This is a genomic window from Streptomyces sp. NPDC006332 (assembly GCF_040612855.1).
Lineage (GTDB): Bacteria > Actinomycetota > Actinomycetes > Streptomycetales > Streptomycetaceae > Streptomyces.
In genome coordinates, this window is record NZ_JBEXRA010000041.1 from 1 (window position 1) to 83,747 (window position 83,747).

Annotated in this window: 71 protein-coding genes, 4 pseudogenes and 1 riboswitch; of the genes and pseudogenes, 50 read left to right on the forward strand and 25 right to left on the reverse strand. The window is 68.7% G+C overall.

From position 1 onward, the window contains the following. Positions 1-189 precede the first annotated feature (189 nt). Both ABZ027_RS30135 and ABZ027_RS30140 read left to right on the forward strand, forming a co-directional pair. Positions 190-743, forward strand: a pseudogene (locus tag ABZ027_RS30135) (XRE family transcriptional regulator). 188 nt (positions 744-931) lie between these two features. Further along, positions 932-1,459, forward strand: a complete 528-nt coding sequence (locus tag ABZ027_RS30140; protein ID WP_356773751.1) for a hypothetical protein — start codon at positions 932-934, stop codon at positions 1,457-1,459. 447 nt (positions 1,460-1,906) lie between these two features. Here the strand turns inward: ABZ027_RS30140 and ABZ027_RS30145 are convergent, their stop codons facing one another. Next, on the reverse strand, positions 1,907-2,917 hold the full coding sequence (locus ABZ027_RS30145) for a hypothetical protein (protein ID WP_356773752.1): 1,011 nt from the start codon (positions 2,915-2,917) through the stop codon (positions 1,907-1,909). Between the two features lie 177 nt (positions 2,918-3,094). On the opposite strand from ABZ027_RS30145, the gene ABZ027_RS30150 reads away from it, so the two are divergent. The 4 genes from ABZ027_RS30150 to ABZ027_RS30165 all read left to right on the forward strand — a co-directional run bounded on the left by ABZ027_RS30150 (position 3,095) and on the right by ABZ027_RS30165 (position 6,495). After that, positions 3,095-3,358: a helix-turn-helix transcriptional regulator gene (locus ABZ027_RS30150; RefSeq protein WP_356773753.1), complete on the forward strand. Its 264-nt coding sequence runs from the start codon at positions 3,095-3,097 to the stop codon at positions 3,356-3,358. A 169-nt stretch (positions 3,359-3,527) separates the two neighbouring features. Beyond that, positions 3,528-4,391 carry a DUF6083 domain-containing protein gene (locus ABZ027_RS30155; protein ID WP_356773754.1) on the forward strand — a complete coding sequence of 288 codons (864 nt, stop codon included), beginning with the start codon at positions 3,528-3,530 and terminating at the stop codon, positions 4,389-4,391. Continuing rightward, complete coding sequence (locus tag ABZ027_RS30160; RefSeq protein WP_356773842.1) at positions 4,388-4,870, forward strand: hypothetical protein; 483 nt, start codon at positions 4,388-4,390, stop codon at positions 4,868-4,870. The genes ABZ027_RS30155 and ABZ027_RS30160 overlap by 4 nt, the downstream gene beginning before the upstream one ends. Next, positions 4,867-6,495 carry a UvrD-helicase domain-containing protein gene (locus ABZ027_RS30165; RefSeq protein ID WP_356773755.1) on the forward strand — a complete coding sequence of 543 codons (1,629 nt, stop codon included), beginning with the start codon at positions 4,867-4,869 and terminating at the stop codon, positions 6,493-6,495. The genes ABZ027_RS30160 and ABZ027_RS30165 overlap by 4 nt, the downstream gene beginning before the upstream one ends. Positions 6,496-7,371: 876 nt before the next feature. Here ABZ027_RS30165 and ABZ027_RS30170 read toward each other — a convergent pair. Further along, positions 7,372-8,277: a hypothetical protein gene (locus ABZ027_RS30170; RefSeq protein ID WP_356773756.1), complete on the reverse strand. Its 906-nt coding sequence runs from the start codon at positions 8,275-8,277 to the stop codon at positions 7,372-7,374. A gap of 229 nt (positions 8,278-8,506) precedes the next feature. After that, positions 8,507-8,719 (reverse strand): hypothetical protein, encoded by a 213-nt coding sequence (locus ABZ027_RS30175; RefSeq protein ID WP_356773757.1) that lies wholly within the window; start codon positions 8,717-8,719, stop codon positions 8,507-8,509. A 456-nt stretch (positions 8,720-9,175) separates the two neighbouring features. Here ABZ027_RS30175 and ABZ027_RS30180 point away from each other — a divergent pair. Further along, positions 9,176-9,289 (forward strand): annotated as a pseudogene (locus ABZ027_RS30180) (hypothetical protein); the annotation flags it as partial. 382 nt (positions 9,290-9,671) lie between these two features. Continuing rightward, complete coding sequence (locus ABZ027_RS30185) at positions 9,672-9,809, forward strand: hypothetical protein (RefSeq protein WP_356773758.1); 138 nt, start codon at positions 9,672-9,674, stop codon at positions 9,807-9,809. A 10-nt stretch (positions 9,810-9,819) separates the two neighbouring features. Here the strand turns inward: ABZ027_RS30185 and ABZ027_RS30190 are convergent, their stop codons facing one another. The 6 genes and pseudogenes from ABZ027_RS30190 to ABZ027_RS30215 all read right to left on the reverse strand — a co-directional run. Beyond that, positions 9,820-10,746, reverse strand: coding sequence for an SGNH/GDSL hydrolase family protein (locus tag ABZ027_RS30190; RefSeq protein ID WP_356773759.1), 927 nt, complete (start codon positions 10,744-10,746; stop codon positions 9,820-9,822). Between the two features lie 348 nt (positions 10,747-11,094). Beyond that, on the reverse strand, positions 11,095-11,658 hold the full coding sequence (locus ABZ027_RS30195) for a helix-turn-helix domain-containing protein (RefSeq protein WP_356773760.1): 564 nt from the start codon (positions 11,656-11,658) through the stop codon (positions 11,095-11,097). A gap of 14 nt (positions 11,659-11,672) precedes the next feature. Further along, positions 11,673-12,314 (reverse strand): NAD(P)-binding oxidoreductase, encoded by a 642-nt coding sequence (locus ABZ027_RS30200; protein WP_356773761.1) that lies wholly within the window; start codon positions 12,312-12,314, stop codon positions 11,673-11,675. A gap of 27 nt (positions 12,315-12,341) precedes the next feature. Continuing rightward, the gene (locus ABZ027_RS30205; RefSeq protein ID WP_356773762.1) at positions 12,342-13,571 is read right to left on the reverse strand and encodes an alpha/beta fold hydrolase; all 1,230 of its coding nucleotides are present in this window, start codon (positions 13,569-13,571) and stop codon (positions 12,342-12,344) included. Next, entirely contained in the window at positions 13,568-14,326 is a 759-nt protein-coding gene (locus tag ABZ027_RS30210; protein ID WP_356773763.1) for an MBL fold metallo-hydrolase, read from the reverse strand. The genes ABZ027_RS30205 and ABZ027_RS30210 overlap by 4 nt, the downstream gene beginning before the upstream one ends. 479 nt (positions 14,327-14,805) lie before the next feature. Then, a pseudogene (locus tag ABZ027_RS30215) lies at positions 14,806-14,977 on the reverse strand (TetR/AcrR family transcriptional regulator); the annotation flags it as partial. A gap of 958 nt (positions 14,978-15,935) precedes the next feature. Here ABZ027_RS30215 and ABZ027_RS30220 point away from each other — a divergent pair. The 4 genes from ABZ027_RS30220 to ABZ027_RS30235 are packed head-to-tail and all read left to right on the forward strand — an operon-like array spanning position 15,936 to position 19,687. Continuing rightward, the gene (locus ABZ027_RS30220) at positions 15,936-16,877 is read left to right on the forward strand and encodes an ATP-binding cassette domain-containing protein (protein WP_356773764.1); all 942 of its coding nucleotides are present in this window, start codon (positions 15,936-15,938) and stop codon (positions 16,875-16,877) included. After that, complete coding sequence (locus ABZ027_RS30225; protein ID WP_356773765.1) at positions 16,874-17,707, forward strand: ABC transporter permease; 834 nt, start codon at positions 16,874-16,876, stop codon at positions 17,705-17,707. The genes ABZ027_RS30220 and ABZ027_RS30225 overlap by 4 nt, the downstream gene beginning before the upstream one ends. Before the next feature lie 52 nt (positions 17,708-17,759). Next, on the forward strand, positions 17,760-19,022 hold the full coding sequence (locus tag ABZ027_RS30230) for a sensor histidine kinase (RefSeq protein ID WP_356773844.1): 1,263 nt from the start codon (positions 17,760-17,762) through the stop codon (positions 19,020-19,022). Continuing rightward, on the forward strand, positions 19,019-19,687 hold the full coding sequence (locus tag ABZ027_RS30235) for a response regulator transcription factor (RefSeq protein ID WP_356773766.1): 669 nt from the start codon (positions 19,019-19,021) through the stop codon (positions 19,685-19,687). Before ABZ027_RS30230 ends, ABZ027_RS30235 begins: the two co-directional genes overlap by 4 nt. Positions 19,688-19,746: 59 nt before the next feature. On the opposite strand, the gene ABZ027_RS30240 is transcribed toward ABZ027_RS30235, so the two are convergent. After that, the gene (locus tag ABZ027_RS30240; protein WP_356773767.1) at positions 19,747-20,274 is read right to left on the reverse strand and encodes an ester cyclase; all 528 of its coding nucleotides are present in this window, start codon (positions 20,272-20,274) and stop codon (positions 19,747-19,749) included. A 50-nt stretch (positions 20,275-20,324) separates the two neighbouring features. Then, complete coding sequence (locus tag ABZ027_RS30245; protein WP_356773768.1) at positions 20,325-21,467, reverse strand: XdhC/CoxI family protein; 1,143 nt, start codon at positions 21,465-21,467, stop codon at positions 20,325-20,327. Between the two features lie 248 nt (positions 21,468-21,715). On the opposite strand from ABZ027_RS30245, the gene ABZ027_RS30250 reads away from it, so the two are divergent. Both ABZ027_RS30250 and ABZ027_RS30255 read left to right on the forward strand, forming a co-directional pair. Beyond that, positions 21,716-22,297 (forward strand): TetR/AcrR family transcriptional regulator, encoded by a 582-nt coding sequence (locus tag ABZ027_RS30250; protein ID WP_356773769.1) that lies wholly within the window; start codon positions 21,716-21,718, stop codon positions 22,295-22,297. Between the two features lie 117 nt (positions 22,298-22,414). Then, positions 22,415-23,041 (forward strand): NAD(P)H-binding protein, encoded by a 627-nt coding sequence (locus ABZ027_RS30255; RefSeq protein WP_356773770.1) that lies wholly within the window; start codon positions 22,415-22,417, stop codon positions 23,039-23,041. A gap of 45 nt (positions 23,042-23,086) precedes the next feature. Here the strand turns inward: ABZ027_RS30255 and ABZ027_RS30260 are convergent, their stop codons facing one another. Together ABZ027_RS30260 and ABZ027_RS30265 are read right to left on the reverse strand one after the other, a co-directional pair. Further along, positions 23,087-23,959: an aldo/keto reductase gene (locus tag ABZ027_RS30260; RefSeq protein ID WP_356773771.1), complete on the reverse strand. Its 873-nt coding sequence runs from the start codon at positions 23,957-23,959 to the stop codon at positions 23,087-23,089. A 65-nt stretch (positions 23,960-24,024) separates the two neighbouring features. Beyond that, positions 24,025-24,651 (reverse strand): SDR family oxidoreductase, encoded by a 627-nt coding sequence (locus tag ABZ027_RS30265; RefSeq protein WP_356773772.1) that lies wholly within the window; start codon positions 24,649-24,651, stop codon positions 24,025-24,027. Between the two features lie 376 nt (positions 24,652-25,027). On the opposite strand from ABZ027_RS30265, the gene ABZ027_RS30270 reads away from it, so the two are divergent. Together ABZ027_RS30270 and ABZ027_RS30275 are read left to right on the forward strand one after the other, a co-directional pair. Then, positions 25,028-26,299: an amidohydrolase family protein gene (locus ABZ027_RS30270; RefSeq protein ID WP_356773773.1), complete on the forward strand. Its 1,272-nt coding sequence runs from the start codon at positions 25,028-25,030 to the stop codon at positions 26,297-26,299. Between the two features lie 120 nt (positions 26,300-26,419). After that, entirely contained in the window at positions 26,420-27,166 is a 747-nt protein-coding gene (locus ABZ027_RS30275) for an SDR family oxidoreductase (RefSeq protein WP_356773774.1), read from the forward strand. 162 nt (positions 27,167-27,328) lie between these two features. On the opposite strand, the gene ABZ027_RS30280 is transcribed toward ABZ027_RS30275, so the two are convergent. Continuing rightward, positions 27,329-28,087, reverse strand: coding sequence for a dienelactone hydrolase family protein (locus ABZ027_RS30280; protein ID WP_356773775.1), 759 nt, complete (start codon positions 28,085-28,087; stop codon positions 27,329-27,331). 531 nt (positions 28,088-28,618) lie between these two features. Between ABZ027_RS30280 and ABZ027_RS30285 the strand changes: the two genes are divergently transcribed. From ABZ027_RS30285 to ABZ027_RS30310, 6 genes are all read left to right on the forward strand, one after another. After that, on the forward strand, positions 28,619-29,971 hold the full coding sequence (locus tag ABZ027_RS30285; protein WP_356773776.1) for a ferredoxin reductase family protein: 1,353 nt from the start codon (positions 28,619-28,621) through the stop codon (positions 29,969-29,971). Positions 29,972-29,978: 7 nt separating this feature from the next. Continuing rightward, positions 29,979-30,509 (forward strand): FMN-binding protein, encoded by a 531-nt coding sequence (locus ABZ027_RS30290; RefSeq protein ID WP_356773777.1) that lies wholly within the window; start codon positions 29,979-29,981, stop codon positions 30,507-30,509. A 197-nt stretch (positions 30,510-30,706) separates the two neighbouring features. Then, positions 30,707-31,273, forward strand: coding sequence for a 2Fe-2S iron-sulfur cluster-binding protein (locus ABZ027_RS30295; RefSeq protein ID WP_356773778.1), 567 nt, complete (start codon positions 30,707-30,709; stop codon positions 31,271-31,273). Further along, complete coding sequence (locus ABZ027_RS30300; protein ID WP_356773779.1) at positions 31,270-32,265, forward strand: xanthine dehydrogenase family protein subunit M; 996 nt, start codon at positions 31,270-31,272, stop codon at positions 32,263-32,265. The genes ABZ027_RS30295 and ABZ027_RS30300 overlap by 4 nt, the downstream gene beginning before the upstream one ends. Beyond that, positions 32,262-34,397, forward strand: coding sequence for a xanthine dehydrogenase family protein molybdopterin-binding subunit (locus tag ABZ027_RS30305; RefSeq protein ID WP_356773780.1), 2,136 nt, complete (start codon positions 32,262-32,264; stop codon positions 34,395-34,397). The genes ABZ027_RS30300 and ABZ027_RS30305 overlap by 4 nt, the downstream gene beginning before the upstream one ends. Positions 34,398-34,469: 72 nt before the next feature. Continuing rightward, positions 34,470-35,081, forward strand: coding sequence for a hypothetical protein (locus ABZ027_RS30310; RefSeq protein ID WP_356773781.1), 612 nt, complete (start codon positions 34,470-34,472; stop codon positions 35,079-35,081). A gap of 31 nt (positions 35,082-35,112) precedes the next feature. Here ABZ027_RS30310 and ABZ027_RS30315 read toward each other — a convergent pair whose 3' ends face one another. Together ABZ027_RS30315 and ABZ027_RS30320 are read right to left on the reverse strand one after the other, a co-directional pair. Continuing rightward, the gene (locus tag ABZ027_RS30315; RefSeq protein WP_356773782.1) at positions 35,113-36,384 is read right to left on the reverse strand and encodes a metallophosphoesterase; all 1,272 of its coding nucleotides are present in this window, start codon (positions 36,382-36,384) and stop codon (positions 35,113-35,115) included. A 79-nt stretch (positions 36,385-36,463) separates the two neighbouring features. After that, positions 36,464-37,366, reverse strand: a complete 903-nt coding sequence (locus ABZ027_RS30320) for an SDR family NAD(P)-dependent oxidoreductase (RefSeq protein WP_356773783.1) — start codon at positions 37,364-37,366, stop codon at positions 36,464-36,466. 208 nt (positions 37,367-37,574) lie between these two features. On the opposite strand from ABZ027_RS30320, the gene ABZ027_RS30325 reads away from it, so the two are divergent. The 4 genes from ABZ027_RS30325 (at position 37,575) to ABZ027_RS30340 (ending at position 42,300) form a co-directional block, all read left to right on the forward strand. Further along, positions 37,575-38,036, forward strand: coding sequence for a MarR family transcriptional regulator (locus ABZ027_RS30325; RefSeq protein WP_356773784.1), 462 nt, complete (start codon positions 37,575-37,577; stop codon positions 38,034-38,036). Between the two features lie 95 nt (positions 38,037-38,131). After that, positions 38,132-39,322, forward strand: coding sequence for a histidine kinase (locus tag ABZ027_RS30330; RefSeq protein ID WP_356773785.1), 1,191 nt, complete (start codon positions 38,132-38,134; stop codon positions 39,320-39,322). After that, positions 39,319-39,987 (forward strand): response regulator transcription factor, encoded by a 669-nt coding sequence (locus tag ABZ027_RS30335; RefSeq protein WP_356773786.1) that lies wholly within the window; start codon positions 39,319-39,321, stop codon positions 39,985-39,987. Before ABZ027_RS30330 ends, ABZ027_RS30335 begins: the two co-directional genes overlap by 4 nt. A gap of 213 nt (positions 39,988-40,200) precedes the next feature. After that, a complete protein-coding gene (locus ABZ027_RS30340) occupies positions 40,201-42,300 on the forward strand; it encodes an MMPL family transporter (protein ID WP_356773787.1) in 2,100 nt (699 codons plus the stop codon). Positions 42,301-42,451: 151 nt separating this feature from the next. On the opposite strand, the gene ABZ027_RS30345 is transcribed toward ABZ027_RS30340, so the two are convergent. Beyond that, positions 42,452-43,117: a TetR family transcriptional regulator gene (locus ABZ027_RS30345; protein ID WP_356773788.1), complete on the reverse strand. Its 666-nt coding sequence runs from the start codon at positions 43,115-43,117 to the stop codon at positions 42,452-42,454. 104 nt (positions 43,118-43,221) lie between these two features. Between ABZ027_RS30345 and ABZ027_RS30350 the strand changes: the two genes are divergently transcribed. From ABZ027_RS30350 to ABZ027_RS30365, 4 genes are all read left to right on the forward strand, one after another. Next, positions 43,222-44,025, forward strand: coding sequence for a maleylpyruvate isomerase N-terminal domain-containing protein (locus ABZ027_RS30350; RefSeq protein WP_356773789.1), 804 nt, complete (start codon positions 43,222-43,224; stop codon positions 44,023-44,025). 91 nt (positions 44,026-44,116) lie between these two features. Next, positions 44,117-45,082: a helix-turn-helix domain-containing protein gene (locus ABZ027_RS30355; protein WP_356773790.1), complete on the forward strand. Its 966-nt coding sequence runs from the start codon at positions 44,117-44,119 to the stop codon at positions 45,080-45,082. 271 nt (positions 45,083-45,353) lie between these two features. Further along, the gene (locus ABZ027_RS30360; protein ID WP_356773791.1) at positions 45,354-45,881 is read left to right on the forward strand and encodes a nuclear transport factor 2 family protein; all 528 of its coding nucleotides are present in this window, start codon (positions 45,354-45,356) and stop codon (positions 45,879-45,881) included. Between the two features lie 134 nt (positions 45,882-46,015). After that, positions 46,016-49,429: an indolepyruvate ferredoxin oxidoreductase family protein gene (locus tag ABZ027_RS30365; protein ID WP_356773792.1), complete on the forward strand. Its 3,414-nt coding sequence runs from the start codon at positions 46,016-46,018 to the stop codon at positions 49,427-49,429. Positions 49,430-49,466: 37 nt separating this feature from the next. Here the strand turns inward: ABZ027_RS30365 and ABZ027_RS30370 are convergent, their stop codons facing one another. Then, positions 49,467-50,057 carry an LUD domain-containing protein gene (locus ABZ027_RS30370; RefSeq protein WP_356773793.1) on the reverse strand — a complete coding sequence of 197 codons (591 nt, stop codon included), beginning with the start codon at positions 50,055-50,057 and terminating at the stop codon, positions 49,467-49,469. Between the two features lie 105 nt (positions 50,058-50,162). On the opposite strand from ABZ027_RS30370, the gene ABZ027_RS30375 reads away from it, so the two are divergent. Both ABZ027_RS30375 and ABZ027_RS30380 read left to right on the forward strand, forming a co-directional pair. Beyond that, positions 50,163-51,161, forward strand: coding sequence for a TAXI family TRAP transporter solute-binding subunit (locus ABZ027_RS30375; RefSeq protein ID WP_356773794.1), 999 nt, complete (start codon positions 50,163-50,165; stop codon positions 51,159-51,161). Between the two features lie 28 nt (positions 51,162-51,189). Next, on the forward strand, positions 51,190-52,251 hold the full coding sequence (locus ABZ027_RS30380; protein WP_356773796.1) for a cupin domain-containing protein: 1,062 nt from the start codon (positions 51,190-51,192) through the stop codon (positions 52,249-52,251). A gap of 108 nt (positions 52,252-52,359) precedes the next feature. On the opposite strand, the gene ABZ027_RS30385 is transcribed toward ABZ027_RS30380, so the two are convergent. Continuing rightward, positions 52,360-53,877, reverse strand: coding sequence for a DHA2 family efflux MFS transporter permease subunit (locus tag ABZ027_RS30385; protein WP_356773798.1), 1,518 nt, complete (start codon positions 53,875-53,877; stop codon positions 52,360-52,362). Between the two features lie 56 nt (positions 53,878-53,933). Continuing rightward, a complete protein-coding gene (locus tag ABZ027_RS30390) occupies positions 53,934-54,515 on the reverse strand; it encodes a TetR family transcriptional regulator (RefSeq protein ID WP_356773800.1) in 582 nt (193 codons plus the stop codon). Positions 54,516-54,975: 460 nt separating this feature from the next. Here ABZ027_RS30390 and ABZ027_RS30395 point away from each other — a divergent pair, with 460 nt between their 5' ends. The 3 genes from ABZ027_RS30395 (at position 54,976) to ABZ027_RS30405 (ending at position 59,141) form a co-directional block, all read left to right on the forward strand. After that, positions 54,976-56,562, forward strand: a complete 1,587-nt coding sequence (locus tag ABZ027_RS30395; RefSeq protein WP_356773802.1) for a streptophobe family protein — start codon at positions 54,976-54,978, stop codon at positions 56,560-56,562. Between the two features lie 201 nt (positions 56,563-56,763). After that, positions 56,764-57,477 (forward strand): response regulator transcription factor, encoded by a 714-nt coding sequence (locus ABZ027_RS30400; RefSeq protein ID WP_356773804.1) that lies wholly within the window; start codon positions 56,764-56,766, stop codon positions 57,475-57,477. Then, positions 57,474-59,141: a HAMP domain-containing sensor histidine kinase gene (locus ABZ027_RS30405; RefSeq protein WP_356773806.1), complete on the forward strand. Its 1,668-nt coding sequence runs from the start codon at positions 57,474-57,476 to the stop codon at positions 59,139-59,141. The genes ABZ027_RS30400 and ABZ027_RS30405 overlap by 4 nt, the downstream gene beginning before the upstream one ends. A 73-nt stretch (positions 59,142-59,214) precedes the next feature. Here ABZ027_RS30405 and ABZ027_RS30410 read toward each other — a convergent pair whose 3' ends face one another. Beyond that, positions 59,215-60,075 (reverse strand): fumarylacetoacetate hydrolase family protein, encoded by an 861-nt coding sequence (locus ABZ027_RS30410; RefSeq protein ID WP_356773808.1) that lies wholly within the window; start codon positions 60,073-60,075, stop codon positions 59,215-59,217. Positions 60,076-60,682: 607 nt separating this feature from the next. On the opposite strand from ABZ027_RS30410, the gene ABZ027_RS30415 reads away from it, so the two are divergent. The 12 genes from ABZ027_RS30415 (at position 60,683) to ABZ027_RS30470 (ending at position 75,242) form a co-directional block, all read left to right on the forward strand. Further along, complete coding sequence (locus tag ABZ027_RS30415) at positions 60,683-61,804, forward strand: CoA transferase (RefSeq protein WP_356773810.1); 1,122 nt, start codon at positions 60,683-60,685, stop codon at positions 61,802-61,804. A 52-nt stretch (positions 61,805-61,856) separates the two neighbouring features. Continuing rightward, a complete protein-coding gene (locus ABZ027_RS30420) occupies positions 61,857-62,420 on the forward strand; it encodes a VOC family protein (protein WP_356773812.1) in 564 nt (187 codons plus the stop codon). 9 nt (positions 62,421-62,429) lie between these two features. Then, on the forward strand, positions 62,430-63,350 hold the full coding sequence (locus ABZ027_RS30425; protein ID WP_356773814.1) for a hydroxymethylglutaryl-CoA lyase: 921 nt from the start codon (positions 62,430-62,432) through the stop codon (positions 63,348-63,350). A gap of 207 nt (positions 63,351-63,557) precedes the next feature. Beyond that, positions 63,558-65,126, forward strand: a complete 1,569-nt coding sequence (locus tag ABZ027_RS30430; RefSeq protein WP_356773816.1) for a GMC family oxidoreductase N-terminal domain-containing protein — start codon at positions 63,558-63,560, stop codon at positions 65,124-65,126. 136 nt (positions 65,127-65,262) lie between these two features. After that, entirely contained in the window at positions 65,263-66,480 is a 1,218-nt protein-coding gene (locus tag ABZ027_RS30435; RefSeq protein ID WP_356773818.1) for an acyl-CoA dehydrogenase family protein, read from the forward strand. Positions 66,481-66,528: 48 nt separating this feature from the next. Beyond that, entirely contained in the window at positions 66,529-67,116 is a 588-nt protein-coding gene (locus ABZ027_RS30440; protein ID WP_356773820.1) for a flavin reductase family protein, read from the forward strand. Between the two features lie 27 nt (positions 67,117-67,143). Continuing rightward, positions 67,144-67,965: an aldolase/citrate lyase family protein gene (locus ABZ027_RS30445; RefSeq protein WP_356773822.1), complete on the forward strand. Its 822-nt coding sequence runs from the start codon at positions 67,144-67,146 to the stop codon at positions 67,963-67,965. Next, on the forward strand, positions 67,962-68,357 hold the full coding sequence (locus ABZ027_RS30450) for an FAD binding domain-containing protein (RefSeq protein WP_356773824.1): 396 nt from the start codon (positions 67,962-67,964) through the stop codon (positions 68,355-68,357). Before ABZ027_RS30445 ends, ABZ027_RS30450 begins: the two co-directional genes overlap by 4 nt. Then, positions 68,354-70,519: a xanthine dehydrogenase family protein molybdopterin-binding subunit gene (locus ABZ027_RS30455; RefSeq protein ID WP_356773826.1), complete on the forward strand. Its 2,166-nt coding sequence runs from the start codon at positions 68,354-68,356 to the stop codon at positions 70,517-70,519. Before ABZ027_RS30450 ends, ABZ027_RS30455 begins: the two co-directional genes overlap by 4 nt. Continuing rightward, positions 70,516-71,934: an FAD-dependent oxidoreductase gene (locus ABZ027_RS30460; RefSeq protein WP_356773828.1), complete on the forward strand. Its 1,419-nt coding sequence runs from the start codon at positions 70,516-70,518 to the stop codon at positions 71,932-71,934. Before ABZ027_RS30455 ends, ABZ027_RS30460 begins: the two co-directional genes overlap by 4 nt. A 124-nt stretch (positions 71,935-72,058) precedes the next feature. After that, positions 72,059-74,512, forward strand: a complete 2,454-nt coding sequence (locus ABZ027_RS30465) for a SpoIIE family protein phosphatase (RefSeq protein WP_356773830.1) — start codon at positions 72,059-72,061, stop codon at positions 74,510-74,512. Positions 74,513-74,583: 71 nt separating this feature from the next. Beyond that, positions 74,584-74,765: riboswitch (cobalamin riboswitch) on the forward strand. A 90-nt stretch (positions 74,766-74,855) separates the two neighbouring features. Further along, on the forward strand, positions 74,856-75,242 hold the full coding sequence (locus ABZ027_RS30470) for a nicotinate-nucleotide--dimethylbenzimidazole phosphoribosyltransferase (protein WP_356773846.1): 387 nt from the start codon (positions 74,856-74,858) through the stop codon (positions 75,240-75,242). A gap of 121 nt (positions 75,243-75,363) precedes the next feature. Here the strand turns inward: ABZ027_RS30470 and ABZ027_RS30475 are convergent, their stop codons facing one another. Next, positions 75,364-76,752 carry an amidohydrolase family protein gene (locus ABZ027_RS30475; RefSeq protein ID WP_356773832.1) on the reverse strand — a complete coding sequence of 463 codons (1,389 nt, stop codon included), beginning with the start codon at positions 76,750-76,752 and terminating at the stop codon, positions 75,364-75,366. A gap of 706 nt (positions 76,753-77,458) precedes the next feature. After that, on the reverse strand, positions 77,459-78,406 hold the full coding sequence (locus ABZ027_RS30480) for an aldo/keto reductase (RefSeq protein ID WP_356773834.1): 948 nt from the start codon (positions 78,404-78,406) through the stop codon (positions 77,459-77,461). A gap of 83 nt (positions 78,407-78,489) precedes the next feature. On the opposite strand from ABZ027_RS30480, the gene ABZ027_RS30485 reads away from it, so the two are divergent. The 3 genes and pseudogenes from ABZ027_RS30485 (at position 78,490) to ABZ027_RS30495 (ending at position 80,901) form a co-directional block, all read left to right on the forward strand. Continuing rightward, on the forward strand, positions 78,490-79,128 hold the full coding sequence (locus tag ABZ027_RS30485) for a TetR/AcrR family transcriptional regulator (protein WP_356773836.1): 639 nt from the start codon (positions 78,490-78,492) through the stop codon (positions 79,126-79,128). Between the two features lie 612 nt (positions 79,129-79,740). Continuing rightward, positions 79,741-80,071: pseudogene (locus tag ABZ027_RS30490) on the forward strand (cation transporter); the annotation flags it as partial. A 323-nt stretch (positions 80,072-80,394) separates the two neighbouring features. Beyond that, positions 80,395-80,901, forward strand: coding sequence for a hypothetical protein (locus ABZ027_RS30495; protein WP_356773838.1), 507 nt, complete (start codon positions 80,395-80,397; stop codon positions 80,899-80,901). An 89-nt stretch (positions 80,902-80,990) separates the two neighbouring features. Here the strand turns inward: ABZ027_RS30495 and ABZ027_RS30500 are convergent, their stop codons facing one another. Beyond that, a complete protein-coding gene (locus tag ABZ027_RS30500; protein WP_356773840.1) occupies positions 80,991-83,366 on the reverse strand; it encodes a Helicase associated domain protein in 2,376 nt (791 codons plus the stop codon). A gap of 128 nt (positions 83,367-83,494) precedes the next feature. Beyond that, the coding region (locus ABZ027_RS30505; protein ID WP_356773848.1) for a hypothetical protein at positions 83,495-83,747 on the reverse strand (253 nt) is incomplete at its 5' end.

Genomic DNA, 83,747 nt, shown 5'->3' on the forward strand with positions numbered 1-83,747 from the left:
GGACACAAGACGTCGCGATGCCTCCCTCAACCCGAGCGAAACCATGCCTGACCAGCAGGAATCAAGGGATCACGTTCGGTTGAGATACGGCTTCTAACTGTCTGTTCTCTTTCCGCTCGGCTGGTCGGTCGGGTTCGAACAGGGGCCTGGTCCGGATGAGTCTGCCGGTGCGGAGGGGAGTAGGCACCGATGGGCACCATCGCCGACAGCCTCGACCAGGCCGACGCCGCACACTTCACCCGCCCCATCCCGAAGTCGGCCCAGAAACAGATGCAGTTCCTGGTCAAGCAGACCAAGGGCACCAAAGCCGCAGCCGACTTGCTGGGCATCACCCAGCGCACCGTCGAGCGCTACCTCGCAGGGCAGCTCAAGCAACCCCGCCGCCACCTCGCAGACCGGCTCGCGGGCGAGGTCCGTAAACGATGGCAGCCCCGAGTACCCGACCGGGCCAAAAAGCAGGCCGTCTCCACCGGCGGCATCATCATCGACACTCGGGCACGCTTCGGATTCGCCGCTGCCCGGGCACCACCGACGACCCACGGCAGCGGTCCATCACCCAAGGCTTGCCACCGGCCTACGCCGCACGGCTCTTCGACGCCCACACCGCCGGAGCCACCGAGCAGCAGCTCCAGGGCATCGTCGCCGAGGGACTCCAGGAGATCTACTTCAAAGACCACGGACGACGCGCCCACGGCCTGGTGGTGGACTTCACCGACATCGAGTACCTCGACGTGGACTACTGAGAGGTCCGTGTTCGAGCTTGAGGAGATCTCAGCTGTGCTCGGGTAGCGCTTCATTGGGCGAGTCAGCGCGTGAGGGGGCTTTGAGCCCGTCGCTGCTTCTCTCCGAGCGGTGGTGACGCACTGTCAGTGATGGATGAGAGGCTGACAGGGCGCCACGCATCCCGAAACAGGTCCTCCACGATGTCCTCATGGCGAAGTGGCTCGAAGAGACCAGCCCTGAGTCAGCCCGCTTGAAGGCAATAGCGGACCTTGAGGCAGGGGCTGTGCCGCCATGGAGCCCCGGCGAGCACAGAGACATCCTCCTGACGTCTCACTTGGTGCGCGAACGGCTGCGCAGGGAACTGCCCGAGCCGGAGAAGGAGGGCGGCCGAGTGTACGTCCTCGGATTCCAAGGGCTGCGACCCGTGGTCAAGGTGGGATCCACCGGCAACCCAGAGCGGCAGTTCGAGAAGTACGAGATCCAGGCGCGGAACCTCGGTTACGCTCTGGTTGACGGATGGGTCTTTGTTCCCGTTGGAACGAGGAACGAGGCGTTCAGACAGGAGTCCTCCATCCTCACGCATCTGCACTTTGTGCTGAACGGACACCTCATCGGCGGCCGGATCTTCGAGTGGTTTCACGGCCACGACTTCGAGCGGATCAAGGAGCTTGTGCAGCATCCGGACGTGCTCGTCCAGCAACGTTTTTCCAGGGCTCGGGCGGTTCGGCCGGCGTAGTCCTCGAGCAGTGGCTTCAGTTGGCCGCCATCACGCCCACGACCCGACAACCCAGCCGCCACAAGAACCGTGCGGACGCCGCGACGTCGCCCACGGCTGCGTAGTGCCCGAAGCTGCCTGATCACCCGGCGCTTGGAGCGATGCACCGAAGACGCTTTCCGGACGCTCGAGCCGCTGGGAGGCTGCGGTTGTGGCCAATGTCTTCGTCCAAGGATGCTGGACGAGCCGAAGAGCAGGTGTGCCGCAGCGGTGGTGATCGGCTGAGGGCGGGAGCGCCCGTCCCGCCCGCACATGCGTGTGCTGTTCATGCTGGTGCTGTGTGGGCGGCAGTGGTTAGTGCCGCAACAGCTGTGTTGTAGCGATAGTACGGAAGACAGGCGGGTTGTTCTTTACCGCATGGCTGAAATCCACAGACATGAAGCCTGGCTGTGGTCAGTGAGCAGAGCTTCATGCAGCGCCGGGCGGAGGTGAAGTCGGCTGCCAGCGCACCTCGTCGGTCTCCCGCTGGTGGCTCCATGCTGACAGGGTGCGCCTGGACACCAGTCGGTCGAGAAGCTCTCCGGTCTGCTGGGGTGAGTGCCCGCACAAGTGGGCAAGGGTGGCCAGGTCGGGAGCGGGGCGGGCTGGTGTCGTGTAGGCCGCCAGCGCGAGGACGGTCAGCCGTTCCGCTGGTGCCGCTGTCGCTGTCGCGGTAAACGGGCTGGGCTGCAGCGCCCAGTGGGCAGCCCGCCTGCGGGCGCTGTGGCTTGGGGCCTGGTCCAGCATTGCGTCGTCGAGCAGTCGCACCTGGGGGCTCGCTGCCCGGGGGTCGGGTAGGTCGAGCCAGCCGCCGTGTGTGAGTTCCTGCCACAGTTCCGGGCGCCGGTGCAGGCGCATGCCGCGCAGCAACCCGGCAGGCAGCCGGACGCAGCCATGCCGGTCGGCGCGCAGCGCGCACTGAAGGGCGAGCAGCCGGGCGGCGGGGGAGGTGACGCGGGGGAGGGCGGAGGCGAGGTAGGTGAGCATCTCCCGGACGTGCTGCCGGTGTTCGTGGTCTGTCTGCGGCCGGCGCGCGCGGGAGGGGGTGTTGGCCAAGTGAGGGCTGCACAGGGTGTCCGGCACGATGGCGGTGTGGCTGGTGGCCGCCGTGCACGCGGCGCAGGTGTCGGCCAGCCGCCAGGTGCGGCCGCTGCGGTCGCGGGTGAGGGCGAGCAGGACGGGCCCGGCGCAGCCGCGGTGGCGCGGGTGCCAGCAGCAGCCGCGTTCCCGGCACTGGCAGGTGCGCAGGTGCGGCGGCAGTGCGTCGGCGCGGGCGTGGTGGGCCAGATGGGCCAGGACGGCTGAGCGCGCAGAGGAAGCCTCAAGGGAGAACGTCTGGGCGGTGCAGTGAGGGCACCGCAGAGAGGGGCCGCCCGCCTGAGGGCGCAGTTCCACCGTCCAGATGCGCCGCACATGGGTGTGCGCGCCGGCAAGCCTCATCGGCTGGTTGTCCTCCCGTCAATCCGTGCGGCGATAGCCGGTACTCCCCGGCAGCAGAGCGCCAGGTCTCCTGCAACCGTCGTGCAGGTCCCTGCACTGTGAACGTCACTCTCGCTCCGGCGGAAAGTGCAGGAACTCGCACTGACGGGGCAGGGTACTGCACCGTCGGATGGTGGGGTGACGATCTTGCCGCCCGACCCCGACCTCACTGGGCTGCGCGTCGTGCTCGCGCGCCTGCGGGCCGAACGCGGCTGGACCTTCGATGAACTCGCCGAACGCAGCGGCCTGGCCCGGCGCACCCTCATCGACCTCGAACACGGCCGCACCAGCGGCAGTGTCACCACCTGGCACGCCCTCGCCCACACCTTCGATGTGCCCATCGAGCACCTGCTGGGCGCCCTCTGCGACAACCACACCCCGCCCGGCACGCCCGGCGCCTGACCCCTTCGAGCCCGAGGGAAGCGCCCGGTTGCACATCACCCGAACCGACGAACAGGCATCAAACACCTGAGCGCACCATGATCTACTGTTCGAGATCATTGGGCCGGTCGTGGGACATGCCCCTCGACACGCAGCACGCTCTCGCCCGTCGTCTGGCACGGTCCCCGCCATGCGCCCCACGCCCCTGCCGGGCTGCCGCTGGGACGGCAGTCCGCATGCCCGCCGCCACCCCCGCCGTCTTCTGCGGGTGGCCCCCACCAGTCCCAGCCGGCTGCTGCGCGCCGGCCACAGCACCCGCTGCCGGCACTGCGGCCACCGCATCGACCTCTACCAGCGCGCCGACCGAGGTCCCATCGCCCTGCACCCGGCCGAACTCGCCATCGCCCAGGTCCCCGAAGCCTGCCGCTGGCACCTCAGCGGCGGCCTCGCCCACCCCCACGGTGACGGCAGCACCTGGTGCCGCATCCCGCACGCCGTCCTGTGCCCCGCCCGCACCCCCACCTGTCCGCTGAGCTCCTTCCTTGAGGACGCCCGCCGCGACCTCGCCGTCCGCACCCGCCGCCTCATCGACACCGGCGCACTCACCCCCACCTCACCCCCCACCGGCATCGCCTCACCCGACGACCCGGACCACGCCGGCAGGCCCGTCGTACAGCTCCTGCTCGTGCGCTACCTCGCCCCCGCCCCGCTCGAAGCCATCCGCTGCGTGGCCCAGACCCGCCAACGCCACCGCTGCACCCAGACCGTCCTGACCCAGGAACGGCCCGCAGGCCGCTGGAGACTGCTGCCCACCGGCCCCGGCCGCGGCCAGCCCTCCCTGTCCGACCCGCTGATGGCCGTCTACGACCTGGGCCACCTGCCCTACACCGAGCAACGGCGCTGGCGCGCCCAGCACTGCCCCACGCACGCCGCCACCCTGGGCACCGCCGACCTCGCCCTGGCCGCCTGGCAGGTCTTCGACCCCCTGCTGCACGCCGCCCACATCCGCAGCCGCCTTCTCCACCCTCCAGCCTCCCCGAGGAGCGAGGGCTGACCGTGCCGCACCACGCCCTGGAAATCACCCTGACCCGCCCCCTCTCGGCCAGCGCCCTGCGCCGCGCCGCACGCGAACTGCCGCTCGCCGCCAACCACAACGCCACCCGGCTCATGACCCTCGTAGCGGCCAAAACTCCTCACCAAGCGGCCCGCCGGCTACGCCACCGGCTCGGCACACGGCTGCCCATCGACGTACTCACCACGCACTACCCGGACACGGACGGCCAGATCCTGCTCAACGTCGCCTTCCCGCCCGCCCGCCACGCCGCCATCCGGCACTGCGCCCGCCAGGCAGGGCAGTCTCCAGAACTCTTCCTGAAGCAGGCCCTGGACGATGCCCTGGCCCGCCACGCCAGCAACGAGGCCGACCGCCTCGACCGGGCCTTGGGCGAACTCCTCGCCCACACCACCTCCGCCCACCTGCTCGCGGCCGTCGGACGCACCCTCAGCCACCACCCCGGAGGGCCACGACCGTGAAAGCGACCGACGAACAGACCGCCGCCGCCGACGCCTTCCACACCGGCGACCACGTGTCCCTGCAGGCCGGCGCCGGAACCGGCAAGACCACAACCCTGGCCCTGCTCGCCCACAGCACCACACGCCGGGGCCGCTACCTCGCCTACAACCGCGCCATCGCCCAGGACGCAGCGACCCGCTTCCCGAAAAACGTGTGGTGCAAGACCGCCCACGCCCTCGCCTACGCCGCCGTCGGCCACCGCTACACGGGCCGCCTGAACGCACCCCGCCGCCCGGCCTGGCAGACCGGACAGGCCCTCGGCATCACCAAAGCCATCCGCATCGGCGAACGCGACCTCTCCCCGAAGGCCCTCTCCTACGCGACCCTGCGCACCGTGGCCCGCTTCTGCCACACCGCCGACGACGCCATCACCCGCCACCATGTCCCCCGCCTGCGCGGCCTGGAAGAGACCGACCTGCACAGCCAACTCGCCGCCCACATCGTGCCGTTCGCCCAGAAAGCCTGGACCGACCTGCAGCGCCCGGACGACGGCGCGGTCCGCTTCGACCACGACCACTACCTCAAGATCTGGGCCCTCACCCGGCCGACCATCGACGCCGACTTCCTCCTGCTGGACGAGGCCCAGGACACCAACCCCGTCGTCGAACAGGTCTTCCTCGCCCAGCGCCGCCACGCCCAGCTCGTGATGGTCGGCGACTCCGCCCAGGCCATCTACCACTGGCGCGGCGCCAAAGACGTCATGACGGGCTTCGACGGCACCCGGCTGGCCCTGTCACAGTCCTTCCGCTTCGGCCCCGCCCTCGCCGACGAAGCCAACCGCTGGCTGACCATCGCCGACGCCCCGATCCGGCTGACCGGAACCCCCGCAGTCCCCACCGAACTCGGCCCCGTCACCCAGCCCGACGCAGTACTGTGCCGCACCAACGTCGGCGCCATGGCCCAGGCCATGGACCTGATGGCCGCCGGATACCGCGTCGGGCTGGTCGGGGGAGGAGACAGCCTGCGCACCCTGGCCCTTGCCGCCCAGGACCTCAAAGAAGGACGCCGCACCACCCACCCCGAACTGGTGCTCTTCCCTTCCTGGGGCGAACTGCAGGACTACGCCGCCCACGACCCGGCCGGGCGCGACCTGCGGCCCTTCGTCGACCTGGTCGACACCCACGGCACGGACGCCATCCTGACCGCCGTCGCCCACCTCGCCCCCGAACCCCAGGCCGAGGTGACCGTCTCGACCGCCCACAAGGCCAAAGGCCGCGAATGGGCCCACGTAAGGATCGCCGACGACTTCACCCCGCCCAAGGACTCCGATCAGCACGACGACACCGGCCGTGCTGTGCCCGGTCCCATCGACGACAGCGAGGCCCGCCTCGCCTACGTCGCCGTCACCCGGACCCGCCACCGGCTCGACATCGGCGGCCTGTCCTGGATCCACGACCACCCCGACGGCTCTCCTGACGCGCCCCTGCCAACCAATCCGTGTGCCTGGCCCGCTCCTGCGGCGGACCAAGCACCAGCCACTTCTGCCGCGTCCCGGGCAGAACCCTGCCCCACCGGCTCGAGTGTTACCAGTCGAGAGCGGGCGCAGACGGGCTGTCAGTCTTCGCCCGGTCCGGTGAACGGATAGGAGACGGTGTACCCCTCTACGGTTTTGGCCATGGCAGCGGCGTATTCGACACGCTGCTCGCGGTCTTCGACACTGATGTCCGGGTGGAGGGGGTGGCCTGAGGGGCGTGTCACAGCTGGATCAGGCGGCGTTGACCGTGGACGCTGATGCCGGGTTCGGCGTCAGCGTGGCAGTACAGCCGCATGCGCACCCAGGGGCCGCTGTCCGCGGCGGGCTTCATTTCTCGTGCCTGCGGGCAGGTCCTGATCTTGGGATGTCATCTCTCGCGAGCGAATGGCCACGCTGGCCTGTCTGTTCGAGCCGCCTCGACCCCGCGCCGTCCGCACGATGTGATTGCCCCGCCCCAGGGCCGCAGCGGCGGGCGCCCGGGGTCAGACGAGGTCCGGGTGCGGCTGTGCACCAGACATATCGGATTCCGATGCACTCGGAAGTGCACGTACGAGGTGTCTCTTTTCCTGGCTCGCTCTGGCTGTGCTCGACCGTCGATGGCGCGTCAGGCAGTGGGGCCTGAGGCCGGCGATCACTGGTGATTGCTCCCGAGACGGCGGGTTGTGCAGGCCGTCGGCCAGTGCGGCGCCGTGGTGTGATCGCCAACGCCGCGGTGACCGGCGGCCCGGATGCTCAGTCCTCACGCAGGCCGTCCGGTACACGGGCGAGTGGACTGCCCTCGCCTTGCGCAGGCACTGGAGGCGGGCCCGGTCGCCGGACTGTGCGGCGCCCACGCCCGCGAATCACCGCGCCGAGTCATCCGCGTGAGCGCGCTGCTGGGAATCGCGCCGTTCGTCGCTCGCCCGGACAGGGTGTACGACGGGAGGCGCTCCGGCGGCGGCTGGTTCACCTGTTCTCGATGGATGTATGTCTGGGAGGGCCGAGGTGTCAGGCCTGGGCCCGACCCGGTTCAGGCTGTCGTTGTCCCGGTGCGAGAGCCGGGTCGGCGAACTCCACACCCTCGAGCGGTTCCTGGACGTCGGGGCGCTTGACCGCGAGGTAGGTGACCAGGCCCGCGAAGAGGAGCATCGCGACCCCGGCGACCGGGAGGGTTCCGAGATCGATGCCACCGCCGCCGTGCCCGGTGTCGTGGACGGGCTTGTCGAGCCAGTCGGCGATCGAGGCACCCAGCGGCCGGGTGAGGACGTACGCCGACCAGAAGGCCACGATCGAGTTGATGTATCCGCGGTTGTGGAGGAGCCACGGAATCAGGATGGCGACACCGAACAGGCCGATGGAGCCTAGGAGACCGAGATGCATCGGGCCCGCGGTCGTGTCACCCGCCGCGGTGCCCATGCAGAAGGTGAACGTCACGGTCCACCAGTAGTACCTCTGACGGCGCCGCGTGGTGATGCTGTGAACGTCGAGCGTCCCTTCCGACTGGTACCAGCGCCTCAGTGTCCAGGCGGTGGCACCGGCGTACGCCAGGGTCACAACCATCGAGGGCAGCAGGGGAGGGTGCGTGTTACCTCCGGCCGCGAGGACGAGCGTGACATCGGAGCCGAAGGTGCCGAAGATGGCGATGCCGGCGACCGTGAACCAGTACGGAACCGCCTGGTAATGGGTCGACCGGAGCTGCCGACGGAACCCCCAGATGAACGCGAAGAGCACGACGGGCATCACGTACGGGACCGAGATGAAGGAGTCCGACGTCGCCTCGCCCAGAGCCGTGGTGAGCAGCTTGACGATCCAGAAGAGCGCGGTGATGACGGGAACCTTGGCGTACGGCGTGTCGACCCAGGACGCCTTACGCTCCTTGCGACGCTCCTTGCGCGACACGCCGGCGGTGCTCACGAGCCCTCCCGGCGGACGGTGGGGGCGGCCCCGGGATCGGCCACGAAATGCGGCGCGTCGGCGGTCGGCTTGCCCCCGCGCCGCTTGATCGGTTGCTGAGTCAAAATCATCATCCCTCGAACCAGAGCGCCGCATGTTTCGGCGCCTCAGCAGGGACGATAGATTCGGAATTCAGGATCACTGTCGTACTACAGGATCATTTCAGGCCTCTCAGGTATTACCCCGCCTCCTACTGCGGTATTACACCGAAGCGGAAGTCGGTGGTCGGCAGGGTCAAGACCGTGCCGTCAAGCGCGAAGGCAAGCGCTGGTACGTCGTCCTGACCGCTGAGCAGGCCCAGCCCGAACCGCTGTCCGCGACAGGGTCCGTGGTCGGCATCGACATGGGTATCGCCTCGTTCCTGACCACCGCCGACGGTGAGCACGTCGACAACCCGCGCCACGCTCGGAAGGCAGCCGCCAGCCTGCAAAGCACAAGCTCAGCCGGTTCGGGCGCGTGCGCCGGGAGGAGCGGACGGCGAATCATCGGCGGGCCGTGAAGCGGGTTGCCGACTTTCGCGGCAAGGTGCGCCGCCAGCGCCTCGACCACGCCCACAAGACCGCGCTCACTCTGGTCCGGGACCACGACCTGATAGCGCACGAGGATCTCAAGATCCGAAGCGTGGTCAAGGCCCCCACGACGAAGCCGGACCCCGAGACGCCAGGCAGCTTCCTGCCCAACGGTTCCGCCGCGAAGGCCGGACTCAACCACTCGATCTCACATGCCGGATGGGGGGTGTTCCTGTCGATCCTGCACGCCAAGGCTGAAAGCGCCGGACGAAACGTGATCGCCGTGGACCCCCCGCAACACCTCCCGGACCTGCCCCGAATGCGGGCACGTCAGCGCGGAGAACCGGCCCACCCAGGAGAAGTTCCACTGCGTTGGCTGCGGCCACTTGGCGCACGCCCACATGGTGGGCGCCCTGAACGTTCAACGGGCCGGGCTGGTCCGTCGCGGAGCCGCACCGGCATAGCGAGAAGCCCCCCCGGTTCACGAGGGGGAGGAGTCACGTGAGCGTCCCAGTCGATCGACAGGCCATTCGCGTACGCCGTAGGGCGGTTCAGCCTGTGCGTCCGCGTTTCTGTGCGATCCGGCGGCGCGTTGATGGAAACGGGCGGGCCGTCGAATCCAGAGCGCAGTGTCTATGGATGAAAATCCATATCGCCCGACCCCCGGAAGAGGATTTCTGCCATCCGTGAACAGTCATGGCTGTTCGCCGGCATTCTTCTCCCTCCCGTCAGGCGGACGATATCCCACATGACGCCAATAGTGACGGGTTGACGCCCCGCTCGGCGAACAGCCGCTCCGCCGCGGTCAGGCTCGGCTCACGCGTCGCGTCGCGCTGAACTCTCATCGTGCACTTGCCCGCCGAGCGGGAGCGCGCGATCGCCGAGAACCGGGCCACGCCCCGCGCCAACTGGGACGATGCCGTCAGCGGCCTCGCCGACGCGCTCGTCGGCCTGTGGCTGGCCTCGATCTCGTCCCGTTCCTGACGGAGCGCGTTCACCCCGTGACGCCGAAGGTCGACAGGGTCGCCTCGGCCATGCCCCGTTCGCCGCGCTCGTTGGGATGGACGGCGGCGGCCGGGGCGCGGGGGACGAGCGGCTCGATCCAGCGGGTGTCACGGGCCGAGCAGGCGTCGTGCCCCACGGAGGGCGTGTACGTATCGATGTAGCCCGCCCCCGCCGCTTCGGCGCGTGCCCGCAGCGTCGCGTTCAGCTGCTGCTCCTTGGCGTGGAGGTAGGCGACGTCTCCGGGTGCCAGCCCCATCGTGCGCCCGCAGTTGGATGCGTCGGCCGGCAGGATCGCCGGATATCCGACGACGTACACCCGGGCCCGCGGCGCCCGGCGGTGGATGTCGCTCAGTGCGCCGGTGAGCCGCGTGCCCGCCGTGCGGATCTTCTCCTCCGTCTCGTCGGTGCCGCCGGATCGGTAGTGTTCGCGGCAGGGTGCGCCGTCCGAGGCCCGGGTGCCGCCGAGGGCGTAGTAGACGACCCCCCGCTCCACGCACTGCCTGATCATCGAACTGAATCCGATGTCGTTGCCGCCGATGCCGAGGGTCACCAGACGTGTGCGGCTGGAGAGGGCGCCCAACTGCGCAGGGTTGGTGCCGTCGTCGGTGCCTTGGGCCTGGGAGAGGTCGCCGATGGTGGCGCCGCTGCAGCTGACGTCGCGGAAGTCGGTCGCGTCGATGCCCAGTCGGCGGGCCACCAGTGAGGGGTAGTTGCGGTCGGAGCGGTCGCAGGCCGCCGGGCTGCCGTGCTGGTCCGGAATGCCCGGGCCCGCGGTGTAGGAGTCGCCCAGTGCGACGTACGGCCCCTTGGGCGGGACCTGGTCGCGGCTGTCGCCGTGGTGGGTGACGCCGAGCGTGATGCCCAGCGCCCCGAGGACGAGCAGCCCGGCCAGCACGGCCTGTACGGAGGTCTTCATCGGTGTCCCGTCTTTCATCTCTCTCGAGTCCGGTGAGACGCGTCCGGACGCGGCCGGAGCGTCGCTCGGCCGGGGGAGGGGCGGCTGGACAACCGAGCAGTGAATGAGGTGAGGCCCAGGACCCGGCGCCGGACGGGGGGAGTCCGGCGCCGGGTCCCGGCAGCGTGCCGTGCACCTGTTTCGGGGTTGGCACGGCACGCGGGGTCGCCTCCGCTTAGGCGGCCCCGGTCGGGCGAGGGGACGTGGGTCCCGTCCGGCAAGGGCTTGCTTGCGTCAGGCGAGCACAGATAGATGACTTGAGTCAGGCAAGTTGATTTTGTCTCGTCGGTCCTCGGGGTTTTGGCGAGCTCAGTTGAAGAGGGCGGCCGCCCCGTCGAATGCGGCCACAAAGTGCTCGGCGAGGGTCGCGGCGGGATCGGCGACGAAGGCATCGAGTGCGACGCCGAACAGCGACAGTGTGACGGTCGCGGCCACTTGGGCCCGGGGAGGAGGGAACCTCGCCGGGTCGCGTTCCGTCAGCGCGTCGGCGAAAACGGTGGCGAAAAGGGCGAACTTGTCGTGCATCGCCTTGTGCAACCGGGCATCCGAGGCGACGAGCCGCCGAACCCGCTCCACTTGCGCGGAAGGTGTCTGCGCGTTGTCCAGCACGGCGGCGAAAGTGGCCTTGACATCGTCGGCGAGGCGGCCGGTCGGGCCGCCCGCCCGGAAGGCGACCAACGACGCCGGATCCGGGCTCTGCGGAGCACCGAGGATCGCGTCCAGCTTCCCCGGCACGTAGTTGAACAGGGTCCGCCGGGAGACGCCGACCCGCTCGGCGAGCTCATCCATGGTGAACCCGTCGACGCCGCGCTCCTCCGCGAGGTCCAGTGCGGACTCGGTGATCAGGGCCGCGGTCCGCCGACGATTGGCCACGCTTGCACGCTCTCTCACTGCTGCACCGAGGTGATGAGCATCTGTTTGCCGAAGGTGGAGGTGTCGGTCAGCATGTCCAGCATGGCAGCTGCCACGTCGGCCCGCATTGTCCTCGGTGCTCTGGGCATCAGATGGCCGCTGGCCGCGTCCACGATGGTTGGATGCGCGGTGCGAGGGCCGTCGAACAGGGGGCCGGGGTGGATGGTGGTCCAGTCCAGGCTGCTGCTCTCGAGCAAGGACTCGCCCGCCACGTGGTCCCTGAAGGCGCCGGCCAGGAAGGTCCGGCAGCCGAAACGGTAGGGGTAGCGGGTGTTGGCAAAGGTGGCCCCGACCCCGAGAGCTGACAGCACCACGACCCGCCGCACACCGGTGCGTTTCGTCGCCGCGATCACTGTAGGCATGGCGATCTGCATCAGCGGGGCACTCGCCCTGCTGATCGGGTTGCCGAGTGCCACCGTCACCGCATCGCAGAGGTCCAGGGCTTCTGTCAGAGCAGCCTCGTCGTCGAGCTGCCCGCCGACTACCGTCAGCCCGGACATGGGTGTCACGGCCTCGGGACGGCGCACATAGGCCACCACCTCGTGTCCGTCGGCCAGCGCCTGCTTGACGAGTTCTCTGCCCGTGCGGCCAGAAGCGCCCATGACTGCTATGCGCATGATTCGTCCTTTCGGTCGAGCAGCCGTTTACAGACGCTCGTCGAGCCAGTCAAACAAGAACTCGGTCGCGGTGGCGTAGCTGCCCATCTGTGAGTGGGTCTGCGCCGTGGTGGTCGGGTCGAACACCATGTACTCCTTGGGGCAGGTCAAGGCGTCGTACAGTTTCCGCGCCTCGCCCGGTGTCATCTCCTCGGTTCCGTCCATCACCAGTGTTTCGCAGGAGACCTGGCTTATGAACTCCGTGTTGTCGTACGGTGCGAGGGCCTCGATCACGTCCGTGATGGTGTTTGGCACCCCGTGCTTCCAGGCGTAGTCCTTGATCAGGTTACGCATCTGCAGCGGAATCCTGTCGGCGGGGAGACCGGCGAGCATCCGCAGTCTGCCGGAGATCGAGCCGCCCCAGTTCACGGTGCCCGGATCGGTGACACAGACCTTGGCGCGCTTCTCGAACGCGGCGGCCCGAATCGTCAGGAAGCCGCCGAAGCTCACGCCGAACAGACCCACCCGCGAGGGATCCACCCCCGGCTGTGCGACGGCGAAATCGATCACCGGGGTGATGACGTTCTCCCAGTCCGGCCTGAACGGAAGCTTGCCCTGGCGCAGCGCAAGCCCCTGACCGGGGCCGTCGTAGACCAGGGCATGGATGCCCCGGCGGATCGCGCCGTCGTAGATCCAGCGGGTGTCTTCGGCCCAGGTGTCGCGGCCCGGAGTGATGATGAGGACCGGCGCGTCCTGCTCTGCGACCGGGGAGGTGTAGAAGTGCCCGGGGAGAACGCCACCCTCGTAGGGGATCTCGACATACTTGCCGGGGTAGCCCGACAGCGCCAGGTACCGCTCGTAACACACAGCGGTGGCATGCGAGTTGTCTGCCATCCGAGGGTCCTCGGCGTCGCTGAAGTACATCACCGACGCCCGCCAGTACGTCGAAGCCCGCAGGTACGCCGTCGACGCGGTGACGAGTTTGCCGGCACTCTCGGCTTGCTCCGCCCGCCGCTGCAGCCGCGCGGCGAGGCCGGCCCACCCCGTCACCCAGCTTTCCTCGGTGCCGTCCTCCAGTTGGGCGTAGACCTCGAGAACCTCGCCGAGATCCGTCATGCCGTACTGCTGCAGTCCCAACAAGTGCTTGGCCAACGCGTCGGTCATGATGCCGTCCGCGAATCGAATGGCCGTCCAGTGCCGCCCGGCACCCTGCGCGTCGCCGAACGCCGTTGCGCCCTGCGGGCCGGGACGGCGGGGTTCTGCCTCGTGAGTGGTCACTGCCGTGCCCCTTCCCGGGCCAGTTCCTGGATGCGCTGGTTGGTGTCGTCGCGCCAGACGCCGCCGTGGTAGCAGATCGCGATGTCGGCGTCGTAGCGGGCAAGCTCGCCTATCGAGCGACGGGCCAACGAGTCGTCCGCCGACAGCCCGGGCCTGGGTCCGGCCAGCGCGCCGTCGCGGACCTCCAACTCGTCACCGCAGACGAGGACTTTGGTCCGGTTGAGGTAAAGACACAGATGGCCCGGTGTGTGGCCCGGCGTGTGGATCATCGTGATGCCCCCGCAGTACGGCAGCACTTCCCCGCCGTGCACCACCGTGTCGACGTTGACTCCCTCCCTGCTCCGGGCAGCCTCCATCAACTGACGCATCTCGCCACGCTGCTCCTCGCTGAGAGCGGCCATCAGCGCTGCGGGGGCCTCGGAGTTCATGCGCAGCAGCGGCTCGTCACCCTGGATGTACGGCGCCTCCGCTTCGTGCGCGATCACCTCCACCGGATGGCCTATGGCCTTCAGCAGGCCGTTCAAGCCTCCGATGTGGTCCATGTCCTGATGCGTCAGGACGACCCGGGTGACCCGTGACAGAGGGACACCGGCCTCATCCATGCGCTCGGACAGATGCGGCAGGCTGTCAGGCAGTCCGGCATCGATCAGCACGACATCCTCGTCATCCCAGACCACAGTCGGGTAGATGACCGTGTCGAAACCCATCACCTTCATCGGAAGTTCCAACACCGCCACACCGTCGGCCACCTTCATTGCAGCGCCCCTTTCTCCATGCTGGTGAACAGCCCCTCTTTTTGAGGCGACCGTGCTATCCGCGCACAACAGCCGCCCGTGCTCAGCGCTTTGACGCGGACCTCCGGCGGCGCACTGCGCGCGTTGTCACGCAGTGCACGCCGTCCAGCTGCGACGCCGACAGAGTGAATTGCACTCTGCTCCTGCTAGTGCAAGTCTTGCACTCTAGGTTCGAAAGTGCAAACAATGATCGGAGGGGGAGTCTGACCCGGCGGCGCGAGAAAGAGGGATGCACAGGGGTGAACGGTCGGCGCGCTCCGTCAGCCAGCGCGCCGACCCAATGCACGCCGGCGTGATCACTCTCGACGATCTCCCGGGCACCGACGAGGAGAAGCGGCAGGCGGTCCTGGAGGTGGCGACTGCCCTGGTAGCTGAGGCGCGCCAGTAGATGCGGACCTCGTGGGTGCCCAGTCGGTCTTGGGTGGCGGGAGGAGCCGACCGCGTAGGCCATCCATCAACAAGTGGTCGAGGAGTCGCCCCGACCTTGGCTGCCAGCCCCCATCGCTGTCGATCTGCCAGACGCCGGCTACGGCGAGGATGAAGTCGCCGGTAGTCACGTTCGGGCGGATGGGTGTCGGCCTTGTGGTTGGCGCTGATCAGGAGTTCGATCGCGCCAGCCACCAGCGAGTACCCCGGATTTGTCTGGCTCTCCGTCCTGCTGACGGGTTCGCGGACGCTCCACTCGGTCTCATCGCCAGGAAGGCGGGGTGGGACAAGAGTTTTTGTAGTGGAACTTTCCCAAATGCGAGGCACTGGTTCTCGAGGTCCACCAGCGCGAGAGGAGCCTTACAAACCCTGCGCGAGTGGATGAGCCGCATCGCCTCCTGCGCCGTGGCGAGGGCCGGTCTGGCTGATGCCCTACGCCAGGCCCGCTCGGACGCGCAACGCAATCGCGAACGCATCCTGGCGGTGGCGCCGATTGAGCTGCCCCTTCCTCCCCAGGTGCCCTCGCCTGTCCTTGCTGACCGGACAATAGTCCGCTATCTTCCCGGTGCCGGACTGTTGTCCGCTTGGCTCATCACAACCGGCCACTGCCGTCGGTGTGAATGGCAGGCGACAGGCATCACCGGCGCGATCGTTGCGTCGCATCTCCGGTGCCGCCGACGACCGTCTCCCGAACATGTCCCCGTTCTACCCGTCGTCGTGCGTCCCGCCGGGAAAGGAGGATGATCATGGGCCTGCTCGGGCGGCTTCGCGAACACCCTCCTGCGCTGTGCGTAGAGGGAGGTGACCGGGCCGTGAGAGGTGAGTGCAGTGTCCTGAGCCAGTACGACGGTCCGGAGGCCGCACGGCCAAGCACCGCCGCAGAGCGGCGAGGGTCTTCGCCGGGCACTCGGTCCGCGGCCGGCGTGACGCTGCAGCGGCTGCGCCGAGGCATTTCCGGGCTCCCGGAGCAGATCCGATCGGACACCCGGGTCCGCAGAGACCCAGGTCTGACTCCGGCGTCCTCCCACGGTACGACGTCATCCCCGTGGTTCAGCCCGGGGGTCGACCGGATCGGAGCCACTCGCTTCCTAGCGTTGCCGGTGAGGCGCCCTCCGGGCGCTCTGGACTGACGAAAGGCACGCTGATGATCGAGGCACAGCTACTGACCAAGCGGTATGGGGAGAAGACCGCGGTGGACCGGCTGGACTTCACCGTGAAGCCGGGCACGGTGACCGGTTTTCTGGGGCCCAACGGTGCGGGCAAGTCCACCACGATGCGCATGATCGTCGGCCTGGACGCCCCGACCAGCGGTTCCGTGACGGTGAACGGCCGCCGCTACGCCCAGCACCAGGCGCCGCTGCAGGAGGTCGGCGCGCTGCTGGAGGCGAAGTCGATCCATCCGGGACGCTCGGCTTTCAACCACCTCAACGCGCTGGCGCTGACGCACGGTATTCCTCGCAGCCGGGTGGACGAGGTCATCGATGTGGCCGGACTGGGCAGTGTGGCGAAGAAGCGAGCCGGAGCCTTCTCCCTTGGCATGGGGCAGCGGCTGGGCATCGCGGCGGCTCTGCTCGGTGATCCACAGACTGTCATGCTGGACGAACCGGTCAACGGCCTCGATCCGGAGGGCGTGCTGTGGATCCGTACCCTGCTGACCCAGCTGGCGCAGGAGGGGCGGACGGTGTTCGTCTCCTCGCACCTGATGAGTGAGATGGCGCTGGTCGCGGACCACCTGATCATCGTGGGGCGCGGTCGGCTGCTGGCTGACACGACCGTCCAGGACCTGGTCCGTGAGGCGGGCGGCGACACCGTGAAGGTGGCGACGCAGGATCCGTCGCGCTTGCGCGACGTCCTGGCGGGCCCCGGTGTCGAGATCATCGGACAGGTCGGTTCCGAGGAACTGAACGTCACAGGACTCAGCATGCGCGAGATCGGGATGAAGGCGGCCGAGCACGGAATCCCCCTGTTCGAACTGAGTTCACGGACCGTGTCGCTGGAACAGGCGTTCATGGATTTGACCAGGGACGCGGTGGAGTACCACGGCACCACGACCGGCAACATCGACGCCCTGGGGAGGGTGGCATGAGCTCCGTCGCCACAACCGTCGAGCCCCGGCTGGAGCCGGCCACTCCACCTCGTCACCACTACAAGGTGACCGGATGGCGCGTGGTGCGCTCCGAGTGGGCCAAAATGTGGTCCCTGCGCTCGACGTGGATCACGCTGTCTTTGGGCCTTCTGTTCCTGCTGGTCTTCGGACTGATCATCTCCCTGCAGTTCAACGCCGGCAATCTGGACAGCGACTTCGCCACCTCCAAGGCCGTGGATCTGTCCCTGTTCGGTCTTCCCTTCGCGCAGCTGGCTCTCGGCGTCCTCGGTGTGCTGGTGATGGCGGGCGAGTACTCGACCGGCATGATCCGCTCGTCGTTGGCGGCGGTGCCCCGCCGGCTGCCCGTGTTGTGGTCCAAGGCGGGCTTGTACGGGCTCGTCGCCGCGCTGGTCGGCGCGTTCGGCGCGCTCGTGGCCTTCCTCATCGGCAGCCAGATCGTCTCCGGCACCCCTGCTGCCCAGAGCCTGACGGACTCGGGTGTCGTGCGCTGCCTGCTGGGGGCGGGCCTGTACCTCGGCCTGATCGGCGTGACCTGCGTGGCCCTGGGTGCGCTGCTGCGATCGGTCGCGGGCGGCATCTCGGTGCTGGTGGGCGTGTTCGTCCTGGCACCCGGCCTGACCCGGCTCCTGCCCAGTTCCTGGCAGGACAACGTCGGCTCCTACCTGCCGAGCAACGCGGGGGAGTCGGTGTACACCCTGGTGCCCGATCACTCCGCCCTGTCCCCCGGAGCGGGCCTGGCGGTCATCCTCGGCTGGACTGCCCTGGCGGTGGCGGGCGCGGCCTACCGGCTCAAGCGCAACGACGTCTGACCGTATTGACCACGAGCAGGTGACCTTCGTGAGCATCGACCACACCGGCAGCATGGGGCGCTTGGTCGCCCGCATCAACCGCGGCGGCCAGCGGTTGCGGCAGGCTGACCGCGCCCATCCCTGGGCGCTGGACACCCTCATGGTCGCGGTGGCCATCGTGATGTTCTGCCTGCCGGACGTGCTGCCCCAGGGCTCGGGGGACGACGGCCCCCGCAAATTGAGCACCGCTTTCGCCGATCTGCCCCTGGCGGCGACGCTGACGCTGCAGGCCGGGCTCGTGCTGCCGCTGCTGTGGCGGCGGCGGAAACCGCTGTTGGCCTTCGGCGTCATCGCGGCCGTATTCATCCTCCAGTGGTCACTCAATGCCGGTCTACGTGCGGATGTCGCGCTTTTCGTCGCCTTGTACAGCCTGGCCCTGCACGGGAGACTTCCGCACCTGCCGTGGGCCGGCGCTGTCATGGCCGGCGCCGTGGTGCTGTGCGCGATACGCGTGTCGTCGTCCCTGGCGGTGTCCATCGGGGACGCGCTGTTCTTCCTGCTGAGCACGGTGACCGCGGCCCTGGCTCTCGGCCTCGTGATCAGGATTCGCCGGGCCCAGCTCGCCGGACTGCGGGAACGGGCGGCCCAGTTGGAGGTCGAGCGCGACCAGCGCAGCAGGCTGGCGACGGCGACCGAACGAGCCCGGGTGGCCCGCGAGATGCACGACATCGTCGGCCACAACCTGGCCGTCATCATCAGCCTTGCCGATGCCGGCGCGTACACCGCCGACGCGGCTCCCGAGCGCGGCAAGGAAGCGCTGAACCTGATCAGCGACACCGGCCGCCAGGCTCTGGGCGAGCTGCGCCGGGTGCTCGGTGTGCTGCGGGAGACGGCGGGCGACGACGCGTCATCCGGCCCTCTGCTCCGCCCACAGCCCGGCCTGGTGGACATCGACATGCTGTGTGCGGGCGTGCGGGCCGCCGGCCCGGAGGTTGTCTATCGCACCGCCGGTGACATGGACACCCTGGACAAAGGGGTGCAGCTGACGGCGTATCGCATCGTCCAGGAAGCTCTCACCAATGCTCTCAAGCACGCTGGTGCCGACACCCGGGTGGGCCTGTCGATCCTCGTCGAGGACCCGCGGTTGCACATCCGCGTTCAGGACACCGGTCCGTCGGGTCCGGCCAAACCGCGCAACGACGAAGGACATGGCCTGGTGGGCATACGTGAACGAGCCGCACTGTATGGCGGCACGGTCAGTGCGGGACCCGCGACCGACGGAGGTTGGAACGTGGAGGTCACCCTCGACCTCACCCCGCAGGGAGGTGCCCAGTGACCACCGTGCTGATCGTTGACGACCAGTCTCTCCAGCGCTATGCCTTCCGGCTCCTGCTCGACGAGGCCCCCGAGACCGCCGTCGTCGGTGAGGCAGAGCACGGCGGCGAAGCAGTTCGTCTGGCGGCAGAACTGCGCCCCGACGTCGTCCTCATGGACGTCCGCATGCCCGGCATGGACGGCATCGAGGCCACCCGCCGCATCGTCGCCTCCGGCGACCGCTCCCGCATCCTCGTCCTGACCACCTTCGACCTCGATGAGTACGTCCATGCTGCTCTTCGGGCGGGTGCCAGCGGGTTTCTCCTGAAGGATGTGCGTCCCGAAGAACTCCTCGCCGGTATCCGGGCCGTCGCAGCGGGCGACGCTGTGATCGCTCCGGCCCTCACCCGTCGTCTTCTGGACGAGTACGCGCAACGCGCCCCGGAACTCGTCGACGGGCCGAGTCAGGAAGCCAGGCTCAAATCCCTCACGGACAGGGAACGCGAGATCCTCGTCGCAATCGGCAAGGGCTGGACGAACGGCGAGATCGCCGCCCACTTCCTCGTGGCCGAATCCACTGTCAAGACCCATGTCCGACGCGTCCTGGCCAAGATCGGCGCCCGCGACCGCATCCAGGCCGTGATCTTCGCCTACGACCTCGGGCTGGCTCGTCCCAGAACCGGCTGAGCGGCACTGCGTCCCGCTGACCGCCCGGTCAGCGGGACGCAGTGCGCGCGCAGTGGGCGTCAGAACATGCCGTTGTCGTTGGCCGAGGTCTCGGGCACCGGCGTCGAGGCGTCCCAGTGCTCGACGATCTTGCCGTTCTTCAGCCGGAAGATGTCAATCGCCGCGGTGCCGCGGTCGGTCGGCGAGACGGTTATGTGCGTGTGCAGGGTGACGAAGTCCCCGTCGACCAGGACCCTCTTGAAGTCCACGTTGACGTTCGGTACCGCCTTGACGAATCCCGTCGCCCAGGTGACCCATCCCGCCTTGCCGTCGGCGACGTTGGGATTGTGCTGGATGAGGTCGCCGAGGTAACGGTCGGCGGCCTCCTGCGGCTGCTTCTGGTTGATGCCGAGGTCCACAAAGTCGAGAACGATGCGCTCGTTGCGCGTTTCCCTGGCGGTGTGGGGCGCCTGCGAGGTGGCCACCGCGTGCTTCTTCGGCGCGGCATCCGCGTTGGCGAACGCGGTGGTACCCAGGGTCAGCGCGGCGGTGGTGAGGACACCGACACCGACAAGGGTGACGCGGCGATTGAGTCTGCGGTGCTTCATGGATTCCTCCAGAGTGATGTGTGGATGTGCAAAGGGGTATTGCCGACTTGTCAGGCCGCCCCCAGAGCCGGCTGCGCGGGGGCGCGGTGGATAGAGACGGAGGTGTGGGCGAGGGGGACACCGGTGGCACGGTGTCGGGTGGCGACGATTTCGGCGGCGATGGACAGGGCGGTCTCCTCGGGTGTGCGGGCGCCCAGGTCGAGGCCGATCGGGGAGCGGAGCCGGGCCAGTGCCTCCGCGCCCAGTCCGGCCTCGCGCAGTCTGCGGGTGCGGTCGGAGTGGGTACGGCGAGAGCCCATGGCGCCGATGTAGGCGACCGGCATGCGAAGGGCCTGCTCGAGGAGGGGGATGTCGAACTTGGGGTCGTGGGTGAGGACGCACAGGGCAGTGCGCTCGTCCGTCTCCGTCCCCTCGAGGTAGCGGTGGGGCCAGTCGACGACGACGGTGTCGGCCTCGGGGAAGCGGGCGCGAGTGGCGAAGGCGGGGCGGGCGTCGCACACGGTGACGTGGTAGCCGAGGAACTTGCCCACCCGGACCAGGGCGGCGGCGAAGTCGATCGCCCCGAACACGATCATGCGCGGAGGTGGGACGTGCGCCTCGACGAGCAGGGTCAGGCCGCCCGGGCACAGCGATCCGTTCTCGGAGACTTCGACCGTGCCGGTGCGTCCGGCCTCGAGCAGGGCGTGTGCGTGGGCGGCGGCCGCCTGCTCCAGGCCGGGACGGCACCCTGCGTACGACCCCTCGTAGCTGCCGTCGGCGCGGACGAGCAGACTCGCGCCCAGGAGGTCCGCCGGGCCGCGGATGATTCTGGCGAGGGCTGTCGGTTCGCCGCGGTCCATGGCGTTTACGGCGGCCTCGATGACCGCCCTGGCCGACGTGGTGGCCGTAACCGGGGTGATGAGGATGTCGATCGTCCCGCCGCAGGTCAGCCCGACAGCGAAGGCGTCCTCGTCGCTGTGGCCGAAGCGCTCGACGACGCTTTTGCCGTCCGCCAGGGCCTGTTGGCACAGGTCGTAGACCGCCGCTTCGACGCAGCCCCCGGATACCGATCCCAGTGCCGTTCCGCCGCTGTCCACGGCGAGTGCGGCCCCGAGTCCGCGTGGCGCGCTGCCGGCGACGCCGACGACGGTGGCCACCGCGAACTCCCGGCCCTCCTTGAACCAGCGACCCAGCTCTCTGGAAACATCGAGCACTTTGTCCCTCCGTGGACAGGACGCGATCAGTACGGGCGGGCGTCGGGCTACGCCAGGGCATGCCGGACTGCGCCGGCGAGCGCGACGAGGAGTGGCAGGCAGCGCGACCTGATGGGCATCCCGCGACAATGCATGCGGAGGAGCGCGCTATGGTGGACATAAGCGGACTGGTGTCCGCTAAGCCAGAAACGTAGCGGACGGCTATTCGGTTAGCAAGGGTTGCAGGTATCAGCCCTGAAGGAGGGGAAGTGGACTCCAGAAACGGCGGGCCTCAGCGCTCGGACGCACAGCGCAATCGGGAACGGATCCTGGAGGTGGCGTTGGCCGAGTTGTCGACCGACCAGGATGTCCCGCTGAGTCTGATCGCCAAGAAGGCGGGGGTCGGGCAGGGCACGTTCTACCGCAACTTCCCCAATCGTGAAGCACTCGTCCTCGAGGTCTACCGTCACGAAGTGAAGCTGCTCACCGAGGCGGCGACGGAACTGCTCAAGACCCGGCCGCCGGACCAGGCCCTGCGCGAATGGATGGACCAACTCGCCCGCTTCGCCGTCGCCAAGGCAGGTTTGTCGGACGCGATGCGACAGATCATCGGGACGTCGGCCAGCCCTGCCCAGCCGGGATATGCGTTGGTGGTCGAGGCGATCGAAGCGCTGCTCGCCGCCAATCATGAAATCGGCACCATTCGTCCGGGGCTGACCGCTGACGACTTCATCCTGGCCATCGCCGGTGTCTGGCAGATCGACTCCCGTGGGGACTGGCAGGCGCAGACTGCCCGTCTGTTGGATCTCATCATGGATGGGCTGCGCGCGGGGGCGTCTGAACGGGGCTGATGGTCCGGGGGTCGACTCTTGGGCGGGGGCGGGGCGGGGCTGTGAAGTGGACAGGTGTCCGATAACTTTTTGGACGCCTGTCCGCCTCTCGGTGTCGCGCCGGGCGGATTCTCCGCCATGAATCTGCTTGTCCTCGGCGCGACCGGTCCCACCGGTCGCCAACTGGTCGACCTCGCCCTGAGGCCCGGTGACACGGTCACAGCCCTCGCGCGCAACCCAGCGGCACTCGGCGACCTGGCGGACCGGATCACCGTAGTCATGGGGGACGCCACTTCCCAGCGCGATGTCGCGGCAGCCGCGCTCGGTCGGGACGTCATCATCTCCGCGCTCGGCCAGGGCAGGTCGCTGAACCCTGACGGCCTCTTCAGCCGTGCGTCGGCCGCCGTGATCGGCGCGGCAAAGCAGCAGGGTGTTTTCCCGTCTGGTGTGGATGTCGTCCTTCGGCGTGGGAGAGACCTTCGACTGGGCGACCGTTGCGCAGAAGACCATGTACGGCACGTTGCTTCGGCGGTCTATGCGGACAAGAAGATCGCGGACGATCGCATCCGTGACAGTGGCCTGGACTGGACGCTGGTTTTCCCAACCGGGCTGACCAATCGGCCGGCCAAGGGCACGTACCGCGTCGACGACCGGATCAGGATGAAGGGCGCCCGGATGATCAGCCGCGCCGATGTCGCCGCCTTTAGGCACCAGGCGGCACAAGGCAGCGAGTGGATCGGCCGCGACGCAGCGATCACAAACTGAAGATCCTGAAGGCGGCCAGCCTGCGGGCGCCGGGTGGCTCTCGCATCACGCGAGGTCGGACAGGTCCTCCGGTGTAAGGGCGATCGAGCCGGCGGCCATGTTCTCCTCCAGGTGGGTGGGAGATCCCGTGCCGGGGATGGCAAGGGTGACGGAGGAAGAGGCCAGCAGCCAGGCCAGGGCTATCTGGCGGGCCGTGGCGCCGTGCCGTTCGGCGACCTTTGCCGTGCGGTCGGCCGTGAGGTCGTCCCTGCCGCCTCCCAGCGGGAAGAATGGCACGAAGGCGGTGCCGGTTTCCTCGCAGGCCGCCAGGATTTCGGCGTCGTCGCGCTTTCCGGCGTGGTAATGGTTCTGCACGGCGGCGACGGGTGCGATCGCGCGGGCCTCGGCGAGGTGGGCGGTGTCGACGTTACTGAGGCCGAGGTGGCGGATCAGGCCCTCGTCCCGCATCGCGGCGAGTGTTTCGAACTGGGCGGCGATGGACTCGCCGTGGGGCGGTTCCATCGTGCCGACCCGCAGGTGGACGAGGTCGAGACGGTCGACGCCGAGGGCTTCGAGGTTCGCCTCGACCATCGGGCGCAGGGCGGCGGGGTCGGTGGTCTGCTGCAGACCGCCCTCGGGGGTGTCCCAGGGGCCGACCTTGGTGGCGAGCACCATGCCGGCCGGGTAGGGGTACAGAGCCTCGCGGATCAGGGCGTTGGCGCTGACGGAGCCGTCATGGCTGCGGTAGAACGACGCGGTGTCGATGTGGTTGACGCCGAGTTCGACAGCGCGGCGCAGGACGGCGCGACCGGATTCCGGATCGCGGGCCGGGCCGGTGAAACCGTTGGCGGACAGCCGCATGGCGCCGAAGCCGATGCGGTTGACCGTCAGGTCGTCCCCGAGGAGGAAGGTGCGAGAGGTGGGGGGAGTGGGGCCCATTGTCGGTCCGTTCAGGAGGCGGCCGCACACAGCAGTGGTGGGAGGTATGGAGGTTCGGTTCGTCGTCAGTCAGTGATCACGGCGTCCCGGTGGATCCACTCGGGGCTGTGGGCCGCCTTGTACATGAAGTCGGCGACGTCCGCACGGCTGATCGACGGGTTGCCCTTCATCGGGAGGCGGTCACCGACGAGGTAGGTGCCCTTGGCCGGGTTCTTGGTCAGCATGGTCGGGTAGACCAGTGTCCAGTCCAGGCCGCTGGAGCGGATCGCCTTCTCGGACTCCTCCTTGTTCGCGTAGATGTTCCGCAGGAACGTGCGGTACATGACCTTCTGCGCGGCGCTCGCCGACTTGAAGGTGTCACCCACGCCGAACGACGACAGCCATATCAGGCGAGGCACCCCTGTCTCCTTGGCGGCTCCGATCACGGCCGTGGCGGCACGGGTGAACAGGTCGTCGGCGCGCACGGATGTGCTCCTGCCGAGCGCCGAGATGACGGCGTCCTGCCCGATCATGGCCTTTGCCACATCGTCGTGCGAGGTCGCGTCGCCGGTGACGACATTGACCCGGCCTGCCAGGTCGTCGAGTGCCTCCGGCCTGCGGGCCAGGACAGTGACCGTGTCGCCGCCCTCAAGAGCCAGGTCGACAACGTGTCGGCCGGTGGGGCCGGTCGCACCGAGGATGAGCAGATTCATGGCTGGGACCCTTTCGTGTGGTCACGTGTGCGGGTGCTGAGGCCCGCTACCGGTGACGCTGGTGGTGGAGCGCGAGCTAAGCGGACAGTTGTCCACCTGTCTTGCCAGCGTAACGGACAGCAGTCCGGTTGGCAATCGGGGGCGGTGTCCGCGGGATGCGGTACGCGGATCGCTTGCCAAGCGGACACCTGTCCACTACGGTGCGGGAGTCAAGCGGATAGCAGTCCGCTCAGCTCCGCCGGGACACCGTTTGCGGCGAGACCGGTGCCCTGTCAACGGCGTCGGCAGACCCCCCTTTTTTTGCGCCCGTCCGGTCGAGGTACACGGCTCATTGCGGACTCTCGGCCCATTTCGCGTGGAAGAGATTGGCAACAACATGACCGACACCCGCCTTCTGCTCCGTAACGGCCACGTCATCGACACCGAGCCCGAGCCGGTCGTCCACCGTGCCACGGACGTCCTGATCGAGGGCGGCCGGATCGCTGCCGTCGGCCCCGATCTGCCATCGGAGGGGGCCACCGTCATCGACGCAACCGACCGGATCGTGCTCCCCGGGTTCGTCGACACCCACCGGCACGTGTGGCAGGCGGCACTGCGCAGCGCCGCCGTGGACATGGACCTCATGGGATACCTCGGTGTCATGGGGCAGCTCGGTGCGCGGCTCCGGCCGCAGGACATCCACGCCGCGACCCTGGTCGGTGCGCTGGAGAGCCTCGACTCCGGCATCACCACCTTGATGGACTTCTCGCACGCGCTGCACACCCCCGAGCACGCGGACGCGGCCGTCGACGGCCTGCAGGCGTCCGGACTGCGCGCGGTGTTCGGCTACGGCTTCCCGCTCGCCGGAGCCGGGGACCACGACGACGTCCGCCGGATCCGTGCCGAGCGGCTGGAGGACGACGACGCGCTCGTCACCATGGCGCTCGCCCCGCTGGGGCCGTCCTACACGCCGGCCGAGGTGGTGGCCGGAGACTGGCGGCTGGCGGCCGGCCTGGGGCTGCCCGTGACGTTCCACGTCAGCGCCGGTCCCGTCGCGACGCATCCGGTCTCCGTCCTGCGGGAGCAGGGCCTGCTGGACGTCAAGGCCCTGTATGTGCACGGCAATTCGCTCGACGACGGCGAGCTGAAGCTGATCGCCGACTCGGGCGGCAAGGCCTCGGTCACGCCGGGCACCGAGGCGATGCTGAGCATCGGCCGGCCCGTCATCGGCCGTTATCGGCGCGCCGGAGTGACCGTCGGCCTGGGCGTCGACGCCGTCACCTCCACGCCCGGCGACATGTTCTCCCTGATGCGGGCGGCGCTGATCGTCAGCCAGGTCACCGACGCCGCCGAGCGGCTGAGCGTCAAGGACGTGCTGCGGATGGCCACCCTTGACGGTGCCGCCGCCCTCGGGCTGGCCGACCGGACCGGCTCGCTGCGCCCCGGCAAGCAGGCCGACGTCATCCTGCTGCGACTGGACGACCCCAACCTCCTCGGCGCTGAGCGGGACCCGATCGCGGCCGTCGTCACCGCCGCTCAGCCCCACAACGTGGACACGGTTGTCGTCGCCGGACGGATCGTTAAATCCGGAGGCAGGCTGATCAGCGGAGACCTCGCCCGGGCGGCCCAGGCCCTGCGGGCCACGGTGGCCCACGTCCGCGGCGACTGACACCCGCCCCAGGAACGGCCCGACGGTCGGCCGACGGGGCAGGCCGGTCCGGCCAGGCAACAGGCCCTCTCTTCGAAGGCCGGGCCATCTCTCTGAAACACGCACACCAGGAGCTGCAGCATGAACGGACGGTTGACAGGCAGGATCGCCGTGGTAACCGGAGGTGCCAGCGGAATCGGTCAGGCGATCGCGAAGAAACTGGCCTCCGAGGGCGCCGATGTCGCAGTCGCCGACATCAACCCGGCGGAGGAGACCAAGGAACTCGTCAAGGCAGCAGGGCAGCGGTTCTTCGGCGCACAGGTCGACGTCTCCGACGAGGGGCAGATGAACGCCTTCGCCGCACAGGTGCGGGACGCTCTGGGCTCGGTCGACATCGTCTCCAGCAACGCGGCACTCGTGGAACTGGTCGACTTCGACAACGCGACCTTCGGGAACTGGCTCAAGATCGTTTCAGTGAACGCCGGCGGCACGTTCCTGACGGCCAAAGTGTTCCTCGACCAGCTCAAGGACTCCCGCGCCGGACGGGTCATCAACATGACGACCACGGCCTACTGGGAAAACACTCCGTCGTTCATCTCGTACCTCTCCTCCAAGGGCGCCATCAACGGGCTCACCTATGCGCTGGCAGCCGACCTCGCGAAGTACGACATCACCGTCAACGCCGTGGCCCCCAGCGTGGTCCGGACCCCTTTCACACTCTCCAGGCTTCCTGAGCACGTGTTCGAGCATCACATGCAGCAGCAGGCCCTGAAGAGGCAGCAGACACCGGAGGACGTCGCCAACACGGTGGCGTTCCTGGCCTCCGACGAAGCGGCGTTCATCACCAGCCAAATCGTCGCCGTCGACGGAGGTCTCACCCGCCGCTGACCTTCACTCAGCCGCCCCGGGCGCGCGTTCGACACGGAGCCCCCTCCCGCACTGTTGGCGGGACGGGGCTCCGTGTCGAACGGCGTTGAGGAAAGGAAGCGAGGTCATGGCCCGGCACGTTCTTCGCCGGATGAAGTGCTTCCGCACACCCAGCAGTGCTTGTCAGAGGGTGCGGCCGAACAGGTCGAGCAGGCCCGCCCAGTGGCGCTCGTCCGCAGCCTTGTCGTACAAAGGCAGGAGATCGCTCGCCGAGAAGCCGTGCTGGGCGTTCGCGTACATCTCGCTGCGGTGGCGGACACCGGCCGCGGAGAGGACCGCGTTGAAGCGCCGGACATCCTCGGGCGGATTGACCGTGTCCTTGTCGCCGTTGGCGAAAAACACCTCAGCCTTGATGTGGCCGGCCATCAGGTGGGGGCTGTCAGGTGCGTCGGTGATCAGATGGGAGCCGTGGACGATGGCCGCGGCGGCGACCCGGTCCGGGTAGGACCCCGCCGTACGCAGGCACAGCATGCCCCCGTTGCAGTAGCCCGTGATTCCCGCCGGACCGCCCGTGGTGAACTCACTGGACTCCAGCCAGTCGAGCCAGACCAGGGCGTCGCGCATGGCGTCCGTCGGAGGCAGCGCCTGCGCCACCGGCGCCGCTTTGCCGACGATGTCCCACAGGATGTCCGCGGTGACGGCTTCGGGCATCTCCACGACGGGTGCCGGGCCGTTGCGGTAGAAGACGTTGGGAGCCAGCACCGTGTAGCCCGCCGACGCCAGTCGGTCCGCCATCCTCTTCATACTCGGACGCACGCCCATGATGTCGGTGTAGAAGAGGACGGACGGGTGCGGGGCGTTGTCGTCGGGGCGCGTCAGGTACGCGTCGGCGACGCCGTCCTGGGTGGCAAGCGTGAGGGCCGTCGAGTGGACTCCAGTCACGGGATTCTCCATTCATGGGGAGCGGAGCCTGGTCCTGGCGCTGCCACCGCTGAACGCGAATGGCTGCGCGGCAGGAGCGGCGAGGCCCGTCACTTCGCCCTGACGGTGTCGTGCGGAGTGCGCGGGGCGGCGAAAGCGGCGTCAAGGAGTTCCGGGCGTGCCCTGATGGACGCCTGACGCGGCGATGCAGGCCTCAAACGGGCGATCGTCCGATCGCGCCGACCGTACTGGACAGCCGTCCGCTTTGCAAGGTGATGTCTGCGGGCTACTGGGGCGGGGCCGATCACACAGACCGCAGTCGTACGTCGGCGTCCTCCCGCGGTACGACGTCATCTCCGGGGTTCAGTCCACGGGTCGACCGAATGGGCCCGTTCGTTTCCTAGCGTTGCCGGTGGAGCGCGGGGTCCACCCTTGAGGATTCATTATCAATTGTTAATGTCCCTTCAGTTATATTAACAAAGGTGACCTAGACCGCTGCGGAAGCTGCCCTGCCCGTTCCGGCGTCGAGCCCGCGTCCGAAAGGAAGAGATCATGACCACGATGTACCGCGAGCAGGCGCCTCCTTCCTCACCTGTTGTGCCGCGCCGCTCCCCGGCGACACCGTTGCTGGTTTTGCTGTGGGCCGGTGTGCCCGCGGTGGTCGCTCTGTGGTGGCAGGACACCGGATCGGTGGTAGGCGCTGCGGGCTGGCTGACCGCGGCAGGACGGATCGCGGGGCTGCTGTGCGGTTATGCCTGCGCGGTGCTCGTCGGCCTGATGGCCCGAGTGCCCCTGCTCGAGCGTCGGGTCGGCTCGGACCGGGTGGCCCGCTGGCACGCCATGGCCGGGCGGTACACCATCTCCTTGCTGGTCGCGCACGTAGTGCTGATCATCGCCGGGTACGCCGCCCAGGCCCACGTCTCCTTCCTGGACGAGGCGAACACCGTCATCTTCCACACCGACCGGGTCCTGCCCGCCGCCTTGGGCACGAGCGTCCTGTTCGCCGTCGGGATCCTCTCGGCGCGCGCCGTCCGTCGCCGTGTCAGTTACGAGTTCTGGTACTACGTGCACCTGCTGACGTACGGCGCGGTCTTCCTCTCCTTCGGGCACCAGATCCTGCTCGGTGCCCAACTCGCCGGGAACTCGGTCGCGAAGGGCGCCTGGTTCGCCATGTACCTGAGTGCCCTGGCGCTGGTGGTGTGGTTCCGGGTCCTCACCCCGGTGTGGCTCAACCTGCGTCACCGGCTGAGGGTCGAGTCGGTGCACCAGGAGGCGCGGGGCGTGTGGTCCGTCGTCGTACGGGGTCGGCACCTGGAAAAACTGGGTGCCGAGCCCGGGCAGTTCTTCCGGTGGCGGTTCCTCACCAGCGGCATGTGGTGGACGTCGACGCCGTACTCGTTGTCCGCGCCACCCCGCAGCGCGCAGCTGCGCATCACGGTCAAGGCGCTCGGCAACCACAGCACGTCGGTGTCGCGTCTGCGGCCGGGCACCCGGGTGTGGGCGGCGGGCCCCTACGGTTCGTTCACCGCCGGGCGCCAGGCCGCGGGCAGGTCTCTGCTGATCGGTGCCGGAGTGGGCATCACCCCGCTGCGTGCCCTCTTCGAGACGCTGCCGGGCGAGGTGACGCTGCTGTACCGGGCTCACTCGGCCGAGGATCTGGCCCTCGGCGCTGAACTGGAGTCGATAGCCCGATGGCGCGGCGCCAAGGTGCTCTACGCCCTCAACCGCGAGGACGGCTCACGGCCTCGGCTCACCCCCGGCACGCTGCACGGCATGGTGCCCGAACTCGCCGACCACGACGTGTACCTGTGCGGGCCGTCCGGCTTTGCCGAGCACATGTACGAGGTGCTGCACGCGGCGGGGATCCCGGACCGTCGTATCCACCACGAGTCTTTCGAACTGTGAGGTAGTCGTGCACCCGTTGAAGAGGAACAGCTCGCTGCGCCGGATCGTCCTGGCCTGTGTCGCCACCGTCTCCGGAGTGGTGCTTGTGCTGTCGCTGAAGCCGCACTCGTCGCCCGGGATCACGGTGGCCGCGCCGGCCCCGTCCGGCGGTGGCCACACGGCGCCCGGGCCGGTCGGTCCAAGTGCTTCCCGCGGCTCGGGCGGCGATTCGGGGACGGCAAGTCCGCGCAAGAGTCCAGGCGGCGGATCGACCTCGACGGTCACGAAGACTGTCACCGGTGACCCGGCCGAGACGATATTCGGCCCGGTGCAGGTCCGTATCTCCCTCAAGGACGGCAAGATCACCAAAGCTGAGGCTGTGACGTATCCGAAGGCCAACGCTCTGGAGGAGCAGCTCAATGAGTTCGCCGTCCCGCAGCTGAACCAGGAAGCACTCAAAGCGCAGAGCGCGAACATTGATGTGGTGACCGGGGCTACGTACACGAGCCAGGGCTACGCGCAGTCACTTCAGTCGGCTCTGGACTCAACGAAGGGCTGAACAGGCGCCCACCTGCGCTGACGTCGTCTCGCTGCCCCGTGTCACTCACTCGATTTAAGTGAACACTGTCTTCTTGTTAAGAGGACAGCGTTCGGATAACTTGACCGCGGATGAATGAGCCGAGCACACCGTCAGGCATGCAGCCGGGTGATCACGCTCGGATTCGACCGCATCCGCATGGAAAGGGGAGGCTGATCATGGCCCCAGTGACGTCCGGTACCGTCACCCTGATCATCAACGGCGAGAAGTGCACGTTGACCGTGGACCATCGCACGACCCTGCTGGACGCACTGCGTGAGCGACTCGAACTGACCGGCACCAAGAAGGGCTGTGACCAGGGGCAGTGCGGCGCTTGCACCGTCCTGCTCGACGGCCGCCGGGCCGTGTCCTGCCTCCAACTGGCGGTGGCCGCAGAGGACCGTGAGATCACGACGATCGAGGGTCTGGCCAAGGACGGCCGACTGCACCCGGTGCAGCAGGCGTTCCTCGACCTGGACGGCTACCAGTGCGGCTACTGCACCCCTGGGCAGATCTGTTCGGCCGTCGCGGTGATCGAGGAGCACGCGGCGGGCTGGCCCAGCGCCGTCAGCGGCGACGTGCGGCCCGAGGCGGAGCCGGTGCCACTGAGCCCGGAGGAGATCCGGGAGCGGATGAGCGGCAACCTGTGCCGCTGCGGCGCGTACGTGGCCATCGTCGAAGCCGTCGGCCAGGCCGCGGCGACAACCGCGGAGCAGAGCGGGACCGAGGAGGTCGCGGCGGCATGAGGGAGTTCGGGTATCAGAAGGCGGCAGATGTCGCCGGTGCGGTGGCGCTGCTCGACGCCGATCCGGAGGCACGGTTCCTGGGCGGTGGCACCAACCTCGTCGACCTGATGAAGACGGGCGTCGAGCGGCCCGCGCGGCTCGTCGACGTACGTGAACTTCCGCTGAATCGTATCGAGTTGACCGACGACGACGGTGGCCTGCGCATCGGGGCGACCGTCACCAACAGCGACCTCGCCGCCCACGAGGAAGTCCGGCGGCGCTACCCGGCACTGGCGCAGGCCGTGTTGGCCGGAGCCTCCGGACAGCTGCGCAACATGGCCACCGTCGGCGGCAACCTACTCCAGCGCACCCGCTGCGGCTACTTCACCGACGTGACCAAGCCCTGCAACAAGCGCGTCCCCGGCAGCGGCTGTCCCGCCATCGAGGGCGAGCACCACAACCACGCTATCCTGGGCGCCTCCCAGCAGTGCGTGGCCACCCATCCCTCCGACATGGCCGTGGCCCTGACCGCCTTCGATGCCGTCGTGTCGTACGAGGCGGCCGACGGCCCCGGTGAGTTGCCGCTCGCCGACTTCTATCTCCCGGTGCGCGACACCCCGCAGCGGGAAACCGCACTGCCGCCGGGCGCTCTGATCACCGGTGTGACCCTGCCTGCCGCCCAGGTCGCCGCCCACTCCCGCTACCGCAAGGTGCGCGAGCGGGCCTCGTACGCCTTCGCGATCGGCTCGATCGCCGCCGCGCTCAACGTCCAGGACGGTGTCGTGACGGATGCGCGTCTGGCGTTCGGAGCGGTCGCCTCCCGACCGTGGCGCGCTCGCGTCGCCGAGGAGACGCTGACCGGGTCGCCGGCCGACGCGGTGAGTTTCGCTGCGGCCGCAGACGCCGAGCTCGCGGCCGCCACGCCGCTGGCGCACAACGCCTACAAGGTGCGACTGATGCACAACCTCGTAGTGGTCGTGCTGACCGAACTGGCCCAGGAGATCGCCCGATGAGCACGACAACAGAGGTCCAGGGAAAGGCCGTCGGACTCCCGCACGTCCGAGTGGAGGGCCGTGACAAGGTCACCGGTGCCGCTCGTTACGCCGGGGAGGTTCCCTTCCCTGGCCTCGTCCACGGCTGGCTGGTGCTGTCCACCATCGCACGAGGCCGGATCCGCTCTGTCGATACGGCTCATGTCCTCGGCATGTCCGGTGTGCTCGCGGTCCTGCATCACGGCAACGCCCTTCCGGTGGACGCCGGCTTCATCATCCCGCTGCTCGGAGCCCCGCCCGACTCGACCGTCGGTCTCTTCCAGCACGACCGGGTGCCCTACCTGGGGTGGCCGGTGGCACTGGTGGTCGCCGAGACACCCGAGCAGGCACGTGAGGCCGCCGAGGTGCTCACGGTGACATACGAGGAGGACCCGCACGACGTCGCCTTCTCCTACGACCGCCCGGACGTCTACCCACTGGTCGGCCCCCTGCGGCCGGCGCAGGAGGAGAAGGGGGACCTCGACGCCGAACTGGCGGCGTCCGCCGTCGTCCTCGACGCCGAATACACCACTCCCCAGGAGCACCACACCGCGATGGAGCCCCACGTGGTCACGGCCCACTGGGACGAGGACCGCCTCGAAGTCCTCGACTCGAACCAGGGCAGCCCCTTCATCGCCGAGCACCTCTCCAAACTCTTCTCACTCGACCCTGCCTCCGTCCGGGTGCGGACCGAGCATGTGGGAGGCGCGTTCGGCAGCAAGGCGGACGTCCGTGCGCACCATGTGGCCGCCGTGATGGCCGCGCGCATGCTGAGCCGGCCGGTCCGCGTGGTGCTGACCCGTCGCCAGATGTTCTCCCTGACGGGCTACCGCAGCCCCACGATCCAGCGGATCCGGCTCGGGGCGGACACCGAGGGCAAGCTACGGGCGCTGGAGCACCGCTCTTTGTGCCTGACCTCGACCACGTACGAGTTCGTCGAAGCGGGCACCATGATGACCCGGGTGATGTACGACGCCGACGCACACCACACGGTCAACCTGGCAGTGCGCCTGGACGTACCGACCCCCTCCTTCATGCGCGCACCGGGAGAAGCACCGGGGTCGTTCGCGCTGGAATGCGCGATGGACGAACTCGCCGAGAAATGCGGCATCGACCCGATCGAACTGCGCCTGCGCAACGAACCCGAGCAGGGGCCGCTCTCCGGACTGCCCTTCAGCAGCCGTAACCTTGTCGCCTGCTTCCGTGAGGGAGCCCGCAGGTTCGGCTGGGCCGAGAGGGACCCCCGTCCCGGTGTGCGCCGCGAAGGGCGCTGGCTGCTTGGGACCGGCACGGCGGCGGCCACCTACCCAGCAGGGGTCGCGCCGTCCTCGGCCGCGGTGACGGCACACCCGGACGGAACCTTCACCGTGCGGATCGCGGCGTCGGACATCGGAACCGGGGCCCGCACCGCGCTCACCCTCGTCGCCGCCGACGCGCTGGAGGTGGCCCCGGAGTGTGTCCGCGTCCATATCGGCGACAGTGACTTCGGGCCGGCGATGGTGGGAGCGGCTTCGATGGGAACGCGTTCCTGGGCCTGGGCCGTCAGGATCGCGGTGGGGGAACTCCGGGAGCGGCTGGCTTCGGACGCGACCATTCCACCAGAGGGCATCACGGCGCGCGCCAACAGTCTCGCGGGGGTCGGAGCTCTCCACCAGCAGCCGAAGGAACGGCATGCTTTCGGAGCGCAGTTCGCCGAAGTCGCTGTGGACCCCGCCACGGGTGAGGTGCGCGTGCGACGCATGCTCGGCATCTTCGCGACCGGCCGCATCGTCAATCCGCTCACCGCCCGCAGCCAGTTCATCGGCGGTATGACCTGGGGCCTGTCCATGGCCCTGCACGAGGAGGCGGCCATGGACGCCGCCACGGGTGGCCTGGTCGGTGCGGACCTCGCCGGATACCACATCTCCTCGCACGCCGACGTACCCGCCATAGAGGCGGACTGGGTGGACGACCCGGACCCGGACGACCCCGTGGGGATCAAGGGCCTCGGTGAGATCGGCAACGTGGGAGCCGCCGCGGCGATCGCCAATGCCGTCTGGCACGCGACGGGAGTGCGTCACCGTCACCTGCCGATCCGGCCCGACCGCATTCTTCTGGCAACACAACGTGCGTGAAGAGACCAGAGAGTTGAGCCGCCAGACTCGAGGGCAACTATGAAACCCCGCCGACTCAGAGGTGAGACACCTTTGGACACCAGGAATGGTCGGCAGGCCGCGGCGCCGGGCGGCCCCGAGGGGAACGAGCGGCTGACCGCCGCGACCGGTGCGGTACTGCTGGTCCTGTTCGCCGTCGAGGGTGTCACCATCCCTTTGCTCGGGCAGCTGCTCACGCTGCACTTCTTCGTGGGGCTGCTGCTGATCGGTCCGGTCTGCCTCAAGATCGGTTCGACCGGCTACCGGTTCTATCGCTACTACACGGGATCGTCCCCATACCGTCGCAAGGGGCCGCCGGCACCCTTGTTGCGCGTGCTCGCCCCACTCGTCGTGATCACCAGCGTCACAGTCCTGGGCACAGGGGTGGCACTGGGCCTGCTCGGGCCCGGCGGCAGTGGTTCGGATTCCGTGCTCATGCTGCACAGAGCGAGCTTCCTCGCCTGGCTCGCCGTCATGACCGTGCATGTCCTCGCTTATGTGTGGCGCCTGCCGCGCCTCATCGGCGCCGACCTGCGTCAGCGCCCGGGGCGCGACGGAGAGGTGATCTCGTGGCGTGCCGGACGGGCGTCGCTGCTGGCGGTGTCCCTGGGCGCAGGGCTGGTCGTGGCGCTCGCGGGAGTTCACATGGTCTCCGGATGGAACTGACAACGCGTGGCCCTGCAGCCGGACCCTGGGTTCAGGCCTGGCCCGAGACCAGTTCCACAACTGTCACGTCCGAAGGGGCACCGACGCGGGTCGGCGGGCCCCACGCGCCGGCACCCCGGGACACGTACAGTTGCGTGTCGCCGTACCGTTCCAGGCCCGCCACCGTCGGGTTGGCCAGCTCGGCGACGTAGTTCATCGGCCATAGCTGACCGCCGTGGGTGTGCCCCGACAGCTGCAGGTCCACTCCCTGCCGCACGGCCTCGTCCACGAAGACCGGCTGGTGTGCCAGCAGGACCGATGTCCGCGACGGGTCACGGCCTTTCAGCGCGGCCGTGAGGTCGGGTCCGTCGCCGTGGTTCTCACCGGTCACGTCGTTCACTCCGGCGAGATCGAAGGCCGGAAGTTCCATCCGCTGGTTCGCCAGCAGCGTCAGCCCCAGTTCCTGGACATGCTCGGTCCACTGCTGGGCGCCGGAGATGTATTCGTGGTTGCCTGTCACGAAGTACGTACCGTGGCGCGCCCGCAACCCGCCGATCGGTTCGACCGCATTCCCCAGGTCTTCCACCGACCCGTCCACCAGGTCGCCGACCACGGCGATCAGGTCCGGCTGGGTCGCGTTCACGGTCGACACGACCTTCTCGGCGAAACCCCGCCCCAGAACCGGTCCCAGATGGACGTCGCTGACCACCGCGATCCGGAAGCCGTGCGCGGATCTGGGCAGCTTCGCCAGCGGCACCTGCACCCGCTTCACCCGCGGTCCGCGCAGCACCCCGTACGTTCCGTATCCGACCGTGCCGACCGCCACAGCGGCCGACGCCCCGCCGACCAACCGCGCCGCGAACATCCGCCGGGACAGGTCCGCGGGCGCTTCGCCGCCGGTGTCGGTCGCGGACTGGGGGACGGGCGCCGGAGCGGGCTCGTCGTCGGCAACCGCGAACGGTTCGGGGACCGGCGCCGGCGTACCGGTCGACGTCCGCGCGGCCCGGCGCCGCAGCCACCATGTCAGTGCGGGTCGGATTCCCTCGCCGGCGAGGACACCGAGGAGAAGGTAGAGGGCGACAGCGACCCACAGGTAGGCGGGCCATGAGAGGACCCGGACCAGCGGGAACGGCAGGCCGATCCACGAGCCGAGGAAGGCCGTCACCATGAACACGGGCCCCGCCACGAACACCGTGGTCCCGAGCCGCCGCCACATCGTGCCGGGTACGCTCGCCTCCCGGACGGTTCGGCGCCACACGTACCAGTGCAGACCGCCCAGCACCCCCACGACCACCGGGATGACCAGGACGAAGACGATTCCCACGGTGTAGCAGCCCTCTCAGATGTTTGACGTCTTGCGTGCGACGCCACGGTGTTCCGCGCGGGTCCCCGGCGGGCGTTGCCTACGCGAGACCGACCATGGCCGCGCTCTCGCGCCACAGGAGGTCCTGAGCGTCTCGGCTCCGCGCCAGTTCCGAGGGGTCGGGGAAGGTCGGATCACCCTTGACCAGGGATACGTAGGTGCGGCCGGGGGGCGGGGTGACGGTCCCGAGAGCGACCTCGGCCAGCATTTCGCCGGAGCGTTCGGCTGTGCCCATGACGTATTCGGGCTTGAAGAAGCCGGCGACGCGGAAGACCGTGCGCATCAGAACCGTGAGGAGTACGCGCCTGGCACGCGAGGCCTCACGGCCGAGCGAGGTGCCACCGGTTAGACCGGGATTGAAGGCGACCACAGAGATGTCGCGGGCCTCGACCTCGTCCAGCGACGCGAAGGACAGCGCGGTGAGCATGTTGCAGAGCTTGGACGACGAATAGGCGCGCACGCCGATACCCTTGCTCGGGTGCGCCAGCTCCTGCGGCTCAAGGGTCTTGGGCCCGATCGGGGTGATCTTGGGATCATGGGTGTCGCTCGTGGTGATCACCAGGCGGCCATGGTCGGCCATGCGCGGCATCAGGAGCCGGGCCAGCAGATAGTGAGCCAGATGGTTGACCGCGAAGGTCAACTCAAAGCCGTCCGCGCTCTGTTGGTCCCCACCGACGGCCTGCCTGCCGGCGTTGAGGATGAGGATGTCGATGCGAGCATCCCCCAGCTGCCGTGTCACCGCGTCGGCGAATGCGCGGACACTGGCGAGCGAGGCGAGGTCGAGGGGTATGACCTCCGCGCCGCGCGGCACCCTTCCGCTTCCACGGGCACCGATGATTACCCTGGTGTCCGGGTGGGCGGCGATGCACTGCACCGCATGGGCGCCGAGCCCGGCTGTGGCGCCGGTCATGACGACAACACGCTGCGGTGTCACTTCGTCCATGGCTGGTTGTCCCGTCCTGATCAATGGGGGAGGGCTGTCGCCGCAGTCTCGATCGCGGCCCGCGGGTGACCGCTCACCGCCGGTTGCGGGCACGGCGTCACCTCTGAGAACATTGTTAATATAACCCTTCAGATATTGTCAATTGATAAGGACTGAGGTGTCGAGATCGGCCAACCGCTCGCACGGGCCGGGCGGGACCACTTCGCCCGTGACGGGCCACCAACTGCTCGCCGGGTTCGCGGGCCTGCGCAAGGGCCTGAGGCAATGGATGCAGATGAACATGCCCGCCGGTGACGGCGGGATGACGGTGCCCCGCGCCACCCTGCTCCTGGGCCTGACCCTCAAGAACGAACCAGCCGGCATGAGCGAACTCGGCGAGTCTCTGGGCATGTCCCCCCGCAACATGACCGTCCTGGTGGACGGACTGGAGAAAGAGGGCCTGGTCCGTCGGGTCAGCCATCCGCACGACCGTCGGATCAAGCTGGTCGAGCTCACCGAGGCGGGCACGCGGGTGGCGCAGCAGGAACTCGCCCCCTCGCATGCGGCTGCCGCGGCACTCTTCGACGACTTCACACCCGAAGAACGGGCCGAACTGCTCCGACTGCTGACAAAGGTCGGCGACTCCCTGCGCGCACGCGGAATCGAGACACCCTCCCACCCGCAGGACTGACCCCGACCCCGAATGGCAGTTCGTCGACTGTGTCCGGCCTCGCAGGTCAGGCCGGACACAGTCGACGAGGGAGATCACCTGGGAGGTGAGTCGCGTTGAGTTCACTGTCATCCTGGCGCAAGCATCCGCTGACCATGGACGTGCTCCTTGCTGCTGCGGTGTACGGGATCTCGATGCTGGTCCCGGTCATGGACGGCAGTGGTCGGCCGTTGACCGCAGGAGGGGCGTTCCTCGGGGCAGTCACCTGTGCCTCGCTGGTCTTCCGACGGCGCTGGCCGCCGGCGGTGCTCCTCGTGACCGCCTCTGGAACGGCGGTCTACCTGGCATCCAGCGCATCCAAGAGCCCGCTGATGCCCGCCACGATGGTCGCGATGTACGCCTGCGCTCTGCATCGGCCCCGGCGCGAGGCGCTGTTGGAGGTCGGCGTCGTCGCGGCGCTGCTGACCGGGGTGAGTGTGGTGTTCGGCCATCGCGGATGGATGGGCCCGGAGAGCGTCGCTCTGATCGCGCTGAGCGCGTCGGCCGCGGCGGCCGGGATGGCGGTCCGTAACCGGCGTGCCTACGTCGCCGCGGTCGAGGAGCGGGCGCGGCGGGCGGAGCGGACGCGGGAGGAGGAAGCTCGCCGCCGGGTCATCGACGAGCGGCTGCGGATCGCTCGCGAGCTTCACGACGTCCTGGCCCACCACATCGCGCTCATCAACGTGCAGGCGGCGGTGGTGGAGCACGTGATGGAGACGGAACCCCGACAGGCCAGGGAGTCCCTTGCGCACATCCGGCGGGCCGCCCGGTCCTCACTGGAGGAGGTCCGCACCACGCTCGGGCTGCTCCGTCAGCCGGACGCCGCCCCGGACGAGGCGGTCGTGGAGCCGTCCCCCGGACTGGACTCCCTGCCCGACCTGATCGCGGACTTCACATCCGCCGGCCTCATCGTCGATCAGAAGGTCGCCGGAACGCCCGTCGACCTGCCCGCGGCTGTGGGCCTCACCGCGTACCGGGTTGTCCAGGAGGGCCTGACAAACGCAAGCAGGCACGCGTCCCGCCCGCATGCCGAGCTGGAGCTCGACTTCCTGCCGTCCGCACTGCGGATCACCATGCGCAACCCGACTGACCCCGGACCGCGGCCGCGGTCCTCCCGTCCGGGTTCGCTGGAACTCGGGGAGGGCGGACATGGACTGCTCGGGATGCGTGAACGCGCACACGCCGTCGGCGGCACGTTCGCGACACAGATGACGGAGGGCCGGTTCGAGGTCTGTGTCCTCCTGCCGCACAAGGGAACAGGAACATGACGATCAAGATCGTGCTCGCCGACGACCAGGAACTGGTCAGGGCCGGCTTCAAGGTGCTGGTGAACGCCACGCCCGACATGGAGGTGGTGGGCGAGGCGTCCGACGGACACGAGGCCGTCCGGCTCGCCGCCGAGGCGGACGTCGTACTGATGGACATCCGGATGCCCGGCTCGGACGGCCTCACCGCCACTCGTAGAATCACCTCCGCGCTGCCGCACGTCCGCGTCCTGGTGCTGACCACGTTCGAAGTCGACGAATACGTGTTCACCGCTCTGCGCAGCGGGGCCAGCGGGTTCCTCGGCAAGGGCGTGGACCCGAATGAACTGCAGCAGGCGATCCGTCTGGTGGCCAGGGGCGAGCAGTTGCTGTCCCCTGGCGCGACGCGGGCGCTGATCGCCCGGTTCCTGCGCGGGCCCCTGCAGGACGCGGACGCGGCCACCGAGCGCCTCGCGGTCCTCACCGGGCGGGAGCGCGAAGTTCTCATGCTGGTGGCGGCCGGGCTCGGCAACGACGAGATCGCCCGAGGGCTGGGGATCAGCCCGTACACCGCCAAGACGCACGTGAACCGGACACAGGCCAAGCTCAAGGCGCACGACCGGGCGCAGCTCGTCATGCTCGCCTACGAGACCGGCCTCGTCCGGCCGGGTTCGCCCCCTGCCGCGTAGGCCGTTTATCCCTAGGGCGTACGGCGGTACTGCGATCGCGGTACGGCCGATACCGTCCGCCAGAGGGACAATTGGCGGACGCGGGCGCGCGAGATTGGAAAGCACGATTTGTTCGGCCTCGCTCGTCAGGAGTTCCTCTTGTCCGCCCTTGCCCGCTGGTGCTATCGGCACCGGCTCCTCGTCGTGCTGCTTTGGGTAGCCGTGCTTGGCGGTGTGGGCATCGCCTCAACCGCCGCCGGCACCAAGGCCAGCGACAGTTTCTCCCTCCCCGGTACCGAGTCGTCCAAGGCGCTCGAACTGCTGCAGGAAACGATGCCCGCTCAGTCCGGCGCCACTGCGACCGTCGCGTGGGAGTCGCAAGGCAGCGTCCGCGACACCGCCGTCAAGGACCGGATGACCACCACTCTCGATCAGCTCGCCAAGATCCCGGAAGTGGCCGCGATCACCAGCCCGTACAGCGAGCAGGGCGCGAAGCAGATCAGCAAAGACGGGCACATCGCCTACGCAGCGGTGAACTTCACCAAGCAGAGCATGGACCTGGAGAAGGCCGACCTCGAGAAGTTCGTCGACACGGCCGAGAAGGCCCGTGGTGACGGCCTGAAGGTGGAGCTCGGCGGCGACCCGATCAGCCAGGTGCAGGACTCCGGGCAGAGCCTCAGCGAACTCGTCGGCGTCGTCGCCGCCGCGATCGTATTGTTCGTGGCGTTCGGCTCGCTGTTCGCGATGCTGCTGCCGATCGCCACCGCGATCGCCGGAGTCGGCGTCGGCCTCATGACCGTCACCCTGCTCACCCATGTCATGAACATCGGCGACGTCGGTCCCATCCTCGGCGCGCTGATCGGTCTCGGTGTCGGCATCGACTACGCGCTGTTCATCGTCACGCGGCACCGGTCGAACATGAAGAACGGCATGGAGATCGAGGCCTCGGTCATCAAGGCCATCGACACCTCCGGCCGCGCGGTGCTGTTCGCGGGCGGCACCGTCGTTGTCGCCCTGTTCGGCCTGTTCGTGCTCGGCGTGGACTTCCTCAACGGTATGGCCGTGGCTTCGGCGACCGCAGTCTTCTTCACCGTCCTCTCCGCGGTCACCCTGCTGCCCGCGCTGCTCGGCTTCATCGGCAAGCGGGTGCTGAGCCGTCGCGAACGCCGCGCGCAGACCGACCTCCCCGAGAACCGGCCCGGCATGTGGGCTCGCTGGGCCGTGATCGCCGAACGGCGCCGAGTGATCCTTTCGGTGATCTCCCTGGCGGTGGTCACCGTGCTCGCCCTGCCGGTGCTCTCGCTGCGGCTGGGCTCCTCCGACGCCGGTAACGACCCAGCGGACACCACCACCCGCAAGGCGTACGACATGCTGGCCGAGGGCTTCGGCCCCGGCTTCAACGGCCCGCTCCAACTCGTCGCGGAGACGCCCGCAGCGCCCGATCGGCAGGCCCTGGAGACCCTGGCCACACAGGTCTCCGACGACAAGGGCGTCGCCGCGGTCACGACGCTGCCGGCCAAGCCGGGCGCCAAGATCGGCATCGTCCAGGTCTACCCGAAGACGTCGCCGCAGTCCGCGGATACCGCGGATCTGATCAACCACCTCCGCGACGACGTGATCCCGCAGGCCGAGAAGGGCACCACGCTCCAGGTCTACGTGGGCGGCCAGACCGCGATCTTCGACGACTTCGCCGACGTACTGACGGGCAAGCTCCCGTTGTTCCTCACGGTCATCGTCGCGCTCGGCTGCGTGTTGCTGCTCCTCGCGTTCCGCAGCCTGATGGTGCCGGTCGTCGCCGCCGTCATGAACATCCTCGCCACCGCCGCCTCCTTCGGCGTGATCGTCGCGTTCTTCCAGTACGGCTGGGGCTCGGAACGGCTCGGTTGGGGCGCCGCCGGACCTGTCGAAGCGTTTCTGCCGGTCATCATGCTCTCGGTCCTGTTCGGCCTGTCGATGGACTATCAGGTGTTCCTCGTCAGCCGTATGCACGAGGAATGGATCCACAGCCGCGACAACAAGCGGGCCGTGTCAGTGGGCATCGCCGAGACCGGGCGCGTGATCACCGCCGCGGCGACCATCATGTTCTGCGTGTTCATCGCGTTCTCGTTCGGGGGCCAGCGGATCGTCGCCGAGTTCGGGATCGGCCTGGCCGCCGCCGTGGCGATCGACGCGTTCGTCCTGCGGACGGTCCTGGTTCCGGCCACGATGTACCTGCTCGGCAGGGCCAACTGGTGGATTCCCGCCTGGCTCGACAAGCGCCTTCCGCACCTGTCCGTCGAAGGGCCCGCGGAGAAGGTCGAGGAGAGCCGGGAACCCGAGCCGATTGCTCGTTGATCCCCGATGTCGTTGAGCCGTTCGTGCCCTGCTCCGTTCGCCGCGGGGTGGGGCACGAACGCCGTGCCTGCTTGGCCGTCAGCGACAGGCCGTACTTCGGCGGATGTGCCCAAGCTGGGAGGGGGCGGCGATGCGTACCGGGGTTTCGCGATCAACTCGTCGCGCTGCGCGCGGTCTGCGGCCGCAGGGCCGGCAGCCCGGCGGCGACCGCGCCGAGCAGCCGCTGCATGGTCGGCAGGAACGACAGCTGCGCCGCGGCGAGTTCCGGGTTCTGCTCGTACGCCTCGGCGAGGGTGGGGGGCGGATTGGCCGCCGCGTACACAGCACCGGCAAGCCCTGTCGCGGCCGTCACGAGCTCGCGAGCCTCGTTCTCGCTCAGGCGCAGGTCGGCCGCGGCCACCGCCGTGCCGAGCTCGTCCATAACGGCGATCATGGTGCGCTTGTGATCGCGCGCCGCAGGTACGGAGACGTTGTGTTCCAGACTCGTCCACGTGTGACCGAGCAGGTCGCAGAACATGGGCCGTGCCTGCAGCGTCTCGGCCAGTGCGGTGACGACGTCGTCACCGCTCGAGAGCCGTTCGGTCACGGCCTCGCGCCAGTCGCGCCAGCACTCGGACGCCAGCTCAAGGTACATCTCCTCCCGCGTACCGAAGTAGCGGCTCATGTTGGACTTGGCCAGTCCCACTGCGGCCGCGACACCGCTGAGGGTGACGTTGTGGACTCCGGAGTCGGTGGCGAGCCGGCGCGCCGCCGAGAGGATGGCCTGACGCCGCTGCTCCTTGTGCTCCGGCCGCCTGGCGCGCAGAAACTCGGACATGCGTGCATCATCCCACGAACCGCGTTAACAGAACAGCAGACCCCTTGTTAAGAGAACGATGTTCTGTTAGTTTGGGGACGGTTGAGCGAGCGGAGCGCAGAGAAGTGAGCGACGTCGACGCGGTCATCAACGCCCTGCGTGTCGGGCATGACAACCTTGCCGCCGTGGTCCAAGGGTTCGACGAGGCCGATCTGTCGCGACCCTCGGGTGTGCCCGGTTGGGACGTCTCACAAGTTCTCGGCCGCCTGGGCGGCGGCGCCGAGATCGCAACAGCCCTCATCCAGACCGCCCTCGACAGTGACGTGACCCTCGGCAACGACTTCGGCTTCGCGGTGTGGGACAGGTGGAACGCCATGTCCCGGCAGGCGCGAGCACGTTCGTTCCTGAGGGCGAACGAGTTTCTCGTCGCGCTGTACGAGTTGCTGGACGCCGACGCTCGCGAACGTCTGCGCATGAATCTGGACTTCCTGTCCGAACCGTTCGACGTGGTGGCGAGCACGGCGCGCCTGCGGCTGAGCGAGTTCGCCGTGCACTCATGGGATGTGCGCGTCGCCTTCGACCCGTACGCCACACTTGCCGCGGAGGCCACGGCGGTGCTGATGCACGGAAAGCCGGGCCTGCTTCCCTGGATCAGCGAGGCAGAACAATTGAAGGGGCTGCAGGCGGTGATCAAGGTCATTACGACGGATCCCTCGTCCACGTTCGCGCTACGTCTTCAGGTGCCCATCAGCGTGGACTTCGACGTGCCTGAACAGCCCGACGGCATACTCACCCTGCCCGCAGAGGCATGGGTGCGGCTGGTCGCCGGCCGACTCACACCCTGGAATTCCCCCGCCGGGGTGGTGTCGGCCGGCGCCGCTGATCTCAACGTTCTCCGAACCGTCTTTCCCGGTTACTGGCTGCGCTGACGCGCGGTGACCGCTCGTGGCGCGGTTCCCTGTGAGCGCGTGGCCTTCGGTGGTCCCTGGACGTGCGTTCACCAACGACTACCATGCTGGGGTGGACGATCTCATTGCGCAGCTCCAGTTCGTAGGTATGTCCGGGTACGAGGCCAAGGCGTACCTCGCGCTCATCTCCGCCGGTGAGGCGCTCAACGGTTACGAGGTGGCCAAGCGCTCCGGAGTCCCCCGGAGCACGGTGTACGAGATCCTCGGCAAGCTCAAGGCCAGAAACGCGGCGTACGAGGTCAAGGGGGAGGGCGGTGCGACGGCCTATGTGCCCATGCCGCCAACCATGCTCCTGAGCAGGATTCGCCGGGAGACCGAAGACTCGCTCGACAGCCTCGAACGCTCGCTGCGCCACGTGACCACGCAGCAGACGACGCACCTGACGCATCCGCTGAGCGGCCGCAAGCAACTGATCGAACGTTGTGAGGACCTGATCGGCGCCGCGCAGCAGAGCATCCTCCTGTTCTCCTGGCCGACCGAGTACGAGGAACTTCTGCCGCTGCTGCGCCGTGCGGCCGACAACGGCGTCCGGATCGAAACGGTGTACTCGAGCCTGATCGAACCGGAAGAGCAGGTCGGCTACACCGTGCTGCACCGCACCACCAACGACGAGGAAGCGCTTACCAGTCTGGGCTGCCGTCTGCTGATCGTCGGAATGGACAACGAGCAAGTCGTCATCGGCGGCCTGGTCGAGGACGAGGCATGGGGGGTGTTCGCGGACGATCCCGCGATCGTGCTGGTCGCGACCGAACTCGTCCGGTACGAACTCAGCATGCAACTCGTACTGGCCAAGCTGGGAGTCGAGCGGGAGGCGCGGGAGGTGCTCACCACCGATCCCGAGGTACAGCGCTTCCGGACCCCGGGGCGCGCGGCGGCCCTGCTGCAGCGCCTGAACCAGTCGGCCTTCGCCGTCGAACCGTCGCGCGAACCGCTGCGGCCGGCCGGGACTCGTCGCGGGGGCGACACGAACGGCCAGCAGACGCCGACTCGCCGCAAGACGCCGCGCGCCGGCTCCTGAAGCGAACCCGGTCCAAGCCGCGGCCCCCTTGCATCCGCCATTAGTCGTTTGTAGGCTAACTACGCACTAGCGTGGACCGAGGCTGGATTTCACATGGCTCGTGATGGCCATGGAGCCCGAAGAGTCATGAGCGTGTGCGTTCCCGACGGTCCGCTCCGCCAGACAGCCCGTTCCCCTGGCGGCGGTGGTCCCGCCCACCGTTGGGCCGGGCGAGGCCCGCGCCGCACTCCCACGCCAGGTGCGTACACCACTGCCCGGAAGGAGCACACCGGTGACCACCTCCGACATCGTCAGCCAACTTCCTGCGGACGACCTGCGGCAACGGTTCTCCGCATTCCTCGACCGCGCCGAAGTGACCGAGCTCGTCCTGCGGTTCCACGCACACATCGACCGCTGGGACTGGGACGCGGTGCCATCGATGATCACGTCCGACTGCAGCCTTGCGACCCATATCGACGGCGTTCCGGTCTTCGTCAACTGGGACCAGGGGCAGAACACCGGACTCAGCAAGAAGACCAACTGGCGTGAGCAGGCGGGCATCACGGGCCAGCACCAGTGGACCAACGTCGTGGTGGACCTTGACGGGGACTGCGCGCAAGTGATGATGTCCGGGACGCAGACCAACGCCTGGCCGGACGGCGGCTTCGAGGTCTCGGGGGTGCTGGGGCAGGGTACCTGCCGTCGGACCCCGCACGGCTGGCGTATCGCCGAGTTCGTCGGCAACTACCGTTCCAACCACACGCGCCTCAGCTCCTACTTCACCACCGAGCCCGCGCTTCGCGGCGACGCGACTGCCTAGCCGCGCACATCCAACACCTGTCCAGGCAAAAGGCAGGCATCTCGCCGACGGCCGCGCCTCGGCGACACCCCCGCCGAGCAGAAGGCGCTGTGCGCGCCGGGCATGCTCGCCACCGCCCCTGAGGGAGTTCCGCAGTGGTCGCGTACACACTCGAAGACCGATACCTGAAAGAAGACGGCGGGGTCTATCTCACCGGCATTCAAGCCCTCGTGCGGATCCTGTTCGACCGTGCCCGGCTTGATCGCCGCAGCGGTATGGAGACGTCCGCGTTCGTCTCCGGCTACGAAGGCTCCCCGCTGGGCGGGTTCGACCTGGAGCTGGCACGGCGGGGCCGCCTGCTCGGCGAGTACCGGGTCGTGCACCAGCCCGGTCTGAACGAGGAACTCGCCCTGACCTCCGTGATGGGCAGCCAGCTGACGGCACGCCTCGCCGCCCACACCGACGGCGTGACCGGCCTCTGGTACGGCAAGGCCCCGGGCCTGGACCGGGCGACCGATGCCCTGCGCCATGCCAATCTGGTCGGCACGGATCCGCGCGGCGGAGCCGTGGCCCTCGTCGGTGACGATCCGAACGCCAAGTCCTCAACAGTGCCGTGCGCCTCGGAACGCGCCCTGGCCGACCTCGTGGTCCCCGTGCTCTACCCCGCCGATGCGCAGGACATCCTGGACTTCGGCCGACACGCGGTCGAGCTCTCCAGGGCCAGCGGACTGTGGTCCTCGATGAAGATGGTCACCAACGTCGCCGACACGGCGGGTACGGCTGTCGTCAGCGGCGAGTGGGCGCCTCCTGAGCTGTCCGAGGCCGCCTATCGCCATCGGCCCAGTGCCCGGCTGCTGGGCAAGGAACTGACCGGCCTGGAGGAGAGCCTGTTCGGGACGCGGCTGCCGCTCGCGGTGGACTACATACGGGCGAGCGGGCTGAACCGCATCGTAGGCAGCGGCAGCGGCGCCCGGGTCGGCATCGTGGCGGCGGGAAAGACCTACCTGGACGTCCGGCAGGCCCTGGGCATCCTCGGGCTCGCCGAGGAGGACCTGGACCGGTTGGGCATCCGGCTGCTGAAGCTCGGCGCGGTCTACCCGCTGGAAGCCGAGACCGTCCGGGAGTTCGCCGCCGGCCTGGACGAGATCGTGGTGGTCGAGGAGAAGCGGGCGTTCATCGAGTCCGCGGTCAAGGAGGTTCTCTACGGCCGCCGGCAGGCCCCCGATGTGCGGGGCAAGGAGTTCTTCGAGGCATCCGGCGAGCTGGACCCGGACAAGGTCGCCCGGGGACTGCGGAGCACGCTGGCCCGCTATGCCGAGCTGGCTCCCACCCCCGCACCGCGAGGCCGCATCGATCTGCCGCTGCTGAGCCGCACCCCCTACTTCTGCTCCGGCTGCCCGCACAACTCGTCGACCAAGGTTCCCGAGGGAACACTCGTCGGTGCCGGAATCGGCTGCCACACCATGGCGCTGTTCATGGAACCGGAAGCCGTCGGCGACGTGATCGGGCTGACCCAGATGGGTGGTGAGGGCACCCAGTGGATCGGGATGGCGCCCTTCGTCGACGCCGAGCACTTCGTGCAGAACATCGGTGACGGAACGTTTACTCACTCCGGCAGCCTGGCTGTGCGCGCGGCGGTCGCGGCCGGGGTGAACATCACCTACAAGCTTCTGTACAACTCGGCGGTCGCCATGACCGGAGGACAGGACGCAGTCGGTGCTCTGCCGGTGCACAAGGTCGCCGAGCTGTTGCTGCTCGAAGGCGCAGCCAAAGTGGTGATCACAAGCGACGCTCCTCGCCGCATCAAGGCCGTCAAAGGCGTCGAGGTCCGCCACCGGGACGAACTGCTCCGCACACAGGAGGAGCTGGCGAAGGTCCCGGGCGTCACCGTGCTCATCCACGAACAGGAGTGCGCGACGGAAAAACGCCGCAAGCGGCGCCGCGGCACCGAGCCCGTACCAGCCGCCAAGGTCTTCATCAACGAACGCGTCTGCGAAGGCTGCGGCGACTGTGGGGCCAAGTCCAACTGCCTGTCCGTGCAGCCGGTCGAGACCGAGTTCGGACGCAAGACCGCGATCCACCAGTCGTCGTGCAACGTCGACTACTCATGCCTCGCGGGAGACTGCCCCTCGTTCATGACCGTGACGCCCACCGGTCGGCGCGCACGCCGGGTCTTCGCCGAACTGCCGGCGGACGCCTTTTCCGACCCCCAGGTCACCAGCGACTTCACCGTCCGCATCACCGGCGTCGGCGGCACCGGAGTGGTCACCACCGCGCAGATCCTGGCCACCGCCGCCTTCCTGGACGGACGACAGGTGCGGACCCTCGACCAGACCGGGCTGGCCCAGAAGGGCGGCGCCGTCGTCTCCGACATCAAGGTCACCTCGTCGTCCGTCGAGCAGGCGGCGAAACTGGCGGCGGGGGAGTGCGACCTCTATCTCGCCTGCGACTCACTCGTGGGCGCGGACCCGGAACACCTGCGCGCCGCCCACGCGGCCCGGACGACCGCCGTGGTGTCCACCACCGAGGTCCCCACGGGAAGCATGATCGTCGATTCCGCCGTCTCGTTCCCCAGCGCCTCGTCCCTCAGATCGGCCATCGACGGGGCGAGCAGGCACCAGTACTACCTCGACGCCCGCAGTCTGGCCGAAGCGCTCTTCGACGACGACCAGTTCGCCAACATCCTCCTGCTGGGCGCGGCCTATCAGGCCGAAGCCGTGGGTGTCACGGCCGCGAGCATCGAGCGAGCCATCGAGCTCAACGGCACGGCGGTGGCCGCCAACATCCAGGCGTTCCGGCGCGGCCGTCAGGCTGTCGCCGACCCGGCAGGTCTGGTGACGGCCCTGTCCGCCACGCCGCCGGCCGCCGAACACGCCGCCCCTGCGGAGATCCGCTCGCTGGTGGCGGCCGAACCCGGCAGCGAACTCGCCCGGCTGCTCGACATACGGATCCCCGACCTGGTCGAGTACCAGAGCGAGGCGTACGCCGCGCAGTACGCCGCCTTCGTCGAACAGGTTCGCCGGGAATCGCCCGACGCGGCTGAGACGGTCGCCCGGAACCTGTACAAGCTCATGGCCTACAAGGACGAGTACGAGGTCGCGCGGCTCAGCCTGGATCCGAGGCTGCAGGCCGAGATCGAAGCGCAGTTCGGCGTCGGCTCCCGTGCGACCTACCACCTCCACCCGCCGATCCTCCGTGCGGCCGGCATCGACAGCAAGATCAAGCTGGGGCCGTGGTTCCGCCCGGCATTCCGCGCGATGCGCGCGATGCGCACGCTCCGCGGCACCTGGCTGGACCCCTTCGGCCACAACCACGTCCGCCGCACGGAGCGCGCGCTCATCGCCGAGTACCGCGAGGCGGTCAGCCGTGCAGTGCGCATCGCGCCGGGCCATCCGCTCGTGCACGAGCTGGCCGGGCTGCCTGACATGGTCCGCGGCTACGAGGAGATCAAGCTCGGCAACGTGGCTCGGTACCGGGGCAGGCAGGCCGAGATCCTGACCGCTCTGGAGGCCGGCGCGGCCGATCGGCCTTCCTCCGGTCTGGCCGACACGTTCCGTGCCGGCCAGTGACGAGGCGGGCGGGCCGGCACGTCGGGAAGCGCCGCCCTCAGTAGCCGAGGTCCTCGTCCACGAGGATCAGCTTGATCCGGTCCGGCAGCGGCTCGTGCTCGACCAGCAGGAGCTTCCCGGCGAAGGCCGGCTGACCCATGTCCTTGCGCATGCGCTTGTCCTCCAGCGGAAGGACGTACGCGCGCACGCGCTCGATGGCCTCCGTCAGGGTCGGGGTGATCTTGTTCCGTCCGACGATCCAGATGACCTGCCCGGCACCGTAGGCATAGCCGCCGACCCTGGTCCCGCCCGCGTCCAGGCAGACGGCCTCGCCGGTCACGGCCAGCGCGTTCACACTGCCCACGATGTAGTCGGCGGTAGTCGCCCAACGACGCAGCTCCACCCGCTTCTCCGGCTCCGTGGTGGCGTAGATCTCGGCCCGGCGCCAGCGCCAGCGCCGCGAGGTCTCCAGCTCGGCCATGATTCCGGTCTCGTGGAGTGTCACCGAGCTGCCGTTGGTGACGTCGGCCCCCATAGGGATCAGATCACGGACTCGCCGTAGGGCTGCTTCGCGATCGGGGACCACCTCGGGATTGAACCCTCGCCCGGCGCAGTTGGCGGCCACGGACTCCAGATCTGGCATCGGCATGGGGCGCACTCCCTCTCGTCGGCCCAGTCACGCGTTGCGGGTTGTAGCCACGCGTTGCAGGCTCATAGTAGTGTATTGACTAACGACGTAAGGAGATGAGGGTTGATGAGTTCTCCTATCGAGGTACGGCTGCTCACGTCCGGCGCCAACTGGCTGAGGATCGGGAGCATGCTCGGGCTCGGCCTCACCGGCTACGGAGGAGCGCTTCCCGAGGGTTCGTCCGTCTCGATCCACACCATGGACACCGGCTACGCGAGCGTTCACGGGATGCGGCTGGTGGGCGAGGGCACCTACGACTTCGGTATGGCGTCGCCGCCCTGGACGGCCAAGGCCGCGGCAGACGGAGTCACCGCCTTCGGGCTCACCGACCGGCCGCACGAGCTGCGTGCGCTGTGCGCGTTCCCCCATTTCGATCAGCTCGCCCTCACGGTCCGCGCGGATCTGGGCATCACGTCGCTCCGGCAGGTGTTCGAGGAGAAGATCCCGCTGCGGATCTCGACCGGCCCGACGCACCTGAAGCACGCGCTGGGCTGGGTCATGGACCTGCTGCTGGCCGAGTACGGGGTGAGCGTCGAGGACATCGAGGCCTGGGGAGGCAGCGTCTCCTACGGCGAACGCCAGTTGAACTTCCTCGAGGTCACCGACGGTGGTCTGACGGGACGGGCGGCTCTGCTCGCGGAGGGAAAACTCGACGCCGTTTTCGACGAGGGCCTGATGTCGAAGTCCTGGCTGGAGCTGACGGAAGCCGTGCCGATGACCTTCCTGCCGATCGAGGACGAGGTCCTGTCGTCCCTGGAGGCGAAGTACGGCGCACGCCGGGCCGTGATCCCCGCGGGGCGGCTGCCGGGCGTCGAGACCGACATCCCGACGATCGACTTCGCGGACTGGCTGCTGTTCTGCCGGGCCGACGTGGACGACGAGCTCGTCTTCCTGATGATGCAGGGTCTGGAGGCTCAGCTGCCCCAGCTGGAGACGCTCTTCGAGTCCCAGGGCATCCACAAGGGCCTGAGTGAGCCGATCGACCTGGCGAAGACCTGGCAGAACACCGAGCTCCCGTTGCACCCGGGCGCCGAGCGGTTCTACCGCTCCAGGGGCTACATGTGATCGCCGTCGAGAAAGGAAACGAGAGCGAATGAGTATCACCGAAGCCACACCCCAGACCCTCGGCGCGCAACGCGTCGCCTTCGTCGACGAAGTGCACGCCTTCCATGCGAGTCCGGTCTTCATCACCCAACCGGGGTTCATGCCGGCCGAGCCCTCGTCGGCCATGGAGCCCTACTTGTGGCGTTGGGCGGACATCCGCCCGGCGATGCTGAAGTCGGCGGACCTGCTCCCCGTCGGCGCCGACGGGGCGGACCGCCGGGTGCTCAACCTGATCAATCCCGGCATGGAGCCGAAGATCGGGACCACGCACACCCTCACCGCGTCGATCCAGATGGTTTTGCCGGGTGAGGTCGCGGACGCTCACCGGCACACGATCAATGCGCTCCGGCTGATCCTGGAGGGCCGCGGCGCGTCGACGACCGTCGACGGCGAGATGTGCGAACTCGAGCCCGGCGACGTGGTGCTGACCTCCGGCTGGCGCTGGCACGACCACCGCAACGACGGGGACGAGCCCGTCATCTGGCTGGACGGGCTGGATCTGCCGCTCATGAGGTCGCTGGAGAGCATCTTCTACGAGGAGTTGGAGCAAGGCGCCCAGCCGGTCAACAGCAGCGGCGACTCGATACGGCACTACGGTGTGGGCCAGCTCCTGCCGACATGGACCCGCTGGGAGGGGCTGGACTCCCCGCTGTTCAACTACAAGTGGGCCGACACCCGTCGCGCGCTGGACGCGCTGCGCGACGCGGAGGGCGATCCCTTCGACGGAGTCTCCCTCGAGTTCCGCAACCCCACGACCGGTGGCTCCATCGGACCGACCATGTCGTGCGGTGTCAACCTGCTGCGCGCCGGGGTGCGAGCCGGAGAGCACCGGCACACCTCCTCGACCGTCTACCACGTGATCGAGGGCGACGGCGTGACCGTCGTCGACGGCAAGGAATTCGTGTGGACCAAGGGCGACACGTTCGTGGTGCCCACCTGGGCCTGGCACCGGCATGCCAACACCTCCTCGGCCACCGACGCCGTGCTGTTCAACTTCAGTGACAGGCCGCTCATGGAGAAGATCGGCCTCTACCGGGAGGAGTCCGGGTAGCAGCGCATGGACCCGTGACCCCGGTGGCCGTGGCTTGCCACGCGCTGATCGCCCCTGTTGCGGACAGGGGCGATCAGCGTTCTGCGATCGGCGGCCGGAACGCGCGTGCTAGATGCCGGCCGCCATCGGTACCTCGCCCCGGTCGCGGGCGGCGTGACGGGGCAGGAACAAGGCCGGGATGATGATCACCGCCGTGAGCGCGAAGGTGGCCCAGAAGGCGAATCCGAAGGACTCGGCCAGGAACGGCCCGACGATGCGCATCTGCTCCGGCGGCACCGAGCTGATCTGGTCGGCCCCGCCGCCGGCCGCCCGGATGCCGTGTGAGGTGAGCTGGTGTGTGAACTGCTGCGTCAGCGCCGTCACCAGCACGGCGCTGCCGAAGGACGCCCCGACCTGCTGGATGGCCGACAGCGTCGGCGCCGCCCGCGAGACCGCGTCCCTGCTGAGCTTCGTGTACGCGGCGGCGATCGTCGGCATCATCACCGCCCCGAGCCCCATGCCACGCACGAAGAGCGCCACGCTCAGCCAGGTGTACGAGGTGTCGACGCCCACCTGGGTGAACGGGAAGGTGCCGAGCAACCCGAGCACGATGCCGACGGGCACGACATAGCCCGCGCCGATCCGGTCCGTGAGCCTGCCCCCGATCACCATCGCCACGATCGCGCCCAGGCCCTGCGGGGCGAGCAGCAGCCCGGCGTTCAGTGCCCCTTCACCGCGGACGGTCTGGTAGTACAGCGGAAGCAGCAGCATGCCGCCGAACATCCCGATGGCGACCAGGAAGATGGCCACGGTGCCGCTGGCGAACAGCCGGTTGCCCAGCAGCCGGACGTCGATGACCGACGCGGCTCCCCTGCGCAGACTGTGCCAGATGTAGAGGGCCAGGCCCACGGCGCCCGCGATAAGCCACCCGACCACGCTCCACTCGCCGAAACCGCCGTGCGAGCTGGCCTGGGAGAGTCCGTAGAGCAGGCAGGCGAGGGTGCCGGAAAGCAGGACCAGACCCCGCAGGTCCAGGCGTCCGGGCTCGCTCAGAGCGCCGCCGGCGGGCAGCTTCCACACCGCGAGCGCGACGGCGAGGATACCGACGGGAACATTGACGAGGAAGATCCACTGCCAGCTCGTGTACTCGACGAGCAGGCCCCCCATCACAGGGCCGAACACCGGCCCCAGCAGCATGGGAACACCCAGGATGCTCATCGCGCGTCCCAGGCGCTGCGGTCCTGCGGCCCGGGTGATGATGGCCTGTCCGCCGGGCAGCAGCATGCCGCCGCCGAGGCCCTGCAGCACCCGGAACGCGATCAGGCTCTCGATCGACCAGGAGGTCGCGCACAGGGCCGAACCCGCCACGAACAGGGTCACGGAGGTGATCCATGTCGCCTTGGGCCCGAAACGGTCCATCGCCCAGCCGGTAAGCGGAATGACCAGGCCCACCGCGAGCAGATAGCCGGTGACCACCCACTGGGTGGTGGACAGTGGCGCGTCGAGCTTCCCGCTCAACGTGTCCAGGGCCACGTTCACGATCGTCGAGTCCAGCACCACCATGATCATTCCGGATACGACGACGAGCCCGGTGACGATGACGCTGCGGTCGAGTTTCTCCGGCTGCTGGGTGGTGGTTGTTGCCATACCGGCTCCACATGGCTTGAAGTTTCAAGAGGACGGGCTGAGCGGGGGAGAGGCGGTCAGTCGAAGAGGGCGGCTGCGCCGTCGAAGACACGCATGTAGTGGTCGACCAGGCTCGTCCTCGGGTCGGCGACGAAGCTCTCCAGCGCCAGGTCGAACAGTGTCAACGTCACCGTGGCGACCGCTCGCCCGCGGAGCGGATCGGCATCCTGGCCCTCTCGTGCCACGATCGCCTCGGCGAAGAACGAGGCGACCCTGCCGAATCTGTCGTGCATCGCCTTGTGCAGCCGGGGGTCGGAAGCGATCAGGCGCCGGACACGCTCCACGTCACCCGGGTCGGTGTCCTTGCTGTCCAGCAGCGCACCAATGATCGCCTTGACGTCGTCCCCGAGCTGACCGGTCGGGCCGCCCGACAGGAACTCCGAGAACAGCGCGGGGTCCGGTTCCGGCGGCACGCCGAGGACCGCGTCCAGTTTCCCGCGCACGTAGTTGAACAGCGTCCTTCGTGAAACCCCGGCGCACTCGGCGACATCGTCCATCGTGAAGCCATCGATGCCGCGCTCCTCGGCGAGCGTCTGGGCGCAACCGGTGATCCGCGCCGCTACCCACTTTCGCTTCAGCTCGGTTGCACTTTCACTCATAAGTGCAACGTTTGCACGATCGCCTTCCTGGTGCAATTCCGGTGCCCGGACTGGGTTCGTTCCAGTGGACCGAACCGCGCACCGCCGTACGTGGCCCGACGAGTTCCGCAGCGAGTGACCGGCCCGCTGTCTGGCTTCTGCCCGCCGACCTCTCCGTGGGATCTGACGGCACCGGGAGGGGACCCAGAGCAGAGAGGGCGCACCATGTCGGCCGGCCACGGTGTGCGTGAGTCGGCTCGGCTGCGGTTCTGGGAGGTTTCTGAGAACGGGTGAGTGAATCGCCCGGGGTGTCCCCCGTGACCTGGGCGGCTCTTCCACCGGCGCTCAGAAACCTCCCAGAACCTCTCGGGACCGTCGTAACCACAACCGCGAAGGTGTGCGGGTCCCCATGGCACGCGGCGCCGGAACCCCCCCCGTTCGGCGCCGCGTGCTCCCCGCGAACGAAGCGGAGTGTTCCCGCATGGCTGCCACCACGCCCCGTGTTCACAGCAGGCCCGGGCCCGGTCCGAAGCCGGCCGGCAGCCCACAGCCGGGCCGCAAGCGGCGGGAGGTCAACCACCCACCGTCTCCGCGGCGCACCGTACCGGTGCGGTTGATCGGGCCATGGCAGAACGCGGCGGAAGGGGCGGCGGCCGCCTTGTGCGCCGTGGCGGCCATGGCCGCCCTGTCCGTACTGGCACTGGCGTTGCTCGGCGCGAGTTCCTTCGGTTCGCTGTGGCGGTTGACGATGGCCGTGACCGCCATGGCCGTCGGAGGCTCGGTCACCGCGGGTCCGGACGTCTCCGCTGACTCCAGCTCGACGGACGCGATGGCCTCCATGTTCGGCGATGGCGGCATGGGAATGTCTATGGGCGGTGCGGCGCATGTGGTGCCGCTCGGAGTGACGCTGGTCGGCGCCGTCGTCCTCTGGCTCGCCTTCTCCCGGCGACTGCGCCAGGGGCAGCAGCGGCGGTTCACCGGCAGCGAGGTGGCCGTACGGGCGGCCGGCGCGGCGGCTGCGGCCATGGTCATCTTCATGATCCTGGCCGGCCTCGGACACGGATCGGGCACTCTGCCCCAGGGAGCGATGTCCGGGATGAGGGGAGGAGGTGACCCGTCGGCTGAGGGCATGGGCGGTATGAGCGGCCTCATGGGCGGTGGCGGCACGGGGGCACAGTCACCAATGGCGTACCAGGTGAACGCCGGACTTGCGGCCCTGGGGGCGTTGCTGTGGGTGGCCGTCGTGATCGGTGTGGGATGCCTGATCAGCCGCCGGGTAGGGATGCCGCTGGGCGGCGCGCTCGACCGACTGCGTACCGACTGGGGACGGAGCCTCTCGTCGGTCGTCCGCACGGTTCTCCTCCTTGTGACCATCCCCGGGGTGGCCGTGGCATTCGTCGGGGTGGTGGCCGGTGGCAGGGCCGGCTCGGCTGCAGGCGCCGCCTTGTTGTTCGCTCCGAACGCCGTGGCGGTGTTTCTCACTCTGGGCGTCGGGTCCTCGTGGACGGCCGCGATGCGCCAGGTGCAGAGCGACGGCAGCAATCCGATGGCCGCTCTCATGGGTGGTATGGGCGGTGGTACAGCCGGGACGGGCGAGACTCAGCAGCCCGACCGTGTCGAACACTTGAGGTCCTTGTCGGCGGGTGGTTGGCCGCTGTGGCTCGTGGCACTCGCGGTGACCGCACTCATCCTCACCGCCTGTGCCCGTCGCGCAGCCCGAGCCACGATCCCCGGCCACAAACAGCCGATGCTTCCCTACCGTGGCCCGCTGTCCGGACACTTCGGCATGGCCGAGCGGTTCGGTGTCGTCACCGCGGTCGTCCTGGGCCTCGCGGCCTGGGTGGTCGACGCGTCCGGCAACCTCGGCATCAGTATGTTCGGCAGCCAGATGGGTGGCATGCGGGCCGAGTTGAGCGGCAGTGTGCTCAGGACCCTCGTCTTCGGGCTGCTCGTCGGGGCCGTGGCGGGATTCGTCGGCAGCTTGCTGTCCGTGGTGCGTGGTGGCCGGTGCGTCGGCGCGGCCGCAGGAGTCTTCGGCAGCATCTCCTCCGCCGTGCGCCGCCGTTGAGCGCGGTGACCACGAACTTACGCGGTGACGACAGCCCCTTACGTATCCTCCCTGCAGGATCCCGGTCGCCGTGGACGGTGCCCCTTCCGTAGCATCCCGTGTCCGGCGGCGCCGGGAGTGCATCCCGGTTGCTTGGAGATTCCTTTGACACCTGTTGAGCGCGCTGCCCTGTCTGGCGCGGGCGTGGGAAACGAGCCGGCGGTGAGCACCTCGGGTGTGAACCTGCTGATCGTGGATGACGAGCCCACCGTCCGGGAACTGTTGTGCGCGGCCCTGCGATACGCCGGTTTCACGGTCGCCGCGGCAGGGACGGGGCAGGAGGCCCTGGATCGTGCGCGCGAGGTCTCACCGGATCTGGTCCTGCTGGACGTGATGCTTCCCGACCTGGACGGCTTCGAGGTGATCCGGCGGCTGCGTGAGCAGCAGCGACCCACCGCCGCGTCCCGCACCGGGCACATCCCGGTCATGTTCCTCACCGCCCGGGACGCCACCCGGGACAAGATCGCGGGTCTGGTGCTGGGCGGTGACGACTACGTGACCAAGCCGTTCGATCTCCAGGAGCTGATCGCCCGTATCCGTGCCGTGCTGCGCCGCACCAGCGGTGACCCCGCCGCCGTTCTGCGCGTGGCCGACCTGGAAGTCGACCCCGAGGCCGTCCAGGCGGCTCGCGCGGGCGAGCCGATCCGCCTGTCGCCCACCGAGTTCCGGCTGCTGCACTTCCTGATGGCCAACGCCGGGCGCACGGTGTCCAAGGCGCAGATCCTGCAGCGGGTGTGGGACTACGACTTCAACGGCGACACCGGAATCGTCGACACCTATATCAGCTATCTGCGCCGCAAGATCGACAATGGTGGTCCCAAACTCATCCACACCGTGCACGGGGTGGGTTACGTGCTGCGCGGACCGAAGTCATGACCGGGCCCCAGCGGGCGCGTGCGCTGCGGGCACGCGCGTCCCTGCGCAGCCGGGTGCTGGTACTGGCCGTCGCCCTCCTGACGGCCGGGTTCACGGCGTTCGCCCTGGTCACCGGCAACGCCCTGCGCGGCTACATGCAGGGGCGCGTCGACTCTCAACTGCGCGCCACCGCCCAGGTGTTCGCCGTACTGCCGCCGGACGTGGCGCAGACCGGCGCCGACCGGAGACAGCCGAAGGCACTGGCCGACCTGCGCGCCAACGTCCTGGGCAACCCGGTCATCACCTACGTCGCCGCGGACGGCACCGTCGAGAGCAGCATCGACTCCCTCGGGGCGCAGAAGCCGGCCGAGGATCCGCGGGGTCCGGTCCTTTCCGGTCCGGACACGGCCGCCGTCGCCGCTCGCGGCGGCCGTCCGTTCACCGTGCGCGGCCTGCGGGGGGACGGACGCTGGCGGGTGATCGCTGTACCGAGGAGGACGGGTGTACTGCTGTCGGAGGCCACGATGGAGCCGGCCACCGACGCCGGCAGCGTGGTGGTGGCGACGTCGATGGAGCAGGTGGACGGCACGGTGGGCCGCATGTGGCAGAACTACCTCACCGCCGGGTTCGCTCTGCTCGTGGTCCTGGCCGTGGTGGGTTGGTTCGCCGTGCGCTCCGGGCTGCGCCCGCTGTCCCGGGTCGAGCGGACGGCCGCCGAGATAGCAGGCGGCGACCTTTCCCGCCGTGTGCCTGAACTGGCGGGCCCAAAGACGGAGTTGGGGCGACTGGCCGGGGCGCTGAACGGCATGCTGGGACAGCTGGAGACGGCCTTCGCCGCCCGCGCCGAGTCCGAGGCGCGGATGAGCCGGTTCGTCGCCGACGCCAGTCACGAGCTGCGCACCCCGCTCGCCGGCATCAAGGGCCTGACCGACCTGCACCGCATGGGGGCCCTCGCCGACCGGGATGCCGTCGACGCCACGATGGCCCGCATCGCTCGCGAGTCCGAACGCCTCACCCGCCTCGTCGAGGACATGCTTCTGCTGGCACGCTTCGACGAACAGGCACTCAAAGCCACGACCCGCAACGCGCCGGAATCCCCGCCCGACCTCGACCTCACCCCCACTGACCTGCGCACACTCGCCGCGGACGCCCTGCACGACATACGCGCCCTGGACCCGGCCCGGACCGTCACCCTCACCGGCCCGGCCGGTGAGGGCCCACCCGCCTCCGCCCCGGCTCTCGCCGACGAGGCCCGGCTGCGCCAGGTCGTCACCAACCTGGTCGGCAACGCCGTCACCCACACACCACCGGGCACCCCCATCCGTATCGGCGTGGGCACCGTCGCCGACCGCGCCGTCCTGGAAGTCGCCGACCAGGGCCCGGGGCTGACACCGGGCCAGCACGAGCGCATTTTCGAACGGTTCTACCGCGCGGACACCTCCCGCACTCGCGCCACCGGCGGCTCCGGCCTGGGCCTGGCCATCGCACTCTCTCTCGTCACCGCCCACGCGGGCACCATCGAGGTGGATGCCGCCCCCGGCCAGGGAGCAACCTTCCGGCTCCTGCTGTCCGGGCTCCCACGCCACCGCACGTCGGCCGATCCACCCGAAGCGACAGCCCGCCGTGCGTTGACCGGTGGCGATCCGCAGGAGGCGGGCGCGCGCGAGCAGGGGGTTTCACGGTGAGGACGCCGCGCGGGGCGCCCGGCCACCGGACCCGTGGTGCGGACGGTACGGCTCCTCGGCCTGCGACCGCAGCTCAGCCCTTGGGGCCGATGACCCCCAGGTGCATCTCGCCGATTCCGCCGATGTGGGCGCGCAGGCGGTCGCCTGCGTTGATGGCGCCCACCCCCGGAGGGGAGCCGGTCGTGAGGAGGTCGCCCGGCTGCAGGGTCATCACGCTCGAGGCGTAGGCGATCATCTGGTCGATCGGGACCTTCATCGTCCTGGTGTTCACGGACTGCCGCCGGACACCGTTCACGTCCAGGGTGATGTCGAGCTGTTGGGGGTCACCGATCTCGTCCGCGGTCACGAGCCAGGGGCCGACGGGGCAGAAGGTGTCGTAGGACTTGCGGCGTGTGCGGTCGCCGTCGCCGCGGACGGTCACGTCGATGAGGATGGTGTAGCCGAGAACGTGGTCGAGGGCCTCGGAGGGGTCGACGTTCCGTGCGGTCTTGCCGATCACCAGCGCGAGTTCGCACTCGTGGTGGATGGCGTTGGGCAGGTCGGGCAACTCGATGTCGCACCCGGGTCCGATGAGGCTGCTGGGTGCTTTGAGGAAGACGTCGAAGGCCAGGAACCAGGCCGCGGACGCGCGTTGGGCGTCGGTCAGGATGGGTTCCATTTCCGTGAGGTGTTCGTCGTAGTTCGCCGCCGCACAGACGATCTTCGACGGGTTCAGTACGGGCGCCTCAAGGCGGACTTGCTCGATCGGCATGCGCGGACCGGTTGCGGCTGCCCGCTCCAGCGGGGCCCGGAGTTCGTCGAAATCGGCACACAGACGCAGCCAGTGGTTTTGGGCATAGTCCGAGTCAAAGTCCGGAGCGGCGGACGTCACGTCCACAATCTCGGAGTCTTGGACGACGCCGATCCGGCCGCCGTCGAAAAGGGCAAGCTTCACAGGGGTCTCCCTTCGCAGGCATCAGCGTGAATATTACACATAGCAGTGAGTTGCCTAACGACTATAGGCAGCGGGAAGACCCGAGTCGAGGGGCTTCGCGCGCCGCATGGCCGAGCGCCATCCGAATATGCGCGCAGCGATGTGCGGCCTCCCGTGCGGAACGCCAGGGATGAAGGGATCGGACAGCGAGGGGTGGGGTGACTTCCTCCTCATGCCCTGGCCGGCGGCCGAGATCGCAGGCGGAGCCGGCACAGGATGACAGTTTCGGCTCGCACCTGCTGGCGACGCGTGGATCGTTGTCCGTTTCCGTGGACGCACGCCTCCTTGGCCTGGGGGTCCCGCACCCCTTTCCGCAGCCGCTCGGCGCGCCGTCCATGTCTCCAGTCTGTTTTCCAGTGACGTCGTGCTTCCCGTCGCTTCGATCGGAGGGTAGTCTCCTGACCTGCGGACAGTTGTCCGCTTAGGATCCCGGTGAGGCGCGTCCCTGCCGGTGGCCGCCGGGTACGGCGAGGTCTCCGGTCTTGCGTCGACCGATAGTCGTTCCTATGCTAACTACGCACTGCTTCTTACTTGTCCACGCGGAGGCCACGTGTCTGACGGTCGTTCGTTGTCCGGGCTGAAGGTGGTTGAGCTCGGACACCTGATAGCGGGTCCCGTCTGCGGCCGGATGTTTGCCGATCACGGCGCGGACGTCGTCAAGGTCGAGCCTCCGGGCGGCGACCCGATGCGGCGCTGGGGCCGTCTCTACAACGGTGTGGGACTGCACTGGTCGTACGTCGGCAGAGGCAAGAGCTCGGTCGTCATCGACCTGTCCACACCCGAGGGGCGAGAACAGGTGAAGCGGCTCCTTGGTGACGCGGACGTGGTCATCGAGAATTTCCGTCCGGGCACTTTGGAGAAGTGGGGCCTGGGCTGGGACATCCTGCATGAGCTGAACCCCGCTCTGATCCTCATCCGGATTTCTGGTTTCGGGCAGACCGGCCCCTACAAGCACCGCGCGGGCTTCGGCCTGATCGGTGAAGCGATGAGCGGCTTCCGGTACATGACCGCCGAACCCGGCCGGCCCCCCGTGCGGGTGGGCGTCTCGATCGCCGACACGATGGCCGGCATCTACGGATTCGTCGGGGCCCAGCTCGCCTTGCGGGTGCGGGACCGGACGGGAACAGGCCAGATGGTCGACGTCGCGCTTTACGAGGCCATGTGGAGCCTGATGGAGTCGATCGCGGCGGAGTACGAGCTGATGGGTGTGGTCCGGGAACCGCAAGGGGCCATCCTGCCGGGTATCGCGCCATCGAACGTCTACCGGACATCCGACGGTGTGTGGATTGCGATCGGAGCCAACCAGGACGCGGTCTTCGAGCGATTCGCCCGCGCGGCCGGCCGTGAGGAGTGGCTCCTTCCCGAGGCCTACGCCACGCACGACGAGCGGGCTCGCCGGCAGACCGAACTCGATCAGGAAGTCGCCGAATGGGCCGAATCACTCGACTCGGAAAAGGCGCTTTCGCTGCTCGACGAGGCCGGTGTCCCGGCCAGCCGCATTTACAACGCGGCTGATATCCACATCGATGAACATTTTCGTGCCCGGGACATGATCCTGCGCATCGCCGACCCCTCCCTCGGCGGGGAAATGGTGCCGATGCCGGGCATCGTCCCCAAGCTGTCGACCACTCCGGGATCAGTGGGGCGGGGCGCACCAAAACTCGGCGAGCACAACCATTTGCTCGACTGAGCGCAACACGTTCGAAAAATCCATCACCGCAACAAAACGCATGGAGTGAGCCGTGACCACAGAGATCACCAAGACATTCCTCGACCACGGAATCCGGTTCGACATCCCGAAGAACTCGGTTGGCCTCACGGGTTTGGACCACGTCGGAATGGCCGTCCGTAACCCGCTGGAGGCCGGGAAGTTCGTCGAGCAGGTCCTCGGCGGGGTCGAGGTCTACCGGGCGGGCTGGGACGCCGAGGACATCAAGCTGGGGCGCCCGCAGCACATCTTCTACCACGTCGGAGCGACGCTGCTCGAGATCGCCAAGCCGAAGGACGACAGTTCGTACCCGGACCTCAACACGCTGGAACCCCAGCCGCACTGGGCGTTCGGCACGAGTGCCGAGGGTCTGCTCCAGTTCGCCGACCACCTCAAGGCCCAGGGTGTCCCGTTCGACGGCCCGCGCAGCCACCGCGGCATGTCGGCGGTCTCCATCTACTTCCGTGACCCCGACGGCAACAACCTCGAGGTCACGACGTGGGAGGAGGTCCCCGAAGACAAGGTCACCCCCATGGGCGGCCCCTTCGGGTTCCCGTCGTGGCCGGACCTCTGCCACAACTGGACCCCACGCGCCTAGGGGTCGGACATGACTGAGCCGGTTGTCTCGATTCGCGAGGTCGCGCCGCGCGACGGACTGCAGCTCGAGAAGCCACTCGACCGCACCGACAAGGCGCGGGTGCTGGAGTCCCTCGTCGCCACCGGGGCCACGCGCATCGAGGCCACCGCGTTCGTCTCACCCCGGGCCGTCCCGAGCATGGCCGACGCGGAGTATGTCGCCGAACTGGTGACGCAGTGGCCCGGAGTCGAATGGTCGGCGCTGGTGGCTTCTGTCGGCGGTGCGGAGCGGGCGATCAGAGCCGGGTTCCGAACGATCGAATACGTCGTCTCAGTGGCGGACGGCCACAGCCAGGCCAACGTGCGCCGTACCACGGCCGAGTCGCTGGACCTGGTCGGCCGGATCACGGAACTCGTCCACGAAGCTTCGGGCCGTTGTGAGGTCATTCTCGCGACGGCGTGGGACTGTCCGTTCGACGGGCGGACGAGCACCGAGCGCACGGTGCGTCTGGCCGCCGGGGCGGTGACTGCCGGTGCCGACATCATCGGGCTGGGAGACACGGTCGGGACGGTGGTCCCCGGGCGGGTCACGAGCACGATCGACGCGGTACGGACTGCTGTGCCCGGCACGCCTCTGGCGGTCCACATGCACAACACCCGAGGGACGGGCCTGGCCAGCGCCTGGGCGGCCATCGAGGCGGGCGTCACGATGGTCGACGCGTCGGCGGGCGGTTTCGGTGGGTGCCCCTTCGCACCGGGGGCGACCGGGAACATCGCGACCGAAGAGCTCGTCTACCTCCTCGAAGACAGCGGCATCTCAACGGGTCTCGATCTCGACGCGGTCATGCGGGCGGGACGCCTGCTCGAAACCGTGCTCGGTCACCCCGGTGAGAGCCAGCTGCTGCGCGCAGGGGGCAGGCTGCGGACGCGGCCACCGGTGACCGTGAGCTGACGAAACTCCCCCTTGCTCAGCTCACCTTCGGTGGCCGCCACGAAGGGAGCTGGCTCTCCGGCGCTTCCCCCTGCCCGGCGGGCCAGCTCCCGAGCACCTCACACAACGCTGTCGCTGAGCATCCCCCCACGCCGCGGGCACCCGCGCCCGCTCCATGCCCACCAGGATCGAGGGACTTCCTCAACGCCCGGAGCCGTAGGAGAAGTTATGACCCAGCACAGACACTTTGATCACGTAGTCGTGGGTGGCGGCGCGGCGGGCAGCGTGGTAGCAGCCCGTCTCAGTGAGCGCGATGGATCTCACGTTCTTCTCCTCGAAGCCGGTCCACTCGACACGACTCCCGCGAACGACCTGATTCCGCCCCTGGGCGTGTTCCAGTTGCAGCGCGGCGAGTTCGACTGGTGCGACGAGACCGTTCCCCAGCAGGAACTCCAGGGCCGAACGGTTCCGATCTCGTCGGGACGCGTGGTGGGCGGCGGCGGCGCGATCAACTTCTTGTCCTGGTGCCGCGGAGCCCGTGAGGACTACGACGGCTGGGCGGAGCGGGGGATGAAGGGCTGGGAGTGGGAGGACCTCCTGCCCAGCTTCCGCCGTAGCGAGGACAACGAACTCGGTGAGTCCGTCCTGCACGCTCAGGGCGGTCCCATCGCGGTGACCACGGCGCGCGATGTCAATCCCATGTCGCTGGCCTTCGTCACGGCCTGCGTGGAGGCCGGGCTCGACATCAACCGCGACTTCAACAGCGGCGACATGTCGGGCGCGGGCCTGGTCTACAGCAGCATCCGAGGCGGTGAGCGCAGCAGCGCGCGCGGCTACATCATCCCCGCCATGGACCGCGCTAATCTCACGGTCCAGGTCGGCGCCGTGGTCCAGCGCCTCGTGCTGGAGGGGCAGCGCGTCGCCGGGGTGGAGTACCTGGACCGCTCCGGCAGGCTTACGACCGTACCGACCGAGTCCGTGGTGCTGTGTGCGGGGGCCCTGCGATCTCCGCAGATCCTCATGCTGTCCGGGATCGGGCCGGCGCAGCACCTGACCGACCTCGGCATCGAGGTGGCGGCGGACCTCCCGGGCGTCGGGGCGAACCTCCACGACCATCCCACGGTGCCGGTCATCTGGCCGGTGGTGCGGGGCCGTACCTGGAACGACGCCCACACCGAGGAGAACATCGCGGCATACGCCGAGCGCAGACGCGGGCCGCTGGCGGTCCTGGCCGAGGTCGCGGCCTACCTGCGGTGTGGCGAGGCCTCCGACGTACCGGACATCCAAGTACTGCCGGCGGCGGTCGACTTCTCCGGCGGCAGCGAGCGCTCGCTCACCTGCATGGTCAGCCTGCTGACTCCGGCCAGCCGCGGGCAGATCCGCCTCCGGTCCGACGACCCGACGGCAAAGCCCCTGATCGATCCCCGGTACCTGACCGAGCCGTCCGACCGGCAGACCCTGGCGGAGGGGATCCGCCGGCTGGTGGAGATCGCGAGCGCGCCCGCGTTCCGCGCCTACATCGCAGAAGAGCCACGAAACCTTTCGCCAACGGCCGGCTTCGACGCGGTGCTCGGGTTCGTACGGCGCGCGATGATGTCGATCAACCACCCGGTCGGCACGTGCCGGGCAGGCACCGACAGCCTCTCGGTCGTCGACCCCGAACTGCGGGTGCACGGCGTCGACGGACTGCGTGTCATCGACGCCTCCGTCATGCCCGACATCACGCGTGCCCCGACGCACGCGGCAGCGGTCCTGATCGGCGAGCGGGGCAGCGAACTCATGGCACAAGCGGTGTGACCGACAAAAGCCCGTCAGCCATCTCACGCCACTCAGTACCACAACTCAACCGATGGAACAGGGCGTCGGCAGTGCGCCCACGGGGCTCCCGCACTGTCTCCTGCGCTCCTGCCCCCACACAGAGAGAAGGCCCGCAATGACCGAGAACGCCACGAAGAGCAGTGCCGCGGACGGCGTGCGCCCCGGCCCCGACCCCTCCCTGACCGCGGACGACATCTTGCGGGCGGCCGAGGAGATGGTGCCGCTGCTGCGCGAACGAGCCGCCGCGACCGACGAGTCGCGGCGCATCGGTGACGACATTCTCCGGCGGATGGAGGACGCCGGCTTCCTGCACATCCTCAAGCCCAAGAAGTACGAGGGCCTTGAGCTCACCGACCACGAACACGCGATGGTCACCCTGACGCTCGCCCGCGGCTGCCCCTCCACCGCCTGGGTCTTCTCGGTCCTGAGCGCCGGCAACATCGCCCTGCTCGGCTTCCCGGAGGAGGTGCAGGAGGAGGTCTGGGAAGCGGACCCGTACGCGACGCTCACCGGGAACATCAACCTGAACCCGAAGGCCAAGGTCGAGCGGGTCCAGGGCGGTTACCGGCTGAGCGGCCAGTGGGGGTTCTGCAGCGGTTCGGACTTCTCCAAGTGGCTGATGTTCAACGCTCCCGCGGGTGAGAACGGCGAGGGGCACATGTTCCTCGTCGACCAGAAGGAAGCCGCCACGATCGACGACTGGTTTCCCACGGGCATGCGGGGCACGGGCAGCCGGTCGATGGTCGTCGAGGACGTGTTCGTCCCCGACCGCCGGGTCATGCCGATGCGCGACCTCGGCCGGCGGATCGAGGAGCGGCGCTCTTTGCACCCGACGTTCGACGCGCTGTGGTCGTCGTTCCCCGCCGCCTGCCGGTTCCCATTCGCAGCGGTCGCCGTCGGGGCCGCGCTGGGTGCGGCCGACCACTTCGCCGAGGCGGCCGCGTCGGCGACCCGGGTCGCCAGCGCCGTGGGCGGCGTCAGCAAGCTCGCCGACCAGGAATACGTCGCGACCGAGTTCGCGGAGGCCGCCGGGGAGTTGGAGATGGCGAGGATGCTCGTCGACCAGCGCAGCAGCGAGGCTGCGCAGCGTGCCGCCGCACACCGGCCCACGACCCTCCACGAACTGACGCGTGACACGCGCGACAACGCGCTCGTCACCCGCGTCGCGCTGCGCAACGTCCAGCGGATCGCCGCCCTCGTCGGTGCCAAGGGAGGCAATCCCAAGCACCCGGTCTCCCTCGCCAAGCGGGACGTCGAGATGGCCGCCCACCACGTCACTCTCAACTGGCGCCGCGCCGCCATCGACTACATGGCCACCGTGGCGAAGGGCTGAACAGCCCTACTGCACGCCTTTTGACGATCACGAATTGAAGGTAGCGACATGAACGCGTATTCCCCCCACAGTGAGGGCCCAGGCGCGCAGAACTCCGGAGTGGCCGTGGCCGAGCCGATTCCCGTACTCTCCGCGGACGACTTCAAGATGGCCTTTCGCCTCTACCCGGGCGGGGTGTCGCTCATCACGGCCGACGCCGGCGCCGGGCCCGTGGCACTGACCGCGACGTCGGTGTCACCGGTCAGCGCCGAGCCGCCCCTCCTCATGTTCTCCCTGTCCGCCCTGTCCTCCAGCACCCCCACCCTCAGGGAGGCGGAGACGGTCGTCATTCACCTGCTCAACGCCGGCAGTCTCGATCTGGCGAAGCTGGGAGCCACCAGCGGGATCGACCGGTTCGCCGACGCGACACGCTGGGAGCGGCTCGCGACGGGAGAACCCGTCTTCACGGAGGCGCCGGTGTGGATACGAGCCCGCGTCCACAACCGCATGGAGGTCGGCGGCTCCACGGTGATCGTGGGGGAGGCCCTGGAATCCAGCGTGCTGTCGGAGTCTTTCGACGCGTTGGCCTCCAGTGACGGGCTGGTGTACGTCAACCGGGCCTGGCACCGCATCGGAACGCACTCCCAGATCCACTGAACGGTGCCCTGCTCAAGGAGTCCGGATATGCGCACGCCCCATCGTCGGATCAGGAACAATCTGGAGGCCGGTGACCGGGCCTACGGCATAAGGCTCCAGTTGCCGAGCCCGGACATCGCGGAGATCGCCGGGTATGCGGGAGCCGACTTCGTCTGGCTCGACGCCGAACACGGCACGATGGATCTCCGGGACATCGGTGAGGTCGTCCGTGCGGCCGACGCGTCCGGCATCGACGCGCTCGTCCGTGTGCCGGACCACTCGCCGAGCTTCATCCAGCGCGTACTGGACACAGGCGCAGCCGGCATCATCGCGCCGCATGTCCGTACCGTCGAGGAAGGAGCGGCGATCGCCGAGGCGACGCGGTTCGGCCCGACCGGCAGCCGGGGTGCGTGCGCCTCCGCCCGCGCGTTCGGCCACCACAGCCCGAACTGGCCGGCCGACCGCCGACGCGCCGACGCGGACGTCCTTGCCTTCGGGGTCGTCGAGGACACCGAGGGCATGGACAACGTCGAGGCCATCGCCCGCGACTCGGGCCTGGACGGACTCATGTTCGGCGCGTTCGATCTCGCCCAGGACCAGGGACTCGAAGGCGACGTGACCCACCCCGACATCAAGGCTCTGCACCAGCGATTCCTCGCGGCCGTCCGGGCGGCGGGCACGGAATGCCTCGCCGTCCCAGGCTGGGGATCAGGCGACATCACCGCGCTCGCCGAGCACGCCCGGCTCTTCAGCCTGTCCGGAGACCGCGCCGCGCTCGCCGACGCCTTCCGAACCGCACTCGCCGGGGCGGAGACGGCCCTGACGGCACGGGTGAGCGTGATGGCCCGGGACGAGGAGGCAAGACGGTGAAGGAACTCCGGTACCAGCGCGCGGCAGACGTCCCCGGCGCCATCGCGCTGCTCGCCGCCGATCCGGCCGCTCGCGTCCTGGGCGGCGGCACCAAGCCCGTCGCCCTCATGAAGCGCTGTACGGAACGCCCCGCCCGGCTCTTCGACATCCGCCGGCTCCCGCTCTCCGGATCGTGGCGGCCCGTCGGAGCAGCGGCGCCGCGGCCGTGGCGTACCCGTAGGGCCTACCGGCTGCTGATGGGCCGCCCGGTAGAGGCGGAAGGCTTCGCTGAGACAGCCGACGGCGAACTCGCCGCGGTGAGGCCGCCGGCCGACAACGCCTACAAGGTGACGCTGATCCGCAACCTCGTCGTGTCCGAGCTCACCACCCTGGCCCAGGAGGGGACCCGATGACCATCACCGCGGAAACAGCAGCCGCCAGAGCCGTCGGTACGGCGATGATCCGTCTGGAGGGCCGCGAGAAGGTGACCGGAGCGGCCCGCTACGCGGGCGAGGTCCCCTTTCCCGGCCTGGCCCACGGCTGGCTGGTGCTGTCCAGTGTCGCCCGCGGCCGCATCCGTTCGATGGACACCGCCGATGTCGTGAAGATGCCGGGCGTGCTGGAGGTCTTCCACCACGGCAACGCCCTGCCCATTGAGGCGGGCTTCGTCATCCCGCTCCTTGGCACTCCTCCCGATTCCCTGGTCGCCTTGTTTCAGCACGACCGGATTCCCTGGGCGGGCTGGCCGGTGGCGCTGGTCGTCGCCGAGACCTCCGAACAGGCCAGGGAAGCCGCCGAAGCGCTGGTGGTGCACTACGAGACCGAGCCCTACGACATCGAGCTCTCCGGCGAGCGCCCGGACGCCGTCGCGCTGGACAGCCAGGTGACCGGTCCTGCCGTGACGCGGAAGGGAGACCTGGAGGCCGAGCTCGCGGCGTCGAGCTTTGTCGTGGACGCCGAGTACACCACCCCGCAGGAGCACCACAACCCGATGGAGCCGCACGCGGCCGTGGCCCGCTGGCACGAGGGCGTACTGGAGGTCGTCGACGCCAACCAGGGCAGCGCCTACATCGCGCAGCTCCTCGCACAACTGTTCTCGCTCGACCCGGCCACCGTGCGCGTCCGCGCCGAGCACGTCGGTGGCGGCTTCGGCGGCAAGGGGCAGATCGGCGTGCACCAGGTCGCCGCCGTGATGGCCGCGACCGTGCTGCGCCGCCCGGTCCGCGTGGTCCTCACCCGCCGTCAGATGTTCTCGGTCACGGGCTACCGCAGCGCCACCGTCCAGCGGATCCGTCTCGGAGCGGACGCCGACGGGCGACTGCGGGCACTGAGCCACCGGTCCCTCGCCATGACCTCGACGACGTACGACTTCGCCGAACCCACTACCGCCGTGGCCCGTGTGATGTACGACGCGGCCGCTCACCACACCTCCAACGAGATCGTCCGGCTCGACGTGCCGACCCCGTCGTTCATGCGCTCACCGGGCGAGACGCCTGGGGCGTTCGCGCTGGAGAGCGCACTCGACGAACTCGCGGAGAAGAGCGGCATCGACCCGATCGAGCTGCGCGTCCGCAACGAACCCGAACGAGGGCCGGTGTCCGGACTGCCCTTCAGCAGCCGCAACGTGCTCGCCTGCTTCCGTGAAGGGGCACGCCGGTTCGGGTGGAGCGACCGAGACCCCCGCCCCGGCATACGTCGCGACGGGCGCTGGCTGATAGGCACGGGCACCGCGGCTGCGACCCACCTCGTGATGTCCGTGCCGTCCACGGCCGCCGTGACCGCGGAGGCGGACGGGACTTTCACCGTCCGGATCGCCGCGTCCGACATCGGCACCGGCGCGCGGACCGTGCTCACGATGATCGCCGCCGATGCCCTCGACGTCGTGCCGGACCGCGTCCGGATCCACATCGGGGACAGCTCCCTCCCTCCGGCGGTCATCGCCCTCGGCTCGACGGGGACGCGATCCTGGGGCTGGGCCGTCAAGGCCGCGATCGCTGAGCTGCGGACCATGCTCACCCCTCCTACGGCCATTCCGCCCGAGGGAATCACGGCCAGATCGGACACCACCGCCGCCGTCGTCGGCCTCCTGCAGAACGCACCGAAGGAACGGCACACCTACGGAGCCCACTTCGCCGAGGCCGCGGTGGACACCACCACCGGCGAGGTACGGGTGCGGCGCATGCTGGGTGTCTTCGCCGCGGGCCCGATCGTGAACCCGCTGACGGCCCGGTCCCAGCTCATCGGTGGGATGATCTGGGGCATCTCCATGGCCCTGCACGAAGAGGCGCACCTGGACCAGCGCACAGGCGGCCTCGTCGGAGCCGACTTCGCGAACTATCACATCGCGGCGCACGCCGACGTACCCGCCATCGAGGCGGACTGGGTGGACGACCCGGATCCGGACGACCCGGTCGGCATCAAGGGGATCGGCGAACTCGGCAACGTGGGGCCGGCCGCGGCGATCGCCAACGCCGTCTGGCACGCGACCGGCGTACGCCACCGACACCTGCCCATCCGCCCCGACCGCGTGCTGTCGACACGCGGAGACGCTGCCCCAGGAAAGGCGACCCGATGAACATCCCTCAGCAGTTCGCCACTACGACGACGGACGGTGCGGCTCCTGAGCACGGCTCCGACATCGTGGTCGTGGGCGGCGGGATCGCCGGTCTTGCAGCGGCTTTTCGTCTGCATCAGCAGGGTTGGAGTGTGACCGTTCTCGAAGCTTCGACGTCGGTCGGCGGAAGGATGTCCAGCATCGAGCGCGACGGATACGTGCTCAACCGTGGGGCGACGATTCTGCCGGCGTCCTTTACCAACATCATCCAGCTGAGTGAAGACGCCGGTCTCGGGAAACCGTTCAAGCCACTGGCCGTGTCCGTGGGCATGCCGCGCGACGGCCGCATGCGCTTCCTCGTCCGCAGGAACGGTGTCGGTGGAATTCTCGACCTGGTGGGGACGGATCTGCTCTCGCTCCGCAGTAAATTGTTGATGCCTCGCCTCGCGATGGACCTGGTCCGCTGGCGCCGCCGATTGGCGGGTGACAAGTCCTATCAAGTAGCGGCACGACTCGATAACGAATCCGTGGCCTCGTACGCCCTTCGCAGGCTCAATCAAGAGATTTTGGACTACGTTCTGGATCCCTTCCTTCGTGGCCTCTACCTGGGGGAAACAGCCGACATGTCGGTCGTCGACCTTTTCCTCTCGCTGAGCAAGCTCGGCGGCGGACCGATGCAATATCCGAGCGGAATCGATTTCCTGCCCAAACGGCTGGCATCCTTCGTCGACGTGCGCACCGGAGCCACCGTACGGGAAGTCCGGCATGTCGACGGTGGTGTACGCACCGTGTGGGAGGACGGCGAAGGCGAGCACGCGCTCTTCACGCGCGGCGGCGTTCTCGCTCTGAACGGGCCGGACCTGCTGCAGACTTACCGCGACCTGTCCGACCGGCAGCGTGAACTGATCCAGTCGGTCCGCTACAAGAGTGCTCTCAAGGGAATCTTCGCCCTGCGTCGCCTGCCGCCGAATGTACCGACCCTCATTCCGGTGCCCCGCGCCGCCGGGATAGGCTTGGCCATCACCGTGGTCGACTCCGAGTCGATGCCTGATTCCGTTCCGCCTGGCAAGGCTGTGATTTCCGGTCACTGGGTCAGTGAATACAGCAGAGAAGTACTTGACCTTCCCGACGCCGAATTGCTTCCCGAAATGATTCGGGAAATCGAGACAGTCGTACCCGGACTCTCCGCCGAGCTGGAGTTCGCTCAAATCGTACGGTGGGGTTTCGCCACGAATGCACGATATCGCGGATTTTACGACACGGTGGCACGTATCCGCCGAACCCTGTCCCCGGATGATGTCATCCAGCTAGCCGGCGAGTATCTCGCGCTCTCCGGAACGGCCAATTCTGTTGAGAATGGTGAACGTGCGGCAGGAAACCTTGACGCACGCTTGCGTTCGCTGTACGGCGCACCGGCGAAACGTTCGAGTCCGTGAATCAGGCTAGTGCGACAGCGGCGGGCCAGGGGTGTACTCGCATCAATGACTGGGCGACGGAGAGTGGCAGTGGCACTATAGGCATAGGCGATGTGGAACCCCTGATGTGCAGGGGGAGGTGTTCATGGCGAACCTGGGCGAAAGTGCCGAAGGCGCCGCGGACGACAAGGTCGCCGTCCTTCTGCTCGATGACGCTGGGGCCGTCACGTGGTGGTCGGACGCGGCCGCTCACCTGTTGGGGCATGAGGCGCGAGAGGTCCAGGGTCGGCCAGTGGCGCAACTACTGGTCGATCCATCGCAGTGGCGCGTGGATGCATCGACGGGTTCCGCCGGCGGTGGCGGGCGGCGGATGTTCCGGCGCAGAACCGGACCGCCCGTCGAACTCGTGGTGCGCACTGCATGCGTCGACAGCAAGGAGGGTTTTTCGGAGGCTGTGCTCCTGTCGCCCCCCGCTCCGAAGAGGACCGTTGCGGAGCACGGATCGAGCCTTCTGACCTCCCTGCTCGGCCAGGACCGACTGGGCATCGTCCTCTTCGATGCCCGACTGGAAGTCGTACGCGCCAATAACCCGGTGGGGTCGGCCGGGTTGCCGCCCCTGCGCGCCGGTTGCCGCCTGCACGACATTGCGCGCGCGGAGGACGCAGAGGCGATGGAGACCCACCTGCGGCACGTGCTGGAGACCGGTATTCCACTGGTCGGTGAACAGTTGCGGATGCGCGCGGCAGGTGTCTCCGGTCAGGAGCGGTATCTGTCGGCATCCGCCGTTCGGCTGGACGACGCCGATGGCCGTCCGGTCGGCGTCGCAGCGTTCGTCGCCGACGACACGGAACAACGGCGAGCCATGCAGCGGGCGGCCATGAGTCATGAGGCGTCGGTCCGTATAGGCGGTTCTTTGAACGTGGCTCGTACTGCCCAGGACATCGCGGACGTGCTGGTGCCGACCCTGGCGGACCTGGTTTCGGTGGACATCGTCGAGGTCGTACTCGAAGGCGATGAGCCCGCCAAGGGTGTCCTGCCGAGCGGTCGGTGGCGGATGCGGCGTGTCGCAGCGGCTTCCGCCACCGGTCCCTGGCCGGCCGACCTCATCCAGGTGGGCGGCGTCATCCCGCCACTTCCGGACGTACCGCAGGCACGGCAGGCGGCGTTGCACGGCGACACCGTCCTCAAGACTTCACGCCAGGAGTTGGAGCACCAACTCGGAGACCCGGACGTGATCCGCGCCCTGCTGCCCGAGAAAGGGCATTCACTGGTCATCTCGCCGCTGTTCGCGCGCGGCCTGCTGCTCGGCTTCGTCTCGGCATGGCGGACCGAACGCGCCGAGGGGTTCCGGCAGGAGGACGCTGACCTCCTGTTCGACATCGCCTCGCGTGCGGCGCTCAGCGTGGACAACGCTCGCCGGTACACGCGGGAGCACCGGGCGGCGGTCACGTTGCAACAGCGACTGCTGCCCCACGCCACCACACGCTCCACGGCGGCCGACTCGGCTGGCTGTTACGTGCCTGCGGGGGGCGGGGCGGACATCAGCGGCGACTGGTTCGACGTGATCCCCCTGTCGTCGTTGCGGGTCGCCTTGGTCGTGGGCGACGTCGTAGGCCACGGCCTGCACGCCGCAGCCACGATGGGACGGCTGCGAACCGCCATCCGCACGCTGGCCGACCTCGAACTGGACCCCGGAGAGCTCCTCATCCACCTGGACGACCTCGTCCAGCAACTCGCCGACGAAGCCGGTCCCGAGGACCGGGAGACGATCGGCGCCACCTGCTTGTACGCGCTCTATGATCCGGTCGCCGGCACCTGTGCACTGGCCGGCGCAGGGCATCTGCCGCCCGTGGTGATCCCGCCCGACGGCGCGGGTCGACTCATAGAGGTCAGCCCGGGCCCGCCGCTCGGCGTCGGTGGCATGCCCTTCGAGGTCACCACGGTCCGCGTCGAGCCCGGTAGTACCCTCGCCCTCTATACCGACGGCCTCGTGGACCGGGCCGCACACGATCTCGACCAGGGCACCCAGGATCTCCTCGACTCGCTTTCGTCTCTGTGCAACAGCGCGCGGGGACTTGAGGGCATCGCCCACGACGTGGTGTCCGCGATGACCGAGGGACCTCCCCGCGACGACATGACGCTTCTTCTGGCCCGCACCCGTATGCTGCCGACCGCCGATGCCGCGCACTGGCAGTTCCCCGACGACACGTCCCGGGTGGCCGAAGCGCGCAAGGCCGTCGCCTGCCGACTGGCCGACTGGGGGCTGGACGACCTCACTTTCACCACCGAACTGATCGTCAGCGAGCTGGTCACCAACGCGATGCGCTACGCGGACGGCATGGTGGGACTGCGCCTCTTCCATGACGACAGAACACTGGTGTGCGAGGTCACCGACTCCAGCAACACCCAGCCACGGCTGATCCGGGCACGGGCCGGCGACGAGGGAGGGCGAGGCCTGTTTCTGGTGGCCCAACTCGCCAGGCGCTGGGGCAGCCGGTATCACCGCGACGGCAAGACCATCTGGACCGAGCAGACGATCGGTGCCGGCTCCGAGCCGCAATTCGACCTCGTCGACGTCTGGGACGCGGAGGAGACATAGGACCTGCTGTCGGCCGGTGCCTGGCTACATGCCGGCAGCAGGCGTATGGCACGATGCGCGGGACGGATGCGGAGGAACTCCGGTGCGGGCGTAACGGCCCAACTCGGGGGCGGGCCCGCCACTGTGACCGGGGAGCCGCCTCCCACGGATGGCCACTGGCAACCGGCGTGAGCCGGCCGCCGGGAAGGCCGGGAGCGGGCGTCGGACACGAGGCCGTGAGGCCCCGTACCGAGATCCGGGAGCCAGGATATTCCGCCCGTCCCGCAGCCAGGCACTTTCCGCCGGGGCACGGTCCGTCACGGTGGCGTGGTAAACCGCCGACATCGGAAGGTGCTCCTTCGTGATGCCCGCACCCGGCTCCGAGCCGGTCTCTGCCTCGTCCCTGGCCGAAGGTCTGCTGCTCCGAAGCACACTGGCCGCCGTTACCCCCGCGGACCCCGCCGCCCTCGCCGAGGCCCGTGACCGGCAAAACCGCCTGTCCAAGCCGCCCGGTTCGCTGGGATTCCTGGAGGACGTGTCGATACGACTGACTGGTCTGGCCGGCGTCTGCCCGCCGCCGATGCCCGAGTTGGTCGACCTGGGCTTGAGACTCGGCGAGGGCACCGGCGCCCTGTTGGCCCTGCCGCTCGTCCACGCGGCCGTCCGTGCCCTGCGTGACATGGCCACCTTCGACTCTGCCGGGGTCTGCCGAGATGAACGTCTGACGTGCCGGGCACGCCCGAGGCTGTGAGGGAACACACGGCCTCGGGCTCGCAGGGCCATCGGTCCGGACTCTGGTTCGGATGAGCAGCGGCGCGTTGACGCTGATGGTCGACGTCCCGTTTCAGAGCGGCCGGAAACCGGGATCAGGGTCAGTTGCCGCTGATCGCGGCCGCCGTGGAGCGCAGGGCCCGCGCGGTGCGGCGGAGGTCGGCGTGGAGCAGCCGCCCCGCGGACTTCATCACCCGTCCCGCGACGATGACCGTGTCAACGTTGTGAGGGTTCGCCGACTGGACCACGGCCGCGATCGGGTCACGTTCGGCAGTGAGCATGTCGAGGTCCTCCAGACGGAGCAGGACAACATCGGCCTGCTTGCCGGGGCGCAGCGAACCGATCCGGTCGTCGAGCCCCAGCGCGGAGGCGCCGTCGATTGTGGCCATCCGCAGGACGTCCTTGGCGGTCAGTGGGGAGTCGTCGGTGACCTGGCTGGCGAGCAGCGCCGCCCGCATGAGGGAGAACATGTCACCGGGGACCGAGGACACCGCGTCGACGCCGAGGCCGGCGGTGACACCGAGGCGACGGTAGCGGCTGGAGACGGGAGCACCGACGCGCATCCCGGCCTCGGAGCTGGGCGCGGCGGCGGCCTTGCCGCCCGAGTCGCCGATCAGCTTGATCTCGCTGTCGGAGAGCGAATTACCGTGCACGTAGAGCGTGTTCGGGCGCAGCAGGCCGCGCTCCTTCAAAGCCGAGATGGGCGTCTGCGTGACCGGGCCGGCGCTGACGTGGAAGGTCAGGGGCAGGCTCAGTTCGTCCGTCACACGCCATTCCTCGATCACCGTCTCGATCGGTGCGAACGACGGGCCGAGCGGACCGTAGGCCAAAGTGACGAGCGCCTTGTCGTCGAACAGGCGCTCGGTGCGGACCCTGCGGACGTCGGCGAGGTCGGCGGCCGCTCCGATCGGGGCGCCGTAGGCGAACACCGCGCGCAGACCGGCCGCTTGCATGGCATCGAGGGCCGCGTCGGCGTGGTCAGGCGAGTACAGACCGTGGTTGTAATCGAGCTGGGTGGTGACCCCGGAGTTAAGACTCTCCAGCAGGCCGGCCAGGGTCGCGTTGTACATGTCCTGGGGGCGCAGCCGCGGGCCGTACTGGCCCAGGACGCCGAGGTACGCGGTGAGGTCGAGGCCCACGGTCGAGGTGCGCAGCGCCGACAGCCACACGTGGCGGTGGGTGTCGACGAAGCCCGGGAGCACGATCCGGTCGGTGGCGTCGATGACGGTGGCGTTGCCTGCGCGGAGGTTGCGGCCGACGGCGGTGATCCGACCTCTCTCGATCAGGACGTCGGTGCCGGCGTGGGCGACCGCCTGGGGCTCGGTGTCGATCACGTGCCCGTTGCGCAGCAGGATCCGGCCGCTCGCCAGGTGTGCTGGGCCGGTGTGACCACTTCCCGCCGGTGCCGCGATCGCCGGTGATGAGGAGAGCGTGGCCGCTGCCGCGGTGGCGGCCACCCCCGTCAGGACGGTTCGGCGAGGCAGATTCATGGTGGAACTCCGTTGTCTCGGGAGATTGGCGTAGGCAGGGGCGGCCGGACGTCGCTGGTGGCGGCGCTCCCTCGGTGCGCCGTGTGCTGCCCCTGTCCGTCACGGAAACGACTAAGCGGACAATCGTCCGCTAGTCAATGGGACCGTACCGGACTGTTGTCCGGTTGGCAAGAGTGAAGAGTGTGGGCGCCTCAAAGGGGGACGCTTGCCGCCCGGGCAGCTGTCCGGGGATCCCTCGAGAAAGTGGATAGCTGCTGCTGCAGCACCGCCGTCGAGGGCGCCCCCATCGCCCTGGGCTGCGCACAGATGACCGTGGGCCGCATGATCGACGCCGCGTTGTCAGGCGAGGTCAGCTGGTTCGGCACGGCTGAGGGATACGGCCGCGGGGACTTTGGGTGAGCGCTGACCACCGGTCTGCGTGCGGTGGCAGAGCAGTGATCGCGACCACATGGCTGCCTTCGGCCGGCGGGCTCGAACGTCGCGCGCCCCATCGACGGCCGCTTCGGGGCGCTGCAGCGCTATCCCATCGGTCCCTGCCAGATCCATCAGCCCTGGAGCCTTTCGCCCGTCGAGCGAGATGTGCGAGATGGCGAAGATGTTGCGGGCTGACAAGATCCGGTCGGGTCCGTGTGAGCACTTCAGTGCTCGCCAGATGCACCGTGCCGCCGCGCTCGAGTGGCGGTGACGTGGCGGAACTGGTGCTTCGTCAGCGACCCGGGGTGGCGGTCGGCCGCGTAGGGATCGCGTCGAGGGCGGCAAGAGTCTCCTCGTCCAGGGTGATCGCGCCCGCTGCCAGGTTCGCTTCGAGATGGCCGGTGTCTGTGGTGCCCGGGATGAGCAGTACGTTCGGCGTGTGCTGCAGCAGCCAGGCCAGGCCGACCTGCGCCGGGGCGCATCCCAGCTTCTCTGCCGCAGCCAGCACCGCCGGCTCGTCGGTCACCTTCGGCCGCCCCGGAAATGCGCCGCCGAGGGGGAAGTAGGGCACCCAGGCGATCTCCTCGTCCGCACAGAACTGGGCCATGTCCTCGTCCTCGCGCGACACGAGGCTGTAGGGGTTCTGTACACAGACGATGCCCGCAGGCAGGCCGCGGCGCAGAACGTCCAGCGTCACGCTGCTCAGTCCGATCGCACCGATCTTGCCCTCTTCGCGCAGCGCGATCATTTCGGCGAGCTGGTCGTCCAGGTCGACCACCTGGTCCTCCGGGACGGGGACGCCCGTGTGCCCCCCATCGACACGGCGGAGGTTCACCACCGGGATCTGCTCGAGCTGGAGCGTGGCGAGTTCAGCTTCGATCTCGGCCCGCAGCTCCCCGGGCCGCTGCGCCAGGCGCACCGGCACCGGGCCGTCGGGGTCGGCGGTGGCGCCCACCTTGCTCACGATGAGGACGTCGTTCTGGGACTGAAGTGCCTCACGGACCACGTCGTTGACGAAGCCGTTGCCGTAGAACTGGGCGGTGTCCACGTGGTCGACGCCGAGGTCGACCGCATGGCGCAGCAGGGTGACAGCTGCATCGCGGTCGCTCTGCAGGCGCGCCAGCTGCATCGCGCCGTACCCGATGCGTGAGACGGGGCGGCCGGCGAGCGAACCGATGCCACCGGGACGCGCCTCCCCGGCGGGAGCGGCTTGGGACGAGGGAGTGCCTGCGGACGTCATGACTACCTGCTCTCATGGGAGAATAGAGAAAGCGGAGGATCCTCCGTTACGTTCACCGTAGCACTACCGGAGGAGCCTCCGTTTTGAGTCCGTCCGAAGCCTCACCGGGTCCCGCGCCAGCCAGCTCGCCCGATGCCGGCCGGCCGGCCCGCCGTGATGCGCAGCGCAACCGCGAGAAGCTCATCGCCACCGCTCAGGCCGCCTTCGCGACGGCCGATGGTCCAGTCGCGCTGGAGACCATCGCCCGCCAGGCCGGAGTCGGCATCGGGACCCTGTATCGACACTTCCCGACCCGCGAGAGCCTGGTCGACGCGGTCTATGCCGCCGAACTCGACGGCGTCACCGCGAGCGTCACCACCCTGCTCGGGCAGCATCCTGCAGATGTCGCTCTTCGAGCCTGGATGGGTCGTTATGCCACCTTCACCGCCACCAAGCGCGGGATGATGGAAACCCTGCGGGCCGGCTTCGCCGCCGGGCGCATCGCGCCCCCCTCGCGTGAACGCGTCACCGCAGCGATCGCCCAGTTCCTGGAGCGGGGCGCCGCGACCGGTACGCTCCGCGCGGACGTTGCGCCCGACGACGTCACCGCGATGCTCATCGGCGTGTTCTTCGCGATCGCGGGCGATGCTCCACGGGAGCAGGTCGATCGCCTGCTCGACCTCGTTCATGATGCGCTCAGGCCGCGGGAGAGCGTTGCTGGGGGCGAGGTTCGACCTCGATAAGCGGGCATTTGTCCGTTAGGTTTCTCGTGGCGGGCCGCCGGGGATTTACCGTTCCGGCTTGTGTGAGGTCGGCCGGGTGATGGGTGGCTGCCGCAGCCGCGAGTGATCGGCGGGTTGCCGATCCCGTCCTCGTCGGAGCCCTGAGGGCCGCGTCCGGAGTGGTGCGTGCAGCCTTGCTGGCGACTGCCTGCCGCTCTTCCGGTACCTCAATCGACGGCCCCATCCGGCCCCCTCCTCTGCGCGCACGGTAGAGACGCACCCCGCTGGGCCGTCCGGAGGGCGTACCCAGGCAGTTGCTCTGCTTGATCAAGCTTGGATGCTCCCTGCGCGGAGGGAGCCTTGGTGACGACGTCCTCGACTCGGAGCCGCGAAGTGTGGGGCCTGTTCTGCAGCAGATGGACCACCCGGCCGCCCGCAAAGCGCTGCTGGACATGCTCGCGGATGCCGCCTACACAGGACGCGTCGACCTCACCGCCCTGGAACCCGCAGCCCGTGCCGTCTTCGAACCCGGCTTCAGCCCGCTCCACCGCGCTGTCGGCCCTCAGCGCACCACTCACCGTCGACTCCCAGATCGGCATCATCGGCGCCCGCCTGCAGGCGGGTTGTGCGGCCTCGGCCTCCTGGCGGTCATGCCCTTCCTGTCCGCCACCCAGCACAAGACTGGCCGCGAACTCGGCTCTGCCTGCGCAGTAGCGGACTCCAAGCAGACGCTGTGCATCTACCTGTCCGCCGTGCTGCTGGTGGGCCTGGTCCTCAACGCCACCCTCGGCTGCCCTGGGCCGATCCCATTGCCGCCCTCGTCATCGCCGCCATCGCCGTCAAGGAAGGCCGCGAAGCCTGGCAGGGCAAGGGTTGCTGCGCCCCTTCCGCCGCCGCTACCGCCCCCGCCGCCAAGGCAGACGCCTGCGGCAACTGCCCGCCCGCATGCGACTGCTGCAACTAGGCCATCCGCAGACATGGAGCCCCGGTCGGTACCGGGGGAGGCCTCCACGTTCAGGCCGAACCAAGAGAGGACCTCCCCTGGGGCATGGCCGGTGCAGGTGCCTCCCGTTCCCGTGAACCCGACACCGCGTGGACCGGCCCGCCTCCCTGAGCCCCTCGCCAGGCAAGGACAGCAAGGAGCAAGCGGCCGCTCATGGGCAACCAGCACCGTCATCACGGACACGAAACGACTCGATACGCCCTAATCAATCACTAGCCACACACTTAGCGGCGAACCAGCGAAAAACCGCGAACCTCGAAACCGTTCGACACCACCCTGGAAGCATGACCGCACAGCTGGGCACCCCCCGAGAAGCGCCCGCCCTGAACATCAGCGTCACCCACGTCGGCCTGCGGACCCCGGAAATCGAAAGCGTGCGCCAGAAAGGCCGCAAGGTAGAGACCACCTTTGCCACCACACGCACCGTCCTGCTGGCGCTGAACGCAGTCGGCGGCATGCCGGAAGCCAGGCAGTTGAAGGACTTCTTCGCCTGGCCGACCTGGCAGGCTCCGGGCATCCCCGAGCCAAGCCACGAGTGGGCAGCCATCTTCGGTACCCAGACCAGAGCCTTTGAAGGCCTGCACGGCGACGCACCCGCAGGAGGACAGCCGACCATCATCCGCAACAGCGACCACATCCGGGTCACCGACGCGATGTGGCAGATGTTGCAGACACAGGAGTGCGTCGTTCTGTGCACCGGCCTGGCCGGCGACCCCACCGCAGCCCAGTTCGGTGCCGCAGCCGCCAACGGAAAACTCCAGGCCGTCCTGGCACGCGCACTGTTCCACTGACCTTCGCCCACCCAGCACAGCACGACGCACAGCCCCGACTGGACCCGCGCGGTCACCCACCCAGCAAATCCCTCACAAAGAGCCGCGCCCTACACCCACCGCATCCCCAGCTCGGACAACTCCTCGACCCGCTCGGGCGCGAGCCGTGCGCGGCGGGCGCGGCTGTTGGCGATGAACACCCCCAGTGCGCACGCATCACCCCTCACCTCCTCGACGTGCCGGTGAGGCACCTCCAGGTGCCCCTCACGCTCGTGGTACTGGCGGGCAGCGGCCACGTTCGCCGCCCAGACCTGAGCCCGCGTACGCCGCGGCGCTGCGATGGCCTTGTCGCTGTCCTGCAGCGGCCCGAGCCCGAGCTCTTCCCGCAGCAGCCACTGCCGCGCCACCCCCAGCGTGTCCCACTGACGCCGCTGCGACACCGCCCACTGCCCCAGATCTTCCCCCTGGACGACCAGACACCCCGCCTCCTCAGGCAGGGTCTCCCCGCTGCGCACGTGCAGTCGGGTGAGATGGAAGCACCGCTGCCAGGACACCGGCCAGGAGGGACACCAGGACGGGTCGATGTTCTCCAAAGCCCGCTGCCGCTGCGCACTCAGCCCACCCATGCCCTGCCGCACGGCGGCCCGCTGGTTCTTCAGCCACAGTCCCACCGGATAGCCCTCCCACATGGCATCAGCCGGCGCCAGCAGATGCCCGTGCTCGGCCGCCCACCCCCGCGCCGCCGACAGCCCTTCGGCGAACGCGACCTCGACATGCGCCCAGATCATGCCGAGCTCGTCCAGCTGGCCCATCCGTTCCTCGCTCAGCTCCCCGCGGGTGCGCGAGGAGCGCTGCCGGGCGATCCACACCCCCAGAGCAAACCCATCCGGAGCCCGGTACTCATACGGCACCGCCAGATCACCACGGTCGCTGCGGTAGGCAAGAGCGGCACCCAGGCCCCGCCGCCAGAACTGCGTCTCGGGCTGCAGCACCCGCAGACTGATGAACGCAGCCAACTGTGCCGGATCCCGCGGCCGGGAAAACGACAGCAGCTCCCCGGCAGCCCGGCTCACCTCGCCCGCCGCCTGTACCGCCTCACCAGCGGCAGCGCCGCCGGCCACCTGGGGAACGGCCAACTGCTCCACGGCCTGGGTGTCATGGGCCCGCAACGCCGTGAGAACCTTCACCAGCTCCCCGTAGGCCCGAGACACCAGCATCTCGTCAGGCTGCTCACCCGGCCCGAGGAAGACCGGCACCACCAGGGAGGCGACCTTCCCCTCCCCAGGCTGCATACGTAGCGCCCGTCCTACCGCCTGGACGATGTCGACCGCCGACCCCCGCACGTCCGCGAAGACAACCGCATCGCACTCCTTGGTATCCACCCCCTCACCCAGCACCCGCACAGACGACAGCACCCGCACCCACGCCGCCCCCAGATCCACCTCCGGCTCTGACGCGAACTTCTCCAGCACACGCCCCCGGTGTGCCGGCTTGTGCTCCCCACACAACCAGTCAGCCCACACCGCATCAGGCTCCGCATACAGCTCCGGGTCGCTCTCCCACAACTCCTTCGCCACCGCGCCGAGACCACTGGAGAATGCCTCGGCCTCACTGGTGCGGTAATGAAACGTCAGCAGCCGCCTCAGCTTCCGCTCCGCGGCCGCCTTCATCACCGCCGTCTGCAAGGCCGCCAGCCGAACCCCCCGAACCTGCGCCGTCCTCCCCGTACCCCCGGCCAACTCGACCACAGACAGCCCAGGATCCGCGATGTCGACACACACCACCTGGTACCGAGCGATCAGCCCCCGCTCAATCGCCTCCGACAACGACAGTCGATACACCACCGGACCGAACACGGCCTCGTCATCCATCGACGCAACCAGCTCACCACCCCCCGGCCCCTCCCGATCAGCCACCTCCCACAGCCGCGGCGTAGCCGTCATGTACAACCGCCGCAACGCCGGCACCCGCGCATTGTCATGAACCCCCGCCCACGTCTTGCCCAACGCCCCCGACGTCCGATGCGCCTCATCCACCACCACCAGATCCCAGGCGTCCAGCCCCGAGCGATGACTCCGCTCCAAGACCCCCAACCCCAACGAGGCATACGTGGCAAAGACCGTCACCAACTCCAGACCGGAAACCCAGCCCACCAACTCCGCCTCATCGGTGGTGCACTGAAGAACCTGCGCATCCTCGCCCGACAGAGAACAGGCACCGAACATCGGACCCCGGCGCCCCGCCTCACGCCACACCGAGACCATCTGCGTCAACAGCCCGAGCGTAGGAACCAACACCAACACCCGCCGTGCACGCAGTGCACGCGCCGCGTGCACGGCGATCAGGCTCTTGCCCGTCCCGGTAGCGGCGACAACCTGGGCCCGCACGCCACCTGATGACTTTCCATCAGGAACGTGCTCCAAGGCCCGCACCACTGCGTCAACAGCCTCGACCTGATGAGGACGAAGCGTCCACCGTGTCGACACAGCACATCACCTCTCAACCCCCGGGGCCGCCCGCCAGAGGCACTCCCCGCTGAGCGTAGACTTTATCCGCAGCCACTTTTGATTGCATTGCTCGGAGACCGAGCTTCCACCCCACTATGACAGGGCCATCACCGACGCCATGCGAGCTTGGACAAGAGGACTCCGTCTGAGCCCAGGTGGAGGATAATGGCCCAACTCCCCGCCCCCACCCCTGTAGCCAGCCGCCCGCGCAGCGGGCCATGCTTGGCGGCGAAGCCGGAAAGCCAGAGGCAGGGGAGCGCAGCGGACCTGCCGAACCGGACTGCGCTGTCGTAGAGGCCGAAGTAGCGGGCGGCGGTGTCCATGTCCTTGTCTCCGCGGCCGGACAGGTTGACCACGATC

What these genes read in the sequence shown, in the direction of transcription:
- ABZ027_RS30240 (WP_356773767.1), bottom strand. Translation starts at nt 20,274, where the DNA reads ATGAAGCACCGCAGACTCAATCGCCGCGTCACCCTTGTCGGTGTCGGT.
- ABZ027_RS30255 (WP_356773770.1), top strand. Translation starts at nt 22,415, where the DNA reads ATGAATCTGCTTGTCCTCGGCGCGACCGGTCCCACCGGTCGCCAACTG.
- ABZ027_RS30265 (WP_356773772.1), bottom strand. Translation starts at nt 24,651, where the DNA reads ATGAATCTGCTCATCCTCGGTGCGACCGGCCCCACCGGCCGACACGTT.
- ABZ027_RS30275 (WP_356773774.1), top strand. Translation starts at nt 26,420, where the DNA reads ATGAACGGACGGTTGACAGGCAGGATCGCCGTGGTAACCGGAGGTGCC.
- ABZ027_RS30440 (WP_356773820.1), top strand. Translation starts at nt 66,529, where the DNA reads ATGAACGCGTATTCCCCCCACAGTGAGGGCCCAGGCGCGCAGAACTCC.
- ABZ027_RS30270 (WP_356773773.1), top strand. Translation starts at nt 25,028, where the DNA reads ATGACCGACACCCGCCTTCTGCTCCGTAACGGCCACGTCATCGACACC.
- ABZ027_RS30145 (WP_356773752.1), bottom strand. Translation starts at nt 2,917, where the DNA reads ATGAGGCTTGCCGGCGCGCACACCCATGTGCGGCGCATCTGGACGGTG.
- ABZ027_RS30435 (WP_356773818.1), top strand. Translation starts at nt 65,263, where the DNA reads ATGACCGAGAACGCCACGAAGAGCAGTGCCGCGGACGGCGTGCGCCCC.
- ABZ027_RS30335 (WP_356773786.1), top strand. Translation starts at nt 39,319, where the DNA reads ATGACGATCAAGATCGTGCTCGCCGACGACCAGGAACTGGTCAGGGCC.
- ABZ027_RS30470 (WP_356773846.1), top strand. Translation starts at nt 74,856, where the DNA reads ATGCCCGCACCCGGCTCCGAGCCGGTCTCTGCCTCGTCCCTGGCCGAA.
- ABZ027_RS30455 (WP_356773826.1), top strand. Translation starts at nt 68,354, where the DNA reads ATGACCATCACCGCGGAAACAGCAGCCGCCAGAGCCGTCGGTACGGCG.
- ABZ027_RS30155 (WP_356773754.1), top strand. Translation starts at nt 3,528, where the DNA reads ATGCGCCCCACGCCCCTGCCGGGCTGCCGCTGGGACGGCAGTCCGCAT.
- ABZ027_RS30380 (WP_356773796.1), top strand. Translation starts at nt 51,190, where the DNA reads ATGAGTATCACCGAAGCCACACCCCAGACCCTCGGCGCGCAACGCGTC.
- ABZ027_RS30200 (WP_356773761.1), bottom strand. Translation starts at nt 12,314, where the DNA reads ATGCGCATAGCAGTCATGGGCGCTTCTGGCCGCACGGGCAGAGAACTC.
- ABZ027_RS30475 (WP_356773832.1), bottom strand. Translation starts at nt 76,752, where the DNA reads ATGAATCTGCCTCGCCGAACCGTCCTGACGGGGGTGGCCGCCACCGCG.
- ABZ027_RS30390 (WP_356773800.1), bottom strand. Translation starts at nt 54,515, where the DNA reads ATGAGTGAAAGTGCAACCGAGCTGAAGCGAAAGTGGGTAGCGGCGCGG.
- ABZ027_RS30465 (WP_356773830.1), top strand. Translation starts at nt 72,059, where the DNA reads ATGGCGAACCTGGGCGAAAGTGCCGAAGGCGCCGCGGACGACAAGGTC.
- ABZ027_RS30430 (WP_356773816.1), top strand. Translation starts at nt 63,558, where the DNA reads ATGACCCAGCACAGACACTTTGATCACGTAGTCGTGGGTGGCGGCGCG.
- ABZ027_RS30405 (WP_356773806.1), top strand. Translation starts at nt 57,474, where the DNA reads ATGACCGGGCCCCAGCGGGCGCGTGCGCTGCGGGCACGCGCGTCCCTG.
- ABZ027_RS30345 (WP_356773788.1), bottom strand. Translation starts at nt 43,117, where the DNA reads ATGTCCGAGTTTCTGCGCGCCAGGCGGCCGGAGCACAAGGAGCAGCGG.
- ABZ027_RS30225 (WP_356773765.1), top strand. Translation starts at nt 16,874, where the DNA reads ATGAGCTCCGTCGCCACAACCGTCGAGCCCCGGCTGGAGCCGGCCACT.
- ABZ027_RS30190 (WP_356773759.1), bottom strand. Translation starts at nt 10,746, where the DNA reads ATGAAGACCTCCGTACAGGCCGTGCTGGCCGGGCTGCTCGTCCTCGGG.
- ABZ027_RS30300 (WP_356773779.1), top strand. Translation starts at nt 31,270, where the DNA reads ATGAGGGAGTTCGGGTATCAGAAGGCGGCAGATGTCGCCGGTGCGGTG.
- ABZ027_RS30305 (WP_356773780.1), top strand. Translation starts at nt 32,262, where the DNA reads ATGAGCACGACAACAGAGGTCCAGGGAAAGGCCGTCGGACTCCCGCAC.
- ABZ027_RS30140 (WP_356773751.1), top strand. Translation starts at nt 932, where the DNA reads ATGGCGAAGTGGCTCGAAGAGACCAGCCCTGAGTCAGCCCGCTTGAAG.
- ABZ027_RS30295 (WP_356773778.1), top strand. Translation starts at nt 30,707, where the DNA reads ATGGCCCCAGTGACGTCCGGTACCGTCACCCTGATCATCAACGGCGAG.
- ABZ027_RS30220 (WP_356773764.1), top strand. Translation starts at nt 15,936, where the DNA reads ATGATCGAGGCACAGCTACTGACCAAGCGGTATGGGGAGAAGACCGCG.
- ABZ027_RS30375 (WP_356773794.1), top strand. Translation starts at nt 50,163, where the DNA reads ATGAGTTCTCCTATCGAGGTACGGCTGCTCACGTCCGGCGCCAACTGG.
- ABZ027_RS30370 (WP_356773793.1), bottom strand. Translation starts at nt 50,057, where the DNA reads ATGCCGATGCCAGATCTGGAGTCCGTGGCCGCCAACTGCGCCGGGCGA.
- ABZ027_RS30445 (WP_356773822.1), top strand. Translation starts at nt 67,144, where the DNA reads ATGCGCACGCCCCATCGTCGGATCAGGAACAATCTGGAGGCCGGTGAC.
- ABZ027_RS30385 (WP_356773798.1), bottom strand. Translation starts at nt 53,877, where the DNA reads ATGGCAACAACCACCACCCAGCAGCCGGAGAAACTCGACCGCAGCGTC.
- ABZ027_RS30425 (WP_356773814.1), top strand. Translation starts at nt 62,430, where the DNA reads ATGACTGAGCCGGTTGTCTCGATTCGCGAGGTCGCGCCGCGCGACGGA.
- ABZ027_RS30495 (WP_356773838.1), top strand. Translation starts at nt 80,395, where the DNA reads ATGACCGCACAGCTGGGCACCCCCCGAGAAGCGCCCGCCCTGAACATC.
- ABZ027_RS30230 (WP_356773844.1), top strand. Translation starts at nt 17,760, where the DNA reads ATGGGGCGCTTGGTCGCCCGCATCAACCGCGGCGGCCAGCGGTTGCGG.
- ABZ027_RS30460 (WP_356773828.1), top strand. Translation starts at nt 70,516, where the DNA reads ATGAACATCCCTCAGCAGTTCGCCACTACGACGACGGACGGTGCGGCT.
- ABZ027_RS30285 (WP_356773776.1), top strand. Translation starts at nt 28,619, where the DNA reads ATGACCACGATGTACCGCGAGCAGGCGCCTCCTTCCTCACCTGTTGTG.
- ABZ027_RS30395 (WP_356773802.1), top strand. Translation starts at nt 54,976, where the DNA reads ATGGCTGCCACCACGCCCCGTGTTCACAGCAGGCCCGGGCCCGGTCCG.
- ABZ027_RS30480 (WP_356773834.1), bottom strand. Translation starts at nt 78,406, where the DNA reads ATGACGTCCGCAGGCACTCCCTCGTCCCAAGCCGCTCCCGCCGGGGAG.
- ABZ027_RS30210 (WP_356773763.1), bottom strand. Translation starts at nt 14,326, where the DNA reads ATGAAGGTGGCCGACGGTGTGGCGGTGTTGGAACTTCCGATGAAGGTG.
- ABZ027_RS30320 (WP_356773783.1), bottom strand. Translation starts at nt 37,366, where the DNA reads ATGGACGAAGTGACACCGCAGCGTGTTGTCGTCATGACCGGCGCCACA.
- ABZ027_RS30260 (WP_356773771.1), bottom strand. Translation starts at nt 23,959, where the DNA reads ATGGGCCCCACTCCCCCCACCTCTCGCACCTTCCTCCTCGGGGACGAC.